Source organism: Roseibium aggregatum, from assembly GCF_017309185.1.
Taxonomy (GTDB): domain Bacteria; phylum Pseudomonadota; class Alphaproteobacteria; order Rhizobiales; family Stappiaceae; genus Roseibium; species Roseibium aggregatum_B.
Genome location: NZ_JAEKJZ010000001.1, coordinates 2644193 through 2758172, shown reverse-complemented (window position 1 = coordinate 2758172; position 113980 = coordinate 2644193). Strand labels below are relative to the sequence as shown.

At 60.4% G+C, this 113980-nt stretch carries 106 protein-coding genes and 4 tRNA genes (2 of these 110 cut by a window edge); 67 read left to right on the top strand and 43 right to left on the bottom strand.

What is annotated here, in order from left to right; all coding sequences use genetic code 11:
- A protein-coding gene (locus JF539_RS12120; protein ID WP_207140680.1) for an EAL domain-containing protein crosses the window boundary here: on the bottom strand, positions 1 to 1908 show its 5' portion. It extends 237 nt beyond the left edge of the window; only the first 1908 of its 2145 coding nucleotides appear in the window; the start codon lies at positions 1906 to 1908; the stop codon falls past the left edge of the window.
- Between the two features lie 512 nt (positions 1909 to 2420).
- Between JF539_RS12120 and JF539_RS12115 the strand changes: the two genes are divergently transcribed.
- Complete coding sequence (locus JF539_RS12115) at positions 2421 to 3845, top strand: TrkH family potassium uptake protein (RefSeq protein ID WP_207140949.1); 1425 nt, start codon at positions 2421 to 2423, stop codon at positions 3843 to 3845.
- Positions 3846 to 3887: 42 nt separating this feature from the next.
- Positions 3888 to 4592 carry a DNA/RNA nuclease SfsA gene (gene sfsA / locus JF539_RS12110; RefSeq protein WP_207140678.1) on the top strand — a complete coding sequence of 235 codons (705 nt, stop codon included), beginning with the start codon at positions 3888 to 3890 and terminating at the stop codon, positions 4590 to 4592.
- Between the two features lie 24 nt (positions 4593 to 4616).
- Here sfsA and JF539_RS12105 read toward each other — a convergent pair whose 3' ends face one another.
- The 5 genes from JF539_RS12105 to JF539_RS12085 all read right to left on the bottom strand — a co-directional run bounded on the left by JF539_RS12105 (position 4617) and on the right by JF539_RS12085 (position 8398).
- Positions 4617 to 5300, bottom strand: a complete 684-nt coding sequence (locus tag JF539_RS12105; RefSeq protein WP_207140677.1) for a L,D-transpeptidase — start codon at positions 5298 to 5300, stop codon at positions 4617 to 4619.
- A 276-nt stretch (positions 5301 to 5576) separates the two neighbouring features.
- Entirely contained in the window at positions 5577 to 6086 is a 510-nt protein-coding gene (gene gpt / locus JF539_RS12100) for a xanthine phosphoribosyltransferase (protein ID WP_207140676.1), read from the bottom strand.
- Between the two features lie 15 nt (positions 6087 to 6101).
- The gene (locus tag JF539_RS12095) at positions 6102 to 6845 is read right to left on the bottom strand and encodes a competence/damage-inducible protein A (RefSeq protein WP_207140675.1); all 744 of its coding nucleotides are present in this window, start codon (positions 6843 to 6845) and stop codon (positions 6102 to 6104) included.
- Between the two features lie 76 nt (positions 6846 to 6921).
- Positions 6922 to 8121: an FAD-dependent monooxygenase gene (locus JF539_RS12090; RefSeq protein ID WP_207140674.1), complete on the bottom strand. Its 1200-nt coding sequence runs from the start codon at positions 8119 to 8121 to the stop codon at positions 6922 to 6924.
- Positions 8122 to 8152: 31 nt separating this feature from the next.
- Entirely contained in the window at positions 8153 to 8398 is a 246-nt protein-coding gene (locus JF539_RS12085; RefSeq protein WP_207140671.1) for a zinc-finger domain-containing protein, read from the bottom strand.
- A 217-nt stretch (positions 8399 to 8615) separates the two neighbouring features.
- Here JF539_RS12085 and JF539_RS12080 point away from each other — a divergent pair, with 217 nt between their 5' ends.
- Together JF539_RS12080 and JF539_RS12075 are read left to right on the top strand one after the other, a co-directional pair.
- A complete protein-coding gene (locus JF539_RS12080; protein ID WP_207140670.1) occupies positions 8616 to 9371 on the top strand; it encodes an alpha/beta fold hydrolase in 756 nt (251 codons plus the stop codon).
- Between the two features lie 44 nt (positions 9372 to 9415).
- Positions 9416 to 10300, top strand: coding sequence for an alpha/beta fold hydrolase (locus JF539_RS12075; protein WP_207140667.1), 885 nt, complete (start codon positions 9416 to 9418; stop codon positions 10298 to 10300).
- Between the two features lie 101 nt (positions 10301 to 10401).
- Here the strand turns inward: JF539_RS12075 and JF539_RS12070 are convergent, their stop codons facing one another.
- On the bottom strand, positions 10402 to 11208 hold the full coding sequence (locus JF539_RS12070) for an enoyl-CoA hydratase-related protein (protein WP_207140666.1): 807 nt from the start codon (positions 11206 to 11208) through the stop codon (positions 10402 to 10404).
- Positions 11209 to 11410: 202 nt separating this feature from the next.
- Between JF539_RS12070 and cysE the strand changes: the two genes are divergently transcribed.
- Positions 11411 to 12247, top strand: coding sequence for a serine O-acetyltransferase (gene cysE, locus JF539_RS12065; RefSeq protein ID WP_207140665.1), 837 nt, complete (start codon positions 11411 to 11413; stop codon positions 12245 to 12247).
- Between the two features lie 135 nt (positions 12248 to 12382).
- Positions 12383 to 12598: a DUF3126 family protein gene (locus tag JF539_RS12060; protein WP_207140664.1), complete on the top strand. Its 216-nt coding sequence runs from the start codon at positions 12383 to 12385 to the stop codon at positions 12596 to 12598.
- A 60-nt stretch (positions 12599 to 12658) separates the two neighbouring features.
- On the opposite strand, the gene JF539_RS12055 is transcribed toward JF539_RS12060, so the two are convergent.
- Complete coding sequence (locus JF539_RS12055; RefSeq protein ID WP_207140663.1) at positions 12659 to 13357, bottom strand: hypothetical protein; 699 nt, start codon at positions 13355 to 13357, stop codon at positions 12659 to 12661.
- Between the two features lie 213 nt (positions 13358 to 13570).
- Between JF539_RS12055 and JF539_RS12050 the strand changes: the two genes are divergently transcribed.
- Together JF539_RS12050 and JF539_RS12045 are read left to right on the top strand one after the other, a co-directional pair.
- Complete coding sequence (locus tag JF539_RS12050) at positions 13571 to 13897, top strand: DUF6949 family protein (RefSeq protein WP_207140662.1); 327 nt, start codon at positions 13571 to 13573, stop codon at positions 13895 to 13897.
- Positions 13898 to 13915: 18 nt separating this feature from the next.
- A complete protein-coding gene (locus tag JF539_RS12045) occupies positions 13916 to 14443 on the top strand; it encodes a gamma carbonic anhydrase family protein (protein WP_207140661.1) in 528 nt (175 codons plus the stop codon).
- A gap of 157 nt (positions 14444 to 14600) precedes the next feature.
- Here the strand turns inward: JF539_RS12045 and JF539_RS12040 are convergent, their stop codons facing one another.
- The 3 genes from JF539_RS12040 to JF539_RS12030 all read right to left on the bottom strand — a co-directional run bounded on the left by JF539_RS12040 (position 14601) and on the right by JF539_RS12030 (position 17268).
- A complete protein-coding gene (locus tag JF539_RS12040; protein ID WP_207140660.1) occupies positions 14601 to 15215 on the bottom strand; it encodes a transglutaminase-like cysteine peptidase in 615 nt (204 codons plus the stop codon).
- Positions 15216 to 15641: 426 nt separating this feature from the next.
- A complete protein-coding gene (locus tag JF539_RS12035) occupies positions 15642 to 16280 on the bottom strand; it encodes a PilZ domain-containing protein (protein WP_207140659.1) in 639 nt (212 codons plus the stop codon).
- Between the two features lie 343 nt (positions 16281 to 16623).
- Complete coding sequence (locus JF539_RS12030; protein ID WP_207140658.1) at positions 16624 to 17268, bottom strand: PAS domain-containing protein; 645 nt, start codon at positions 17266 to 17268, stop codon at positions 16624 to 16626.
- Between the two features lie 525 nt (positions 17269 to 17793).
- Here JF539_RS12030 and JF539_RS12025 point away from each other — a divergent pair.
- From JF539_RS12025 to JF539_RS12015, 3 genes are all read left to right on the top strand, one after another.
- Positions 17794 to 18579 (top strand): rhomboid family intramembrane serine protease, encoded by a 786-nt coding sequence (locus tag JF539_RS12025; RefSeq protein ID WP_207140656.1) that lies wholly within the window; start codon positions 17794 to 17796, stop codon positions 18577 to 18579.
- 98 nt (positions 18580 to 18677) lie between these two features.
- Positions 18678 to 19109 carry a CBS domain-containing protein gene (locus tag JF539_RS12020; RefSeq protein ID WP_207140653.1) on the top strand — a complete coding sequence of 144 codons (432 nt, stop codon included), beginning with the start codon at positions 18678 to 18680 and terminating at the stop codon, positions 19107 to 19109.
- A gap of 84 nt (positions 19110 to 19193) precedes the next feature.
- Complete coding sequence (locus tag JF539_RS12015) at positions 19194 to 20513, top strand: methyltransferase (RefSeq protein ID WP_207140652.1); 1320 nt, start codon at positions 19194 to 19196, stop codon at positions 20511 to 20513.
- Here JF539_RS12015 and hisI read toward each other — a convergent pair.
- Together hisI and folE are read right to left on the bottom strand one after the other, a co-directional pair.
- Positions 20498 to 20953: a phosphoribosyl-AMP cyclohydrolase gene (hisI, locus tag JF539_RS12010; RefSeq protein WP_207140644.1), complete on the bottom strand. Its 456-nt coding sequence runs from the start codon at positions 20951 to 20953 to the stop codon at positions 20498 to 20500. The two genes, JF539_RS12015 and hisI, sit on opposite strands and share 16 nt — an antisense overlap.
- Positions 20954 to 21000: 47 nt before the next feature.
- Entirely contained in the window at positions 21001 to 21636 is a 636-nt protein-coding gene (gene folE, locus JF539_RS12005; RefSeq protein WP_207140643.1) for a GTP cyclohydrolase I FolE, read from the bottom strand.
- A 288-nt stretch (positions 21637 to 21924) separates the two neighbouring features.
- Between folE and JF539_RS12000 the strand changes: the two genes are divergently transcribed.
- From JF539_RS12000 to JF539_RS11990, 3 genes are all read left to right on the top strand, one after another.
- The gene (locus JF539_RS12000; protein ID WP_207140641.1) at positions 21925 to 22386 is read left to right on the top strand and encodes an iron-sulfur cluster assembly scaffold protein; all 462 of its coding nucleotides are present in this window, start codon (positions 21925 to 21927) and stop codon (positions 22384 to 22386) included.
- A 21-nt stretch (positions 22387 to 22407) separates the two neighbouring features.
- Complete coding sequence (gene yidD, locus JF539_RS11995; RefSeq protein ID WP_207140640.1) at positions 22408 to 22758, top strand: membrane protein insertion efficiency factor YidD; 351 nt, start codon at positions 22408 to 22410, stop codon at positions 22756 to 22758.
- Positions 22759 to 22839: 81 nt separating this feature from the next.
- Positions 22840 to 24630, top strand: a complete 1791-nt coding sequence (locus tag JF539_RS11990; RefSeq protein WP_207140639.1) for a B12-binding domain-containing radical SAM protein — start codon at positions 22840 to 22842, stop codon at positions 24628 to 24630.
- Here JF539_RS11990 and JF539_RS11985 read toward each other — a convergent pair.
- A complete protein-coding gene (locus JF539_RS11985; RefSeq protein ID WP_207140638.1) occupies positions 24622 to 25521 on the bottom strand; it encodes a DMT family transporter in 900 nt (299 codons plus the stop codon). The genes JF539_RS11990 and JF539_RS11985 overlap by 9 nt on opposite strands.
- A 127-nt stretch (positions 25522 to 25648) precedes the next feature.
- Here JF539_RS11985 and JF539_RS11980 point away from each other — a divergent pair, with 127 nt between their 5' ends.
- From JF539_RS11980 to JF539_RS11970, 3 genes are all read left to right on the top strand, one after another.
- On the top strand, positions 25649 to 26101 hold the full coding sequence (locus JF539_RS11980) for an Lrp/AsnC family transcriptional regulator (RefSeq protein ID WP_207140637.1): 453 nt from the start codon (positions 25649 to 25651) through the stop codon (positions 26099 to 26101).
- Positions 26102 to 26210: 109 nt separating this feature from the next.
- A complete protein-coding gene (thrS, locus tag JF539_RS11975; RefSeq protein WP_207140636.1) occupies positions 26211 to 28181 on the top strand; it encodes a threonine--tRNA ligase in 1971 nt (656 codons plus the stop codon).
- Between the two features lie 141 nt (positions 28182 to 28322).
- Complete coding sequence (locus JF539_RS11970) at positions 28323 to 29171, top strand: lysophospholipid acyltransferase family protein (RefSeq protein ID WP_207140635.1); 849 nt, start codon at positions 28323 to 28325, stop codon at positions 29169 to 29171.
- Positions 29172 to 29278: 107 nt separating this feature from the next.
- Here the strand turns inward: JF539_RS11970 and JF539_RS11965 are convergent, their stop codons facing one another.
- Complete coding sequence (locus JF539_RS11965; protein WP_207140634.1) at positions 29279 to 30373, bottom strand: hypothetical protein; 1095 nt, start codon at positions 30371 to 30373, stop codon at positions 29279 to 29281.
- A gap of 286 nt (positions 30374 to 30659) precedes the next feature.
- On the opposite strand from JF539_RS11965, the gene JF539_RS11960 reads away from it, so the two are divergent.
- The 6 genes from JF539_RS11960 (at position 30660) to JF539_RS11935 (ending at position 38297) form a co-directional block, all read left to right on the top strand.
- Complete coding sequence (locus tag JF539_RS11960) at positions 30660 to 31256, top strand: nitroreductase family protein (protein ID WP_207140633.1); 597 nt, start codon at positions 30660 to 30662, stop codon at positions 31254 to 31256.
- A 3-nt stretch (positions 31257 to 31259) separates the two neighbouring features.
- Positions 31260 to 31862 carry a flavin reductase family protein gene (locus JF539_RS11955; RefSeq protein WP_207140631.1) on the top strand — a complete coding sequence of 201 codons (603 nt, stop codon included), beginning with the start codon at positions 31260 to 31262 and terminating at the stop codon, positions 31860 to 31862.
- 332 nt (positions 31863 to 32194) lie between these two features.
- Positions 32195 to 33484: a transglycosylase SLT domain-containing protein gene (locus tag JF539_RS11950; RefSeq protein WP_207140630.1), complete on the top strand. Its 1290-nt coding sequence runs from the start codon at positions 32195 to 32197 to the stop codon at positions 33482 to 33484.
- A gap of 108 nt (positions 33485 to 33592) precedes the next feature.
- Entirely contained in the window at positions 33593 to 34744 is a 1152-nt protein-coding gene (locus tag JF539_RS11945; RefSeq protein WP_207140628.1) for a DUF2336 domain-containing protein, read from the top strand.
- A 360-nt stretch (positions 34745 to 35104) separates the two neighbouring features.
- On the top strand, positions 35105 to 36187 hold the full coding sequence (locus JF539_RS11940) for a peptidoglycan-binding protein (RefSeq protein WP_207140627.1): 1083 nt from the start codon (positions 35105 to 35107) through the stop codon (positions 36185 to 36187).
- A 412-nt stretch (positions 36188 to 36599) separates the two neighbouring features.
- A complete protein-coding gene (locus JF539_RS11935; protein WP_207140626.1) occupies positions 36600 to 38297 on the top strand; it encodes a hypothetical protein in 1698 nt (565 codons plus the stop codon).
- A 25-nt stretch (positions 38298 to 38322) separates the two neighbouring features.
- Here the strand turns inward: JF539_RS11935 and JF539_RS11930 are convergent, their stop codons facing one another.
- The 12 genes from JF539_RS11930 to JF539_RS11875 all read right to left on the bottom strand — a co-directional run bounded on the left by JF539_RS11930 (position 38323) and on the right by JF539_RS11875 (position 51768).
- Positions 38323 to 38847 (bottom strand): Hpt domain-containing protein, encoded by a 525-nt coding sequence (locus JF539_RS11930; RefSeq protein ID WP_207140625.1) that lies wholly within the window; start codon positions 38845 to 38847, stop codon positions 38323 to 38325.
- A gap of 86 nt (positions 38848 to 38933) precedes the next feature.
- Positions 38934 to 39746, bottom strand: a complete 813-nt coding sequence (locus tag JF539_RS11925) for an NAD kinase (RefSeq protein ID WP_236042373.1) — start codon at positions 39744 to 39746, stop codon at positions 38934 to 38936.
- A 103-nt stretch (positions 39747 to 39849) separates the two neighbouring features.
- Complete coding sequence (locus tag JF539_RS11920) at positions 39850 to 40686, bottom strand: trypsin-like serine peptidase (RefSeq protein ID WP_207140624.1); 837 nt, start codon at positions 40684 to 40686, stop codon at positions 39850 to 39852.
- A gap of 130 nt (positions 40687 to 40816) precedes the next feature.
- A complete protein-coding gene (locus JF539_RS11915) occupies positions 40817 to 42331 on the bottom strand; it encodes a sulfatase-like hydrolase/transferase (protein ID WP_207140623.1) in 1515 nt (504 codons plus the stop codon).
- Positions 42328 to 43110 (bottom strand): phosphonoacetaldehyde hydrolase, encoded by a 783-nt coding sequence (gene phnX / locus JF539_RS11910; protein WP_207140622.1) that lies wholly within the window; start codon positions 43108 to 43110, stop codon positions 42328 to 42330. Before phnX ends, JF539_RS11915 begins: the two co-directional genes overlap by 4 nt.
- Positions 43111 to 43224: 114 nt before the next feature.
- Positions 43225 to 44352, bottom strand: a complete 1128-nt coding sequence (locus JF539_RS11905) for a TIGR03364 family FAD-dependent oxidoreductase (RefSeq protein WP_207140621.1) — start codon at positions 44350 to 44352, stop codon at positions 43225 to 43227.
- Positions 44353 to 44356: 4 nt separating this feature from the next.
- A complete protein-coding gene (locus JF539_RS11900; protein WP_207140619.1) occupies positions 44357 to 45472 on the bottom strand; it encodes an ABC transporter ATP-binding protein in 1116 nt (371 codons plus the stop codon).
- On the bottom strand, positions 45469 to 46476 hold the full coding sequence (locus tag JF539_RS11895; protein WP_207140613.1) for an ABC transporter ATP-binding protein: 1008 nt from the start codon (positions 46474 to 46476) through the stop codon (positions 45469 to 45471). Before JF539_RS11895 ends, JF539_RS11900 begins: the two co-directional genes overlap by 4 nt.
- A gap of 10 nt (positions 46477 to 46486) precedes the next feature.
- Complete coding sequence (locus JF539_RS11890) at positions 46487 to 47638, bottom strand: ABC transporter permease (protein WP_207140611.1); 1152 nt, start codon at positions 47636 to 47638, stop codon at positions 46487 to 46489.
- A 3-nt stretch (positions 47639 to 47641) separates the two neighbouring features.
- The gene (locus tag JF539_RS11885) at positions 47642 to 48634 is read right to left on the bottom strand and encodes an ABC transporter permease (protein WP_209017104.1); all 993 of its coding nucleotides are present in this window, start codon (positions 48632 to 48634) and stop codon (positions 47642 to 47644) included.
- Positions 48635 to 48702: 68 nt separating this feature from the next.
- On the bottom strand, positions 48703 to 50757 hold the full coding sequence (locus JF539_RS11880) for an ABC transporter substrate-binding protein (RefSeq protein ID WP_207140608.1): 2055 nt from the start codon (positions 50755 to 50757) through the stop codon (positions 48703 to 48705).
- A gap of 117 nt (positions 50758 to 50874) precedes the next feature.
- Entirely contained in the window at positions 50875 to 51768 is an 894-nt protein-coding gene (locus JF539_RS11875) for a LysR family transcriptional regulator (RefSeq protein ID WP_207140607.1), read from the bottom strand.
- Between the two features lie 159 nt (positions 51769 to 51927).
- Between JF539_RS11875 and JF539_RS11870 the strand changes: the two genes are divergently transcribed.
- The 11 genes from JF539_RS11870 (at position 51928) to JF539_RS11820 (ending at position 67953) form a co-directional block, all read left to right on the top strand.
- Positions 51928 to 52515, top strand: coding sequence for an ANTAR domain-containing response regulator (locus tag JF539_RS11870; protein WP_207140606.1), 588 nt, complete (start codon positions 51928 to 51930; stop codon positions 52513 to 52515).
- A gap of 61 nt (positions 52516 to 52576) precedes the next feature.
- Complete coding sequence (locus tag JF539_RS11865) at positions 52577 to 53680, top strand: CmpA/NrtA family ABC transporter substrate-binding protein (RefSeq protein ID WP_207140605.1); 1104 nt, start codon at positions 52577 to 52579, stop codon at positions 53678 to 53680.
- A 383-nt stretch (positions 53681 to 54063) separates the two neighbouring features.
- Positions 54064 to 55464, top strand: a complete 1401-nt coding sequence (locus JF539_RS11860) for a CmpA/NrtA family ABC transporter substrate-binding protein (RefSeq protein ID WP_207140603.1) — start codon at positions 54064 to 54066, stop codon at positions 55462 to 55464.
- Between the two features lie 93 nt (positions 55465 to 55557).
- Positions 55558 to 56640 carry an ABC transporter permease gene (locus JF539_RS11855; RefSeq protein ID WP_207140602.1) on the top strand — a complete coding sequence of 361 codons (1083 nt, stop codon included), beginning with the start codon at positions 55558 to 55560 and terminating at the stop codon, positions 56638 to 56640.
- 10 nt (positions 56641 to 56650) lie between these two features.
- On the top strand, positions 56651 to 58411 hold the full coding sequence (locus JF539_RS11850; protein ID WP_207140601.1) for an ABC transporter ATP-binding protein: 1761 nt from the start codon (positions 56651 to 56653) through the stop codon (positions 58409 to 58411).
- A gap of 17 nt (positions 58412 to 58428) precedes the next feature.
- Positions 58429 to 60882, top strand: a complete 2454-nt coding sequence (gene nirB / locus JF539_RS11845) for a nitrite reductase large subunit NirB (protein ID WP_207140595.1) — start codon at positions 58429 to 58431, stop codon at positions 60880 to 60882.
- The gene (gene nirD, locus JF539_RS11840) at positions 60879 to 61223 is read left to right on the top strand and encodes a nitrite reductase small subunit NirD (protein ID WP_207140594.1); all 345 of its coding nucleotides are present in this window, start codon (positions 60879 to 60881) and stop codon (positions 61221 to 61223) included. Before nirB ends, nirD begins: the two co-directional genes overlap by 4 nt.
- A gap of 84 nt (positions 61224 to 61307) precedes the next feature.
- Entirely contained in the window at positions 61308 to 63995 is a 2688-nt protein-coding gene (locus JF539_RS11835) for a nitrate reductase (RefSeq protein WP_207140593.1), read from the top strand.
- On the top strand, positions 63967 to 65451 hold the full coding sequence (gene cysG, locus JF539_RS11830; RefSeq protein ID WP_209017103.1) for a siroheme synthase CysG: 1485 nt from the start codon (positions 63967 to 63969) through the stop codon (positions 65449 to 65451). Before JF539_RS11835 ends, cysG begins: the two co-directional genes overlap by 29 nt.
- 152 nt (positions 65452 to 65603) lie before the next feature.
- A complete protein-coding gene (locus JF539_RS11825) occupies positions 65604 to 66014 on the top strand; it encodes a hypothetical protein (protein WP_207140592.1) in 411 nt (136 codons plus the stop codon).
- A gap of 130 nt (positions 66015 to 66144) precedes the next feature.
- Positions 66145 to 67953: a vWA domain-containing protein gene (locus tag JF539_RS11820; protein WP_207140591.1), complete on the top strand. Its 1809-nt coding sequence runs from the start codon at positions 66145 to 66147 to the stop codon at positions 67951 to 67953.
- Positions 67954 to 67991: 38 nt separating this feature from the next.
- Here JF539_RS11820 and JF539_RS11815 read toward each other — a convergent pair whose 3' ends face one another.
- The 5 genes from JF539_RS11815 to JF539_RS28010 all read right to left on the bottom strand — a co-directional run bounded on the left by JF539_RS11815 (position 67992) and on the right by JF539_RS28010 (position 70763).
- On the bottom strand, positions 67992 to 68375 hold the full coding sequence (locus JF539_RS11815; RefSeq protein ID WP_207140590.1) for a DUF86 domain-containing protein: 384 nt from the start codon (positions 68373 to 68375) through the stop codon (positions 67992 to 67994).
- Complete coding sequence (locus JF539_RS11810; RefSeq protein ID WP_207140589.1) at positions 68372 to 68662, bottom strand: nucleotidyltransferase family protein; 291 nt, start codon at positions 68660 to 68662, stop codon at positions 68372 to 68374. The genes JF539_RS11815 and JF539_RS11810 overlap by 4 nt, the downstream gene beginning before the upstream one ends.
- 119 nt (positions 68663 to 68781) lie before the next feature.
- A complete protein-coding gene (locus JF539_RS11805; protein WP_207140586.1) occupies positions 68782 to 69471 on the bottom strand; it encodes a hypothetical protein in 690 nt (229 codons plus the stop codon).
- A 140-nt stretch (positions 69472 to 69611) separates the two neighbouring features.
- Complete coding sequence (locus JF539_RS11800; protein ID WP_207140585.1) at positions 69612 to 70016, bottom strand: hypothetical protein; 405 nt, start codon at positions 70014 to 70016, stop codon at positions 69612 to 69614.
- A gap of 93 nt (positions 70017 to 70109) precedes the next feature.
- The gene (locus JF539_RS28010; RefSeq protein WP_207140584.1) at positions 70110 to 70763 is read right to left on the bottom strand and encodes a LuxR C-terminal-related transcriptional regulator; all 654 of its coding nucleotides are present in this window, start codon (positions 70761 to 70763) and stop codon (positions 70110 to 70112) included.
- Between the two features lie 53 nt (positions 70764 to 70816).
- Between JF539_RS28010 and JF539_RS11790 the strand changes: the two genes are divergently transcribed.
- From JF539_RS11790 to JF539_RS11760, 7 genes are all read left to right on the top strand, one after another.
- Positions 70817 to 72814 carry a sensor histidine kinase gene (locus tag JF539_RS11790; protein WP_207140583.1) on the top strand — a complete coding sequence of 666 codons (1998 nt, stop codon included), beginning with the start codon at positions 70817 to 70819 and terminating at the stop codon, positions 72812 to 72814.
- A 247-nt stretch (positions 72815 to 73061) separates the two neighbouring features.
- Positions 73062 to 73940: a ubiquinol oxidase subunit II gene (gene cyoA, locus JF539_RS11785; protein WP_209017102.1), complete on the top strand. Its 879-nt coding sequence runs from the start codon at positions 73062 to 73064 to the stop codon at positions 73938 to 73940.
- Positions 73941 to 75980 carry a cytochrome o ubiquinol oxidase subunit I gene (cyoB, locus tag JF539_RS11780; RefSeq protein ID WP_207140579.1) on the top strand — a complete coding sequence of 680 codons (2040 nt, stop codon included), beginning with the start codon at positions 73941 to 73943 and terminating at the stop codon, positions 75978 to 75980.
- Positions 75980 to 76585 (top strand): cytochrome o ubiquinol oxidase subunit III, encoded by a 606-nt coding sequence (cyoC, locus tag JF539_RS11775; protein WP_207140577.1) that lies wholly within the window; start codon positions 75980 to 75982, stop codon positions 76583 to 76585. The genes cyoB and cyoC overlap by 1 nt, the downstream gene beginning before the upstream one ends.
- A 10-nt stretch (positions 76586 to 76595) precedes the next feature.
- Entirely contained in the window at positions 76596 to 76901 is a 306-nt protein-coding gene (gene cyoD / locus JF539_RS11770; protein WP_207140576.1) for a cytochrome o ubiquinol oxidase subunit IV, read from the top strand.
- Between the two features lie 120 nt (positions 76902 to 77021).
- Positions 77022 to 78038, top strand: a complete 1017-nt coding sequence (gene adhP, locus JF539_RS11765) for an alcohol dehydrogenase AdhP (RefSeq protein WP_207140575.1) — start codon at positions 77022 to 77024, stop codon at positions 78036 to 78038.
- A 155-nt stretch (positions 78039 to 78193) separates the two neighbouring features.
- Entirely contained in the window at positions 78194 to 78463 is a 270-nt protein-coding gene (locus JF539_RS11760; protein ID WP_207140574.1) for a hypothetical protein, read from the top strand.
- A gap of 102 nt (positions 78464 to 78565) precedes the next feature.
- Here the strand turns inward: JF539_RS11760 and JF539_RS11755 are convergent, their stop codons facing one another.
- Positions 78566 to 79246 (bottom strand): GntR family transcriptional regulator, encoded by a 681-nt coding sequence (locus JF539_RS11755; protein ID WP_328809248.1) that lies wholly within the window; start codon positions 79244 to 79246, stop codon positions 78566 to 78568.
- Positions 79247 to 79414: 168 nt separating this feature from the next.
- Here JF539_RS11755 and JF539_RS11750 point away from each other — a divergent pair, with 168 nt between their 5' ends.
- The 10 genes from JF539_RS11750 to JF539_RS11705 all read left to right on the top strand — a co-directional run bounded on the left by JF539_RS11750 (position 79415) and on the right by JF539_RS11705 (position 88782).
- The gene (locus JF539_RS11750) at positions 79415 to 79981 is read left to right on the top strand and encodes a TRAP transporter small permease (RefSeq protein WP_236042371.1); all 567 of its coding nucleotides are present in this window, start codon (positions 79415 to 79417) and stop codon (positions 79979 to 79981) included.
- A complete protein-coding gene (locus JF539_RS11745) occupies positions 79981 to 81252 on the top strand; it encodes a TRAP transporter large permease (protein ID WP_207140572.1) in 1272 nt (423 codons plus the stop codon). Before JF539_RS11750 ends, JF539_RS11745 begins: the two co-directional genes overlap by 1 nt.
- Positions 81249 to 82199, top strand: coding sequence for a 3-hydroxyacyl-CoA dehydrogenase family protein (locus JF539_RS28005; RefSeq protein WP_207140571.1), 951 nt, complete (start codon positions 81249 to 81251; stop codon positions 82197 to 82199). Before JF539_RS11745 ends, JF539_RS28005 begins: the two co-directional genes overlap by 4 nt.
- A 101-nt stretch (positions 82200 to 82300) precedes the next feature.
- On the top strand, positions 82301 to 83269 hold the full coding sequence (locus tag JF539_RS11735; RefSeq protein ID WP_207140570.1) for a TRAP transporter substrate-binding protein: 969 nt from the start codon (positions 82301 to 82303) through the stop codon (positions 83267 to 83269).
- Between the two features lie 74 nt (positions 83270 to 83343).
- Positions 83344 to 84213 (top strand): VOC family protein, encoded by an 870-nt coding sequence (locus tag JF539_RS11730; RefSeq protein ID WP_207140569.1) that lies wholly within the window; start codon positions 83344 to 83346, stop codon positions 84211 to 84213.
- Positions 84210 to 85079 carry a VOC family protein gene (locus tag JF539_RS11725; protein WP_207140567.1) on the top strand — a complete coding sequence of 290 codons (870 nt, stop codon included), beginning with the start codon at positions 84210 to 84212 and terminating at the stop codon, positions 85077 to 85079. The genes JF539_RS11730 and JF539_RS11725 overlap by 4 nt, the downstream gene beginning before the upstream one ends.
- Positions 85076 to 85768 carry a class II aldolase/adducin family protein gene (locus JF539_RS11720; RefSeq protein ID WP_207140565.1) on the top strand — a complete coding sequence of 231 codons (693 nt, stop codon included), beginning with the start codon at positions 85076 to 85078 and terminating at the stop codon, positions 85766 to 85768. The genes JF539_RS11725 and JF539_RS11720 overlap by 4 nt, the downstream gene beginning before the upstream one ends.
- 8 nt (positions 85769 to 85776) lie before the next feature.
- Complete coding sequence (locus JF539_RS11715) at positions 85777 to 87219, top strand: 2-hydroxymuconic semialdehyde dehydrogenase (protein WP_209017251.1); 1443 nt, start codon at positions 85777 to 85779, stop codon at positions 87217 to 87219.
- 7 nt (positions 87220 to 87226) lie between these two features.
- Complete coding sequence (hpaH, locus tag JF539_RS11710; protein WP_207140561.1) at positions 87227 to 88009, top strand: 2-oxo-hept-4-ene-1,7-dioate hydratase; 783 nt, start codon at positions 87227 to 87229, stop codon at positions 88007 to 88009.
- On the top strand, positions 88006 to 88782 hold the full coding sequence (locus tag JF539_RS11705; RefSeq protein WP_207140559.1) for an HpcH/HpaI aldolase family protein: 777 nt from the start codon (positions 88006 to 88008) through the stop codon (positions 88780 to 88782). The genes hpaH and JF539_RS11705 overlap by 4 nt, the downstream gene beginning before the upstream one ends.
- 168 nt (positions 88783 to 88950) lie before the next feature.
- Here JF539_RS11705 and mvaD read toward each other — a convergent pair whose 3' ends face one another.
- The 7 genes from mvaD to JF539_RS11670 all read right to left on the bottom strand — a co-directional run bounded on the left by mvaD (position 88951) and on the right by JF539_RS11670 (position 96714).
- On the bottom strand, positions 88951 to 89934 hold the full coding sequence (gene mvaD, locus JF539_RS11700) for a diphosphomevalonate decarboxylase (RefSeq protein WP_207140557.1): 984 nt from the start codon (positions 89932 to 89934) through the stop codon (positions 88951 to 88953).
- Between the two features lie 28 nt (positions 89935 to 89962).
- A complete protein-coding gene (locus JF539_RS11695) occupies positions 89963 to 90886 on the bottom strand; it encodes a mevalonate kinase (RefSeq protein ID WP_236042469.1) in 924 nt (307 codons plus the stop codon).
- Between the two features lie 5 nt (positions 90887 to 90891).
- A complete protein-coding gene (locus JF539_RS11690) occupies positions 90892 to 91983 on the bottom strand; it encodes a mevalonate kinase (RefSeq protein ID WP_207140554.1) in 1092 nt (363 codons plus the stop codon).
- A 25-nt stretch (positions 91984 to 92008) separates the two neighbouring features.
- Positions 92009 to 93160: a hydroxymethylglutaryl-CoA synthase gene (locus JF539_RS11685; RefSeq protein ID WP_236042370.1), complete on the bottom strand. Its 1152-nt coding sequence runs from the start codon at positions 93158 to 93160 to the stop codon at positions 92009 to 92011.
- Between the two features lie 11 nt (positions 93161 to 93171).
- The gene (gene fni / locus JF539_RS11680) at positions 93172 to 94311 is read right to left on the bottom strand and encodes a type 2 isopentenyl-diphosphate Delta-isomerase (protein WP_328809235.1); all 1140 of its coding nucleotides are present in this window, start codon (positions 94309 to 94311) and stop codon (positions 93172 to 93174) included.
- Positions 94233 to 95273 carry a hydroxymethylglutaryl-CoA reductase gene (locus tag JF539_RS11675; protein ID WP_328809234.1) on the bottom strand — a complete coding sequence of 347 codons (1041 nt, stop codon included), beginning with the start codon at positions 95271 to 95273 and terminating at the stop codon, positions 94233 to 94235. The genes fni and JF539_RS11675 overlap by 79 nt, the downstream gene beginning before the upstream one ends.
- A 436-nt stretch (positions 95274 to 95709) precedes the next feature.
- The gene (locus JF539_RS11670; RefSeq protein ID WP_207140551.1) at positions 95710 to 96714 is read right to left on the bottom strand and encodes a TIGR03842 family LLM class F420-dependent oxidoreductase; all 1005 of its coding nucleotides are present in this window, start codon (positions 96712 to 96714) and stop codon (positions 95710 to 95712) included.
- A 265-nt stretch (positions 96715 to 96979) separates the two neighbouring features.
- Here JF539_RS11670 and cofD point away from each other — a divergent pair, with 265 nt between their 5' ends.
- Genes cofD through cofE form a run of 5 tightly spaced genes read left to right on the top strand, consistent with a single transcriptional unit; the run spans position 96980 to position 102784 of the window.
- Positions 96980 to 97942, top strand: a complete 963-nt coding sequence (cofD, locus tag JF539_RS11665; protein WP_207140550.1) for a 2-phospho-L-lactate transferase — start codon at positions 96980 to 96982, stop codon at positions 97940 to 97942.
- A 1-nt stretch (position 97943) separates the two neighbouring features.
- Positions 97944 to 98609, top strand: coding sequence for a 2-phospho-L-lactate guanylyltransferase (cofC, locus tag JF539_RS11660; protein WP_207140549.1), 666 nt, complete (start codon positions 97944 to 97946; stop codon positions 98607 to 98609).
- Positions 98606 to 100984: a 5-amino-6-(D-ribitylamino)uracil--L-tyrosine 4-hydroxyphenyl transferase CofH gene (gene cofH / locus JF539_RS11655; RefSeq protein ID WP_207140547.1), complete on the top strand. Its 2379-nt coding sequence runs from the start codon at positions 98606 to 98608 to the stop codon at positions 100982 to 100984. Before cofC ends, cofH begins: the two co-directional genes overlap by 4 nt.
- A 29-nt stretch (positions 100985 to 101013) precedes the next feature.
- A complete protein-coding gene (fgd, locus tag JF539_RS11650) occupies positions 101014 to 102018 on the top strand; it encodes a glucose-6-phosphate dehydrogenase (coenzyme-F420) (RefSeq protein ID WP_207140546.1) in 1005 nt (334 codons plus the stop codon).
- A 7-nt stretch (positions 102019 to 102025) separates the two neighbouring features.
- On the top strand, positions 102026 to 102784 hold the full coding sequence (gene cofE / locus JF539_RS11645; protein ID WP_207140545.1) for a coenzyme F420-0:L-glutamate ligase: 759 nt from the start codon (positions 102026 to 102028) through the stop codon (positions 102782 to 102784).
- Positions 102785 to 102842: 58 nt separating this feature from the next.
- On the opposite strand, the gene ilvA is transcribed toward cofE, so the two are convergent.
- The 3 genes from ilvA to JF539_RS11630 form a co-directional block, all read right to left on the bottom strand.
- Positions 102843 to 104099 carry a threonine ammonia-lyase IlvA gene (gene ilvA / locus JF539_RS11640; protein WP_328809233.1) on the bottom strand — a complete coding sequence of 419 codons (1257 nt, stop codon included), beginning with the start codon at positions 104097 to 104099 and terminating at the stop codon, positions 102843 to 102845.
- A 559-nt stretch (positions 104100 to 104658) separates the two neighbouring features.
- Positions 104659 to 104734, bottom strand: a tRNA-Thr gene (locus JF539_RS11635).
- Between the two features lie 306 nt (positions 104735 to 105040).
- A complete protein-coding gene (locus JF539_RS11630) occupies positions 105041 to 105856 on the bottom strand; it encodes a TrmH family RNA methyltransferase (protein ID WP_207140542.1) in 816 nt (271 codons plus the stop codon).
- 700 nt (positions 105857 to 106556) lie between these two features.
- Here JF539_RS11630 and JF539_RS11625 point away from each other — a divergent pair.
- The 11 genes from JF539_RS11625 to rpoB form a co-directional block, all read left to right on the top strand.
- Positions 106557 to 106641 (top strand) — tRNA-Tyr (locus JF539_RS11625).
- A 22-nt stretch (positions 106642 to 106663) separates the two neighbouring features.
- A tRNA-Gly gene (locus JF539_RS11620) sits at positions 106664 to 106737 on the top strand.
- Positions 106738 to 106909: 172 nt separating this feature from the next.
- On the top strand, positions 106910 to 108100 hold the full coding sequence (gene tuf, locus JF539_RS11615) for an elongation factor Tu (RefSeq protein WP_207140541.1): 1191 nt from the start codon (positions 106910 to 106912) through the stop codon (positions 108098 to 108100).
- Between the two features lie 109 nt (positions 108101 to 108209).
- Positions 108210 to 108285: transfer RNA gene (locus JF539_RS11610), tRNA-Trp, on the top strand.
- A 104-nt stretch (positions 108286 to 108389) separates the two neighbouring features.
- The gene (gene secE, locus JF539_RS11605; RefSeq protein WP_207140539.1) at positions 108390 to 108587 is read left to right on the top strand and encodes a preprotein translocase subunit SecE; all 198 of its coding nucleotides are present in this window, start codon (positions 108390 to 108392) and stop codon (positions 108585 to 108587) included.
- A 55-nt stretch (positions 108588 to 108642) separates the two neighbouring features.
- On the top strand, positions 108643 to 109173 hold the full coding sequence (gene nusG, locus JF539_RS11600) for a transcription termination/antitermination protein NusG (RefSeq protein WP_207140538.1): 531 nt from the start codon (positions 108643 to 108645) through the stop codon (positions 109171 to 109173).
- A gap of 184 nt (positions 109174 to 109357) precedes the next feature.
- On the top strand, positions 109358 to 109786 hold the full coding sequence (gene rplK, locus JF539_RS11595) for a 50S ribosomal protein L11 (protein WP_207140537.1): 429 nt from the start codon (positions 109358 to 109360) through the stop codon (positions 109784 to 109786).
- A 4-nt stretch (positions 109787 to 109790) separates the two neighbouring features.
- On the top strand, positions 109791 to 110489 hold the full coding sequence (gene rplA / locus JF539_RS11590) for a 50S ribosomal protein L1 (RefSeq protein WP_207140536.1): 699 nt from the start codon (positions 109791 to 109793) through the stop codon (positions 110487 to 110489).
- A 324-nt stretch (positions 110490 to 110813) separates the two neighbouring features.
- Positions 110814 to 111332: a 50S ribosomal protein L10 gene (gene rplJ / locus JF539_RS11585; RefSeq protein ID WP_207140535.1), complete on the top strand. Its 519-nt coding sequence runs from the start codon at positions 110814 to 110816 to the stop codon at positions 111330 to 111332.
- A 59-nt stretch (positions 111333 to 111391) separates the two neighbouring features.
- Positions 111392 to 111772, top strand: coding sequence for a 50S ribosomal protein L7/L12 (gene rplL / locus JF539_RS11580; protein WP_207140534.1), 381 nt, complete (start codon positions 111392 to 111394; stop codon positions 111770 to 111772).
- Positions 111773 to 112056: 284 nt separating this feature from the next.
- Positions 112057 to 113980, top strand: partial view of a DNA-directed RNA polymerase subunit beta gene (gene rpoB, locus JF539_RS11575; protein ID WP_207140533.1) — the 5' end (the start) only. It continues 2216 nt past the right edge of the window; the window shows 1924 of its 4140 coding nt (coding positions 1–1924); its start codon is at positions 112057 to 112059; its stop codon lies off the right edge, out of view.

Sequence of the window (113980 nt, the reverse complement as noted above, 5' to 3'; positions counted from 1 at the left end):
CTGGAAAAGATGCTCCTTTTGCGGATCGCTGCAGGCATCGGACAGAAAGACACGGTCTATCTTCAGTTCCTGGAACGGCAGCCGGTGCAGATAGATCAGCGAGGAATAACCGGACCCGAAATCGTCGAGCGACAGCTGTACGCCGATTTCCTGCAATTCGGACAGAACGTCGAGGACCATCTTCTCGCTTGTATCGACAAAGACATTCTCGGTGACTTCCAGGCACAGGATTTGCGGCGCCAGCCCGTAGCTCGCCAGGATCTCCCTGACGGTGCGGGCGAAACTCTGCTGGCGGAACTGGATCGGAGAGACGTTGACGGAGATATGTCCGAACTCGAACCCGGCCTGTATCCATTTCGCGGCCTGCTTGCAGGCTTCCTCGAGCACGAAGTGTCCGACGTCCAGAATAAGGCCTGTCTTTTCGGCGATCGGGATAAACTCTCCCGGAGGAATGAACCCCCGGGTTTCGCTGCGCCAGCGGATCAGCGCTTCCAGTCCTATCAGCCGACCGTCCGTGGGGTTGAGCTGCGGCTGGTAGTGGAGCGAGAGCTGCCGGGTTTTCAAGGCAGCCCTCAACAGCGTTTCGGTCAGCATTTCCGTCTGAACGCGTTCGTTGAGCGGCGCGGTGAAGAAGCGGTAACAGGGTTCGCCCGCTTCCTTCGCGGCCCTCAGGGCAAGCCCGGCGACCCGGTGAGCGGTTTCCACGTCCTCAGCGTCCTGGGGCAGCAAGGCAATGCCGATACAGGGCTCGATCCTGATTTCGGTATTTTCCAGATGAAAGGGAGCCGACAGTTCCTCGATCGTCTGAAGCGCCTTGTCCTCGGCCACGGTCCCTTCGCCGTCAAAAGGCAGCAGAACACAGAAGTCGTCTCCGGAAATGCGCGCAATTTTCGCTCTCGGGCCGAAAATGCCGGCCAGGCGGGCGTAGGCCTGCAGCAGCACGCGATTTCCCGCTTGCTGCCCGAACGTGTCGTTGATCTTGGCAAAACCGTTGAAGTCGAGATGGAGCAGCGAGGCGCAGTATTTTCCCGACTTGGCTTCTCTGAGGATCTTTGAGAGATCGGCGAAGTAGCGTGTTCGGTTGCCGGCCGTGGTGACCGGGTCGGTGTAAGCCAGCTTCTGCAGCTTGTCGTGGAGATCCATGACCTTTTCGAGGCCATGGGCGAGATCGCCGATTTCATCCCCGCGGTCGCAAAACGGGATCGTGTCGGGTTGCTTGCCGGAGGCGAGCTCTTCCGCCGTCTTGGCCAGTCTGCGCAGCGGGCGAAGCTCGAATCTCAGGAGAAGACCGCCGATCAGAACGGCACCCGCCAGTATCAGGAGAGCCGCGGCAAGGATCTTGCCTTGCAGTCTTTCCCGGTCGGCCTGCAGGGCATCCGCCCGGCCGACATCGACGGCGACCGCTCCGGCGAGGTCACGGTCGGCGGTCAGGACCGGCACTAGATACGCCAGATGCTGAGTGTTCCGGACCGGTACCTTTCCTTCGTAAGGACGTCCGGCCGTCAGATCGGCGTAAGCGGGATGGCCTGCTTCAATCGAAAACGAAGCCGCGGGGCTTCCATCCGGTTTGGTGAAGGTCGTGGCAAACCGATCGAAGGATTGCGTCGCTTCCGACCACTTGAACAGATTGACGGCGCCCTGGTTGCTGAAGCCGATGGCCTTGATGAGTTCGGTCAGCATGGCTGAGGACCCAAGCTGCGAACTGACGTTGCCGTCCTTGAGTATATAGGCGACCGGTCGTGCGCTGTTGTCGAATTCCGGCTGAAAAGGGGAAGATGTCTCAAGCGAGAGCATTGCCGCCGCGGTGCGGGCGGCGCCATCGATCTGCAGCGTTGCGTTCTCCTGAGCCGTACGAGAATTTTCGTAATAGCTCAGGGCTGCGATGCAGCCGATGCTGCAGAGCACCATTAGGACCAGGATTGTGCTGATCCTGAGAACGAGCGAATGTGGCCCTAGCCGAGAAATTGAATCTGACCCCTGTTAAATCTACGCTTGGCGAGTTTCGCACCTTTTGCATCGGAAAGTAGTACACATTCGCTACGAAAGTCTGAACAAAAACCTGATTTTTGAGTAATAAGGTCAAGATAATAATAAAAAAATTTGCCTCCCGAATGCAACTTTCTGGTGTATGCTTGGATGTACTGGCAAAAATCTTTTCGTTTAGAGTAACCGTGTGAAAACTGACAGGTCGGGCGACGAAGACGAAGACGGATTTGTACTGCGATCAGAAACATGCCGCGTCCCGCTAGCCGCCGTCGGTTTGAAGGCAATCGTCCGGGTGTTCAGGGGAACGTACGACCTGCCCATTGGAAAATGTTCAGAAAGAGGCTAGGACGAGATGCTTTTGTTTTCGGTGCGGGAACGAAGGCCTGGGTCTTGTTGTTCGGGAAGCGCGGTACTTGATTGCTCTCAGACCAGTTTTGAATGTCCTCGGTTTTTTATATGTCGGTCTTGCGACCGCCATGCTGATCCCGGCAATCGTGGATGTGGCGCAGAAAAACCCGGACTGGCAGGCGTTCGTGTTCTCCGCGCTGCTGACGGGCATGTTCGGCATGCTGTTGTCGCTCGCGGTCGGGGGCGCCTTGCGGGAAGGGCTCGATACGCGGCAGACCTTCATCCTGACGACCCTGGCCTGGGCCACGCTGCCGGTCTTCGGCGCCTTGCCGTTCTTGTGGCTGGGGGTCGGCTATGCGGACGCTGTTTTCGAGGCCGTCTCCGGGTTCACGACCACGGGCTCCACGGTCCTGACCGGCCTGGACAGCCTGCCGCCCGGCTTGCTGGTCTGGCGCTCCATCATGCAGTGGATGGGCGGAGTGGGAATTATCGTCATGGCGATCGTTCTGCTGCCGTTCCTGCGAATCGGAGGAATGCAGCTTTTCCAGAGCGAGAGCTCCGACCGCTCCGAGAAGATCGTCAGTCGGTCCGTTGAACTGATCCGGTTGATCGGCCTTGCCTATCTGTTCCTGACCGTGTTGTGCATCGCGGCCTATCTTGCGACCGGCATGGAATTGTTCGATGCCTTCAACCATGCGCTGACCACCATCGCGACCGGCGGCTATTCGACCCACGATCAGTCCTTCGGCTACTTCAAGAATTCCGCATCCGGCTGGGTGGCCATCGTCTTCATGGTGATCGGAGCGCTGCCGTTCGTTCTGATCATTCAGGCTTTGCGCGGTCATCCCCTGCATCTGTGGCGCGATCCGCAGGTGCGCGCGCTGCTCGGGTTCCTCGCACTGGTTTCGCTGACGCTTACGGTCTACCTGGGCCTCGAGATGCGCTTTCCGTTCGACGAGGCGCTGTTGCGGGCGACCTTCAATGTGGTTTCGATCGTCACGGGCACAGGCTATGCGCTCGGGGACTTTTCCCAGTGGGGCGCTCCCGTGGTGGGCATTACCCTGCTCTTGATGTTCGTTGGCGGCTGCACCGGGTCGACCACGGGCGGCATCAAGGTCTTCAGGTTCCTGGTTTTCTTCGGAACGGTGCGCGCCCACCTGCGCCGGATGGTGCGGCCGCACCGGATCATGTCGGAAGAATACGCGGGAACGCGGCTGACGCCTGAACTGTCCTTCTCCGTCCTTGCGTTTCTCGTTGTCTACATGGGGTCGGTCGGCATCATCACCGTGGCTCTGTCCTTTTTCGATCTCGACCTCGTGACAGCGATTTCCGCAGCGGCGACATCCGTCGGCAACGTGGGGCCGGGGCTCGGTCCGGTGATTGGTCCGGCGGGCCATTTCGCGCCGCTGCCGGACGGCGCAAAGTGGCTCCTGTCGTTTGCCATGCTGGTCGGACGGCTTGAACTCTTCACCGTTCTCGTCCTTCTGGATCCGGATTTCTGGTCCAAGTGATTCCAAGCCGCCAAGGCGGTACGTTTCCCGAAGAGGCTTTTCATGAAGTTTCCAGCTCCCCTGGTCAGCGGACGACTCGTCAAGCGGTACAAGCGCTTCCTGGCGGATGTGGTTCTGGACGAAGACGGGGCCGAAGTTACTGCCCATTGCGCCAATCCGGGCTCCATGCTCGGCCTGAAGGAGCCGGGCGCGCCGGTCTGGCTTTCGCAATCGGACAATCCCAAACGGAAACTCAAGTATTCCTGGGAGGTGATTGAGGCCGATGGTGCGTTGGTCGGCATCAATACGGCGCATCCGAACAGGCTTGTGGAGGAAGCTCTGGATGCGGGCCGCATCGCGGAGCTGGCGGGCTACGCGTCCCTCAGGCGGGAAGTCAAATACGGCAAGAACTCACGGATCGACCTTCTCCTGGAAGGCGCGGGCGGTGAGCGAACCTATGTCGAGGTGAAAAACGTCCACCTCATGCGCGAGCCCGGTCTGGCGGAGTTTCCCGACAGCGTGACGGCACGCGGCGCGAAGCACCTTGGGGAGCTGGCCGACATGGTTGGCGAAGGGCACCGGGCGGCCATGGTCTTTCTGGTTCAGCGGCCCGATTGTCCGCGGCTCAACCTCGCGTCCGACATCGATCCAAATTACGCGGCGGCTTTCAAGGCGGCGCGGGCGGCGGGCGTCGAAGTCTATGCGATCGGTTGCGATGTCCGGCTGGACGGAATTGACGCTGTCAAACCCGTCGAAATCGTCATCTGACGTGAGCCGCCCGCCAATACCGGCTCAGGCCTGCCGAACGACGATCGGCGTGGCGTCCGGCACCCGGTTGTAGAGATCGATCACGTCCTGATGCAGCAGGCGCACGCATCCGGAAGATACCGCCTTGCCGATCGACCAGCTTTCGGAAGTGCCGTGGAGGCGATAGAGCGTGTCCTTGCCGCCTTCAAAGATGTAGAGCGCGCGCGCTCCGAGAGGATTGTCGAGACTTGGCGGCATGCCGTTGCGGAATTCTTCGAGTTCCGGCTGACGGGCGATCATCTCCGCCGGCGGTGTCCAGGTCGGCCACGCCCTCTTGTACTGGATCTTCGCCCGTCCGCCCCAGGCAAATCCGTCGCGGCCGATGCCGACGCCGTAGCGCATGGCCTTGCCGTTTTCCATGGTCAGGTAAAGGAACCTGTTCGGCGTGTCTACGATGATCGTGCCTGCGGGCTCCTGGGCGCTATAGTCGACCAGTTGGCGGTAGTAGGCCGGATTAATCTGCGTCAGGTCCACGGCCGGGATCGGGAAGCGCTCCTCGGGCATTGCCCGGTACATCTGCACATATTCAGGCGATATACGCGCAGCGGTCTGCTGAGGCGTGCCCGGAGCTCCCGGGCGAAGAGGAAGTTGTCCACCGCGCCGATTGGAGACACACCCCGCTGCAAGGGAGGCTGCGGCGGAGGCAAGGAACAAACGTCGATTCAGCATTCAATATTCCGTTCGGTGTTTCGCGTTTCCGCATGTTGGAGATCGTTGCAGAACAACGCGGAACAAGCTCCAGAGTTCTATGTTGACGGTTCGTTGATCCGAACTCTCGATCGCGTGAAGCGCATCGGTCCGGCGTGGGGGACGAAAAAGACCGGCTGGACAAGGTGTCCAACCGGTCGAAAAAGGCCTTACCAGATTATTCGGGGCGGAAAAGTGGCGGCGTCATCACCTTGCGGTGAAGTGCGCAACGGCAGTGCGTGCCGTTGGTGCGCCGGTTCAGCCCGCCGTGTCTTTCGTCAGGGGCGGTTGGAACTGCCAGCCCATGTCCCAGGGGAAGTAAATCCAGGTGTCCTGTGAGACTTCGGTTATGAACGTGTCGACCATCGGGACACCGACCGGTTTCGCGTAGACTGTCGCGTAGTGCGCCTTGGGCAGCATGTCGCGCACGACCTTGAGTGTCTTGCCCGTGTCGACGAGATCGTCGATCACCAGCACACCGCTGCCTTCGCCTTCCTTCAGGTCGATCACTTTCGGGTCGATCGGCTTGATGACCTTCAACTCGCCCTGGCTGTCATAGTCGTGGTAGGAGGCGATGCAGACCGTTTCGATGGTTCGGATGCCGAGTTCCCGGGCGACGATGCCGGCGGGAACAAGGCCGCCTCTCGTTATGCAGACAATGGCCTTCCATTCGCCCTCGCTTGAAAGCCGCCAGGCCAGGGCGCGGGAATCTCTGTGAAACATGTCCCACGACACCGGGAACGCTTTATCTTGAGCAGGGTTTTCCATGGTTCTTCCTTCAAGTTATCCGGAAAGCTCGGCAACGGCCCGGGCCACGTCGCGCGTTGCGGCGTCCAGAATGTCTTTGTCGCGCGAACGGATAACGATCTGTGTGGTGAATTTTCCGTCGTTTGCCCTTGGATAGGAGCCGATCAGGGTCTGTGGATGCGCACCCTGGATGTCGGCCAGGCGTTCGGCGATGCGGCTTTCGGGCATGTCTGCGGGAACGGTTTCCGACAACATCTTCCTGCCTGTTCTCAGGGTCGGGGCGATGGCGTCCATCATGGCCTGCATTATGGCCGGCACACCGGCCATGACATGAACGTTGCCGATCCTGAAGCCGGGCGCTTTGGAGACCGTGTTTTCGATCAGGTCGGCGCCCTCGGGGATGCGGGCCATGCGCTTGCGGGCGTCGGTAAATTGTCCCGGCGCGTAATGCGGCTCCATGATGGCGACGGCCCGGGGGTCCAGAAGCAGGGGGACACCGAAGGCAGCCGCGATGCATTCCGCGGTGATGTCGTCGTGGGTCGGGCCGATGCCGCCGGAGGTGAAGACATAATCGTAGCGGGCCCTGAGCGCATTCACGGCGGTCACGATTTCGGATTTTTCGTCCGGGACGATCCGGGCTTCCTTGAGGTCAATACCGATTGAGGTCAGGTAGTCGGCGACAAAGCCGATATTCTTGTCCTTGGTCCGGCCGGACAGAATTTCGTCTCCGATGACCAGCAACGCAGCAGTGACAGCATCGTCTGCTTTTTCTCCGATCATCTTCATTCTCCATGGGCCACGAGTGGGACTTGGCTTTATCTCAGGTTTTCATCCAGCTCAAGCGCCACCGCGACGATCAGTCCGGTGTCCAGCCATAAATGTCGTCGAAACGGGCCGCCAGTTGCAGAGGTGAAGAAAAACGCAGAACCGCGTCCCGGGCCATGGCCGGAAGGCCGGAATAGTGGAAGACCTGTGCATTCGTGAACGCCCGGTTCTGAATATGGGCGGCTCTGGATTTTCGCTGGCGCTCATAGGCGCGCAGCGCTGCGGGAATATTCGCGACATCCCCGGGCAGGTGCCGGCCCAGGATCGCGGCGTCTTCGATGGCCATGCCGGCGCCCTGCGCCATGAAGGGCAGCATCGCGTGGGCCGCGTCGCCAAGCAGCGCGATGTGGCCGTGAGTCCAGGGCCCCGTGGCGTTCACGCTGCACAAGGCCCATTTCAGCCATGTGTCCGGCAGGGCGAGCAGGTTGCGGACTTCCGCCGGCCAGTCCTTGAAGACATGCAGCAAGGCTTTCTTGTCAGCCGCAGCGGACCAGGTTTCGTCCTTCCAGTCTTCGGTCGCCAGGGCCACGATGTTCAGTTCCCTGCCGCCTCGTATCTGGTAGTGGACCAGATGCGCGTCCCGATGCAGCCACAGGCCCGAGTCACCGGTCCACCGGTTCGGAACCTGTTCGATCGGCAGGGTGGCCCGGTAGGCGACCTGTCCGCTGAAGCGGGCGTTTTCATGGTTGGGCAGAAGCTGGCGGGTCTTCGACCACACGCCGTCGGCGCCAATCAGGGCCCTGCAGTCCAGGCTGTGCGTATCCGGACCGGTCCGATACTCGCACGCCAGGTAATTGTAGGGCGTCGACTTGAGGGTCTGGACCTCCGCTCCTAGCCGGAGATCAATGCCCGGCGTCTGACTGACCCGGTCCAGAAGCACGCTTTGAAGATCGGCTCGGTGAATAACCCAGTAGGGATGGCCGTGCCGCTCTTTCAGGAAAGACCCGAGCGGCACCTTTGCCAGCAAGGCGTTTGACCGGGCGGAATGGATCTGCAGGAAATTCGGTGCAAAGGCGTGAGGCTCCAGATCGCCGAGCACACCGAGTTCGTCCAGCACAGAGCACGCGTTCGGTGAAAGCTGGAGGCCGGCGCCGACCTCCGCAAGCCGAGCGGCCTTGTCCAGAAGCACAACTTCATGCCCCTGCCGCCTGAGGGCGAGCGCTGCGCAGAGACCGCCGATGCCGGCTCCGGCGATGACGATCGGGTGATTGGTCTCACCTTCCTGGGGCATTTTTGCGACTTCTTACGGGCAACGGGCTTTTTCAGGCCGCAGCAGGAACCCAGCCGCAGTCGGCGGGCGAGGATTCCTCAGCCTTGAGGGTCGGATCGAACTTGTAGAGGGTGGAGCAATAGGGGCAGACGATTTCGTTCTCGCTGCCCATGTCCAGAAACACGTGGGGATGATCGAACGGCGGATTTGCGCCGATGCACATGAACTCGCGCACGCCGACAGCGATTGAGTCGTGTCCGGCCGAGTTTTGAAAATGCGGGACAACATGATCTGCCATTGTCGGGATCCTCTTCGTCGCTTGGTTTTGCGTTCCAGTAGCAAATTTCAAGGACCATATCCATTCGTAATATGAAAGGACAGGGGCCCGCGTTGCGCTCCGGCGCCGCAGGGGAGAAGCCCGCCGGACAATGGCATTTCCGCTTTGCCAAAGGATCGTCTTGCCTTTACTGTGATGAAGAAACGTCTTTTCCGTTTACGTAAAGGTAATATTGCACATGCCCCAGTTTGACCTGGATGGAGTTCGTATCAGCTATCTGGACGAGGGCGAAGGAGATCCGATTCTGCTGATCCACGGTTTTGCCTCCAACAAGAAGGTGAACTGGGTCAATACAGGATGGGTGGACCTGCTGGTCAAGGACGGCCGCCGCGTGATCGCCCTGGACAACCGGGGGCATGGCGACAGCCAGAAATTCCACGACCCGGCGGCCTACGGAGCCCCGACGATGGCGGAAGACGCAAGACGGCTGCTCGATCAACTCAAGATCGAGACCGTCGACGTCATGGGGTATTCGATGGGCGCCCGCATCTCCGCCTTTTTGACGCTGAACCATCCGAACCGGGTTCGCCGGGCGGTTTTCAGCGGTCTCGGCTACGGCATGATCGGCGGCGTCGGCGATCCGGAACCGATTGCCCTGGCTCTTGAGGCGGACAGTCTCAAGGATGTCGAGGACCGGACCGGGAGAGCCTTCAGGGCCTTTGCGGAACAGACCGGATCGGACCGGCTGGCGCTTGCCGCCTGCATGCGTTCGTCGCGGCAGAAAATCAGCGAGGAAGACGTCGCACGGATCGAAAGGCCGGTTCTTGTCGCCGTCGGAACGAAAGATGATATCGCCGGGTCGCCGCAGAGGCTTGCGGATCTGATCCCGCACGCAGAAGTTCTGGAGATTCCGGGCCGGGACCACATGGTCGCCGTCGGGGACAAGGTTCACAAACAGGGCGTGCTGGCGTTTTTGAACAATGTGGAAGCTTGAACGAAGAGAGGTGTCGGGAGGACACCTTGCCAAGGGGAGGGGACATGCAGCCGGAGCGCGTTGAATTTCAAGGGGCGGAGACCAACACTCTCGTTGCGGACAGATACGGAGGCGATGGCCAGCCGGTCGTGATGTTGCACGGGGGCGGCCAGACGCGTCATTCCTGGGATGCCGCCTCGCAGCGGATCGCGGGTCTCGGCCATCCGGTCTATACGCTCGATCAGCGTGGCCACGGGGAGAGCGATTGGGTCGCATCGGGCAACTACGGTTTCACGGATTTCGCCCTGGATCTCGTCGCCGTCACACGCATGGTGGCCGCGCGCCACGGTGCGAAGCCTGTTGTGGTGGGGGCGTCTCTGGGCGGTTTCGCCGGCATGCTCGCGGAAGGCCGGGAAAACCCCGGCGGCCTGGCGGCGCTCGTTCTTGTCGATATCACACCGCGGATCGATATGGGCGGTGTCAGCAAGGTGCTGGGCTTTATGGGCGACAGGGTGGACGAAGGCTTTGAAACGGTTGAAGAAGCGGCAGAGGCGATCGCGCGATACCTGCCCAACCGGGCAAGGCCGAAGGATCTCTCCGGCCTGTCGAAAAACCTGCGTCGCCGGGACGATGGCCGTCTGCGCTGGCACTGGGATCCGGCCTTCCTGAAAACACGTCAGCACCGCGAACCGGAAGCCGCGCTGGCGGCCCAGGATGTGATGTTCGCGGCCGCGGGGGATCTGACCTTGCCGGTGCTGCTCATTCGCGGACAAAATTCCGAACTGGTCTCCATGGACCATGTCCGGGAGTTTCAGGAACAGGTTCCCCAGGCGAAATTCACCGATATCCGGGATGCGGGACACATGGTCGCCGGCGACAAGAACGACGTGTTCGCCTCCGCGGTCGAGGATTTCCTGACGGAGCTCAAAACGGCGGAAGTGCTGGCGTAAGCTCCTGTTTGCAAACTGTTGCAGGGTTTTGTTGAGAAACTGAATCAGCCGCGCAATCGCAGGCAGCTTCGCTTGCCGGCCGGCAAATCCTTCTGAGCGGCTTACCGTCCCTTGAACGCCGGCTGGCGCTTTTCCAGAAAGGCGCGGCAGCCTTCCCGGTAATCCGCGCTGTCTATGCAGGCATCTGCGTTCGCGAGCGCCTCGTGCAATCCCGTACCGGCTTCGGCGCGAGACAGCAGGTTCACCGCATGTTTGGCCGCCTTCAGCGATAGGGGCGCATTTGCGCACAGCGTAGAACTCAACGCCAGAACACGTGCCTCCAGCTGACCGGGCTCGGTGACTTCGTCGATGAGGCCGATCCGAAGCGCATGCTCCGCCGTGAGGCGCTGGGCGCCAAACAGGATTTGTTTTGCGTTGGAGGGAGAAACGGCTTCCAGAAGATCGCTGAGGGCTTCGGGCGGATAGGCGAGACCGAGCCTGGCAGCCGGAATTCCGAAAAAGGCGCCGGGCTCGGCGATCCGGATGTCGCAGGCAAGCGCAAGGCCGAGACCGCCGCCGAGGCACGGCCCTTCGATGGCGGCAATCACGGGGATGGAAAGTGATTTCAGCGCCTTGAAGGCGGCGACGTTGATTTCATCGTATCGTTTCGCGGCTTCCGGAGTTGACCGTATCGCTTCGAACTCGGAAATGTCTGCGCCCGCGCAAAAGGCTTTCCCGCCGGTCCCTCGGACGATGAGCACCCGGGTCTCGGATTTTTTCTCAATCTTCCGAAGGGCTTCGGGAAACCGCTGCCAGGCAGCGAGAGGCAGGGCGTTCTTGCGGTCCGGTGCGTTCAAGAACAGCTCTGCAACAGGGCCGCCGGCCATGACAAGGGGATTGTCGGCTGCTGTGCCGCTTTCGTTGGTCATCTGTGCCGGTTGCTCCTCGGTTCGCCTGGCCTGCTACTAGGCTTTCCATATTGTGAAGGCCGCCAAAACAAACCGGAATGCCCCGGAAAGTCTCGGTTCATAAAGATGGTGCATATCTGATATCAGGAAGTTTGATTTGGGAATAGCAGACGACAGTCCTATTTTAGGGGCTCAGTTTGACGGATTGAAAAGGAGAGAGGCCATGTCGACACCGATCGCAACGACCGGCTTGAAGCACGTGCCGACCCACGATCCGGTCTGGCAGCGGGTTCGGGACGAAGCGCAGGACATGGTTGCCGCCGAACCCGCCCTGTCGTCCTTCGTTTACGAGACGGTCCTCAATCACGAAACGCTGGAAGAGGCTGTGCTGCACCGGCTTGGCGACCGTCTGGGCCGCGATGTCGTCTCCGCGTCGCTTATCCGCCAGACCTATCTGGAAGCGCTGGCCGACGAGCCGGAGCTTGGCAAGATTTTCCGTGTCGACATTGTCGCCGTTCACGATCGCGATCCGATCTGCTTCCGCTACCTGGAGCCGGTTCTCTACTTCAAGGGTTTTCACGGACTGCAGACGCACAGGCTCGCCAATTGGCTTTGGCGCAAGGGCCGCAAGGATTTCGCGCTTTACCTGCAAAGCCGTGCGTCGGAAGTCTTCCAGATCGACATTCATCCGGCCGTGCCGGTGGGACGGGGTATCTTCATCGACCACGGCACCGGCATCGTCGTCGGGGCCACGGCAACGATTGACGACGATGTCTCCATCCTCCAGGGCGTGACGCTCGGGGGGACGGGCAAGGAAAGTGGCGACCGTCATCCGAAAGTCCGCCATGGCGTGCTTATCGGCGCCGGTGCGAAGATCCTTGGAAATCTGGAAATCGGTCATTGTTCCCGGATCGCGGCCGGTTCCGTGGTTCTCAAGGATGTTCCCGCGAATTCGACCGTCGCGGGCGTGCCGGCCAAGATCGTCGGCAAGGCCGGTTGCGCGGAACCTGCGCGCAGCATGAATCAGCTCTTGAGCGAAGAAGCCGCGCATTCCGAGTGATTTACAGCCAGCGCATGCGTTAAAAGTGATTTGAGGAAGACGGGGAAAGCCGACGGAAATTCCTTGGCATTTCGCCATGGTCTTGTAGGGTCCGCGCCGGGACGATTGAGATAAGGCAATCACAAGGAGAGCGCCGTGAAACCCGATGAAATCCGAAAGATCGAAGCTTATCTGCGTTCGAAATTTGAATTGCCGAGCCTTCAGGTCAAGGCGCGTCCGCGCAAGGACGACTCCGCCGAGGTCTATATCGGCGACGAATTTATCGGCGTCATCTTCCGCGATGACGAAGATGAGGATCTGAGCTGGAATTTCCAGATGGCCATTCTGGAAATCGATCTGGAAGACGTCTGACGCCCATCCTTCAAGCGATTTCCCGCGGCCTCTTCGGAGGCCGCTTTTTTGTGTCATCGCTCACGATTTTCGAAAGCCTTCAATCCTTGCGACCAGTGCGGGCTCGATCTCGCGCCAATGCGGCAGCAGGGACTGGTCGAAACGGTATCGCAGCTCAAGCCCCTTTGAAAGGGTTACGGCGCGGTGGCACACCGGTTCCTCGGCGGGAGACTTTTTCAGGCAGCGGGCAATGAACCCGTCGGGCGTGTCGGGGTCGTAGGCAATCAGGTCGGTGGTGGACGCGCCGCGCGCGGACAGGGTCAGGATTTTCAGGCCGTCAGGCCCCAACAGTTCGCCACCGCGCGCCAGCCGGCGATAAAACGGTTCGAGCCGGGCTCTGAGACTTTCCTTTCCCGTGTCGCTGTCGAGTTCGACCAGGATCGTCTTGCCCGCAAAGCCGTAGCTGGTGCGGTCAGGGGTGAGGCCGGGCCAGGTCATCAGCAGCCGGAGGGTCCGGAAACGGCCATCCCGGGACAGAGCCCGGTCCTGCTGGCTGGGCGTCGCGATGAAAGCCGCCGGCAGCCGGAAACCGGCTTTGCCCACCGACACCTCAACGGATGTGGCTGAAAGGGCGTTGGCGGCGCCGATGCTCCAGTAGCCGGACCAGTGGCTGACACGCGCGGCGATCAGCGCTGCTCCGAGAACGCAGATTGCCAGAACGAGACAGGTGAAAATGCGCGGCTTCGTTCCGCTCGGATCGGGAAGCGTCATCGGCGTCACCGCAACAACTCCTTGACCCCGTCTGCGCAATTCCGGGACAGCCTGTCCCGAAACGGAACACACGTCTCACCTGGAGACCTTCCGCGCATCCTCAAAAACGGTGGTATTTCAGGGTATTTGCCCATTTGCCCGTTCGGCACAGCCTTTGCACTTGACCGTTTAGAATTTCTTAATCACTTTCCGGAGTGAAACGTTAACAAGGGGTTAACGATCGTGTTTTTCGATCTACTTCTCGTGGGATATATCGCGTGCGCCGGGTTCGTGGCGGCCGGTGTGCTGGGCAGTCTTTATCAGCTCGTAACCAGCAATCCTCCGCGCTTCAGTTTCGCGAGCGAAAGCCTGCCGGTGTTTCTCGCGGATATTTTCGTCTGCCTCTTTGCCGGACCTTTCATCATCATGCGCAATGCCATCCGTGGCCGGCGAATTGAAAAGCGGCCGCTCGGCTGGCTGGTGGCGTCCTCGACGATCGCAGGCATGTGGAGCATGTGCTCCGGCGTTCTCGTCATGAACGTCGTCCTGGTCGTGGTCGGCGTTTCCTAATTCCTGACACGAGGTTTCATGACGATTTATTCTCTTGACGGACGAACACCCGTCTTTCCCGATGACAACGACTTTTGGGTCGCCCCGAACGCCACGCTGATCGGCGATATCCGGCTTTTGTCTGCGGCAAGCGTCTGGTTCGGCGCGATACTGCGTGGCGACAATGAGCCGATCACGGTGGGCGCGCGGTCAAACGTTCAGGATGGTTGCGTGTTCCATACGGATATGGGCTACCCTCTCACGATCGGGTCCGACTGCACCATTGGCCACAAGGCCATTCTTCATGGCTGCACCATCAAGGACAACTCGCTGATCGGTATGGGGGCGACCGTGTTGAACGGAGCCGTGATCGGCTCGAACTGCATCGTTGGCGCCAATGCGTTGATCGCCGAAGGCAAGGAGATCCCGGACAATTCCCTGGTCGTCGGCGTACCCGGCAAGGTGGTTCGAAGCCTGCCGGAGGATGCCGCGGAGACGATCCGCAAGTCAGCGGAAGGCTATGTGCGCAACTGGCGTCGCTTCAAGGCTGGTTTGACGGAGGTTTGACCCATCCTTTCCCGCCGGAAAAGGCAGGAACCGGCCTGCTGGGGGAGCGGGCCGGTTCCCTGGATCCGGTCGTGGTAGGGATGGGGAGGGTGGGGACGCGACCGGATCGTCCTAAGGACCCGGCATCCGGCCGGGCCGATCCCAAGAGTTAGCCGTTCTACCTGGACACGCTGCTCACCGTGGTGACGCGGGTGTCCGAAATGCCCGTCCACTTTACCGTCGAACTCGCGGACTGACGTTTGATGTAGCGGTACGGTGTCGAGTACCAGGGCAGCACCGCCTCGATCTGGTTGTCGAGGATCATGTCTCCCTGATCGGTCCGCACGGTCAGAACGGCATGCCCTGAATTTTCGATGTCCTTCGCGACGGTGATGAGCAGGGCACTTCTCGGCCAGCCGGCTTCGATCAGAACGCGTTGCTTTTCGAGGACATACTCTTCGCAGTCGCCGTAACCGTTGACCGGATAGGACCAGTGCTCCGGCTTGCCGAACAGGTCGTCATCGGTCATGGGACGGATGCGTCGATTGACCTCCGCATTGACGGCGATGAGCTGGTTCCAAAGTGTTTCGCTCAGCCGGACCACCACCGGATCGTAGCGGTCATTCGGGCAGGCCCAGGAATTGTCCCTGCAAAATTGCAGATGCCCGATCGGCGCCTTCGCGGCCCGTTCCATTTCCATGAAACGGCCGGGACCCGCATGCGCGGTTGAGCCGACGGCGAAGGCTGCCGAGGCTAATAAGGTGGTGAATAAGTATTTTCCAAGTAAGTTCATCGTAACGCCCTCCCCAAGGCTGACGTAACGATGCCGTATTCATTTTTATTTCCCGGAAAACTTTAAGTTAGAACTCTAATCTACTTTGAGGAAAATTTAAGATGCATTTTAGTTTAGTTTGAATAGTGTTTGAATAAACTTAGCGGAAGATTTTCATAAAATTTGAATCATCCTCTGCATGCCCCTGGAAAGGCAGGTTTTTTTTGATTTAGAGGGTTTGAGATAAAAAAATTTTTTTAGTGAAGCATGGCGCCCGAGCCGATGGATTTCGCCGTTTCCAGGGTGTGTGAGGCGTGAAAAAAAAGCCGGAAAATTATGCGCTCACGCATGGTGCCGCGACCGGTTACGCCACCGCATCTGTGTGATTGTGACGATTGAGCGTGCTGTGGTGGAAGCCTGCTGGCCGAAAAAAGCCGTATCGACCGATCAGGAACCTGAGTCGGGGGCGCTCAGGTGATGTTCGAGAAGCTCGCGGTTCTGGACGGCGGCGAACTCGATGGCAATTCCGCCTTCGATCTGGCGGACGACCCGGGCGCGCATCTTTCCGAGCGTGATGCTCTCGCCCATTTCCGGAACGAAGTCCGTCGCAATGGCCGCGCCCGACAAGGAGACGTCGATGATCCGGCAAACATGCTCCGAACCGTCCGGCAGGACCATTTTGGTCATCGGGTTCTTGGGAACGAAACGCTCGTGGCGGCGGTCTTCCGGAAGGTTGAGTTCGTCCCGGTTTGCCAGCCAGGTCAGAACGTTGGCGATCTTGTCGCGTTTGCGAACCGTATTGCGCAGTTCCACCGCGAAGCCGCCGTCGATCAGCCGTGCGATACGGCCCTCGACGCGCGACAAATGATCGAGATAGGCGATGACCCGTTCCCCGACGCGGCCGGAAACGGGGGTGATCATGGCCATGCCACCTGGAGACATGTCTATGACCTGGCAGGGGTATTCGCGGCGATCTTCGAGCATGAAACGGCCAAGAATGTTCACCTGAACCCGTTGATGACGCCGGCGATCGGTGACCTGAAGCGACTTGCTTCCTTCTGTAGCTGTAGCCAATCCGGCGCTCATGCCCGCTTTATCCATATCCGTGCGTCAACCGCACTACCCCCGGGAGAGAAATGATTCTCTAGACATCCGGAGAGTACTTTATGCAGACGGTGTTAACGATGTGTAAGAGTGACCCAACACGCGGCGCAGGTCTAGGGTACGGGCTCATAAAATTGTGCTTTCAGGCGTCAAGCGGGCAAGGAAAAGCCTGCAGAGCTATGCTTTCGCAAAGGTCAAACGCTTTGACGCGGCTTTTCAAAGCCCGATTGGTGTCCTCAAGCCGGCCGGGGGCCGAAGCCGGTCGGTCCGCCCTGGGCGGCGGACCGGGAGACCGGGCGGCTTATGTGCCCGTTTGAGCCGGACCTCAGGATTTTCCGCCTGCGTAGACCGTAAGGTGGCCCACTTTGCGTTCCGCTCCTTGCGGCAGCGGTTGGGCCTGCATGGGCATGCCTTCGACGGTGAAGCGCGGCACAAGCGGATTGACCTTGGCCGGTCCGTCGACGAAGTAAGGCCGCTCGTCGGGCCAGATCAGGCGCAGACTGCTGATGGACTGGTTCAGGATGGGGTGCAGGCCGATCCAGTACGGTTTGTCCATGGGTGTGGAACTCCCGAGTATGCGGATACGGCCTTCTCCGGGAACGTTCAGCGGCAACAGCAGCATTTCCATCTGCAGGATCTGGCCGTGTTCGGTGTGGCCGTTAATGCCGATCACAGCCGCGGCGGCATCCTCGGTAATCGCAGCGATCAGGCTTTCCAGGGCTTCTCGGTCCTTGCTGTTCCATCCCCTGAGGAAATTTCTGCCTTTCAGTTCCCGGCAATGGGCGGAACAGAGCCGTGTGCCCGCAAGACGGTAACGTACGTCCTTGGGGCCGTTGGTTTCCAGGATGAAGGTGTCGCCCAAAAGACCGCGAATTTCGCCGGGGTCGACTTCGCTGCGGTTCGGAGCGGGACGCGCACCGCGCAGGTTGTCCCAATAGGAATAAAGAGTTTGCGTCACGCCGTGTTTCATCTGGTCTCGCCTCTTTGCCAAAATCGTCCGCGTGTTTCGTCTCAAGACAGTCTCTGTTTCAAAACGGGACGTAGCGGATCTTGTTTGTCTGTCTGGCTCAGACAAAGCAGGGGGCGTGCCAAACGATCGGGATGCCAAAACGGCTGCGTGAAACGGGTTTGTTAGGGTTAATGGAAACTGAAGCTTGTGAGGAGCGTCGTATGTTGGCAGGTTAAGGATCTGTTCACTTGCTGGCGGGTGGGAGGAAAACCGTCAGCCGGGCCAGGCCGAGAACCAGAAAAACGCCGGCCGATCGTGAACAAGATCCTTTGAGGGAGCGTGGGGACGCGACCGGAAAAGGGAGGCAAGGCAAGGCGTCGGTTCGCTCAAGCGACCGGCGCCTTGTTTTCTTGCGCAACGCGGACCCGGATGCGTTTCATACAGGTTTTATTTAGTGTTTTGCCGCGACAACAGCGTTGTGCGGTCCGCAGCCATTGTTTTGTCCCGGATCTTGGCTAGAAAAAGAAACCGAAAGGCGGAGCAACCATGAACGTTTACAGATTCGACGAAGAGCGTGACCGGCGGGAGCAGGCTGCCAAAAGGCAACGGCCTCCCCAACCGTCCGAACCGCCCATGTTCAATCTGCCCAACGTGGTTCTTTGGCTTGGCGGGGCTATGATCCTCATTCACCTGTTGCGCGAACTCGTTCTTCCTGCGGTGTGGGGCAACTGGACGATCTATCTGTTCGCGTTCTGGCCGGCGAAATACACGGCGCTTTCCAATCTGGCGCCGCTGGATCTCGCCTCCAGCGTCTGGGCATTCGTGACCTACAGTCTGCTCCACGGCGGCACTATGCATATCGTGTTCAACCTGCTTTGGATGGCGATCTTCGGCAGTGCGCTGGCGCGGCGCTACGGGGCGTTCCGGTTTCTGATGTTTTCCGCCCTGTGCTCGGTGGGGGGCGCCGCGGCGCATCTGGCGACCCACTGGGGGGAATCCGCGCCCATGATCGGTGCCTCCGCCGCGGTGTCGGGCCAGATGGCGGGCGCGCTCCGCTTCGTTTTCGAACTCGGCGGCCCGCTGGGGGCATTCAGGCGGTCCGACCGGGCGGCCTACCACGTTCCCGCGCAACCGCTGGCCGACTGTATCCGCAACCGTCAGGTGCTTGTGTTCGTGGCGGTCTGGTTCGGGCTGAACCTGTTCTTCGGCCTCATGAGCGGACCGATTGCCGGCCAACCGGCGACGATTGCCTGGCAGGCGCATATCGGCGGTTTCGTGGCGGGGTTGGCCCTGTTTCCGTTTTTCGATCCGGTGCCGCAGCGTCGAATTTAACATGACTTAAGGTCGTAGTTTCCGCCGCGCGAATTTTTTGTCATGATATCGGTCCCCCGGAGACTTCGGGGAGTAGATGCCATGGGAGGGGTTACTACATGACCGTTGCGGCAATCCTGAGTGGGAAGGGCCATGAAACGATAACGGCAGACCGCGATGCACCGCTGGGTGAAATCTGCAAGACTCTGGCGAAACACAAGATCGGCGCCGTGGTCGTCTGTGGAGCGGACCGGGCAATCGAGGGGATTGTCTCCGAGCGCGACATCGTCCGCGCGATCGGGACCGACGGATCCGTGGCTTTGAACCTTCCCGTATCGAACGTGATGACCAAGGAAGTCGTCACCTGCGTGGAGGAAAACAGCGTCAACGAGGTCATGGCGCGCATGACCCAGGGGCGGTTCCGTCATATGCCCGTGGTCAAGGACGGCAAGCTTACCGGCGTCATTTCCATCGGCGACGTGGTCAAGTTCAAGATCGCGCAGGTCGAGCTGGAGGCGGAGCAGATGCGCAGCTACATAACGATGGCGTAAAACAAGGCTGTCCGGTATATCGTTACCGGCTAGCAGCCCTTGCTGCCTCTCAAGGTGGCCATCGAAATACCGGAGTGTCTGGACGTGGAAACAGAAGCACGGCTTGCCGAAGGTATAAAGGCCCACCAGAACGGCGATGTTGAAACCGCCCTAAGCGCTTACAAGGATGTCCTGTCGGAAAATCCGGATCATCCGGACGGATTGCATTTTCTCGGCCTTCTCCTGTTCAAGCCGGAAGAGCCGGAGGATGCGATTGCGCTCATTCGGCATTCTTTGAAGATAAACGGCCGGAACGCTGCCGCGCACAACAATCTCGGCAATATCTTCAAGTTGGTGAAGCGTCCGCGCGAAGCGCTCGAGGAATATATCGAAGCCCTGGACATCGATGCCCATCAGGCGAATGTCTGGCGGAACATCGGCATCGTAACGGGCAGCATCGGTGAGGACGCCGACCTGTTGGACAGATTGGCCGACCTGACCTTGCGTCATCCGGAGCAGGGCGAGCCATGGGGCGTTTACGGCTTTCGGCTCATCAAGTCCGGACGGACGGAGGAGGGCGCGGATGCGCTTGAAAAGGCGCTGACGCTCGGTGTGGAACTTGTGCCTGCGGCCCTCAAGATGGCGCGTTACCTCCATGCGCTCGGACGGGTGGAGGTTGCCGTAACGCATCTTGAAAATCTGGCGGAACACAACCCGGACGATCCGGCGGTGAGTTTTCAGCTGGCTGCGGCCCGCGGCCAGTCGCCTGAAAAGGCGCCGGAGGCCTATGTCAGATCTCATTTTGACACTTTCGCGGGCACATTCGACGAAGTCCTGGAAGGGCTGGAGTATTCGGCTCCGGAGATTGTCGCCGACGAGGTCAAGGCACTCGCCGCCGAGAGCGGCCCTATTTTCCAGGATGCATTGGATCTGGGGTGCGGGACCGGACTGTGCGGACCGCTCATTCGCGATCTGTGCGGGAAGCTGACCGGTCTGGATCTGTCGGGCGAAATGCTCCGGAAAGCCTCTGAAAGACGTGTCTATGACTTCCTTGTCGAGGGAGAAATGGTCGCCTTCCTGAACGCCGACCTGCCGACGCAGTTCGATCTGTGTGTCTGCGTCGACACCCTGATCTATCTCGGCGATCTGACCGGCTTCTTCGAGGCTCTTTCCAAGGCACTCAAGCCAGGCGGCGTTCTGGTGGCGAGCGTGGAGCGGCTGGAGACCGAAACCGGCTCCTACCGGCTCCATTCAAGCAGCCGCTTTGCCCACCATCCCGACTACCTGCGGCGCACCGCGGAAGCGGCCGGGCTGGTTTTCGGTCCCGAGCGCAGGCACGTTCTTCGAATGGAATTCGGCAATGAGGTGGCCGGGACGGTTTTTCATGTCCGCAAACCGGCGGCAGCGGCTCAGGATTTGCCGTAAACCTCGGCCGGATCGTAGACCCGCTCGGCTTCGACCCGTTCCAGACGTACCGCACCGGTCTCCGGCCTGACGATCCTGCGGTAGAAGCAGGACCGGTAGCCGACGTGACAGGTGGCGCCGTTGCCTTCCACGGAGACCTTCAAAACGAGCGCGTCCTGATCGCAGTCGGTCAGTATTTCATGAACCTTCTGGACCTGGCCCGAGGTTTCGCCCTTCTTCCAGAACCCTTGCCGGGAGCGGCTCCAGTACCAGGCCTCGCCGGTCTCGACGGTGCGCTTCAGGGCTTCGGCGTTCATGTAGCCCACCATGAGCACCTCTCCGGTGGTGGCTTCCGTCACCACCGCCGCGATCAGGCCATCGGCGTCGAATTTGGGCATCAGGAGGTCGCCGTTCTCGACGATTTCCTTGTCGCCGCGGTCAGAAAACGTGTAGCTGCTCATGAGAGTTGATGCCCTTGCAGGAAAATCGGTCGCAAGGGCCAGGAAACTTAAAGGCCCTTGCCGCGCACCAAGGACATGAATTTGGCCTGTTCGGCCGGATCGTCCTGGAATACGCCGGTGAATTGGGTGGTGATCGTGGAGACCCCCGGCTTCTGGACCCCGCGCATGGTCATGCACTGGTGCTCGGCTTCCAGCATCACGGCCAGCCCGCGCGGCGCCAGGGCATCGTCAATGACCGATGTGATCTGCGAGGTCAAGTTTTCCTGCGTTTGCAGGCGCTTCGCGTAGATGTCGACCACCCGGGCGAGCTTCGAAAGGCCGACCACGCCTTCGGCCGGATAATAGGCGATATGTGCCTCGCCGATAAACGGCAGCATGTGGTGTTCGCAATGAGAATGAAAGGGGATGCCGCGCACCAGCACGATATCCTTGTAACCGCCGACATCCTCGAAGGTGCGTTCAAGATGTTCCGCCGGGTCCTGAAAATAACCGCCGTAAAGCTGACTGAGCGCTTTCGCGACCCTTTTCGGGGTCTCAACCAGACCCTCGCGGTCCGGGTCGTCGCCGGTCCAGGAGATTATCGTGCGAACCGCTGCTTCGACTTCCTCGCGGCTCGGCCGGTGCAACTCATCCGGGGATTTTCTTTCGAATTTCTTTTCGACCGGCTTGAGGACAGCGTCCATGTGAATCCTCGCAAATTTACCCTTGTCACTCATTCTACGGCGCTCGAACTCGCATAGATTACCCGGTCCACATTCCAGGGAGGCGGACCATTAACACACTCTACGCAAAAAACGAACGAACAGTTTCGGCCCGGGATTTACTGAAGAACAAGCGCACGAACGAAAATATCAAGTTCCTGCGACATTCCTTCTACCCCTTGCGAAATTGCCGCAACACCTGATCTATATATATAAAACCCATGCGCCATCAACGTGTCGCGCATCACAGGCTTTCACGAAGAGGCGAGAATGCTTGACGACATCTACAACGCCAGGATCCTGGACTTCGCGGGCAACATACCGCGGGTTGGCCGCCTGGAGAAGCCTGACGCTTCGGCAAAGGCGCATTCCAAGCTCTGCGGTTCGACAGTGGTGGTCGATCTTTGCGTGAAGGACGGCGTCGTGACCGATTTCGCCCATGATGTGAAGGCTTGCGCGCTCGGTCAGGCGTCTTCTTCCATCATGGCCCGCAACGTCATCGGTGCGACGGACGGGGAATTGCGCGATGTGCAAAAGACGATGCGCGCCATGCTGAAGGAAGGCGGCAGTCCCCCCGAGGGACGCTTCGCGGACCTGAAATTTCTCGAACCTGTCCGCGACTACAAGGCGCGCCATGCCTCGACGATGCTGACCTTCGACGCGGTTGTCGATGCGCTCGACCAGATCGCCGGAAAAGCCGAGGAAGACGAAGCGGCGGCCCTGGCGCGGTAGAACCGTGCGCATCTTTCGATCATGTGTCCAAGACCGTCTCTGAAATACGACCCAAGCCGTCCCCTGTCGCTTGCCGGGCGCCTGGCCATTGGCCTGATCTGGCTTTACCGGCATTCCCTGTCGCTGGTGATGGGGCGTGGTTGCCGGTATGCGCCGACGTGCTCCGACTACACCGAACACGCGATCCGGCGCTTCGGGTTCTGGGCCGGCGGCTGGATCGGGCTCGCCAGGATACTGAGGTGCAATCCCTGGGGGGCGTCCGGCTTCGATCCGGTGCCGGAACAGTTGCCGGAAAATGCCCGCTGGTATCTGCCCTGGCGCTATGGCCGCTGGACCGGAAGGCATATCGAGGAGAAGTACCGTCTCGATTAGCGTCCGAAGGACAGTCTCAAGCTTGACGTTGCGGAAGACTGGTGCGACGGTCTTCGCCGAGGCAGATGGCGGAGGGGATCCATGGACGCAGGCGACTTCCATTTCGTAATGATCAAGCCGACCCATTACGACGACGACGGCTATCCGATCCAGTGGCTGCGTTCCGCCATTCCTTCCAACACGCTGGCAAGCCTGAACGGACTGGCGGAGGCCGCGCGGGCGCGCAAGGCGCTCGGTGACGATGTCCGCATCCATCTTTCCACCTATGACGAGACCAACAGGCGCATCCGGCCTGAAAAAATCGCGGCCGAGATCAGGCGGAAAGGCGGCAAGGCGCTGATCGCCCTTGTCGGTGTGCAATCGAACCAGTTTCCCCGGGCGGTGGATCTCGCCCGCAGATTCATGGCACAAGGCCTCCAGACGGCCGTGGGCGGGTTTCACGTGTCGGGCTGCATCTCGATGCTCGACGAGATGCCGGAGGAAATGGTCCGGCTGCAGCAGGAAGGCGTGGTTTATTTCGCAGGCGAGGCGGAGGACCGCCGGCTGGACATGGTGTTTCGCGATGCCTGGAACGGGGAACTGAAGCCGCTCTACAATTTCATGGCCGACCTGCCGTCCCTGGAGGGAGAACCGACGCCGATCCTGCCGTCCAAACATATCCAGTTTACCGCCGGCTCCCACTCCAGTTTCGACCTCGGCCGGGGCTGTCCCTATCAGTGTTCCTTCTGCACGATCATCAACGTCCAGGGGCGCAAGAGCCGGTTCCGCTCCGCCGACGATCTGGAGCGGATCATCCGGGAGAACTATGCCCAGGGCATCGACCGGTTTTTCATCACCGACGACAATTTCGCCCGCAACCGCGAATGGGAGCCCCTGTTCGACCGGTTGATCGACCTTCGCGAAAAGGAAAAATTCGACATCAAGTTCATCATCCAGGTGGACACGCTCTGTCACCGTATCGAGAACTTCATCGAAAAGGCCACCCGGGCCGGGGTGACCCGTGTTTTCATCGGACTTGAAAACATCAATCCGGACAATCTGCTTGCTGCCAAGAAGCGCCAGAACAAGATCACCGAGTATCGGGAGATGCTGCAGAAATGGCGGTCGCACGGCGCGACCACCTATGCCGGCTACATCATCGGATTTCCCGGAGACACCAAGGAGTCTGTTCTGCGCGACGTGGAGATCATCAAGAAAGAGCTTCCGCTTGACCTCCTGGAGTTTTTCTATCTGACACCGTTGCCGGGGTCGGAGGATCACAAGGTGCTGTTGTCCAAAGGCGCCTGGATGGATCCGGACCTCAACAAATACGACCTCAATCACCGGGTCACCCATCACCCGAAAATGAGCGATCGGGACTGGGAGGAGGCCTACAGGTACGCCTGGGAAAGTTACTATTCCGACGACCATATCGAAACGGTTCTGCGCCGCGCGGCTGCCCACAAGAAGGGGCGCCCCGGCAACAAGTTGTTCCTGATGATGTGGTTCAGGCTCATGGTGCAATGCGAGGGAGTTCATCCTCTGGAAGGCGGGTATTTCCGCCTCAAGTTCCGGAAGGACCGGCGCTCGGGTTTGCCGGTCGAACACCCGCTGGCCTTTTATCCGCGTTATTTCTGGGAGATCGCCGCGAAGCATTGGGCCTATGTGTCGTCGACCTGGCGGGTGTACCGGATCTACAAGAAGGTCAAGGCGTCGCCGGACCGCAAAGCCTACACCGATATCGCGATAGCTCCGATGACGGAGGCTTCGGAGCAGGATCTCGCGATGATCAGGGAAACGCGCGGTGGAACGGAAGCCGTGGCGAAGGGTGTCCGCAACGCCGCGCTGAAGAAGGCCGGCAAGGACCGGGCCAAGGCTGCGGCCTCAGTGTGAGCCGCCGGTGAGCTTAGCTAGGGGCAGGAGCCTCCAGCCAAAGGTCATTCCCGTTGCGGCGAAAACGATGGCGGCCGCGCCGGCAAGCTGTTCCATCTGAAGCGCGTGATCGAAGGCGATATAGTCCACAAGGATCGCCACGACCGGATAAACGAAGGAAAAGGCCCCTTGCAGATAGGTCGGCAGTTTCTGGACGGCATCGTACATCAGGATATACATAAAGCCCGTATGGACTGCTCCAAGCGTGATCAGTGAGCCCCAGGGGGTCGCGCCTTCTGGTAACGCGGTCCAGTCGACGAAGGGGGTGAGCATGAGAATTCCGACGCAGACCTGAACGAGAGCGATCAGTTGCGGTGGAGTGCCTGTCAGCTTCTTCGTCAACAAGGCAGCAAGCGCCCAGAAGAAGGCGGCTGCCAGGGCGAGCGCGACGCCGAGAGTGTAGTCGCCCTGCGCTTCACCGGCCTGTCCGGCTTTCGACTGGACGATCAGGACAACACCGGCAAAGGCGAAGACAAGCCAGCCGAGCTTCGTGGCGGTGACCTTCTCTCCGAGGAAGGCAACGCCCAGAGCGACCAGTATGAATGGCTGAGTGTTATAGACTGCCGTGGCCACACCGATTGACGCTTCGCCATAGGCGGTGAACAGCAACGCCCAATTGACGACGATCGAAACGCCTCCGAGTGCAGCGAGGCCCAGCTTTTTCGGGGTGATCTTCTGCCTCAACAGCCCCTGGGCGGCGCAGATGATCAGCAAGGTGAAGGCGCCAAAGGCACAGCGCCAGAAAACAACGTTGATTGCGCCCTGACCGGACAGGATCACGAACAGGCCTATTGTACCGAGAATGGTCATTGCGGCGGTCATCTCGGCCGCGCCGCGAAGCGTCTTGTCCATTTCGTCTCCTTGAAACTCATGTGAGCTCAAGGGTGACCAAAATTTTCCGGTGTCTCCATTCGAAATGTTAGGTTGTCTGTGCTATTATTCAAATAATCTAAGTTAACTAGCGATCGTTGGTTTAGAAATGAAAATCGATGAAGCGGACGCCAAAATAATCGAAGGCCTGATCAAGGATGCCCGAATGTCCTTGAAGGATCTCTCGATTCTGTCCGGCCTGTCCTCGCCGGGCGTTTCGGAGCGGATCCGGCGGCTTCAGGAGAGAGGTGTCATCTCAGGCTTCTCCGCGGAGATCGATCCCAGGGCGCTGGGCTACAGCCTGCAGGCCATTGTCCGTATCCGGCCGCTGCCCGGAAAGCTTCATATCGTGCAGCAGCTCATTCAGGACATTCCGGAATTCATAGAGTGCGACAAGGTGACGGGAGACGATTGTTTTATCGCCCGCCTGGCAATTCCGGATATCGAAAAGCTCGATGGCATTCTGGACAAAGTCTCCGACAAGGCTGAGACAAGCACCTCGATCGTAAAGTCACAGCCGATCCGCCGCCGTCCGCCACCGCTTACCGTCGAAAGCAGATAGGCGGCGGCAAAGGGTTGCCGTTTGGCGCCGAATGGCCTATCAGCAGCCCGTTCCAGACCCATTGAACAGCTTACCTGCCTTGTCTGCAGGAGTGAGCAGGAGACAGAAGATGATAGAACTGACTTTCCCCGACAATTCCGTTCGCGAATACGAGCCCGGCACCACCGGCCTGGCCGTCGCCGAAGGCATTTCCAAATCGCTTGCCAAGAAGGCCGTCGCGATGGCGCTCGATGGGGAATTGAAGGACCTTACCGATCCCATCGGCCGCAACCACAAGATCGAGATCGTCACCCGTGACGACCCGCGCGCGCTGGAACTGATCCGGCACGACGCCGCTCACGTGATGGCCGAGGCCGTGCAGGAACTCTGGCCCGGCACCCAGGTGACGATCGGCCCGGTGATCGAAAACGGTTTTTACTACGACTTCAAGCGGGTTCATCCGGACACCGGTGACGACTGGCCGTTTCATCCCGACGACCTGCCGGTGATCGAGAAGAAGATGCGCGAGATCGTCGCGCGCGGCGCTCAGTTCACCAAGGAAATCTGGACGCGCGAGGAAGCCAAGACCTATTTCGCCGCCAAGGGCGAGCATTACAAGGTCGAGCTTGTCGACGCGATTCCGGAAGATCAGGACATCAAGATCTACAAGCAGGGCCAGTGGCTGGACCTGTGCCGTGGTCCTCACATGGTGTCGACCAAACAGATCGGTGACGCCTTCAAGCTGATGAAGGTGGCCGGCGCCTACTGGCGCGGCGACAGCAACAACGAAATGCTGTCACGCATCTACGCGACCGCCTGGCACAACGAAAAGGAGCTGAAGGGCTACCTTCACATGCTGGAGGAAGCCGAGAAGCGCGATCACCGCAAGCTCGGACGGGAAATGGACCTGTTCCACTTCCAGGAAGAGGGCCCGGGCGTTGTCTTCTGGCACCCAAAGGGCTGGGACATGTTCCAGTCGTTGATCGCCTACAAGCGCCGGGTGCTGCGTGACACCTACAAGGAAGTCAATGCGCCTCAAGTGCTTCACACCTCGCTCTGGGAGACCTCCGGGCACTGGACCTGGTACAAGGAGAACATGTTCTCCGTGCAGTCCGCCGACCCTGAGGCCGAGGACAGCCGGGTCTTCGCCCTGAAGCCGATGAACTGTCCGGGACACGTGCAGATCTTCAAGCACGGGCTGAAGAGCTATCGTGACCTGCCGCTGCGCCTTGCCGAGTTCGGTGTCGTGCACCGCTACGAGCCCTCCGGAGCCCTGCATGGCCTGATGCGCGTGCGCGGCTTCACCCAGGACGATGCCCACGTCTTCTGCACCGAAGAGCAGATGGCGGACGAATGCCTCAAGATCAACGACCTGATCCTGTCGGTCTACAAGGACTTCGGCTTCGACGAGATCGTCGTCAAGCTGTCCACGCGTCCCGAAAAGCGCGTCGGCAGCGACGAGCTCTGGGATCATGCCGAAGAGGTCATGGGCGAGGTCCTCAAGCAGATCGAGGACCAGTCCGAAGGCCGAGTGAAGACCGACATCCTGCCGGGCGAGGGGGCCTTCTACGGTCCGAAGTTCGAATATACCCTGCGCGACGCCATCGGCCGCGAATGGCAGTGCGGCACCACCCAGGTGGACTTCAACCTGCCGGAACGCTTCGGTGCCTTCTACGTCGACAAGGACGGCGAGAAGAAGACACCGGTGATGATCCACCGGGCGATCTGCGGTTCGATGGAACGCTTCCTCGGAATTCTGATCGAAAACTATGCGGGTCATTTCCCGCTCTGGTTCGCACCGTTGCAGATCGTGGTCGCCACGATCACCTCGGAGGCCGATGACTACGGTCAGGAAGTCGCGGATCTGCTCAAGGCCAAAGGGCTCAAGGTCGAGACCGACTTCCGCAACGAGAAGATCAACTACAAGGTCCGGGAACATTCCTTGGCGAAGGTTCCGGTGATTGTGGTTTGCGGTATGCGCGAAGCGGAGGAAAGAACGGTGAATGTTCGCCGCCTCGGCTCCAAGGACCAGAGATCGATGGGGCTCGACGAGGCGGTATCCGCATTTGCCGAGGAAGCGGTGCCGCCGGACTTGAAATAAGCGCTGGCGGTCCGATTTAGGTGGAAAAGTGACAGCTTGCACATTGCCCTGACCTTGGGGCAATGTGCTGTCACATTAGTGAAACGAAGCTTCTGGTATTTGGTTTCAAATTTGCCAGAAAACCGGTTCAAGACGATCGCCGTGAACTACGCTGAATTCAGTTACGCCAATCCGGAGCACCCGCCGCTGAAACGGTGGACGATCCGCGCCATCGAAGGCATGTCCGGACGCCGGAAGCTCGTGGACCTCTATGAGGTTTGGAAACACACGATGGTCGGGACTTCGGATTACATCTGGAGCGACCTTCTGGGCCTGATCAATCTGGATGTCGCCGTGGCCGACGGTGAATGGCCTCCGAAGAACCTGCCGGAAGGCCCGCTCGTTCTTATCGCCAATCACCCATACGGTATCGGCGACGGCCTGGCCATTCTGGCGCTTGCGGAACGCCTCAACCGTCCGTTCAAGATCCTGATCAACAACGAGTTGCTGAAGGTTCCCGAGGTCAGGCCGTTTTCTCTGCCGGTCGACTTCGAGGAAACTAAGGAAGCCTTGAAAACCAACATGGACACCCGCAAGGAGGCCTTGCGCCTTCTGCAGGAAGGGACGACCGTCATCGTGTTTCCGAGCGGGGGAGTGGCGACCGCGGCCAAACCTTTCGGGCGGGCCGAAGAGCTGCCGTGGAAGACCTTTACCGCGAAGATGATCCGCTCATCCAAGGCAACGGTCCTGCCGCTTTATTTCGACGGTCAGAATTCCTGGCTGTTCCATCTGGTCAGCAAGTATTCGCTCACATTGCGGCTGTCTCTTCTTGTCCGGGAATTCCGGCGCATCCTCGGTTCGGTGATTACCGCGCGGGCGGGCCAGCCAATCCCGTTCGAAACCCTGTCCGGCTTCAAGGACCAGAAGGAAATCATGGATTTCCTGCAGACCAAGGTCATGGAAATGGCTCCCCCGAACCGGCGGTCGCGCTTGCTGGGGCGGCGGTCTTAAACGTCGAAATGGTCTCTCAATGATCGTGTCGCAAGGGCTTTTCCGAAGCGACGAAGAGCACGGCGTGACGCGGTTGTAGACCGACTTCGCGGGCAGCCCGTTTGCCGTCAGTTTTTGGCGGTGTCACTTGCGAGAAGTTCGCTAACGGAGGTGACCACCTCGACTTCTCGGTCCTCTCCAGGCGTCACGTCGAATGTGTGCAAATAGATCCGGCCGTTGTTGCGTGCAATCGCCTCGTATTCTCCCGCGGCCAGAACGAAGTCCGGAAACGCGCCGCTGGCTTCCACCACGGTGTCGCCGCCAGGGCTGAGAACCGACCATGTCGTGTTGGCGATGGCCTCTCCACCGCGTTCATTGACCAGTTTCAATGTAATGTCGGCGGCCTTGTGGAAGATCGTGGCTTCCGTCAGCTTGCCGGGCAGGACCTGAATATCGGCGCGGATCACCGCGTTCACATCGCCGTAGCGGCTGACGACGTGGTAGGTGTCGGCATTCAGCCGGACGATCGAGCCCGGCTTGATATCGCTGGCGATCACTTCCCGTTCGCCGCGCTGGTTGAAGTTCATGCCGTAGATTTCGAAGGAAATGGGTTTGCCGTCGAGGGTGTCGCCGTCCTTGAGAGCGGCGCCGAACTTGATGCCGCCCGCGTTCAGGGTCACCATCTTGGATTCGACCTCCTTGCCGATCCGGATCCGGTTGGTCGCTTGCGCGTACCCGTAGGCGGTGTGGATCAGATAGGTGCCCGGATCGAGACGAAACTCCGCATCGCCGCCATGGGAGGTGGCGACCAGTTGCAGGCGCCCGTTCTCGTTTGTTGTTTCCGAGTAGATCCGCCAGGTCAGACCGTCGTTCAAAGGCTCGTTGTCGGGGGAGAGCCGGGCCAGAAGGTATAGAGCGCCCTGCTGCAGGCCGCCTTCGATCCCCGTGGCCAGCGAACGGGCCGGCGCGTAGGGAACCAGCGTGTCCGAGAACAGAGGTTCAGGTTCCCGGTCCAGAAGGTTGACGATCGGGTTCTCAGGCGCGGCGCTTGGAGCGTTCGGATCGGGCTTCGCTGCCGGGGGCATCGGAATTTCGGTATCTTGCGCGTAACCGGGCGCAGCCGGAGCGACAATTCCGGGCATCGACACGAGGATCGCGACGGCAGTGCTTCTGACGAAACGGGAAAAGGCCGTACGGCTCGAAACAGTCACTGAATTCAACATGCCCACTTCATTACAAATTTAATGCGTTCGATTCTACAGTCTTTTAGGCTCTATTCCAATCGAAGACCGCATCCTTTCCGATTGCAGCAACATGAGACGGACGTGTCTCGACTGAACTGCCCGGGCGGCTGGAAACGCGCAGTACAAATCTCTGGAATCCGTTTGCCGCAGCAATCTAAAGGGACTTAAAATCGGGCAAATTCAAGACCTTTGGACAATGAGTTGACAAATTTCGCCAATCGTCTACTAGATTGTTACAAATGAAACTAATTATCGGGAGCCGCGCATGCCTACGGTCATCCACCGGTCTCCGCAAACGCTGGAATTTCTGCGTAGGCGGCGGTCTCACCCATCGGCGACCATGACCGGTCCCGGTCCCACTGAAGAAGAGTTGCGTGACATTCTGACCATTGCGGCCCGCGTGCCGGACCATGGAAAACTGGCGCCCTGGCGTTTCATCGTCTACCGGTCGCAGGAGGGAAGCAGGGTCGGAGAACGGCTGAGCGCGATCGCCGAACAAAGATTCGGTCCACTCGGGACGGAACAGCGCCAAAAGGAACTTACCCGCTTCACGCGGGCGCCTCTTGTGGTCGGGGTTGTCAGCAAGGCCGCCGAACATCCCAAAATTCCGCTCTGGGAACAGCAGCTTTCGGCCGGCGCCGTCTGCATGAACCTGGTTACGGCGGCGGCCGCTTCCGGTTTCGCTTCCCAGTGGCTGACGGAATGGTACAGCTTCGATGAGGAGGCGGCCCGCTGCCTTGGGGCGCGAGACGGCGAACGTTTCGCAGGATTTATACAGATCGGAACGCCGACTCAGCCTCCGGTCGAGCGTCCCCGTCCCGACCTTTCAGACCTGATTTCGAACTGGAAAGAGACCGATTGAACCATGTTTTACGAAACCGAGACAAACGACCACGGACTGCCGCACAATCCTTTCAAGGCGATCGTGGCTCCGCGGCCGATTGGCTGGATTTCCTCCGTCGACAGGGAAGGCCGTCCAAATCTCGCGCCCTACAGCTTCTTTAACTGTGTGGCCGACCGGCCTCCCGTGGTGATGTTTTCATCCTCCGGGTACAAGGACAGCGCCGCGAACATCGATGCGACCGGTGAATTCGTCTGCAACATGGCCAGTTACAGCCTGAAGGACGAAATGAATCAGTCCTCCGCAGCGGTTCCAAGCGGCGAATCCGAGTTCGAATTGGCCGGTCTGGAGATGGCGCCGTCCCGGCTTGTGAAAGTGCCGCGTGTTGCCAAAGCCGTGACTGCGCTGGAGTGCAAGCACCTCCAAACGCTCAGACTGAAAACCCTGAAGGGCGATGAAACCGACAATTACGTGATTTTCGGTCAGGTTGTCGGTGTTCACATCGACGACAGCATCATCGTTGACGGACGGGTCGATGTGACCGTTTACAAACCGCTTTCCAGATTGGGGTACATGGATTACGCGGTTGTCACCGAGGTCTTCGAGATGGGCCGTCCGAAGGCCTGAACACGAAGGAAAAACGCAGACGGGCGCCGGTAGAGCCGGTGCCTGGACTGTAACATCTGTTTCTCATTTCTGTTTGCCGGGCCAAAAGAATCGGCTTATTTTGCGGCGTTCTTTCGTCCATTGGAAAGTTTTCTTTTCCAGAAAAAAACGACGGAACATGGCGGATATCAACAAAACCGGCTTTGTCCGTCCGTAAATGTTCGCAGATTCTTAGAAAAAACCAGCCGCCTGTTATGCCGATACAAGTTAACCGTGCCTTGTTAAGGATTTGTTAACCATTGGGGCGCGAAAGTTAAGAAAGTCATAACCAGTTTCGTCGAGGAGACAGCGTCATGCGGGTTGCTGACACTACCTCGATCGCGTCTCGGATCGAGCTTGCGTTTCAGTCTGCGAGTACATCGACAGGTACGTCCTTCGACTACCTGGTGAAGACTGCCGCGCGGGAGTCGTCGTTCAATCCGGCGGCCAAGGCAAAAACGTCCAGTGCGACCGGATTGTTCCAGTTTATCGAATCCACCTGGCTGGAAACCCTGAAAGAAGCCGGGCCGGAGCACGGTCTCCAGAAATATTCCGACCAGATCACGAAGACCAAAAGCGGCAAATATTACGTTAGCGATCCACAGGCGCGGCGTGAAATTCTCGACTTGCGCAAGGATCCTGAAATCTCGTCCACGATGGCCGGTGCGCTCACGCAGAAAAACTCCAGTTATCTCGAGCGGAAAATCGGTCGTGAACCGACGGACGGTGAGCTCTACATGGCGCATTTCCTGGGGGCGAACGGAGCAAGCAGGCTGATCGACGCCGCGCAATCCAATCCGGACATGCGCGCCGACAAGATGTTTTCCGCTCAGGCCCGCGCCAACAAGCCGATTTTCTATCACCGGAACGGCAAGGCACGGTCGATGCAGGAGGTCTACGAGACCATCGTCTCCAAGCACGACGCGGTTACCATGATCGCCGAAGCCGGCGGCAAGAAAGATCTGCGGACTTCGGGCGAGCTGACCAATGTCGCGGTTCTTCCGAGTTCCAAGCCGGACAAGCCTCTCATCAACCAGAAGGGCTTCGATCACCTGGCAGGCGATCCGGCGGCGGCCTTCGCCCTGCGGGGCAAGCCGGCAGGGCCCGTTGAGATTGCGGCAAGCGACCAGGGCATCCCGGACTTGCCTGAAAACAATCCGCTGGAACTTGCAGAGACGACCGTACCCTTGCCGGTGGGGGCGGCGGCGGAGACCGCTGCCGGAACTCCGAGCGCGGTGTTTGTCCAGGAACAAACCGTCGCCGCGGTGTCCGCGGATCCGGCGCGGGCGTCCATCAACCCGGCCGAATCGAATGTCGCGTCCTCAAGGGTTTTGTCGGCGTTCCAGGCGACCGAAACCGCCAATCCGTTCGAGGCGTTGTTCCGCAACGACGAAGAGTCTTCCCAGGCCGGGGTCAATCCGAGATTTGCATCGGCTTTCGCGGCTGTGGAGGAGGCCGCACTGTTTAGCGCCGTCTCCGGCAAGTCGAATCAGGTTGCCGCGCAGGAGCTGGCCCTTGCGAACCAGGGAGGGCCACTGGACCTGACCCGGTTCCTCAGGCTGAAAGCGGAGGAAGAGCAAAAAGACCTGCTGCCTCCGGCATGAGGCCTCAGGCGGCCGAGGGCGGCGAATACTGTCAAAATTATGGTGAACCGATCGTTAATCCTTTGATGCCAGACTTCAGCCTGACACTTGGAAAGATTGCTTACCGCCATGACAGCATACGACATTTTGCATCACAGTGAGGTCGAGCGCGCGCCGGATATCGAGACCGCGTGCAAGCTTGCCGAGCGTTATTTGGCTGCCGAACCAGGCAGCAGGGAACGGACCGACATGGCTACGGCATTGACAGTTCTCCTGGACGATCCAAGCAGGGCGCTCCGGAAGGCGATCGCGAAGATCCTGGCGCCGAGCCGGCATGCCCCAGGCCTCGTCATCCGCTGTCTGGCGAACGATGCCGACGAAGTCGCGGTTCCGGTTCTGAAGACGTCGCCAATCCTGACGGAAGCCGAACTCGTTGATCTTTTCGCCGAGGGCAGCGACGCAGTTCAGTGCGCGATTGCGGGCAGGGGAGGTCTGTCGGCCTCCCTGAGCGCGGCGATCTGCGAAGTTGGGAGCGAGGCGGCCTGTCGTACGCTCTTGAACAACGCCGGCGCACAGGTTCTGCAATCCTCGTTGCTCCGTCTCGCGCAACGGTTCGAGAACCGGCCCGATATCTGCGACCAGCTTCTCAAGACCCGGGATCTTCCGCTGACCATGCGGTACGAGTTGCTGATGCGCCTGGCCGAGAACCTGGACGATCACCCGATCGTTCTGGAGCGGGTGCCTGAAAACCAGCGGCACACATTCTTGAGCGATGCGGAGGACAAGGTCGTTCTCCGTCTTGCCCTTGAAGCCGGAACGGACGATCTGCCGGAGTTTGTGGAGCACCTTCGCCTCGACGGCAAGCTGACCACGCGCCTGCTGCTGCGTGCGGTGTGCTGCGGCCGCCTGCGCTTTTTCGCTGCCGCCCTTGCCAATCTCGGACAGGTGCCCCTGCCGCGCCTGTGCAAATTGCTTGTGACGGTGCGCCGGTCGGCCCTTCAGGCTATTTTGCGCAAGGCGGGGCTGCCGCTGCGCGCGCATCAGGCGTTTTTGCTGGCCATCGATATTGCCCGTCAGGCGGAGGCGGATTTCACCTACGACCTCGCGCTCGACGAAGCACGCGCGCTCACGGAGACGCTGCTTGAGGAAATGCAGGACGGCGCCCTGGGGGCAGACGGCGATGTGACCGCGTTCCTCCGTCGCTTCGCCATCGATGTTGCCCGCCTGGAAGCCCGTCTTCTGGCGAGGAACAGCGGCTTGCGGATCACCGCAGCCGCCTGAAGACCTTCACGGGTCCGGGTCTTGGGGCGCAGATCCTGAAAGACGAGTTCTTTCTCTCATTTCCCTTGGTGTAGGCACCAATTTTCATCGCTTTTCGGAATCTTCGAACCGGTCGAGGGGCGATGGTTGCCGCGAAGAGGCCCAAAAGGGGTCTTAATTAAGCCTTCGCCGGATTTCTAGAATGACACGCAACGGTCACGTCCGATCAGACTTTGTCGAGCGGTGGCCGAGAGTATGATATCAGGATAGCAGGCACGATCCGATGACGTGCGGGAAGCAGGCCAGGTTGTTTTTTCGCGTCGTCCTGTCCATTCTTGCCTGAAATGAATTTATCGTCTTTCAATGTGCGGGATTTCGAACATGAAAAAGTTTATCGCATCCGTCGCAATTCTTGGAATGGTGTCCGCTGCGGCCCTGACGTCCAAGCCGGCTCACGCAGGAAGCGGCGGAGCGGCGATTGCCGGTGGTATTGTCGGCTTTGCCGCGGGTGCGATTGTCGGAAGCCAGCTCGCCAAGAACCGGGGCCATCGAGGCGGCCACCGCCGTGGCAGTTACCGGCAAAGCGGATCCGGTCTGGCGCTGCAAAGAGATCTCGCCACGCTCGGATTTGACCCGGGCCCGCTGGACGGCCGGCCGGGTGCTCAAACCAACGCCGCGCTTGTTGCCTATCAGCAGACATACGGCGAAGTACCGGACGCGACCCTTACCGCCAGCGAACGCCGGCTTCTAAGCGCAAGGGCCATGATGGTCACGATGCCGTCGACTTACGGCGATCGGACCTACTGGCGCCACGTCCAGGCGTCGCTCTACCTGAACGGCTTCGATGCCGGGTCGTTCGACGGCAGGCCGGGACGAAAAACCCAAAATGCGATTCAGCAATACCAGTTCCGCAACAATTACGTCCCGACGGGGCAACTGACCCCGGACCAGTCCCAGGCGCTGTTGGCGTCGGCGCATGATTCGGTTGCGGTGGCGTCCAATGCACAACCGGCCTGGGCAACGCCACTTGGCGGGACGCAGCCCAATCCTCCCGTGGCTTCGCTTCCGGCCTCGGCCGTCGAGCCGGACTTTCAGGACACGATTGGTGCCGCAGAGCCGGAACAGGCTCCGGAGTCCGTGTTCGACTGGGAAAATACCGACCAGGGAGGCGAGACAACCGAAGCCAGGGCCGAAGACATTCCTGACGAGGACGATACCGTTTCGACGAATGATGCCGCAGCCCCGACAGTGACGGCGTCCCAGACCGCCGAGACGCCTGCGGCTTCGACGGACCAGGCAGGGGACCCGAAGATCCATGTCGATGCGGATGGCAAGCCTTACATCGTGATGAAGGGGGTGAAGTTCTACATTCAGGCCGCGCCGGACGGGCAATCCCCGGCGTCACCGGATGCGCCGGCGGGCAATGACAATGCCGATTTGCTGACGGCGAAAACAGTCGATTAGATTAGCCTGCCGTTCCCCAGAAACTGCGGCACCTGGTGCGAAATAGTTCTTTGCACAAGCTTGGGTGATGAAGGGGATGGGCCGCCCAGGTCCACCCCGTCGTCTTCGAAAAGCAATTAGAAGACAGGCTTAACAGTTTCGCGTCCAAAATTAGATTGTAAATTTAAGATTACGCAACGTAGTATGCGTCTTGCGATCATTGAGTTTTACCCTGCCGTTGCGCTTGTCGAGCCGCAGCTATCCGGCAGCGCCCGATATGTTTTCAAGGGTGCAAAACACTCGCGAACACGTTTGAGAAGCCGGAACCGCCAGCGTTCGGCCGGTCAAAGGCCCGTACGCGAAAGCAAAAGGTGCAAACGAGCATAAAGCCATACTCATAATTCAGGTTCTTTCAGTCGGTCGGGGGGAGACGATGGCATCGAAAGCGGATATCGAGTGGTTCAAGACCACATTCTGGCACCGGATCGCGCCTGCCTTGCAGGGGACCGTTTTCGATCCGGACATGCTTGTGGCCATCGCGTCCCAGGAAACGGGGTACCTTTGGTCTCCGATGCGCAAGAAAGGGCTGTCCGCGGATGAAATCGTCCGTTTGTGCTGTGGGGACACGCTCGACGACGACAAGGGCCGCAAGGCATTTCCGAAGAACTTCGATGAACTGGCAGCCCATCCGCGCGGCGACGAAATGTTTCAGGTTGCGCGTCGTGCGTTGCTGGAGATGGCTGAACATGTACCCGGCTTCGGCTTCGCGCAAAACCGGCCCAAGAAATTCTGCCGCGGGTTTGGTGTCTTCCAACTGGACCTGCAGTTTTTCAAGCAAGATCCCGATTATTTCCTGAACAGGAAATATGAGACGTTTGAAAACACGCTCGATCGCGCCGTGCGTGAGCTGAAATCCTGTCTCAAGAAAAGAAATCTCGAAAATGCGGAAAGCATCTCCGACTTCGAGTTTTGTACGCTTGCGATCACCTACAATACCGGCAGGTTCAGACCCAACAAGGGCCTTCGGCAGGGACACTTCGACGGGACGAAGTACTACGGGGAGCATATTCGGGATTATTTGGCCATCGCCCGCAGTTTCCCCGATCCAGGGAGCGGGAGCGCGCCGCCGGTTGAGGGCAAGGCCAACATTACGCGCGAGTATATTCCGAAGGCGACCGGCCCGCATATGCGGGTGGAGACTCTGGAGTCGAACCTGCGGATGAGGAGCGAGCCGGAAGTCAGCGTTCCGCTGTCCAGGAATGTGTTCGTTGAGTTGCCGGACGGCTGGCCAGTGCGGGCGATCACCGGGGAGGTTGTGAACGGCTTCATAGAGGTTGAAGCGGCCTTGAATGACGCAATTTATCGCGGGTTCTGTTCACAAAAATACCTGATCAAGGCCGGAGGACCGGAAGATCCTCCCGGGCCGATCGAGGAGCCGGGATTGGACCTCGAAATCCCCGCTGTTTATATGCCGCATGCTGTCGGAAGCGTTACAAAAAGAACCGAGAACGCCGGCGCCCATTCGCTCAACGAGGCCGGCATGCCGACCCGTACCGGTACGACACCGGACGAGCTGCGCGCCGACATAGACAGGATCATCGGTTATCTCAATCCCGGCGACAGCAGACACAAGCGGTATTGGCCCCGCTCCGGGCTGACCTTCTGCAACATCTATGCTCACGACTTCTGTTTGTTGTCCGGTGTCTATCTGCCGCGCGTGTGGTGGTCGGAGAAGGGGCTTCTGGCGTTCGCAAAGGGGAACACTCCGGTGCCGCGTTATGGGGACACTATCCGGGAGATGCGGGCCAACGACCTGTTTCGCTGGCTACGGGATTTCGGACCGCAATCGGGATGGCGAAGGGCGATTTCAGCGACCGAGTTGCAGGATTTCGCCAATCTCGGTGCGGTGTGTATCATCATTGCCCGGCGAAAGGTGGAGGGACGATCGGGTCACGTCTCCGTGGTCGTTCCGGAAACCAACACGCATCAGGCCAAGCGCCTGCCGGGCGGTGAAGTCTCCTCGCTATTGCAGAGCCAGGCCGGCTCAAGCAATTTCAATTACAGTAACGGCAAAAGCATGTGGTGGACGTCTCCCAGGTTCGCCGAGTTCGCCATGTGGTATTCGAACTGACGCGCTGAGACGGAGGCCGGATTGCTTATTGGTCGTCGTTTTTTTGCGGAAACTGCTTCAGAAATTCCGCGGTGACGGTTTCGAGCATTTCCAGCAATTCAACCCCGGTCTTGTTGTGCTCGTCCTTTGCGCCTTCAGACACCATGGCCCGGATGGATTCCACGAACCTGCCGGTCAGGTCCATCGGCAGCAGTTCGGCGGAAGGCAGGTGCTCGATCAGGTGGCAGAAACTGGCGGCCACCTGTCCGACCAGGGGGAAACCGAGGGTCAGTGCCTGGCCCTTGATGTTGTGGGCGGCCTGAAACAGAGGCGGCAGCGTTTCGTCGTTGGGCCCATCCGCCTGCATGGCTTCCCAGGCTTTGAGGAGCTCGGCGGTTTCGTTCTCCATCCAGTTGCCGAAATGCTTGGACAGACGATTCAAGGCGTCTTCGGCGGCTTTCACCGGATCGAATTTCTTGGCTTCGCGCGGTGTCAGCTCCCGGACCTTGCTGCGCAAATCGGTCGGGTTGGGCAGGATCTCGTAGTCCTGATCCTTGGCACTCTCAGCCATGCGCGTATGTCCTCGTCTCAAGGGTCGGCTAGGAACGTCTCCGCTCAGTATCGGCAATTATATTTAACAGGGTCTTGCCGGCCGCATCAGTAGCGGAACATTTCGCTCAGGATGCGTTCGTCCCAGCCGTGGTCGGAATCGAACATGATCAGTCCTTCCGCGTCGGTGGCCTCCTTAATGGAGACATGGGTCACCCGCCGGATCTCTGTGTGATCGGCGGTGGCGCTGACCGGACGCTTGCCTGGATCGAGAATGTCGATGTCCACCGTTGCGCGGTTCGGCAGGAGCGCACCACGCCAGCGGCGCGGCCGGAAGGCGCTGATCGGTGTCAGGGCAAGGAGTTGGGCGGCAATCGGCAGGATCGGCCCGTGCGCGGACAGGTTATAGGCGGTGCTGCCGGCCGGTGTCGCGACGATGATACCGTCGCAAATCAGTTCCTCCAGTCGGACCCTGCCGTCGACCGAGATCTTGAGGCGGGCCGCCTGCGAGGTTTGCCGCAACAGCGAAACTTCATTGATCGCGAGCGCGTTGTGTGCCGAGCCGTCTTCGGTGACAGCTGTCATTTGAAGCGGCCGGATGGTGGTGACATCGGCCATCGCAAGCCTGTCGGTGAGATCGTGCTCCCGGTATTCGTTCATCAGGAAGCCCACCGAACCTCGGTTCATGCCGTAGATCGGTTTGCCGCTGCCCATATGGGTGTGGAGCGTTTGCAGCATCAGGCCGTCCCCGCCGAGGGCGACGATCACATCGGCTTCCCGGGCCGGAACGTTGCCGTAGCGCTCAGACAGGCTCTGGAGGGCATTTTGGGCTTCATCCGTGTCGCTGGCGACGAAATATATCTTGTCCGCCTTGGCCAGATGCGTCGGAATCGGCTGGGGGGGAAGCATGGTTCGGTTCATCTTCCAAAGGATCTTTGCGGCTGAAAGTCGCTACGGGTCAATACCATATCCGGGAATGGCGTCGAGGGGCAGTTAATTTTCAAAAGCTTGCGATTGCCAGGCGTCACTTGTCGGGTTCCGTCGAAAGCGTCGGTTCCGGATCTGGCCCGCCGGTCGCGGAGGCGCATTGGGCATTGGCCAGAAGATCCTGCCAATTGGGAAATGGGACCACGGCGGACAGATAGTCGTTGAACTTCGCGACCATGATGCCGGCCACTCTGGGACCGTCCGGCGTGTCTATGAGAAACGGGCCGCCCGAGCCGCCGCTTTCCGTGATGCAATCCGTTACCCAGATGTTTTCGCGAGAATTCATGACCCTGCAGTTGTTCACCGCGGTGGGCAGGAAACTGCGGCTCCTCCAGTACCCGACCGACCGAAACCTCACGTCCTTGGTCAGAAGGCCTGCGTCCTTGGGCGACAGGACCGGAAGAGGGGGGATCTGGCTTGGTTCCTTCAGGAGAAGAAGGCCGACATCCTTGTGGAGGTCGCGCAGTTTGGGCCTGTTGCTCGGCATCTTGCTGTCAAGCGTCAGGATGCAGGAGGTCTCCAGCCGGGCGGCGTATTGATCCCGGCGGACACCGGCGATGAAGAGAAGCTTGTCGTTGGAATAGTGCTGGCGTTTCTTGCGATTGAAGACGCAATGGGCGGCGGTGAGAACGATGCGGGGAGAAATCAGTGTCCCGGAGCACGTCGACTTCGAGCGGTAGCCGGCAAAATTGACGCGTCCGATGGCGGTCCAGGGAGGTTCGGCGCTGTCGATAATCTCCACGCGCGGGTCGACCGGCTTAGGCTGTGCATCCGCCGCGTGAGCCGCCGGGATCTGGCAGGCGGCGAGGAGCTGAACCGCCAGAAAGGCGGGCAAGAATCTCTCGATCGTCTTCATTTCCGTCAGGATGCGCACATCCGCCCTCAGATGGAGTTGTGGTCCCGGACCGGTCTCGCACGAGCAGTCTCCAGCCCCGTGCGGCCGATGTTAGTTCATCCTGTCCCGCTCTGAAAGAACACAGAAGTCTTAATTCCAAGGGGGAAAATCAACGACGCGTGATATCGCGGTCATGGTATTCCCAGACCAGGGTCCGGGCGAGGGTCTCGTCATTGTGGCGCATTCGGGTTGTCAGAAGGGCTTCGAGACGGGCCCCTGCGATATCGGGACGCTCAAAGGCAATGTTCGCGGAAGGCGGCGCCGTGTCCGTGCTGGGCATAAGCAGGTTTGGCAGCCTTGCGAAATGGACATACTGCCAGTTCTCGTCCAGACGGCTCATCAGGGCCGTTGACGCTTGCTCCGCCCCTTGCGCGAAATGCCCGGGCCAGCGTTTGAGAAGGTGCCGGAAATCGTATTCCCACAAGGCTGCGTCGCGCCAGGAGGTCGGCGTTTGCCCGTCCAGGAACGGGAGAAGGCTCGCGCCGTCCGGCGCATGCCTGGAGTCCAGCTCAAGAATGTTCAAAAGCGTCGGAAAAATGTCGGCCGCGGAAGTGAATGCCGATACCCGGTTCGCCCTGGCCTGTCCGGGCGTCCGGACAAGAAGCGGAATGTGGTAGCTCTCCTTGTAAAATCCTCCTTTGCCGAGCATCCAGTGATCGCCCATCATGTCCGCGTGGTCGGATGTGAAGATGATCAGGGTGTCGGTGTGCTCTCGAAGCGCGTTGAAAAGCCGCCCGAGTTGGGCGTCCACTTCCGAAATCATGCCGTAATAGAGTGCGCGAATGCGTTTCAGGTCGTGCCGGGTCAGGTCCCTGACATGTCCCTCCGCGCCGGGAACATGGCTTGAGAGATGCTGATAGTCCTGAAGAGCCGCGATCAGAGGGTGCAAGGCGGCTTGCTCGTCCGCGCTCGCCGCCCCCGCGAAGTCGGGTCCGTCCTCGGGGTCGTACAAGGTGTTGTAGGGGTCCGGGACAGCTATCGGCGGGTGAGGGCGCAGGAAGGAAATATGCGCCATCCAGGGAGTGTCACCGTCCTGTTCGCCCAGCCAGCTTAGGAACGCATCTGTCAGAAAGGCGGTCTGCGTCTCGTCCCTGGAATAACGTGGCGCTTTCCTTGAAACCCGTTCTCCGTTTTCCGGTTCCACCTGGTGAATGGTTTCGAAAGCTGCCGGGTCGTGCCCGCGCGCGGCCAGCCAGGACAGCCAGGGCTTGTCGTCTTCCGGCAGCGACTGCCGCACCGAGAACCCGGGCAATACGCCCTCGTAGGTTTTCAGAGCCGGGTCGTTCGGGTGGTGCTTCCGGGGGTCGGGTGCGGTGTCCGTATAGCCGAACAATGTCGGCGTATAGCCGGCGCGCCGGGCCGCGCGTGCGATGTTGTCGAAACGGTCGTCCAGGGGCGCGCCGTTCCAGACCACCCGGTGGTTCATCTGATAAAGGCCGGTGTACAACGAAGCTCTGGCCGGAGAGCAGGGCGCGGTCGTCGCGTAGTGCTGCTCGAACAGTGTCGCCGTTTCGGCGAACGCATCGAGATGTGGCGTCTTGACAACCGGATGTCCGACCGTGCCCAGACAGTCGCCCCGCCACTGGTCCGCCGTGACCAGAAGTATGTTCGGGCGGTTGGTCATGCCTTTTCCAGCTTTTCGATGAGCTTCGGCAGGTCTGCGACCGTGTCGATCACGTAGTCCGCTCCGGCTGCCTTCAATTTCTCCGTGGCGGTCTTGCGGATCGCGTCGATCTCTTCCTCCGGCATTGCCGCGAGTTCCTGCGGCGTTTTGCCGGCGTAGTTTCCCGACAGGGAGAGACCGACCGTCACGCAGCCCGCAGCGACCCCTTCGGCGATCCCCGGTTCGGTGTCGTCCACCTTGATCACCGCGCTGGGCGGATAGGCGACGAGATCGACAAAGCACTGATACATGCCGAGGGGGCCGGGACGTCCTTCGGGAAGATCGTCGGCGCAGATGAGATTGTCCGGCTCGTAGCCCTGTTCGGCCGCTTTCGGCAAAACCCGTTCCATGATCGAGCGGGTATAACCCGTGGTCGATCCGATCTTCAGCCCCTTGGCGCGCAGGCTGGCGATCATCTCGGCCGCGCCAGGCACCAGATCGGAAAAGTCGGCAACCACTTCCTCGTTCATCGGGACGAAGATCTCGTAGACCTTGTCGACATCCGCATCCGTCGGTGCCTGGCCGTATTTCGCCGTCCATTTGGCGGAGATATCCGGGTCGTCCATCATCGTGCGGATGTGGTCCCATTTCGGTTTGCCCATGGGTGCGCGAGCCTGCTCAATGGTGACCGGAATGCCGAACTTTTCAAAGGCTTTGACGAAGACGCCCATCGGAGCGAAAGAGCCGAAATCGATCATCGTACCGGCCCAGTCGAACACGACGGCTTTGAAAATTTTCATGGGTTAACCTCCCTGGAATGACGGATGTTCAATCGGAACCGATCGAGTGCCCCAAAGTTGATCGGATCAAAAGTGGTGGAGTGCCTTTGCGCGTTTTCCTGAACGCGGAAGTTACTAGGAATAGAGGTTGGCGATGGTTTCCTCGCCGATGGCAAAGGCGGTGGAAGCGCCGCAGCCGGCTGTGACCATCACGACGCGGGTCGCGTCGTCCGGGGCATCGGTCAGTCGCCAGCGATCCGGCGCCGACGCATAGGTTCCGATCCAGGTCTCGGAAATGTCATAAGGCCCGAGCTCCAGAACGGTGTCCATTTCCGACAGGATCAGATCGTTCACGCTCTTGTCGATGAACGGGTCCGGCGTCTGGTCGTAGTGATGGCTGTCGCCGACCACAAGGCTGCCATCCCCGGACTGGACGACAATGAGGTGAATGCCGTTTTCCCTGTGCGCGGTCATTTCCGCGTCGAGCCTGGTTTTGAGGGGCGCCGCCTCAGGCAGTTCCGCATAGCCGAGATATCTTGCCAGGCCCAGGTCCGACATCAAGGCGGTGCCGAGCTCCGTCGGCCGGTGAGGTGAGACGCGGAGCATCTGCAGCTTGCAGCGCGTGACTTCGTAAGAGGCGATCCTGTCGGCGAACAGGGTCGTGTTGTCGTCGCCAGGGCAAACGATCACCGTGTCCGCGTGGATCGGGCCGCGGGAAGTTTCCAGCCGTGGCGTCTCGACCGTGTTGACGCTGGTCTGCCACAGGAAATCGACCTGATGCACGCCTTCAAGCCAATTGGCAATCTGGGGGACCGCATCCTTGGATTCCACCCTGACTTCCACAGGCGAATAGAGCGCGCAGCGGATCTGGTCCGTACGGAGGGCGGGAACGCGCTCCGCGGCCTGGTCGGGCGTCAGTCGCCGGCACTGAGCGCCCATCTCGGTCTGAAGAAAGGCATCGATCACCGCTTCCGACTCCGGGAAGCGAGCCGTCATGGTCAGGCCTCGATGCAGCAGCGGAATACGAGCCGCCTCGGCGACCTCTGTCCAGACCTCGCGGCTGCGGGTGGCCATTTGCCAGCAGTCTCCGGATTGCTGGCCGGTTACGGTGACAAAGCCGAAGTTGCGGATCGAAGCACCGTTGGCGCAGCTGTCCCGGTCGATCACCACGACTTTTTTGCCTCGCCGGGCGGCGGCAAGCGCATGGGCGAGCCCGACTATCCCTGCGCCGACGATCGCAAGGTCATAGGATTTCTGTCTCATTCGATCATTCTCTCGGTTCTTGGCCTTTTTGTCTCGAGAAATCGAATTCTTCGGTGAAATGACAAGCGACGAAGTGTTCGATATCGACTTCCCGCCACTCCGGAGCCTCTTGCGAACAGCGTTCCCTTGCGAAAGGGCAACGGCTGTGAAACCGGCAACCGGAAGGAGCGTCCAGGGGATTCGGGATTTCACCCTGCAGTTTGATGGGGTTGAACTCCGCGTCCGGGTCGGCCCGGGGGATCGCCGAAAGCAGAGCGTGGGTGTAGGGATGCCTGGGGGCGAAGAAGAGTTGTTCCGTCGAGGCATACTCGACGAATTTTCCGACATACATCACCGCGACCCGGTGGCTCATTTGAGCGACAACGGAAAGATCGTGCGCGATAAACAGGAAGGCAACTCCCATCTCTTTCTGAAGGTCTTTCAACAAGTTGACGATTTCCGCCTGAATGGAAACGTCAAGAGCGGATACGCTTTCATCGCAAACGACAAAATCGGGCCTGGAGACCAATGCGCGGGCAATGCAGATGCGCTGGCGCTGGCCCCCTGAAAAGGCGTGCGGAAATCGCCGCAGGTGTTCCAGGTTGAGCTTGCAGCGTGCGGCGATCTCGCGGACCCGGTCGTCGATCGCTTGACGGTCCTTCATCATGCCGGACGCGATGAGGGGCTCGGCGATGATATCGCGCACGGTCATGCGTGGATTGAGCGATGAGTAAGGGTCCTGGAAAACCAGGCTCATCCGAGAGCGGAACAGGCGCAACCGGTCGGAAGCGAGTGACGACAAGTTCACGGACCCTTCGGAGAAGACCATGTTCATATGCTGCCGGAACTTGCGCAGTTCTTCACCCTCGGCCTGAGCGATGTCGACATCGTGGCCGTTGGTATGGAACACGACCTCGCCATCGCTCGGGTCGATGGCGCGCAGGATCGCGCGCCCCACGGTGGTCTTGCCGGAGCCGGACTCACCGACAAGTCCGACGGTCTCGCCTCGCTTGATGTCGAAGGAAACGCCGTCGACGGCGCGCAGCTGTTTGATCTCGGAGGAGAACAGCTTCTTCTTGCGGATCGGGAAACGGACCTGGAGATCCTTCACCTCGATCAGAATGTTCTCTGCGGCCGTCATGCCGCGCTCCTTCCGCTGTCCGCGCCGTTGTGGAGCCAGCACCTCACCGAACGCCCGGGCAGCGGCGAAGTTTCGACCGGTGTGTTGACATCGCAGATGCCGTTGATGAAGTCGGGGCAGCGGGTGTGAAACGGACAGCCGGAGGGGCGTTCCGTCGGGCTCGGTATATCGCCGGGAACCGGAGACAGGCGGTCGTGCAGCGTTTCCAGGCTCGGGATCGCCTTTAAAAGCCCCTGCGTATACGGATGCTTCGGATTGCGGATGACGTCCCGGGTTTCTCCGCGTTCGACAATCGTGCCGAGATACATGACCGCGACCTCGTGCGCGATCTGAGCGATCACGCCCAGGTCGTGGGTAATGAAGATCATGGCCATTCCCAGATCGCGCTGCAGGCCGCGCATCAGATCGAGCACCTGGGCCTGAATGGTCACGTCGAGCGCCGTGGTCGGTTCGTCGGCGATCAGGAGGGCGGGGCCCGCGGAAAGGGCGAGCGCGATCATGGCGCGCTGACGCATGCCGCCCGACATCTCATGAGGATACTGATCGACACGGTCCGCCGGGTTGGAAATGCCGACCTTGTCGAGCATCTCCACCGCAAGCTCCCTTGCCTCGCGCTTGCCGCAGTTCCGGTGGAGGCGGATGGCTTCCATCATTTGGTTGCCGACGGTGTAGACCGGTGAGAAACTCGCCATCGGTTCCTGAAAGATCATGCCGATTTCTCCACCCCGCAGATGGCGCAGGGAGGAAGAGCCGGGTTTGATCTTGTGGATCTCGACCGTCTTGCCGTCCCTTGCGCGGTACGCGATCCGCGTTTCCGGCGACAGGGAGGCGTTGCCGGGCAGTAGCCGCATCAAAGCCTTGGTCGAGATCGACTTTCCCGACCCGCTTTCGCCGACCAGCCCCAGGGTCTTGCCGGCTTCGACGGAAAAGCTGACGCCTTGAACCGGCGTGATCCTGCCTTCGTCCGTGTGGAAGGAAATGGAGAGGTTTTCGACGCTCAGCATGTCTTGTTCCTCATTGGGCTTCGCTGTAGGGGTCGGCCGCGTCGCGCAGGCCGTCGCCGATAACGGTGAAGGCGAGAACCGCCACCACGACGAAAACGGCCGGTATGAAGAGCCAGGGGGTCTGTTCGATCACCCGGACCGACTGGGCCTGCTGCAGAAGCACACCCCAGGACACGGTCGGTGGACGCAGGCCGAGACCGACGAAGGAAAGCGCGGTTTCCGACAGGATCATGTAGGGAAAGGAAATCACCAGGTCGACGATGATGAAACTGGTGAAACTCGGCAGCATGTGCTGGCCGATGATACGGCCGGGACGGGCACCGGCCAGACGGGCCGCGATCACAAAGTCCTCGCTTCGGATGGACAGGAGCTGGGAGCGGATCCGCCGGGCGAGGGTGGGCCAGCCGAACAGGCCGAGGATCAGGGTCATGGCGAAGTAGACCTGGGTGGTCGACCATTCCTTCGGCATGGCGGCCGCCAGACCCATGTAGAGCGGGATAATGGGCACCACGCGGACCACCTCGGTGACGCGCTGGATCACATTGTCGGTCATGCCGCCGGCATATCCGGCGACGCCGCCGATCAGAAGCGCCAAGACGAAGGAAATCAGGACGCCGAGCACGCCGATGGAAAGCGAGGTGCGGGTCGCGTACATGGTGCGGGAAAAGACATCGCGGCCCAGGTCGTCGGTGCCCCAGAGATGCAATTTGGCGTTCGCATCCGAGAGGCCGAACAAATGGATCGTGGTGGGAATGAAGCCGAGTACCCGCGTTTCCTCGCCGGACGCCAGGAAGGCGACGTAGACCCTCTTGTCCGGATCGGGCACCGAGATGGCGCGCAGGGTGACCGGATCGCGCTTTGTGGAGACCCCGTGGATGAAGGGCGTGGCCGAGCAGCCGTTCTGGTCGCAGAACATCGGGATCTGCGGTGCGCCGTCGATATATTTGGTGTCCCTGGTCGTCGGCCCGTAGGGCGCGACGAATTCGGCGAAAACGCCGAGCAGCGCCATGAGGCCGAGGATGGTGCCTGCGACCATCGCCGCTCGGTGACGTCGGAACCGCCACCAGATCAGCGTCCACTGCGAGGCCGAGTAATATTTCAGCCGCTTCTGGCGTTCTTTTTCCTCTTGTTTGCCAGGCGCGCCCGTTGTTGCGTCCGTCATGGATCAGGCCCCCAGTTTGATGCGCGGGTCGAGCCACGCCAGCAGAAGATCGGAAACGAAATTCATGAAAACGATGATGAAGGTCAGCAAGAGCAGGATCGCCCCGGCGACATACATGTCGAGATCGAGATAGGCCTTGAGCAGAAGTTCGCCGAGTTCGGTGAGGCCCAGTACGGCGGCGACGATGGGCAGTTCGGAAAAGATGCGGTTCACGTCGAAGCCTATGGTGGAGACGATCGGATTGATCGCGAGGCGCGCCGGATATTTCAGCAGAAGCTTTCCTTCCGGGACGCCGCGTGCACGGGCTGCCGTTACCGACAGGCGGTTCAGCTCGTCCGACATGGTCGCGCGCATCGTCTGGATCTGATAGGCGACAGCGGACCAGGCGAGGACGACGGCGGGCAGCCACAGGTGCTTGACGAGGTCCCAGAACTTGCCAAGCGACCAGGGAGCGTCCTGATAGCGGGTGGAAAACAGTCCGCCGATATCGGCCCCGAACCATTTGTTGGCGAAATAAAGCAGGATCAGAGCGAGCAGGAAGTTGGGCAGCGCCAGTCCGAGGTAGGAAAAGATGGTCAGCCCGTAATCGACCGCAGAACCGCGCTTGACGGCGGCGTAGATCCCGACAGGCACTGAAATCGCGTACGTCAGAAGAAGCGTCGTCAGGAGGATGCCGAGTGTCAGCCAGGCCTTGTCTCCGATGACTTTCACCACCGAGGTTTCGAAGGCGAAGGCCTGTCCGAAGTCGCCACGCAACACGATGCCGCCGATCCAGTCGAAATAGCGCAGCACCATTGGCTTATCGAGGCCAAGGTCGCTGCGGATCGCCGCGACATCGGCTTCCGTCACGCTGACCCCGGTGCCTGAAAACTTGCGGAAGGCATAGCGGTCGGCGTAATCGCCGGGCGGGATTTCCATGATGATGAAGACCATCACGGACACGAGGGCCATGGTGACAACCATGCCCGCAAGGCGTTCGAGCGTGAAGCGCAGCATCGGACCTCTCCCCGGCGTGAAATAAAGCACACCGGGGCGCGTGCGCCCCGGTGCCGTTCAAGAACGTCTTACTGTTCGAGCGACCACTGTTGCGGGCGGTACGGATAGGTCCAGTAGAAGTCGTAGGTCTTCGCCTTGATCGGCTTCACGTTTTTCAGGTCGTTGCGGTACATGAAGGGAGCGACGATGTCGCCGACCGTGCCGATCTTCAGCAGGTTGTCGACGTGGATCTGGGCGATTTCCTGGCCCAGCTTGTTGCTTTCCTCGGACCCCATTTCGACCTGAATGAACTTCTCCGACAGATCCCAAAGCTTCTTGATGTCCGCCGGAGGCTCGGTGCCTTCCGCGCCGTTGGATTCCTTCCAGGCGGCCCATTCGAAGCCCGTGCCCGGATTGAAGTAGTCGCCGAACGGCGGGATGAAGGCGGTGACGTCCTGGGAGATGGTCGGGCCGGCGTTGCCGTCATATTTCCAGGTGGTGACGTCGAGGTCGTTGTTGTTGCCGGCGGCGCGGTATTCGTCGGAGGTGACTTCCTTCAGGTCGACACGAACACCGGCAGCAGACCAGTAGTCGCGCACCAGTTCCATCATTTTCACCGGCACGCCCTGCGTGGAATAGACCATGCGCACAACGAGAGGTTTGCCGTCCGGACGCTCCAGCGTGCCGTCGCCGTCGCTGTCTTTCAGTCCCATTTCCGCAAGCAGGGCCTTGGCGGCGTCGACATCGTAGGCGATGTCCTTGTTCAGCATGTCCTGGGTGATGAAGGTGACCGTTTTTTGCTCAGCCGGAACGCCCTGCATCGGAGTGCCCTGGCCCAGATAGACGATCTCGTTGATCTCGTCGCGGTTCATGGCATGGGACATCGCCCGGTTGAAGCGGACGTCGGAGAAGATCTCCGCGAGGACTGGGTCCTTGTGGGTCCGGTTGAAGGAGAAGAAGACATTCTCGCCGAAGGTCGGAGCGAAGGAGACGGTGTAATTGCCCTTGGCTTCGTTCTCTTTCAGAAGCGGAAAGTCTTCCAGGAAGATTGCCTGCTGTTTCCAGACCACTTCGCCGTTCATGATCTTGAGGTTCTGGACTTCCTTGTCGCCGATATAGATTTCGGAGATCTCGGGAATGTAGGGCAGCTGGTTGCCGGCCGTGTCCACCATGTGGAAGTAGGGGTTGGCAACCAGTTTGCGGCCTTCGGACGATTCCTCCACGACGATGTGGCTTTCCAGCGTCGGCACGACCGCGCGACCGATCTTGGCGGCCTTGTCGCCATCTTTCAGAAGCGGCGAGGGGACGTCTTTCCAATCGGAGCCGCCATAGTAGAAGTCGACGGCGGCGGCTGCGTTTTCAAAGCCGTGTTCCTTGGCGAGCGCTTCGGCGTTCTCGTTGTATTTCGGCATGAACTGGCCGAGGAAGTGCTTCGGCTGGAACGGCTGGCCGTAGTCGGTGGCGAAGCGGTTCAAGATGCCTGGTGTCGGAACCGGGAAGGTGAATTTGACGGTGAGCGGGTCAAGGGCTTCCACCTTGACCTTTTCGCCGGCAAACAACCAGCGGCCGGGCGTTTTTTCGTAGACGTCCGGGTTCAGGATGATGTCGTTGTACCAAAAGGCGACGTCTTCAGCCGTGAAGGGTTCACCGTCGGACCACTTATGACCCTCGCGCAGGGTGATGGTGAGTTCGGTGTAGCCATCGTTCCAGGACCAGCCCTTGGCAACGTTCGGGACAACGGTCTGCAGGTCGTCGGCATAGCGAACGAAATTGACGTGGCGAACGGACAAAAGGTCGGAGGTGCCGGATTCCGTGCCCTTGGAAATTCCGGTCAGCACGCCGCCATAGGTGCCGATCTTGTCGTAAGGAGCAACAACCAGGGGCTCTGCCGGGAGGCGTTCGGCAACCTCGGAAAGCGCGCCGTTGCCTAGAATTCTACCGTTCAGGCCGTTGATGTCAGGGTTCTGGTTGAAGGTCAGAGCGCAGGACGCCTTTTCTTCAAACTCGGCCAATTCGAATTGCTGCGGATAGTCGGCGGTGAGGCCTTTCATGTCGGCAACTGTGACTGACGGGCAGTTGGCCAGGGCAGGCGACGCCAGAACAGCCAGGGCTGCGCCGGACAGAAGAAGGGACTTGAAGGTCATGCTTGGCTCCTCGACGGAAAAATGTGCGAGGCCCTAAAGACGCTTCGTTCTTAACAGTATGATGAAATTCTCAAATGTATAATTTCAAATTATGGAATGCGCGGTGACATGGAACTGTCAAAGAGCATGCAGGCCTTCCCGAAACGCTTCCACGGCGGCGACCTTTTCCATGTCCTTTTGCCAGACAGCATAATGATTTGCCTTCAGGGAGGGATCGTCGATCTGAATGGGCACTATTCCGTCCCGTTCGGTGATCTCCGCCTCCATGGCGATACCGACGCCGACACCCGAGCGGATCAGTGTGGCGATCGATCCCCAGGACCCAAGCGCCAGGACGGTTCGCGGCTTGATGCCGGCAACCGTGGCGGCCGCTTCGAAAATCTTGCGCGTTCCGGAAGAGCCTTCCCGCTGCAGAATGGAGAGACTGGCGATGTCGTCCCAGGTGGCCTTGCCTTTCCCGACGAGGGGGTGGTCCGGAAGGGCGGCTATCACGATCCGGGATTGTACCATTAGTTCGCCGTCGAGGCCGGCGGGAATTTCCCGGCTGGTGATGAACCCGATATCGATCTCGCCGTTTTCGAACAGGCCGAGAATATCCAGTGTGGCGAGCGCCCGGGCTTCGATGGTGATTTCCGGGTGCATGGACATGAAGGCTGAGATCCTGGGGATCGCGAGCTGATAGGTTGAGTAGCCGATCCTGAGTTCGCCGGAGGCAAGCGCCTGCGTTTGAGACAGTTCCGTTTCCAGATCCCTGGTAAGAGCCAGAACGGCCCGGATCTTCGGCAACAGGCTTTGAAGGGTTGGCGTCGCCGACACCGAATAGCCGGACTTGGCCAGAAGCTTGGTTTTGAATCGGGTCTCCAGGCCTTGCACGTGGTTTGAGATGGACGGTTGCGATACGCCGATTTCCTTCGCCGCCGCGGAAAAACTGCCCGTGCGAACAACAGCTTCCAGGGCGCGCAGTTGACCAAGGCTTAAAGTGTTCTTGAGGCGGCCGGTCTGCTTTTCCATAGGGGTTCCGTCTTTCCGGTCAGGATCGGTGCGCATCTTTCTTGGGGAAGGGGATACTGTCCAGTGCCGAATTGCCGCTTGAGGCAAAGAGTGCCGGCTGCGGTTGCTGCGCCGCAGCATAAATGTTGCATAACAAATGGCTCTGCGCATAATGGCGGCATGAGCGGCGGGCTTTCGATACTGGTCATAGACGACAACAAGATCCGGGCGTCCATCATCGAGCAGGGATTGCGCGATGCGGGGCACGAGCGGGTTATTCTTGTCCATCAGATGGAAGGACTCGTCCGGCAGATCGCGGATATCAATCCGGATGTGATCGTCATCGATCTGGAAAACCCCAACCGTGACCAGCTTGAGCACATGTTCCAGGTCTCGAGGGCCGTGCGCCGTCCGATCGCGATGTTTGTCGACAAGTCGGACAGCCATTCCATCGAAGCCGCCGTCGACGCGGGTGTTTCGGCCTATATCGTCGACGGCTTGAAGCGGGAGAGGGTGAAACCGATCCTCGATATGGCAATCAGCCGGTTCCGGGCATTCTCGAAGCTGGCGGAAGAACTCGAGGAAGCCCGAACCGAACTTGCCGACCGCAAGACCGTCGACCGGGCCAAGGGCATTCTCATGAAATCCAAGGGGCTGAGCGAACAGGAAGCCTACGACCTTCTGCGGCGGACGGCCATGAACCAGAACCGCAAGATCATCGACGTCGCACAGAGCCTGGTGATCGCGAGCGGTCTCCTGGGAGAATAATGATGACAACAAGGACATGCACCGGTCGGGGAGGAGCGGCCTGTCAGGAGACCGGAGGACAATGGACACTCAACTGAAACCGGTCATTGCCGGGTATATTCCCCTGCTTGACAGCGCGGTGCTTGTCGCCGCTTCCCGAATGGGCTTCGCGGAGCGGGAAGGCATCGCCTTGAAGCTGGTCCGGGAAACGTCCTGGGCGAATATCCGCGACCGTATCGCGGTCGGGCATTTCGATGTCGCGCACATGCTCGCGCCGATGCCTATCGCCGCCAGTCTGAACCTGACGAGCCTGGCCGTGCCGACCCTGGCGCCCATGCTGCTTGGGCTCGGCGGCAACGCCATCACCGTATCGGCCGCCCTCTGGGCAGGAATGGCTTCTGCCGGGGCGGACGCCGGCGGAGATCCCGCGTCAACCGGCGCTGCGCTGGCAAAGGTGATTCAGGAGCGGAGAAGCAAGGGGCATGCTCCTTTGCGGTTCGGCGTGGTTCACCCGTTTTCCTGTCATGCCTATGAGTTGCGCTACTGGCTGGCCGCCGCCGGCATCGATCCCGACGATGACGTGGAGCTCAATGTTCTTGCTCCGCAGCTTATGGCGGATGCGCTGGCAGAGAGCCAACTCGACGGATATTGCGTCGGTGAGCCCTGGAACACGGCGGCTGTGGTGGCGGGGACGGGCCGAATTGCGACCTACAAACAGGCGATCTGGCCCGACAGCCCGGAGAAGGTACTCGGCGTGACCCGGAAATGGGCGGAGACGCAACCGGACGTTCTGGCCGCGCTTCTCAGGGCGCTGTCGGCGGCAGCCGACTGGTGTGCCGACGTGGGCAACGCGGAGACGCTCGCCGAACTCCTTTCCGGACCCGACTACCTGGCCTGCCCGATCGAGATCTGCCGGCCGGCCCTGACCGGTCAAATGCGGTTCGGCAAGAACACAACCAGACTGATCTCCGATTTCCTCACCTTCACCGGCGGGGCGAAGGCGGCCCCCGCGGGAGCCTACGGCGATTGGCTCTTCGAGCAAATGGTCAGGTGGGGCCAGGCCAGCCCGTCCGAGGATGCCAGGTCAGAGGTGCGGAAGGTGTTTTCGCCGTCGATCTACCGGTCGGCCCTGGCTCTGACCGACGCATTGTCGGAGCCGGCTTTCCGCCTCTTTGACGACGTCTGAAACCCGCCGGGAGCATGAGGAAGCAACGTTTTTTCGGTCACCTGGATGACGTTGCGTTGCACAAAAAAAGCTCAATTGCCTTCTGATTGGGCCAACATAGTGTGCAGACTGGTGTGACAGCTAAATTTCAGAATTTTTCTAAAGTGCTGAAATTATTAAAAGAAGTATAAATATTCTAAACTGGCACGCTTCGTGCTTTCGATATTTTGTGGCCAACGTCGGCCTACGAGATACCGCACCCATTGCCGGGTGCTCAGGCAAAGCCGCCGATCTGACTTGCATGGTTCTCCTCCCATACATGCAGGGTCAGCTCGGCGGCTTTTTTGTTTTGCCCCCCTGCCAGGGATGATGGCACGGGACAATAGAGGGAACAGGACGTGACAATGGCAAAGACCTTTAAAGTGACCCGCAGAACCGCACTTGGCGCCTTGATGGCCGCAACCGCTTTGATGCCTGCTTCCAGCGCCTTTGCGGAAATGCTGGATGTCGAGAAGGACGAGCTGACCTTCGGTTTCATCAAGCTGACCGACATGGCGCCGCTCGCCGTTGCCTATGAACTCGGTTATTTCGAGGAAGAGGGGCTGTTCGTTACGCTCGAGCCGCAGGCAAACTGGAAGGTGCTGCTCGACCGGGTGATCACCGGCGAGCTCGACGGCGCGCATATGCTTGCCGGTCAGCCGCTGGCCGCGACCATCGGGTTCGGCACCAAGGCGCATATCGTGACGCCCTTCTCGATGGATCTGAACGGCAACGGCATTACCGTTTCCAACGACATCTGGGAAATGATGAAGCCGCACCTGGAAATGCAGGACGACGGCAAGCCGGTGCATCCGATCAAGGCCACCGCTCTGAAGCCGGTCGTCGAGAAGTTCAAGGCCGACGGCAAGCCGTTCAACATGGGCATGGTTTTCCCGGTTTCGACGCATAACTACGAACTGCGCTACTGGCTCGCCTCCGGCGACATTCATCCGGGCTTTTATTCCGACACGGACATTTCCGGTCAGATCAAGGCAGACGCGCTTCTGTCCGTGACGCCGCCGCCGCAGATGCCGGCAACGCTGGAAGCAGGTACCATCTACGGCTATTGCGTGGGCGAGCCCTGGAACCAGCAGGCTGTATTCAAGGGCATCGGCGTTCCGGTTATCACCGACTATGAGATATGGAAGAACAACCCGGAAAAAGTCTTCGGTCTGACCAAGGAATTCACCGAGGAATATCCGAACACCACGCTTGCCATCACCAAGGCGCTGATCCGCGCGGCAAAGTGGCTCGACGAGAATGACAACGCCAACCGCATGGAAGCGGTCGAGATCCTGTCGCGCTCCGAATATGTCGGGGCAGACGCGGAGGTGATCGCCAACTCCATGACCGGGACCTTCGAATACGAGAAGGGCGACAAACGCGACGTTCCGGACTTCAACGTCTTCTACCGCTACTTCGCGACATACCCTTACTACTCCGACGCCGTCTGGTATCTCACCCAGATGCGCCGCTGGGGTCAGATCGGCGAATACAAGCCCGACAGCTGGTACGACGAAGTGGCCAAATCCGTCTATCGCCCGGACATCTATCTCAAGGCCGCCGAGATGCTGGTCGAGGAAGGCCATGTGGCCAAGGAAGACTTCCCGTGGGATTCCGACGGTTACCGCGCTCCGACGCCGGCCGGCGACATCATCGACGGTGTTGCATATGACGGCAAGCAGCCCAACGCCTACATCGACAGCCTGCCGATCGGCTTGAAAGGCAAGCAGGTCGTGAATGGCAGCGAGGTCGTCGGCGGTTAATTCCGCTCGATCGGAGCGGCGGAGGCAGCCCCGCCGCTCCCTTTTTCCAATAGCTACACGAAGCACCAGATTTTCGAGCCAAGGAACATCGAGATGGCCAATGTTGAGACCGCCGGCGGTCAGGACCTTGCACGGACCGCGCGCCGGGAGAAACTATTCACACGCATCAACAAAGCCGCCGGCTGGCTGGACGCATTGGGTCTGTCCTGGAGCGTGCCACTTCTGAAAATCGCCGCGGGCGACAGCCCGAAGGAACAGCTTGGCGAACTCAAGCGGGTGCTTTTGATCCCGCTCCTGGGCATTGCCGCCTTCCTGGTGCTTTGGGGAGTGCTGGCGCCTCAGGTTCAGACCTCGCTCGGCGCCGTGCCGGGGCCCGCTCAGGTCTGGTCACAGACGCTCAACCTGTGGGACGATCACGTTCGCGAGCGTGAGAAGGCCGCTGCCTTCTACGAGCGTCAGGACAAGCGCAATGCCAAATACGAGGCGGAGGGCAAGACCGACAAGATCAAGTGGCGGAGCTACACGGGCAAGCCGACCTATATCGATCAGATCGGTACGTCCCTGAAGACCGTCGGTCTCGGCTTCCTGATCGCGACGATCATCGCCGTGCCGCTCGGGATCGCCTCCGGCCTGTCGCGGACCTTCAACGGCGCGATCAACCCGCTGATCCAGATCTTCAAGCCGGTCTCGCCGCTGGCCTGGTTGCCGATCGTCACCATGATCGTCTCGGCGACCTATGCCAACCCGGTCGACTGGCTGTCCAAGTCCCTGCTGATCTCGGCCGTCACCGTGACGCTCTGCTCCATGTGGCCGACCCTGATCAACACGGCGCTGGGCGTGGCCTCCGTCGACAAGGATCTGATGAACGTCGGCCGGGTGCTGCAACTGCCGACCTGGAAGACCATCACCAAGCTGGTCCTGCCGTCGTCGCTGCCGCTGATCTTTACCGGTCTGCGCCTGTCGCTCGGTGTGGGCTGGATGGTGCTGATCGCCGCGGAGATGCTGGCGCAGAACCCGGGTCTCGGAAAATTCGTCTGGGACGAGTTCCAGAACGGGTCCTCCCAATCGCTTGCGAAAATCATGGTCGCCGTTCTGACCATCGGCATCATCGGCTTCATGCTCGACCGGCTGATGTTCGCCCTGCAGCGCGCCTTCACGTTCAGCGCGAACCGTTAAGGAGACGGATATGTCCTTTCTGGAAATCTCCGGCGTCTCCAAGTCCTACGGCGAAGGCGCCAACCGGACCGACGTGCTGGACAACATCAACCTGAAAGTGGACGAGGGCGAGTTCATCGCCATCGTCGGCTTCTCGGGAACCGGCAAAACCACCCTGATCTCCCTTCTGGCGGGCCTGATTGAGGCCGATACCGGGGGGATCATTTTCAAGGGCAAGGAAATCGACGGGCCGCATCCGGACCGGGGCGTGGTGTTCCAGTCCTATTCCCTGATGCCCTGGCTTTCGGTCGCGGGCAATGTGGCACTGGCGGTGGACACCGTCTTCAAGAAAAAGAGCGCTTCCGAGCGCAAGGCCATCTGCGACAAGTATATCGAGATGGTCAGGCTCGGCCACGCCAAGGACCGCAAGCCCGCGGAACTGTCCGGCGGAATGCGCCAGCGCGTTGCCGTGGCAAGGGCGCTTGCGATGCGGCCGGAACTGCTGCTGCTCGACGAACCGCTGTCGGCGCTGGACGCCTTGACCCGGTCCAAGCTTCAGGACGAGTTCGCCGCGATCTGCGAGCAGGAGAAGAAGACCATCGTTCTCATTACCAACGATGTGGACGAGGCGATCCTGCTGGCGGACCGGATCGTTCCCCTGAAACCGGGAACGCCGGCGACGCTCGGACCGGAATTCAAGGTTCCCTTCAAGCGCCCGCGTGACCGGGGCGAACTCAACCACGATGACGACTTCATCCGTCTGCGTGCGGAAGTGACCGAATTTCTCATGGAAGCCGGTGCGGAGCGCGGTAGCGATCTTGAACGCGACATCGTTCTGCCTGACATCGTTCCGATCACCCAGCGACCGAAAAAGGGCGAAAAACTACCGGAGGCCTATCAGCGAGCGTCGGAATCCGTCACGCAGGACCGGTACCTGGAATTCTCGCAGCTCAAGAAGGTCTATCCGACACCCAAAGGCCCGCTGACGGTGGTCGATGGCTTCGAGCTGAAAATGAAGAAAGGGGAATTCATCACCCTGATCGGTCATTCGGGCTGCGGCAAGTCGACGGTTCTGTCCATGGTGGCCGGTCTCAACCCGATCACCGAAGGCACGATTGTTCTGGACGGCACCCATGTTACCCAGGCGGGGCCGGACCGGGCTGTTGTGTTCCAGGCGCCGAGCCTGATGCCCTGGCTGACCGCTTACGAGAACGTGGCTCTGGGTGTCGACAAGGTCTATCCCGATGCGTCAAAGGCCGAAAAACGCGACGTCATCGAATATTACCTGTCCAAGGTCGGTCTTGCGGACGCGATGGAAAAACCGGCGTCGGATCTGTCAAACGGCATGAAGCAGCGGGTCGGCATCGCCCGGGCCTTCGCGCTGTCGCCGAAGCTTCTTCTGCTCGACGAGCCGTTCGGGATGCTCGACAGTCTGACGCGCTGGGAACTTCAGGACGTGTTGATGGACGTCTGGAAACGGACCCAGGTTACGGCGGTTTGCGTCACCCACGATGTGGATGAGGCCATCCTGCTCGCCGACCGCGTCGTGATGATGTCGAACGGGCCGAATGCCCGCATCGGCAACATCATGGAAGTCGATCTGCCCCGGCCGCGCTCGCGCAAGGAACTGCTCGCCCACCCGGATTACTACGCGTACCGCGAAGAGCTTCTGGACTTTCTGGAAGCCTATGAGGGCGGCGCCGATCCGAGCGAGGAGCAACTCAAGTCGATTCAGGAAAAACGCGCAACCCGGATGGCAAGGCAAAAGGCCGCCATTCAGGCAGCTGAATGAAAGGAAGGGGGAGAGGCATGACCAAACAGAAGCTGGTAATCGTCGGCAACGGCATGGCGCCCGGCCGGATGCTGGAATTCCTGTTCGACAAGGACAAGGATGCTTACGACGTCACGATTTTCAACGCGGAACCCCGGGTCAACTACAACAGGCTGATGCTGTCTCCGGTCCTTTCCGGTGAAAAGACCTACGAAGACATCATCACTCATGGCGACGCCTGGTACGCCGAAAACGCCGTGACGCTGCACAAATCCGCGCGTGTCAGCGAAATCGACCGCGAGGCGAAGACGGTGACTTCCGAAAACGGGATCACGGCGCCTTATGACAAGCTGGTGATCGCGACCGGGTCCAATCCCTTCATCATTCCGCTTCCGGGCAAGGATCTGGACGGGGTTCTGACCTACCGGGATCTGGACGATGTCGAAAAGATGCTTGCGGCCGCCAAGCGCGGCGGACGGGCGGTTGTCATCGGTGGTGGTCTGCTCGGGCTGGAAGCGGCGGCCGGCCTGAAAATGCAGGGCATGGAGGTCACGGTCCTGCACCTGATGCCAACCCTGATGGAGCGTCAGCTCGACCCGTCCGCCGGTTTTCTTCTTGAGGAAGAGTTCAAGCGGCGCGGCATCGACGTGCGCACCAAGGCCAACAGCCACGAAATCGTCGATGACGGGACCGGCAAGGTCAGGGCCATCCGGCTCGATGACGGCACGGAGATCGAGGCGAGCATCGTCGTCATGGCGGTCGGTATCCGTCCTTCGGCCGATCTCGCCAAGGCGATCGGTCTGGAGACCAACCGGGGCGTTCTGGTTGGCGACGACATGCGCACGAGCGATCCGGACATATTCGCGCTGGGGGAATGCGTCGAGCACCAGGGCATGTGCTACGGCCTCGTCGCACCGCTCTACGAAATGGCCGGGGTGATTGCCGACAATCTGCTGGGTGAGACATCCGAGTACACCGGCTCGGTCACCGCGACAAAGCTGAAGGTGACCGGCGTCGATCTCTATTCGGCCGGCGACTTCGTGGAAGGCGACGACCGCGAGGAAATCGTGCTTCGGGATGCTTCAGCAGGCGTCTACAAGCGTCTGGTCCTGAAGGACAACAAGATCATCGGCGCCGTGCTCTACGGTGAGACCGCCGACGGTCCGTGGTTCTTCGATCTCCTGAAGAAGGGAACCGACGTCTCGGAGATGCGCGAGACACTGATTTTCGGCCAGGCCTACCAGGGGGGCGCCCCCCTGGACCCTACGGCGGCCGTTGCAGCCTTGCCGGATGATGCGGAAATCTGCGGCTGCAACGGCATTTGCAAGGGCAAGATCGTATCGGCGATCAAGGACAAGGGGCTGACGACGCTCGACGGCGTGCGCGCGCATACCAAGGCCTCCGCATCCTGCGGCACCTGCACCGGGCTGGTCGAACAGCTCATGCAGGTCACGCTGGGCGATGCCTACAACCCGGCGGCGGTGACGCCCATGTGCGGCTGCACGCATCTGGGGCACGACGAGGTGCGTCGGCTCATCAAGTCGAAGGAACTGAAAACCATTCCCTCCGTCATGCAGGAACTGGAATGGACCTCTTCCGGCGGCTGCGCCAAGTGCCGCCCGGCGCTGAACTACTATCTGGTTTCCGACTGGCCGGATGAGTACGCGGACGACTACCAGTCCCGGTTCATCAACGAGCGGGTTCACGCCAACATCCAGAAGGACGGTACCTATTCGGTGGTTCCACGCATGTGGGGCGGTCAGACCTCTTCCAAGGAACTGAGGGCGATCGCCGACGTGGTCGACAAGTTCAACATTCCGACGGTGAAGGTCACCGGCGGCCAGCGGATCGATATGCTCGGCATCAAGAAGGATGACCTTCCGGCTGTCTGGGCGGATCTCGGCGAGGCGGGTTTCGTGTCCGGACACGCCTATGCCAAGGGCCTGCGCACGGTGAAGACCTGTGTCGGTTCCGACTGGTGCCGGTTCGGCACGCAGGATTCCACCGGTCTCGGTGTGCGCCTGGAAAAATTCATGTGGGGCTCCTGGACGCCGGCAAAGGTGAAGCTGGCGGTCTCGGGCTGTCCGCGCAACTGCGCGGAAGCCACCTGCAAGGACGTCGGCGTTATCTGCGTGGACAGCGGCTTCGAGATCCATTTCGCCGGGGCCGCCGGCCTCGACATCAAGGGGACCGAGGTGCTGGGCCTGGTCAAGACCGAGGACGAGGCGCTCGAATACATCGTGGCGCTGGTCCAGATGTACCGCGAGCAGGGCCGGTACCTGGAGCGGATCTACAAGTGGGCCAAGCGTGTCGGCTACGACGAGGTCCGCCAGCAGATCATGGAAGATGCCGAAAAGCGCAAGGCCTATTTCGACCGCTTCGTCTTCTCCCAGAAATTCGCCCAGGTCGACCCCTGGACGGAGCGCGTCTCCGGCAAGGACAAGCATGAATTCAGGCCGATGGCGGTCCTGCAAGCGGAGGCGGCGGAATGAACGCGGAAACGAGAAACTGGGTCGAGATCGGCGATCTGACCGACATCCCGCGGGAAGGGGCACGTGTGGTGAAGACCAAGGCGGGTTGCATCGCGGTGTTCCGTACTGTCGACGATGCGGTATTCGCCCTGGATGACCGCTGTCCGCACAAGGGCGGGCCACTCAGCCAGGGCATCGTCCATGGCACTTCGGTGACCTGTCCGTTGCATAACTGGGTCTTCGATCTTTCAACCGGTGTTGCCAAAGGCGCGGACGAAGGCTCGGTGCCGGTTACGGCGGCAAGGGTTGAAGGCGGCAAAGTCCTTCTGGCCGCCGACGATCTCGCCCGCCGGGGCGAGTAGAGGCAGCATCCGTCCCCAATAGGATTCCATTGTCCGTTTCCGGACCGTTCACTCCCGGAAACCAAAGTCAAAGGATGGCAGAACATGACCGGTAAAACAGAAAAAACGGTCAGAACAACATGCCCCTACTGCGGCGTCGGCTGCGGCGTGCTTGCAACGCCGCACGCGGACGGTTCCGTTACTGTTGCAGGTGACCCCCATCACCCCTCCAACTTTGGCCGGCTTTGCTCCAAGGGCTCGGCGCTCGGCGAGACGCTTTCCCTGGACGACAGGCTGCTGTACCCGGAAATTTCCGGAAAGCGCAGCGACTGGGACACGGCCCTGGATCTTGTGGCGAAGCGGTTTTCGGACGCTGTCGCGGAGCATGGTCCGGACAGCGTGGCCTTTTATGTTTCCGGACAGATCCTGACGGAAGATTATTACGCCGCCAACAAGCTGATGAAGGGCTATATCGGTTCGGCCAATATAGACACCAATTCCCGCCTGTGCATGGCGTCCTCGGTCGCCGGGCATCGCAGGGCCTTCGGGACCGATACGGTGCCGGGAACCTATGAAGATCTCGAACAGGCGGATCTGGTTGTTCTGGTCGGCTCGAACCTCGCCTGGTGCCATCCGGTTGTCTTTCAGCGCCTGGAGGCGGCGAAGGCGGCCAACCCCGCGATGCGGGTCGTCGTGGTCGACCCGCGCCAGACGGCGACCTGCGCCATCGCCGATCTGCATCTGGCCCTGAAACCGGATACGGATGTGGCCCTCTTCAACGGATTGCTCGCATTCCTGGTCGAGGCCTATGCGACAAATGATCAATATATCAATTCATTCACGGAAGGATTTAAGGAAGCGGTTCAAGTAGCGGGGCCGTGTGAAATCGGCTTGATCGCGGAGAAGACCGGCCTGTCCCGACAGGACATCGCGCTGTTTTACAAGATGGTCCTGAAGACGGAAAAGACCGTCACGCTTTACAGCCAGGGGGTCAATCAGTCCGTTGTCGGTACCGACAAGGTCAACGCCATCATCAACACCCATCTGGCGACCGGGCGGATTGGCAGGCCGGGAATGGGACCGTTCTCCATCACTGGCCAACCCAATGCAATGGGGGGGCGGGAAGTCGGCGGGCTGGCCAACATGCTGGCCGCGCATATGGCCCTGGAAAATCCGCATCACCGACAGATCGTCCAGGAGTTCTGGAACAGTCCCGAAATGGCGAGTAAGCCGGGGCTGAAGGCTGTCGACCTGTTCAAGGAAATCAGGGCGGGCAAGATCAAGGCGCTGTGGATCATGGCAACGAGCCCGGTGGACAGTCTGCCGGATGCCGACAGCGTTGCCGAGGCGCTCGAAATCTGTCCCTTTGTTGCCGTCTCCGAAGTTACCCGCGCGGCCGATACGGTCCGCTATGCCGACGTTCTCTTGCCGGCGGCGGCCTGGGGAGAGAAGGACGGGACGGTCACCAATTCCGAGCGCCGGATATCCCGCCAGCGCTCCTTCCTCGACCTGCCTGGCGAAGTGCGTCCCGACTGGTGGCAGATCACGCAAGTGGCGCGGAAAATGGGCTTTGGCGCAGGCTTTGCCTATGAAGACCCCGCTGCTATCTTCCGGGAACATGCGGCGCTTTCCGACTACAAGAACGGCGGAACCCGCGATTTCGATATCGGGGCCTACCGGACTGTTTCCGGGACGACCTATGACGCGCTCGCTCCCTTCCAGTGGCCGCAGGAGTTCGGGACCGAGGCCAGGGAAACCCGGTTTTTCAGCAAGGGTGGTTTTTTCACCGAGGGCCGCAAGGGCCGCTTCGTGCCGGTTTCCTACCAGGCTCCCCGCAAACGCGAGCGGACCTATCCGTTCACCCTGAACACCGGCCGCATCCGGGATCAGTGGCACACCATGACCCGGACCGGCAAAACGCCGCGCCTGACGAGCCATATCGCGGAACCTTTCGCGGAACTCAACCCCGACGACGCGGCAAGGCTCGGAATTCAAGCGGCGGACCTCGTCGCTGTAAAAAGTCCTCATGGAGGGGTTGCGGTGCGGGCGCTGGTGACGGAGCGGGTCAAGCCCGGCGAGGTCTATGTGCCAATGCACTGGACCGACCAGTTCACGTCTCTCGGGCGGGTCGACGCGGTCGTGGCACCGGAAACGGACCCGCATTCCGGCCAGCCCGGATCGAAGTTCACGCCGGTATCGGTCACGAAACTGGAAATGGCCGTCTATGGCTTTGCCGTCCTGCGCAACCGGCCGGACGCGGTCCCTGCGGATTACTGGGCGATTGCGCCGGTTCCCGGCGGTTACCGCCTGGAGTTCGCGTGCCGGGAGACAGTCGACACCAACGTGCTTGCCGCCCGGCTGGCCGGGACGGGTGCGAACGACCGGTCGGGGATCGAAGACCCCGCAGCCGGCTGGAGCCGTCAGGCGTTCTGGAAGGACGACACCCTGCAGGCCGCCGTCTATTTTTCGAAAGAACCGGTCGAGGTCTCCCGTCAATGGGCCTGCGGACTGCTTACGGCCGGGGCGCTGACAAGTTGCCAGAGGTCTCAGGTCCTTGCGGGGCGGGCGCCTTCGGACCGGCCGGACCCGGGGGCGACCGTCTGCTCCTGTTTTCAAATCGGCTGCAACCAGATCGCCGCGGCCGCCAGGGAAGGTGCGACAACCGTCAAGGCGATCGGAGACGTTCTGGAGGCCGGGACGAATTGCGGCTCCTGCCGCTCGGAAATCCAGGCCCTGCTCGACGAGATCACCAAGGAAAACCCGAATGAGACAAAAATCGCGCAAGCCGGTTGAAGTCAGGAAGGATCGCCGTCCGGCCCGGGTCAGTGCTTTGGCGAGCCTGCCGCTGTTCTTTCCGCTGGAAGGCCGCAAGGTCTTGCTTGCGGGCGGAACGGACGCTGCGGCCTGGAAAGCGGAACTGATCGCTGCCGCCGGTGCCGAAGTACACGTCTATGCGGAGACCCTGGATCCGGTATTCGAAAGCCTGCTTGAAAAGGGGAGCGTCAAGGGACGATTTGTTCATCACGCGCATTCCTGGACGACCGGAAGTTTTGATGGTGTGGCGTTGGCGATCGCGGATGCCGAAACCGATGAGGAGGCGGAAGCCTTTGCCTCTTTGGCGCGCGGCATCGGCATTCCCGTCAATGTGATCGACAATCCGCCCTATTGCGACTTCCTGTTCGGCTCGATCGTCAACCGGTCGCCGGTGGTGGTCGGGATCTCGACCAACGGCGTCGCGCCGATACTGGGGCAGGCCATTCGCCGCAAGATCGAGACACTCCTTCCGGTAAGCCTGCAAGGCTGGGCGGAGCTTGCCGGACGGGTGCGGGGCAGCGTTCTGTCATTTCTCAACGCCGGGCTGGAGCGGCGGCGTTTCTGGGAACGCTTCTCCGATCTGGCCTTTTCCGGACGCTCCGCGCCCCAGGAGCTCGACGACGGTTTTGCGCAGACCCTTCTGGATAATGCCAGGACGAGAGCAAGCGGCCGCGTCACCCTGGTCGGGGCGGGGCCGGGCGACGCGGAGTATCTGACCTTGAAGGCGGTTCGCGCGCTTCAGTCCGCCGATGTCATCCTGTTCGACGACCTTGTGGACGACGCGGTGCTTGAACTGGCGCGGCGCGAGGCGAAGCGGCTTCTTGTCGGCAAGCGCGGGGGGCGGCAAAGCTGTCGCCAGGAGGACATCAACAACCTGATGGTCACACTCGCGCATCAGGGCAAGCATGTGGTTCGGCTGAAATCCGGCGATCCGATGATCTTCGGGCGCGGTGGCGAGGAACTGGACAGGTTGGCGCAGGAAGGCATCCCGGCAACCGTGGTTCCCGGCATCACGGCGGCTTCCGCCATGGCGGCACGGCTCGGCGTTTCCCTGACCCATCGCGACAAGGCCCAGTCCGTTCGCTTCGTCACCGGCCACTCCCGACATGGCGATCTGCCGGAGACGGTCGACTGGAAGGGGCTGACCGACCCGGCGACGACCACGGTATTCTACATGGGCGCGCGCATGGCCGGTCGGATCGGAGAGCGCCTGACCGGGGAGGGACTTTCACCCGATACGCCGGCGGTTGCCGTTTCGGGGATCGCCACGCCGGACGAGGCGCGCTGGTCGGGACCCTTGAGAGATCTGGAGGCCGGTGTCGCGGGGCTTGGCCTCGAACGGCCTGTTCTGATCGCCCTCGGCACCGTCTTCTCCCGGAAAGTCGCCGAATCCCTGCCGGAGGACGAGCGCCGGATGTTGCGCCAAGCCGGCTGACGCGTTTACGAACATTCAAACCCGACAAGAGGTTCCCCATGTCGAATGGGGGATCGACCCCATACGGTTATCGCGTTCCAGCTGCCACCTTTCCGTCATCGACTTATCGATGAACCCGCTCCGAGAGAGCAGATACGGAAAGGAATTGACTTATGAAATATTTTTCGAAAACCGCCGCCGCCGCAGGCTTTGTCGCTGTCGCAGGACTGGCTTCCCTCTCAAGCCCCAATGAAGCGCACGCGATGTTTGATATCTGCAAGAAGGTCAACATCACGGTCCAGAACCAGACCGGGGCGCCGATCCAGCTGTTCGACCTCGACTACCATGACTACGGTTCGAACAGGAAGCGTTCCGAAAACATCACCAACCGGGTCATCCCGAATGGTGGCTCCTACAGCTGGCAGCGCAATCTGGAAGGCGTCAACAACGCCAAGACCTACATTCGCGCTCAGTTCCGCAAGCTGAAATCCAACGGTCGCTGGGACCTCGGCAGGTACTGGTGGCAGAATTCCGCAACGTCGGTCTGCAGCCGGGGCAAAAGCTACCGGGTGGTGCTGCGCTGATCCCGGTCTGAAATTTAACGGCCGCACCGGGTTCCGGTGCGGCGGTCTTCTTCACAATTCTACTTCAATGACTTCGAGCCCGGGCGCGTTCGCTTGCGGCGCATGTCTCGGGCGACAGGAAGGAAATCCCATGATCACCAAACATCTGCCCAGGACCATTTTGATCAGCTCAGCCTCCATCATGACACTGGCCATCGTCGGCATCGCGGCCCAGACGGTGGACTGGAGCGAGCTGACCCGCTGGATCCCGCCAGGCGCGGAAGACGCCGCGCCAGAGGACGACGGCCGGCTGCTCGGGCTCTTCGGCCAGACACAGACGTTGGAGGAGGCGCCTCAATCCGAGGCCAAACCGGTTGGGCCGATCGTTTCCAAGAGAGGGCCTGGCGATGCGAAAAGGCCCGCGCCATCCTCGCAGGGCGGATTGATGTCCCTGCATTCGGGCCCATCTCCCAAATTCCTCTCGCCCAGTGGTGGCGGCATTCATCTTCAAAAGAACACGCGGATCGCCGTGGCTCCTCAAGCCGACCGGGAGCGTTTCGCTTCGGAGGATCCCAATCCTTTGAAACGGGTCGTGAAGGATCCGGTATCGACCTTTTCCGTCGATGTCGATACGGCCTCTTACTCCTATACGCGCAGCGCTTTGGCCGGTGGCCGGCTGCCGCACCCGGACGCGGTCCGCGTCGAGGAAATGATCAATTACTTCGATTACGACTACAAGGTCCCTGAGGATCGGACCACGCCGTTCACGACGAGCGTATCGGTGGTGGAAACGCCCTGGAACCCGGACACGAAGCTGATGCAGGTCGGAATTCAGGGGTACAAGGTTCCCCTGGCCGAGCTGCCGCCGCAGAACCTCGTTTTTCTGATAGACACCTCCGGTTCGATGGCTCAGGCGAACAAACTGCCGCTTCTGCAGCAATCCTTCCGCCTGCTGCTGTCGTCGTTGCGCGACGAGGACGAGGTGGCGATTGTGACCTACGCGGGAACCGCGGGCGTTCTCCTGGAGCCCACCAAGGTCGCCGACAAATCCCACATTCTGGAAAAGATCAATGCTCTGACGTCCGGTGGCTCGACAGCCGGACAGGCCGGTCTGAAGGGGGCCTATGCGCTGGCGAAAAAAATGTCCGGCGAAGGCGAGCAGACACGGGTCATTCTGGCGACCGACGGCGATTTCAATGTCGGGCTGTCGGATATAGACAGCCTCAAGAAATACGTAGAGGAACAGAGAAAACAGGGGACCGCTCTGTCGGTGCTTGGCTTCGGCCGGGGCAATTACAACGATGAACTGATGCAGACCCTGGCGCAGAACGGGCAGGGGGTCGCCGCCTATATCGACACACTTTCGGAAGCCCGCAAGGTGCTCGCGGACCAGGTTGTCAGTTCGATTTCGATGATTGCCCAGGATGTGAAGATCCAGGTCGAGTTCAACCCGGAAACGGTCGCCGAATACCGGTTGATCGGTTACGAGACACGCGCCCTCAAGACCGAGGATTTCAACAATGACAAGGTCGATGCCGGGGATATCGGGGCAGGGCACAATGTGACCGCTCTATACGAGATCACGCCGGTTGGATCCCCGGCGCGGAAATTCTCCGATCTTCGCTACGGTGGCGAGACCACGCCCGAGACCTCTATCAACGCTTCCCTTTCCGGCGAGCTAGCTTATGTGAAGCTGCGCTACAAGGCGCCCGGCGGATCGGAGAGCGAGCTGATCGAAACGCCGGTTTCCGCGAACGCCCGGGACATTCCTGTTTCGGAGACACTGTTTGCCGCTTCCGTGGCGTCTTTCGGCCAATTGCTGCAGGGAAGCAAATACCTTGAGGACTGGTCCTTCGAGGCCGCGGAGAAGCTTGGCCGCGAGAACATGGGCGCGGACAGGTTCGGTTACCGGTCCGAGTACCTGACCCTGGTCAGACTGGCGACGGTCGCCGAGCGCTAGGGATTACAGGGCTGAGGGACCGGGCAAGCGCTCGTCCCTCAGCCTCTGTCCGCATCAGAATGGTTTTCAATCTTTTCAATGACGTTTCTTACTGTGTTTTCAAGTGAAGGAAGGTCACTGTGGATTGTTCTCCAAACGATCTCCAGATCCACTTTGAAATAGCCGTGGGACAAGGCGTTTCGCATCTCATATGCCACGGCAAGCGGCAGTTCGGGATGCTCCGCTGCGAAGGACGGATAGTGTTGGCCGATGTTCCTGGAGGCTTCGCCGATCACTTCAAGATTGCGAATAACCGCATCCTGGACGAGCGTATTTGTCAAAAAAACGGTTTCGTCCGTTTCTGCGGTGTATTCTTCGATACGGTTTATGGCCTCGAGTATATGCGCGAGGTAGTCTAGGAGGCGTTGCCGGTCACGGCTCATACGGGAAGGGCTTCTTTAATGACCCTTTCCCGGCAGGAGTCCGGCAGCGCTCCGGGGGTCAGAACATCGACTGGGATCCCCAGTAGGATGCGAAGCCTGTGACGGATCGCGCCGATATCCATCAGCGTGGTCTGCTGTGTCGTATCGACAAGGATGTCCAGATCGCTGTCCGCGGTATCGTCGCCGCGCAGTGCAGACCCGAAAACGCGTGCGTTTTGGGCGTGGTGTTCGGAGACGATGTCTCGAATTTCAACTCTGTGGGCGTTGAAGATCTCGGATGGCTTCATTGGACCGAATGTTCGTTGTCAATACCCGTAAATTGTCACCCGATCCCGGATGCAAGTAAAGAGGAACCGATCCAGCAGGTTTTCGGCCCAAGCACGGATGGTGACGAGACTTTGTTAGATCACCGGTCCCTGACCCAATCCAGCGTCACCTTGGTCCCGTCGGATTCGTTCAGGTCCAAAGGACTGGAGAGAATGAGGGCGAGCTTGCCGCCATCATTGGTTTTCCAGAGATAAAGCGTGTGCTGGGTCGGCTCGAACCGTGCGCAGGAGGTCGCGCCGATCGCGGCAACGAACCGGGGAGGACCGTCGCGGCGGATGTCGAAGGCTTTGTCTCCAGAAGCACTTCTGGGGTTGGTCAGACAGACCGTCACGAGCCGGGCGTCGATTTCCGCCGGCTCATCTTCCCGCTCCCGGGCGCCTTCGCCGGCGTCTTCCAGGGCGTCGGAAGCCAGATCTTCTTCAAAAGCGGTTTCGGGCGAAGCAGCCTCGGCCTGAGGAGCCGGGGTTGTGGCAAGCCGGCCAGCCGGTGCCTCGCTGGAGTAACCTTGAACGGATTGGGTCTTGTCACGTGCCGGATCGGACTTGGCCGGTCTGGCCATCGGGGCGGGGCGGATAGCGTCGTCGGCAGGACTGTCTGCTCCCGGAACGCCGCCCCTTTGAAACTCGATCAGATCGTTGTCGCCGCTTTGCAGGTAGGTCGGTTGCGCGCTGTCCGCAGCCAAGAAGGAAGGCACTGCAAAGGCCGTCAGCGCTCCGGCCAACAGGCCAAGCACCCGACGGCGGACAGATTTCGCACTCCGTTTTCTCATCGCTTTCCGTCTGGTTGTTCACAAGCAGCTTCCGACCGTCTCGTGTCTCTTGAAAAGGCCCTGATGGTCAATTGCGCAATGAAGATAATGGGAACTTCACAGGACACAAACAGACCCGCCGATATTGAGGCATGTTTTCGTTATTGGCATGTTCCCTCGCTGGTTTCTCCTCGCGCGCAAAGCTGTTTGACCGCCATGCTCAGCAGTTCCCACTCGCCCTTGCTCGTCTGGATGACGTAACCGCGAAAATGTTCGCCGAGAACGCTGTCGTCCAGATAGCCTGTCTTGACGATTTCGACCCGAAAACCGGAACCCGCCTTGTCTTTGTTGACGGACAGTTCCATCCCCGCATTCCCCTCGGTGGATTCCGGGTGGCCGTCCAGGAAAGGCTTCAAGACCTCGATAAAGCTCCTGGAAGTTGCCATGCCGGGGGCAACACGGATTTCGCGGAAGCCGTCCTGCGCATGAACTGTCTGAATGCCGCTTGTCACGGCCAGGGACAATCCGAGGAGGAGACTTGCGGTTTTCGGTCTGATGGCAGGCATCGGGGGGTCCTTTCTTCGGTTATGCTGCTAGCAATCTCCAACGAAACACCTCTCCGGCCCATGGGGGCGATCCCCCATTCCTGAGGCCATCACCTAGAGTTCCTTCGACGGATCGATCAGCCCTTCCTTCAGCGCGCGCGAAATGAGTTGCGGTACGGAATGAACGTTCAATTTCTGCATCAGGCTGGTGCGGTGCTTGTCCACCGTCTTGACGCTTATGCCGAGGCCTTCCGCGATTTCCTTGTTGGAACGGCCGGACAGGATCATGTTGAGGGTCTGCCGCTCCCTGTCTGTCAGGACGGGCGGTTTCGGCGTTTCTTCCAGGATATTCAGGAAGTATTCTGAGATGTGCCGTTGACCTCTGAGGATGCCGGGCAGCCTGGTATAAAACTCCGTGTTGTCTGAAGCCTTGGAAAACAGGCCGTCGACGCCGGCGTCGACAAGGTCGGAAATCAGACCGACGGCCGAAATCCCGGTAAGCACAACGACCCTGGTCTCCTTCGACCAGCGGCGGGTCTCGATCAGGACCTCGACCCCTCCGGCCATCGGCATGGCGACATCGAGCAGAAGCAGGCTCGGCCGGTGCTTGCGGACTTCCGCGATTGCGCTGAGCCCGTCTCCGGCCTCCGAGAGGACCCTGATCCCGTCCGGCTCGATCAGTCCCGGTTTTTCAAGCGCATCTTTCAGGCCGGAGCGAACGATGGCATGATCGTCGGCGATTACTGCGTTGTATTTCGGATCGTTCACTGCAAGACACCCATTCTGCCTTCAAGGAGCCAGCCTGACATGCCCGAGGTGAAATGACCAGATTTCCGCGCCTCGGGATCGTGTTGCTGTTCAGTCTTTTTCTGACCGGTTACGCAGGAGCGGAGACAGTCAATCTGCAGCCGGGCCAGGGCATTTCTTCCCTCAAACCGCACATGACCTATCTGAGTGAGCCCATGCTTTCGCTCGGCGACGCCCTGAAGCGGTACCGGTCGGGTGACTTCCACCGGGAAATGACGACGTCCATGACGGACTGGAACTATGCGCCGGAAGCCTGGGCGGCGGTGGAGATCTTCAACGCGACCCTGGACGACGGGCGCGGCGTCGATCCCTTTGTCCTGACCCTCGACCTGCCACTGGTGAGCGAGGCTGAAATCTATGTGATCCGCGACAGCGGTTTTACCGAGAACCTGCTCAGATATTCGCTATTCGAGCCCTTCGCGCCGCAACAGCATTCGGTCACCCGGCTCAGAACGCCGGTTTTTGAGATCGCTCCGCAGGAACGTGTGACGGTCATGGTCGGTTTCAAGTTCGGGCCGTTCCAGGGGTTCAAGATGGCCCTCGAGACGCCGGTCGAGCTGGAAACGTCGGCCTTCGCCTCCGGTATCTCCCACACCGCGTTTTATTCGTTCGCGATATCGTGCCTGATTTTCTTCGCCGGTTTTCACATGGCCCTGAAAAACTGGATCGGGCTTCTTTACGCGGTTCAGTTCGCGTTCGGTCTGGGGCTGATCGCCCTGATTGACGGGCTCTGGTTCAGGTTCGCCGTTCCGGACGATCCCGAGTACCTGGGCAAAATCGGGTTTTTTCTCTTCTTTGCCGTCTCCGGTCTGGGCTTTTTCATTTCGAGCCGTTCTTTCGTTCGCGACGGCCGTGAAACGGGACTGTCTCTCGCGCTGCTGGCGCTGTCGCTTTTTTCCGTCGCCGGTTACCTCGCCTCGCTCTATTCCCCGGGCACCTATGTGACGATCTTCGGTAATCTGCTTATCGTTTTGATGTTCGTCTCGTTTTTCATTTCCAGCGCGACCTGGCGGCGGAAAGAAGGGGACGTCCACCTGTCGTCAATGCTGATTTCCGCATTCGCGACACTGGCGGTCGTTTTTCTCGTTGCGGTCATGATCGTCGGCAGCCGGGCTGAAATCATTCCCTCGGCCACTGCGGTCAAGGGCATCTATTTCATTCTGCTCCTGTCGACGATGACCGGCCTGACGACGCATATTGTCCAGTTGCGCCGCACGCATGCCAACGCCGTGGCGTCGCAACTTGAAGCTCTGGAAGCGGAGGCGAAGCGAAGCCAGGAGCTTTTGGTCGCGGAACGCAACTACACGCGTGCCCGCGAACTGGCGAGCCTGAGACAGCGCCAGCTTGCTACAGCCTCGCACGATCTGAAACAGCCGATCATGTCCCTGCGCATGAATATCGATACGCTGACGGCCAACGTCGAACCGGGTGTCAGGCAGCGCCTGAGGGAAGCGTTCGACTATATCGAGGCCCTGTCGAACGACTATCTGAGAGAGACGTCGCCGGCAGAGGATGACCCGGGGTCGGCTGAGGACGGGGAGGGCGGTGCCGAGACCACTGACGCCGAACAGGAAGTCTATGAAGCCGGGCTGGTGATCGACACCGTCTTCGAGATGTTCCGGGAGGAAGCGGTCTCGAAGGGCGTGGACCTTCGACGGGTTCCCTCGACACTAAAGATCGCGGTCCCACCGCTGATCCTGATGCGCATTGTCAGCAACCTCGTGTCGAACGCCGTCAAATACACGGTCAGCGGCCGCGTGCTGGTCGGCGCGCGCCGACGGAAAGACCGGTTGCTTCTGTGTGTTTGCGATACGGGGCCCGGCATGGACGAGGCGGAAGTCGCGGAGTTCGCGACAGCCTACCGCAAGGGGGAGACCTCGGAAGGTCATGGTCTCGGCCTGGCCGTCTGTTACGAGCTGTCCAGGGAAAATGGCATGGAGCTTGGTTGTCACTCCAGGAAAGGCTGCGGGACCGTGTTCTCCCTGTCGGTTCCCCTCGCGGCCGGTCCGTGAGCGCTGCTCCCGATCTGCGGAAACAGCTCATCGGCTGCTCTTTAAAACGTTACAATGCTCCGCTAGGCTTCCAGGACGCCGCGAATCTGCGTTAGTGGTTGTGTGTCCCGATTCGTTTCTACCTACGTCCAAGCCGACCGGTCATCCACCGGTTTTCCGGGACAGTCACTTTACCTCCGTCACCCTTTGGAGGAGCAAGACCAGATCGATGACCCGTTCGATATTCCCCCGGTTACAAGTACCCGTCATGTTGGCCGTTATCGTGCTGTCTTGCCTGACGCTTCAGGGGTGCGGGATCTCCGACGCTCCGGTGCTCAATCCGAAAGGCCCTATCGCGCTTCAGGAGCGAAACCTCCTGTTCACCGCCTTCGGTTTGATGATGATCGTCGCAATCCCGGCGATCCTCCTGACCGTGCTTTTTGCCTGGCGCTATCGCCGGACCAACGAAAAGGCGGCCTACACGCCGGAGTGGGGCGGCTCCTGGGTGGTCGAGGCGGTCGTCTGGCTTGTTCCGGCCGCGATCATCGTCGTGCTCGGCATGCTGGTCTGGAACACGACCCACAAACTCGATCCCTACAAGGCGCTGGCGTCCGGCAAACCCGCCTTCAAGGTGCAGGTCGTGGCGCTCGACTGGAAATGGCTGTTCGTCTATCCGGAACTCGGTGTCGCGAGCGTCAATGAACTTGCGTTTCCGGCGGACCGGCCGGTAAGCCTCGAGATCACCTCCGACACGGTCATGAATTCTCTGATGATTCCGGCTCTCGGCGGCCAAATCTACGCGATGGCCGGCATGCGCTCAGAACTCAACCTGCTCGCCGACGGACCGGGCGTCTTCAAGGGGCGCAACACCATGTATTCCGGTGATGGCTTTTCCGATCAGCACTTCCTGGCGCACGCGCTTTCGGAAGACGATTTCGACGCCTGGAAGAAGAAGGCCTCCGGCGCCTCCGCCGTGCTCGACGCGAAGACCTATCTCGACCTGCGAGAAAAAAGTGTTGCCAACCCGGTGGCCTATTACGGCTCCTTCGAACCGGGACTTTTCGATATCATCTTGCGCAAATACGCGCCGATTGTGGGCCCCTATGAGAGCGAAGCGGCCGAACTGATCTGCAGGGGGGCTGTCTGAATGCTGGGACGTCTGACACTTGATGCCTTGCCGTTTTATTCCTGGGTCGCCATGGGCGGAGCCGGGGTTACCGTCGGCGGCGGTCTGCTGGTCTTTTGCCTCATCACCTATCTTCGCGCCTGGAAGGTACTGTGGACGGACTGGCTGACCAGTGTCGACCACAAGAAGATCGGCATCATGTATGTGGTGCTGGCGCTGGTGATGCTGGTGCGCGGCTTCGTCGACGCGCTGATGATGCGGGCGCAACAGGCGTTCGCGCTCAACAGCGAAGGCTATCTGCCTCCCGAGCACTTCGAGCAGATCTTTTCCTCGCACGGCACGATCATGATCTTCTTCGTGGCCATGCCGTTCCTGACCGGGCTGATTAACATCATTGTGCCGCAGCAGATCGGCGCACGCGACGTGGCCTTTCCCTTCCTCAACTCCGCCAGCCTCTGGATGACCGCGGCAGGCGCGGGGCTGGTGCTGATCTCGCTGGTGATCGGCAAGTTCTCTCAGGCCGGCTGGACCGGCTATCCGCCCTATTCGGGGATCGAATACAGTCCGGGCGTCGGCGTCGACTACTGGATATGGGCGCTTGCGGTCAGCGGGGTCGGCAGCACGCTGTCGGGCATAAATTTCATCGTCACCATCGTCAAGAACCGCTGCCCGGGCATGACCTTGATGCGTATGCCCATGTTTACGTGGACAACGCTGTGCATCTCCATCCTGATGACCTTCGCCTTTCCTGCACTGACCGTGGTGGCTGCCCAGCTCGCCCTTGACCGGATCCTCGGCTTCCATTTCTTCACCAACGGCGACGGCGGCAACATGATGATGTACGCCAACCTGCTCTGGATCTGGGGCCACCCCGAGGTCTATATCCTGATCCTGCCGGCCTTCGGGATCTTCTCCGAGGTCGTGGCGACCTTCTCGCACAAGCGGCTCTTCGGCTATCAGTCGCTGGTCTATGCCACCGCCTGTATCGCGATCCTTTCCTTCACCGTCTGGCTGCACCACTTCTTCACCATGGGGGCGTCCTCCAATGTGAACGCGGTTTTCGGCATCGCCACGATGATCATCGCGGTTCCCACGGGCGTGAAGATCTTCGACTGGCTGTTCACCATGTACCGGGGCCGGATCGAGTTTCACCCTTCCATGGTGTTCACCATCGGCTTCATGGTGACCTTCGTGATCGGCGGCGTGACCGGCGTGCTCCTGGCGTTGCCGCCGGCCGATTACCTGATGCACAATTCCACCTTCCTGGTGGCCCATTTCCATAACATGCTGATCCCCGGTGCCCTGTTCGGCTATTTCGCCGGCATGAACTACTGGTTCCCCAAGGCCTTCGGCTTCAAGCTCGACGAGAAATGGGGCATCCGGTCCTTCTGGTTCTGGATCATCGGCTTCTATCTCGCCTTCATGCCGCTCTATGTGCTCGGCTTCATGGGCATGAGCCGGAGGATGGAGCATTATGCCGACCCCAACTGGCAGCCTTATCTGATCGTTGCCGCGCTCGGCGCGGTCTGCGTCCTGATCGGCATCGTCTGCATCGCGGTCCAGCTTTACGTCTCGGTAAAAACCTGGGGCTCGGCGCGGGACGTGACCGGAGACCCCTGGAACGGGCGTACGCTGGAATGGGCGACGTCCTCTCCGCCGGCTCCTTATAATTTCGCCGTTCTGCCCGAGGTGCGCGACATCGATGCCTTTCACGACCAGAAGATCCTCGGTCTCGCCTATCTGCCGGCCGAACGCTACGAGGACATCGTCATGCCGAAGAACACCATGCTGGGGCCCGTTCTCGGTGCACTGGCCTTTGCCCTCGGCTTCGCCATGGTATGGCAGATCTGGTGGCTGGCCGCGCTCTGCCTGATCCTCAGTCTTGTCGGTGTTGGCATTCGCGCCTGCAACGACGACACGGAATTCGTGTTGCCTGCCGCGGAAGTCGAGCGGATCGAGACCGAGCGGCTTGCGCAGATCACGCCGGCGGACCTGCATGACATGCGCGAATACGCGCCGCGCGGCGCGGCGTCGGGCGCAGTCCTGACGGGGAGGGCATGATGGCGGACACATCGGTGAGCCTGAGCATCCTCGAAGAGGAAGAGAAAAAGTCTCTGGAAGCGCGGGAATTCGGCTTCTGGGTCTACCTGATGAGCGACGCGGTCATTTTCGCGCTGCTGTTCGCGACCTACGTTGTGCTGTCCGGCAATTCCGCCGCCGGGCCGACCTCGAGGGAATTGTTCGACCTTGGGCATACCGCTGGCGAAACGGCGCTGCTTCTTTTGTCCAGCCTGACCTTCGGTGTTGCGACGATCGCCATGGGCCAGGGGCACGCCGGACGTGTCGTCCAGTGGCTGATCCTGACACTGTTGCTCGGCCTCGGGTTCATTGCCATGGAGGTCTGGGAGTTCTCGAGCATGACCCGGCAGGGCGCCGGCCCCGGCACGAGCGGTTTCCTGTCGGCTTTCTTCACCCTGATCGGCACCCATGGGCTGCACGTGACGCTCGGGGCGGTCGGCATCTGCGTGATGATCGGCCAGGTGCTCGTCAAGGGTCTGACCCTTCCGGTCCGCTCCAGGATGATGCGGCTGGGGCTGTTCTGGCACTTCCTGGATATCGTCTGGATCGGGATCTTCTCGGTCGTTTACCTGCCCGGCGTGATGTGAGGAGGCCGACATGACCCACTTTGAAGACCGCAGTCTCGCCACCTATCTCACCGGTTTCGCCCTGGCCATCGTACTGACGGCGATCCCTTTCGCGCTCGTCTGGGGCGGGCTCCTGACCGGTCCTGCGGTCTACGCGGTCATTGCCGTCGCCGCGGTCGTGCAGGTTCTGGTGCACCTTGTTTTCTTCCTGCATATCGACCTGAGATCGACGCCGGTGGAGAACCTGTTCTTCCTCGCCTTTGCCGCGGTGCTCCTGTTCATCATGGTCGGCGGCAGCCTCTGGATCATGTTCGACCTGCACCATCGCATGATGTGAGCCTTCGACTGAGTGCATGGCTGGCATGCGGGCGCGGCTGAATTGTTCTAGATCAAAGCCGCATCTGCGACAAAAGTATGATGTCAAATTCTGTTTTCTGAACCGGAAAAGGAAAGTGCCATGCCGTCCATGAAAGCCGCCGTCGTTCGCGAATTCGGAGCGCCGCTCGATCTGTGCGAGGTCGAAAAGCCTGAAGTGGCGGACGGCAAGATCGTCGTCAAGGTGGTGTCTTCCGGCGTCTGTCACACCGACCTGCACGCCGCCAACGGCGACTGGCCGGTCAAACCGGCCCCGCCGTTCATTCCGGGGCACGAGGGCGTCGGTATTGTCGCGGAAGTCGGCAAGGGCGTGACCGCCGTGAAGGAAGGCGACCGGGTCGGCATTCCCTGGCTGCACAGCGCCTGCGGTCATTGCAAGCACTGCATGGGTGGCTGGGAAACGCTTTGCTGCGAACAGACGAACACCGGCTACAGCGTCAACGGCGGCTTCGCCGACTATGTGCTTGCCGATCCCGATTATGTCGGTCATCTGCCGGACGGGCTGGATTTCGCTCCAGCGGCGCCCGTGCTGTGCGCCGGTGTGACCGTCTACAAGGGCCTCAAGGAAACCGACACGCGACCGGGCCAGACCGTGGTAATTTCCGGCATCGGCGGTCTGGGCCACATGGCGGTGCAATACGCAAAGGCGATGGGGCTTCACGTGATCGCCGTCGATATCTCCAAGGAAAAACTCGATCTTGCGAAGTCGCTCGGCGCGGACATGGTCATCAATGCGCTTGAGACCGATCCGGTGGCGGAAGTCCAGGCCGGTGGCGGTGCGGAAGGCGTCCTGGTCACGGCGGTCGCGGGCAAATCCTTCTCCCAGGGCGTCGGCATGCTGGCGCGTGGCGGCACCATGAGCCTGGTCGGCCTTCCGCCGGAAGACTTCCCGCTGTCGATCTTCGACACCGTCCTGAACGGCAAGACCATCCGGGGCTCAATCGTCGGCACACGCCTCGACCTGGCGGAATCGCTGCAGTTTGCGGCCGAGGGCAAGGTCAAGGCCCACTACAAGGAAGAAACGCTGGCCGACGTCAACAGCATCTTCGACCGGATGAAGGCCGGCACCATCGAGGGACGAATCGTGATGGCGATCTGACGACCGGGTGTCAGTTTAAGATCAGTACGCAGGCGGCCGAAGGGTCGCCTGTCTCGCGTCAAGCGGGATGTTCATTCCCCTGCCACCAAATGTGATGCATAGTTTGCCGGTCCCGGTTTTCGCCGGGCCTGATCAGGAGAAAAGGGGAGAGTGCAATGGCGTTTTTCAACAGTGTCAGCCGGGTTGCGTTCACATGTGTTGCGGTGCTGGGCTTTACGATGAGCGCCGCCCTTGCGGATTGCCAGGCGGATATCGACAAGGTCGAAAGGGCGGTCTCCAATCCCGGACGGGCAGGTATCGACGAAACCGTCGTCATGCAGATGCGGGAGTTGCTCGATGACGCAGTCAAGGAACATCGCGCGGGCAACGAAAGCAAATGCCAGGAACTGATCGACAAGGCAAAATACATGGGGGCTGTGGAGTAGGCGTTTCAGCCGGGTTTCCGTTATTTGCTTCTGGTGTCGGTCGATTGCCTTTCCGCTCTGCCTGATCGTGACCGGATTGATTGCCGGTTGAGATATCGACGCTCAGCTCACATCGCCGGCTTTCAGGGCGGCGACGACGGCGTCGGTGGTTCTCTGGATATGGGCGGAAATGACGGTCGCGGCCTTGCCGACATCCCTTGCCATCGCCGCTTCGAAAAGAGCTTCGTGCTCCTCGTGGATGTCTCGCGTGAGGACTGATTTGATCCGGCTGAAGCGCCGGTAGCGCTCGTGCTGGCGGAACAATTGCTCGCGCAGTCTCAGCAGCCATAGCGAGTCGCAGGCCGAGACCGTCGCGTCGTGGAACGCCGAGTTGTGCTTTTCCCAAAGGTCCAGCTCGCCGATCCCCTGGTCTTCACCCGTCTCCAGCCGGGACAGGCGGTGATAGGTGGTGATCAGCCGTTCTTCCCATTCGGTGTCGCCGCGCGGGATCGAGCGCGCCAGGGCCTCGACTTCCAGAAGCTTGCGCAGGTCGCCGATCTCGGCCACGTCTCGGGCGGAAATCGGGGCGACCGCAAAGCCCCGTTGGCCCAGAACCTGAACGAGTTGATCCCCCGACAGCCGCGAAAGGGCCTCCCGCAACGGAGCCGCGCCGAAACCGTACCGCTGCCTGAGGGACTCGATCTTGAGCTTCTCACCCGGCTTCAAACTGCCCGAGACGATGTCTTCGCGTATCGTGCGGTAGGCCCGCTCCGAGATGGTTTTCTCCGGCAGTTTCTGATCCACAGCGTTCAAACCCCTCATCTCCTCTCAGCCTGCTCGCGTTCTCTACCTATAGAATATGCGAATTGGAAACAAATGCAAGAATATCGATTTTCTGTTTGACAATATAAAAATATCGATATTCAGTCACCGGCAATTCATGTCAACGACGTTCCGGGGAGGATGGACTGGATGATGGCAGACACAGGGAGGCAGTCGCTTGAGCCGGAGAAAAATCCGCTGCTCCGGCTGAGTGGAGCTATCGCCTGGTTCGAGGCGCGTTTCGCGGGAGGCGTCATTGCCGCGATACTGCTGTTGCTTCTGGCCAATGTCGTCTCCAGGAGCATGGGCCGCCCGCTCATCTGGACTGACGAACTGGCGGTTTATCTCATGGCGATCGGTGCGTTCACGGGGGCCTCCCTGGGTGTTGCGCGTCGCCAGCATATTGCCGTGACGCTGGTCGCGGACATGCTGGATCACAACGCACGGAGGCTGCTCACCTATGTGGTCGACACGACGCTTCTCCTGCTGTTTGCCTGTTTTGCCTGGATGCTGTGGACCTGGTTCGATCCCATCGGAGTGCTGAGCGCCGAAAGCCTCAAGGCCTATTCGCGCACGACCTTCAATTTTCTCTACCGGGAGCCCACGACGACACTCGGCGTTCGCAAGGTCTGGTTCTGGCTGATCCTGCCGGTGTTCTGTCTTTCGGGTTTCATCCATGTGCTGGCCCGATTTGGCGCCGTGCCGGAGAAACACTGATGGTCGGATTTGCCTTTTTAATCCTGCTGATCGCAGGCGTTCCAATCGCTTTCGCCCTTGTCGCCTTCGCCGTCATCCTGATCTGGACCAGCGGCAACACCATCCTGTTTCAGAGCTTTCCGCAGCAGTTTTTCGGCGGATTGGAAAATTATGGCCTGTTGGCGCTTCCGCTGTTCATTCTGCTGGGAGAATTCATGAATGCCGGCGGCATTGGCCGCAGGCTGATGGCCCTGGCCATGGCGCTGCTCGGGTCCGTTCGAGGCGGGCTCGCCTATGTCAATCTGGTCGCGAACATGATGATGGCGTCCATCCTCGGTTCCACGGTCGCGCAAATCACCATCATGTCCCGCATCGCCGTGCCGGAGATGGAGCGCACCGGCTACCCGCGCGACGTCAGCGTGGCCATCACCGCCGCGGGCGGCATGCTGGCGCCGATCATTCCCCCTTCCATGCTGTTCATCATTTTCGGGGTTATCGCGCAGCTTCCCATTGGGGATCTGTTCATCGCCGGAATCGTGCCGGGAATCATTCTGTTCATCGTCTTTCTCGCGGTGATCGGCTGGCTTGGGCGGCGGTACAATTTTCCCGAAAGCCAGTCGATTTCCATGCGTGAACGCGCCCTGGCGGTCTGGGACGCGCTCCCGGCCTCGCTGATACCGATCGTGATCATCGGGTCCATTCTCGGCGGCATCGCGACGCCGACGGAATCGGCCGCGGTGGCCTCGGTGATGGCCGTTGCCATCGGCCTGTTCATCTACCGCGAGATGGCGCCCCAGGATATCTGGCCGGCTTTCATGCGCGCGGCGGCTTCTTCCGCGATCGTTCTTTTCCTGATCGCGGCCGCCGGGCTCTTTTCCTGGGTGATCACCTTTGAGAATGTCCCGGCCATCGTCTCCGAATGGGTGCAGTCCCTGACGGATTCACCGATCATGTTCCTGCTGCTTATCAATCTCATGCTGCTTTTCCTCGGCATGATCACGGATCCCATTCCGGCGATCATTCTGGTGGTTCCCGTTTTCCTCCCCGTCGCTACCGGCGTTTACGGGATCGACCCTTTCCAGTTCGGTGTGATCGTGTGTCTCAACCTGACCGCAGGACTTCTTACGCCACCAGTGGGCACCGGGCTCTTCACGGCGGCGCTCCTTGGCCGGGTGCGCGCCGAACGGCTTGCTTTCCTGATCCTGCCCTTCTTCCTGGCGGTGGCACTGGTCGTGCTGATGCTGGTCTTCTTTCCGCCACTCAGCCTCGGTCTCGGAAAGGTCTTGTCGTGAGCAGGGTTGCCGTTGTCGGCGGGGGATTGATCGGAGCGGGCTGGGCCGCAGCCTTCGCCGGAGCGGGGCATCAAACCCTTGTGCTGGATCCGGATCCGTTTGCAGCGGACCGCACCGCCGCGACCTGGGAGGCCGCGCGTGACGTGCTTCTTCGTCTTCAGGTCCTGGCGGATGAGGCCGTGCCGCCGCTGGTGGTTGCCCGGCCTGAAGATCTCGGGTGTCCGGACTTCGTCCAGGAGGCCTTGCCGGAGCGGCTGGAGCTCAAACGGTCGGTGCTTGGTGCGCTGGAACCGCAGCTGTCGCCTGAGACAGTGATCGCCTCGTCCTCGTCCAGCTTCACGGCCGACGAGATTGCCGAAGGGCTACACCGCGGCGAAAACCTCTTGATCGGCCATCCCTGCAATCCGCCGTATCTGATGCCCGTTGTCGAAATTGTCGGCGGAAGCACGACGTCTTCTCAGGCGCTTTCCTTCGCACGAACTGTCTACGAAGGCATCGGCAAGACAGTGCTCGAATTGGACCGGCCGGTGTCGGGCCATCTCGTGAACCGCCTCCAGGCGGCTCTCTGGCGCGAAGCGGTCCATCTGGTGGCAAGCGGGGCGGCCAGTCTTGCGGAAACCGAACGCGCGGTGACGCTCGCGCTGGCGCCGCGCTGGTGTCTCTTGGGGCCGAGCAGCATCTTCGCGCTGGCTGGTGGCGACCGTGGCATGGAAGGTTTCCTCGACGCGCTCGGAGACCCGTTCGAGGCCTTGTGGGACGATCTCGGGACACCGCACCTGGATGAAAAGACCCGGAAAACGCTCGTGAGCGCCTTCGAAACGTCCGGATTGCCGTCTCTGGAGGAAATGGCGGCCAATCGGGACAGGAATCTCAGCGTTCTGTTGACCTCGCTTGCCAGCCTCGGCGGGACTGCAGCGGAAAAACGAGATAAATCCAATAAATCGTAATTTATCGATTTTTTTCTTGTCAAAATAAAAATATCGATATTTTATATCAGTGTCCGGTTCAGGCTACACGCGTGCCGGTCGCAAGTTCAGGGAGGAAAATGATGAAACGACTCGCAGGCGCCGCACTCGCGGTTTCTTTCGCAGCCTTCACCGCCGGGGGAGCGGTGGCCGAGGAATACAGGATGGGGCTGATCACCCCGCCGCCGCATCAGTGGACCGTCACCGCCAAGGAAGCCGCCGACGAGATCAAGGCCAAGACCGATGGTCGCGTCGATATCCTGATCTTTCCGTCGGGCCAGCTTGGCAGCGAAGCACAGATGCTGCAGCAGTTGCAGACCGGCGCGATGGACTTCGCCTTCTTCACGCTTGGCGAGTTCTCGAACCGCGATCCCAACTACGGGATCTTCCTCGCACCTTTCATAGTCGATGACGTTGCCGGCGCGCAGAAGCTGCTGAAGGGCGAGACGGCCCAGAAGCTTCTCGACGGCATGGCGGATTTCGGCCTTGTCGGCCTCGGCTGGGGCATGGCGGGCATGCGCATGATCGTGACGTCCGATCCGGTCGAAACGGTCGAGGATCTGAAGGGCAAGAAAATCCGGACGATTCCGTTTGCGCCCGAACTGGCCTTCTGGGAAGGGCTGGGCGCCGCGCCGACACCGATGCCGCTTCCCGCGCTGTATGATGCCTTCGCCAACGGCCAGGTTGACGGCATGCAAATCGACGTGGAAGGAACCTGGAACTCGAAATATTTCGAGCATGCAAGCTCCATCATCATCTCCGACCACATGATGTTCCCGATGGCGGCTATCGCTTCCGGGCGCAAATGGGCAGGCATTTCCGAAGAAGATCGCGCCATCGTCGAGGCGGTCTTTTCGGAGAAACTGGACAGTCTCGTGGCCGGTTACGCCGAAATCGACGCCGATTACCGCAAAAAGCTCGAAACCACGGAAGTGACCGTCATGGACGTGGACCGGGACTGGTTCGGGCCGGCGCTGGAGGAATGGTACGTGCGCTGGCGCGAGGAGGCGCCCATGCTCAAGGAGCTTGAGGCGGAAGCCTCCGGCAAGTGAGTATCGGTGCAGAATGAATTTGTCGGGATACGGACGATTGGCGCCCGTATCCACCCCACAACAGGGAGGACCCAGTGACTCAATTCCGCGACCTTCGATACCTCAGGGTAGCCGTGGACGACCTTGATGACGCGGCGCGCTTTGCCGGTGACGTTTTCGGTCTTCAGGCCGGCGACCGCGACGAGACCCGCGCCATGTTCCGTTCGGATGCCCGCAACTACGCGATCTGCTTTTCAACCGCCGCTGGCGAGGGAGAGGCGGTCGCGCTGACAGTGGCGCGCGAGGAGGACCTTGAAACCGTCAAGGCGCGGCTCGAAAGCAGCGGCTATGCACCGGTTTACCTGTCGGAGGAAGATGCGACGGTCCGCCAGTCCAAGTCGGTTCTGGCAGTCAGCGCTCCCAACGGGGTCACGGTGGAAATTGTCTGGCGGCCGCTTCATTCGGGCTGGCGGTATCACGGTCCGCGCGACGCGGGCATTGTCGAATTCAGTTCCGTTCAGCTCGCTTGCACGGACATTGGCGCAAACGAGGCGTTCTGGACGCGCGGGCTCGGTCTTCGGGTCTCCGACTGGGTGGGAGACGCGGCCTATCTGGCGCTCGATGACGCGCATCACCGCATCGTTCTTTATCCCTCCGACAGGAACGGCATTCTCGGAGCCTGTTGGGAGGTGGACGAGAAGGACAGCCTTATGCGCAACTGGTATTTCCTTCAGCGGAGCCAGCTTCCCGTGGTGGCCGGTCCGGACCGCCAGGCGGCGTCCGGCGCCATCTATGTCACGACGCGCGGTCCGCGCGGGCTTTTGATGACCTATGTCACCGAAATGGAGAAGGGACCTCAGATCGAGCAGCGCGGTCCCCGCCAGTTCGCCAACACCGCCCGCAGCCATGGCATCTGGGGCTCGATGACCGAGCAGACCGAGTTTCTTGGAGGAGACCTGCAATGATCGAACTGAAAGACGTTGTCTATTGCCGTCTTGGAACGCGGGATCTGGACGGAGCGGAATGGTTCGCAACCAATATCCTGGGCCTGGAAGTCTCCGAACGCCGCCGGGGCGCAACCTATTTCAAGTCGGACGAACGGGCGCACACCTTGTGTTACTTCGAGGGTGATCCGGAAGACCAGGTCACCGCCTTCGAGCTCGGCAGGGGGGAGGACCTGCAGACCGCGGCAGCCACCCTGGAAGCGCTGAACCACGAGGTGCATTACGGGACAAAGCAGGAATGCGACGCGCGCCACGTGCGCGAGTTCATCCGGTTCCAGGATCCAACCGGCAATGCCATCGAGTTCGTTGTGCGCCCGGAGACCACCGGCGTGAACTATCACGGAAATCGCGATGCCGGGATCACCGGTTTTTCCCATGTGGGCCTGTGCACCACCGATGCGGCGCGCGATGAAGCGTTCTGGACAAATGTCTGCAACGCGCGCGTCAGCGACCGGATCGGCGACGCGCCGTTGATGCGGCTCGGAACGATCCATCACTCGATTGCTCTTTTCCCTTTTCACAAGGCGGGTATCCAGCACATCAATCACCAGGTCGGCGGCACGGACGACATCCAGCGCAGCTTTAATTTCGTCCGCGACAACCAGGTGAACATCACCTTCGGTCCTGGCCGGCACCCGACGTCGACCGCGGAATTTCTGTATTTCACCGGTCCGGAGGGGATGACCTTCGAATATTCGACCGGCGTGAGTGAAATTCACGATGAGCCGCTGTGGCGCGACCGGCAGTTCCATTTCGAGCCCAAGGGTTTCTGCAGATGGGGCGCGGCACCGCGGATTGCTGCCTTCGACAATGGCGGCAGCGAATGAGCGATCCTGCCGTTATCGTCCGGTTGGCGGCCAGAGCCCTGTCGCGCGCGGGACTTGTGCATGCCTATGGTCATTGCTCCGCGCGTCTCGACGCGGACCGGTTTCTGGTCTGTCCTCCCGAACCCATGGGGCTTGTCGAGGCCGGAGCAGCCTGTCTGGAAGTTCCGGTGAAAGGGCGGTTGCCCGAGGGGGTGCTTGGAGAGGTCCGGCTGCACCAGCGCATCTATGCGTCCCGGCCGGACGCCGGCGGAGTGGTGCGTTTCATGGGGCCGAACGCGATGGCCCTGGGAGCACTCGGAACCGTTCCCGCCATCCGCCACGGCTTCGGCACCTATTTCAACCCCGGTGTCGGACTTTGGGGCGACCCCCAGCTCATTCGCGACGACACACGTGCCGATGGAGCAATCGCCGCGATGGGCCAGGGGGCCGGCCTGCTCATGCGCGGCAACGGCGCCGTGACCGCAGGTGTCAGCCTTGAGGAGGCGACCGTGTTCGCCTGGTACCTGGAGGACATGTGCCGGATCGAACTGGCCGCGCGTTCGGCCGGACTGGCGGACGCGCCTGCAATCTCCGCCATGGATGCGGAGGCCCGCGCCACCAAGGCAGGGCGGATCATTGAGAGGATGTGGGACCATCTGACGGCCGGCGATCCGGAAAAGCCCACAAAAAACAAGGACGGGGCAGAGTGACCGAATTCATGAATTTTATCGACGGACGGTATGTTGCCGGACGTGGCGAAGCCTTCGCCAACCATTTTCCGACGACCGGGGAGGTCACGGGCGAGATCCGTGCCGCCGACCGGGATCAGGTCGATGCCGCGGTCGGGGCTGCAAAGGCAGCGTTGAAGGGGCCGTGGGGCCGGATGTCCGTGCCGGAACGGATGACACTTTTGCGCAAACTCGCCGACGGCATCAACGCCAGGTTCGACGAGTTTCTGGCCGCGGAGATCCGCGATACGGGCAAACCGCGTTCGATCGCAAGCCACATCGATATTCCCCGGGGAGCCGCCAATTTCAACGTCTTCGCCGATCAGGTCTCCGTGCTTGGGACCGAAAGTTTCGCGCAGCCGACGCCCGATGGAACGGGTGCGCTGAACTACGCCGTGCGCATGCCGCGCGGGGTGATCGCGGTGATATGTCCGTGGAACCTGCCGCTTCTCCTGATGACCTGGAAGGTCGCGCCCGCTCTTGCCTGCGGCAACACCGTGGTTGTCAAACCGTCGGAGGAAACGCCGGCAACGGCAACGCTGCTTGGTGAGGTCATGAACGACGTCGGAATTCCGGCCGGGGTCTACAACGTGGTTCACGGGCGCGGTCCCGGGTGCGCGGGAGAGTTTCTGACCTCTCATTCCGGGGTCGACGGGATCACCTTTACCGGGGAAACACGCACCGGAGAGGCTATCATGGCAGCGGCTGCGCGCGGTGTGCGGCCGGTGTCGCTGGAACTCGGCGGCAAGAACCCGGGCATCGTTTTCGACGATGCGGATTTCGACAAGACCATGGAAGGCATAGGGCGTGCCTGCTTCGCCAATACGGGCCAGGTCTGCCTCGGAACGGAACGGATGTATGTCCAGAGGGGCATCTTCGACCGGATCGCGGAGGGGCTGGCGGAGAAGGCGCGCGCCTTCCGGTTTGGCGATCCGTTCGACAAGGCAACCACGATGGGGCCGGTCATTTCCGAAGAACACCGGTCCAAGGTTCTGTCCTATTACGAAAGGGCGAAGGGCGAAGGCGCAACCGTGATCGCCGGAGGCGGCGTACCCGAGCTGCAGGGGTTTGAAGGCGGTTATTGGGTCGAGCCGACCGTCTGGACGGGTCTGCCTGAAAGCTCGCCAATCGTCCAGGAGGAGATCTTCGGACCGTGCACGCATCTGACGCCGTTCGACACGGAAGAGGAGGCAATCGAGCTGGCCAACGCTTCTCCCTATGGGCTGGCAACTTCGATCTGGACGGAGAATCTGACGCGCGGACACAGGATCGCCGCCGCTGTCGATGCCGGGATTACCTGGGTGAACTGCTGGTTCCTGCGCGATCTCAGAACGCCCTTCGGCGGTTCGAAGGCGAGTGGCATCGGCCGCGAGGGCGGCGTGCACTCCATGGAATTCTATTCCGAACTCAGAAACGTCTGCATCAAGCTTTGAGGACAGAATGCTCACTGAAGACCAACGTGCGGAGGCCGTCGCCTCCCTGCTCGAAAGCCATCGCACGAAAATCCAGGGCAAGCGGCCTTCGGAAATGTTCCCCGAGATCCGGATCGAGGATTCTTACGCGATCTCTTCCGCTGTCGCCGAGGAAAAGGTCAGGCAGGGCCACAAGATCGTCGGCCACAAGATCGGCCTGACGTCCAAGGCCATGCAGGCTTCGTCCAAGATCGACGAGCCGGACTACGGCTACCTGTTCGATGACCTGGTTCTCCAGGATGGCGCCAAGGTGCCTTTCGAGAATTTCTGTGTGCCGCGCGTCGAACCGGAACTGACCTTCATCCTGAAAGAGCCGCTGAAGGGGCCGGGCGTGGGACTGGTCGATGTCATGCGGGCCACGGAGTGGGTTGTGCCATCGATCGAGATCATCGATGCCCGGGTCACGGAGCCGCGCAAGATTTTTGACACTGTCGCGGACAACGGCGCGGCCGCGGGGATCGTGCTGGGTGGACGGCCGGTGCGCCCGGAAGACGTCGACCTGCGCTGGGTCGGCGCGATCTTCTACCGAAATTCGGAAATCGAAGAGACCGGTATCGCCGCGGGCGTGCTCGGCCATCCGGCGATGGCGATTGCCTGGCTCGCCAACAAGCTCGGTCCCTTCGGCACGACGCTTCAGCCCGGGCAACTGATGCTGTCCGGTTCCTTCACCCGGCCGGTCTGGGCGGCGAAAGGCGACACCCTTCATGCCGACTTCGGTCCGCTCGGTTCGGTTGCGGTGCAGTTCACATGACCGGGGCTCCACTCAATGGCTTCAAGGCGCGTCTCAGGGACGGTGAAACCCAGTGGGGCATCTGGAATTCTCTTGCCAGCCCAGTCGCGGCCGAGGCGTTGTCGCTTGTCGGGTTCGACTGGATGCTGTTCGACACGGAGCATTCGCCGGTCGAGGTCGCCGGACTGATGCCGATCCTGCAGGCCGCGGCGGCTGGCACTGCTTCCGCCGTGGCCCGTCCCGCCTGGAACGACAAGGTTCTGATCAAGAGACTCCTCGATATCGGCGTTCAGACCCTTCTGGTTCCCTTCGTTGAAACCGCGGAAGAGGCGGAGGCGGCCGTTCGCGCGACCCGTTACCCGCCGAACGGCATTCGCGGCGTCGCCGGCTCCACACGGGCAAGCCGTTTCGGCATGGCCCCGGGTTATCTCCAGAAAGCCAATGACGAAATCTGCGTGCTGGTCCAGATCGAAACGTCGGGCGCGCTGTCACGGCTGGAGGAAATTGCCTCTGTCGAAGGCGTCGACGGGGTTTTTATAGGGCCGTCCGATCTGTCAGCGTCGATGGGGTTTCTCGGCAATCCAGCCGCCCCGGAGGTGCAGGACGCGATCCGTGAGGCCGCCGGTCGCATCGTCGCCAGCGGGAAGGCACCGGGCATTCTTGCCACGAAGGCGGAAGATGCGTTGCGCTATCACGAGTGGGGTTACCGGTTTGTCGCCTCGGGCGTCGATATTCCGCTTCTCGTAAATGCCGCGCAATCGATGTTGCGTCAGGTGCGTCCCCAATCGGTTTGAAATCCGGGGCCGATCGCCGACAAGCCTTGACCGAGGGGGCGCTCAAGCTGCCATCTTCCGGAACCGTGGCGAGGCCCCGTGCTCGCCGGACCCCCGGCGTTGTCGTGACATTGCCGTCCATGACCGGGCCTCGGGGGCCTTCTTCCCGCCGGGAAGAAGGCGGCACCATCAAGATCCCGGACCAAATTCCTGGCCAAACGGCGCGATGACACTGGCCTGCGGGAAAAGGGTCAAAACGTCGTCTGTGCTGTCTTCCAGAAAGATCAGTTTGACATTCGGCCCGGCATCCATCGTCGCATAGGCTGCAACTCCGTCTGCCCGCGCTTGCCAGAGGCGGTGAAGCACCGTCCAGGTCTCGCCGGTCAGATAACAAAGCGGTGGGCGCGCGGCCATCATCGTTGCATGCATGCCAAGTGCGTTGGCTTCAACCAGGGGGCCGAGGTCGTCAAACGCCTGCGCGGCAATCGCGGCTTCAATCGCCTTGCAGTCCTGCTCAGCCTGGGCGGGCCAGGGCGGAAACAGCGGGCTGGTCTGCGTCGTATGGTTCATGCCATCGCGCGAGCTTTGCGGCTTCGGCCCTTTGTCGAGGGCGACGATCGCGATCCGAAACGCCGGCCAATCGAGATCGAGCCTTTCACCGTAGCTGTCCAGACCGTCCGCGCGGTCACCTTTGTTCCAGCGCACAAACCCGTGCCACAATGAGCGCGCCGCGCTTCCGCTGCCCAGGCGCGCGATCCGGCTCATGTCGGTCTCATCGAGATCAAGACCAAACGCACCGCAAAGCGCTCGGGTCAGAGCGGCAAAACCCGACGCCGAGGACGCCAGTCCGGCGGCTGTCGGGATCGTGTTGCGTGTCGTGATCGACAGCGGCAGATCAGAGGAGCGACCGGCGCGAAACAGGTCCGCAAACTGCAAGGCGCGGCGTGCAAAACTGTCGTCGGAGGCGAGAATATCGCCATTATGGCTCACCACATCCCGGCCTGAAGGCGCGGGGCCGACTGTCGTATGCGACCCCCAATCCGCAAGAGAGATGGAAATCGAGCTGTTCGTCGGCAGATTGCGCCGCGCGTCGCGCTTGCCCCAGTATTTCGAGAGCGCGATATTGCTGGGTGCATAAGCGTCAAAGCTTCGCACCTCCGAGACATCCGCCATCGCTCTTAGAAGCAACTTACGCACCGCTTCAGGCATCGATTGTCAGCCCTTTTTTCGCCAGTGTCACCGGAACAAATCCCGTCGGAGGCGTCCCCAGAGCCAGCACGCAATCGCCGAGACCCGATCCGGATATCTTCGCTGCCAGAGTGGAGGATTCCGACCGCGCCGAGGTTATGATCTCGCCGAGGGTTTCGTCGCAAACCCCCAGGTCTTCCATTAACGCCTGATAGCGGTTGAGCCCCTCATAAAAACCGTCCCAATTCCCGCATTCCGCCGCCGCAATCGTCTGCGCGGATTCTGCGCCCATGCGATCGTAAAGCGTATTGAACCGTGCTTCGTCACCGGCCATTTTCTCCGCGATCATGCGTAGAACCTCGCTGGTGGGTGTCTTGTAACCGCAATATTTCAGGCTTACCGCCGCAGGAGGCAGGGGCAGGGCCTGGATGACCCCGTTTCCCAAGGCTTGCGGGGCGCGGTAGGCGACGAGACCGCCGTGAAAACTCGCGGCGAGATCGGCACCGCTGCCGCGTCCCTGCAGTTTGCGCACGATCGCCAGGGCATCGGCGTGAAGCCCCTGCTGTCCTGTGCCGGCAAAACGCGACAGCGCCCCAAGACAGGCCACGGTCACGGCGGCGGAGGACCCAAGGCCCAGGGTCGGGTCGATCTCGGAACGGATTTCAAGGGTGAACCCGGACGGCAAATCCGCCAGGTAACGGGCAATTGCCGCCAGGACAAAGCGGTAATCGCCCCCCTCGGGCAAGGCCTCCAGAGACAGCTCGAGGGGTGCGGCGATTTCGGATGTAATCCGGACCAGCCGGTCGGAGCGCGGCGTCAGTGTTATGGAAATCCGTTGTTCGATCGCGGACACGACCGCCCTGTGTCCGTAGACGACGGCGTGTTCCCCCGTGACCATGATAGAACCGGGCGCACTTGTGCGAATGGTGCTGTTCATAATCGTCACACAGGCTGCTCCGGCACGTTGGCCACGCGTGGTGCGAGCCCGGCAGCGGCTCCGGTGGGGGACATCTTCAGCGGCGCCCAACTCAGTCCGGGGTGTTTTGTCATGAGCGCGGCCATCGCATCGGGATCGTCCAGCCGCACCAGCACAACACCACCATGATCACCGCGCACGGCGCCCGCACCGCAGATTTTCGCGGCACCTCCAGCGGCCTCGACTTCCGAAATGAATGCCTTTGTGCTTTCAGGCACAACACCGATGTGTTCGAGCAGGCGCTGGTTTTCGGAAATCGCGGCCCTGGGGTCTTCACCCTCCATGATCGCCTGTTCCATTGCGGCGGTACAGGCTGCAAACGCTTGCCACAGAGCGTCTTCAGAGCCGTGATCGGCGGCAACCTGGCTCACGCATTCGCCGGTTCCACAGTCGGGTCTGCCATGAAGCACCCAATACCATCCCTGTCCGGTGGCGAGGTCATGGTCACCGGACAGTTCAATCGAAGCGACAGAGGCACTGGCGCTGTTGTTCACCCGCACCAGACCGCCGTATACGACACTTGCCGCATCGATCGGTCCGGCTTTGCCATGTTTCAGTCTTTCACAAAACCGCACGCGTTCCATACGCTCGGAGGGCGTCTTGTGACGATCCAGGAGGGTTTCGAAAAGCACGGTCGTTGCAGCGACAATCGCGGCAGAGGACCCCATGCCGGCACCGATCGGCAGTCCGGTACGGCTGCCCAATTCACCGGGGATCGGTTTGTGATTTAACGTGCCGATTCCGGGTACTGCGGTCGTTCCCGAGGGTTTGTCCTGCAACAGGGACGCCAGCGTGTAGATCGCCAGATCGTCGAAATGCGACAGCACCTTGTGCACCTTAATATCGCCGCGCAAAAACTGTTCGAACCGGGTGTCCAGTCGAGATTTGAACCCGGATATCAGCTTGAGGGGATAGGTGGCGCCCGCCGAAATGTTGGAAAAAGCGGTGCGCACCCCATCCAGACTGAGCGGGGTGAACCAGACCTCGGTGTAAAGCGCGATGCCCATTGCAAGGGCAGGGGCACCGTAAAGAACGGAGTGCTCTCCCGACAGTATCAACTTGCCTGGAGCATGTGCGCACGCTTTAGGCGTTCCGGTCGACATAGATACGCTTTTCGTCTTCAACGCCGGCAAGCCGGAACCGCCCGCGCGCCTGCTCAGGCGCGCCCTTGCTCAGGTCGATCTCCTCCCACAGGGCCGCATAGTTGTCGTAGGATACGCTTTCCCGCTCTTCGAGCATCCGCCTCTGCTGCTGCGTGAACAGGTGATCGCGGTACCCGGGCAGGATCCTTGCGTCGAAAAATTCGCCGGTCGCGCCGGAGCCATAGCTGAAAAGCCCGACGTTGCTCCCTCCCAGATCGTCCTCGGCATTGTCCAGAAGAGATGCGAGAGAGAGATAGAGCGCGCCGGTGTAGCAGTTTCCGACCTGCCGATTGTAGATCAGTCCAGGCAGAACCTTTTGCGCATCGACAGGAACGCCGTTGGTCTTCGCCAGATGGCTGTTGGCCTTCTCTCCCATGCGCGAGAATGGAATATGATAGCAGAAATGGCTGAAGTCCTCGAAACTCAGTCCGCCATTGGACTGATAGTCGCGCCATGCTTCGACAAGGGCGTTGAGATAACGCAACGTGGACGCCTTGCCATCGAAAAGCGGCGTGCGCCGGTTGTTGGGGCGCCAGAAATCCATGATGTCTTCGGTGAAAAGGCCCGAGATCGCGCCAATCTCCGCGACCTTCGGCGTGGCGCTCACGAGCATTGCGACGGCGCCCGCGCCCTGTGTCGCTTCGCCGGAACTGTCGCGATCATAACGGGCCACGTCGGAGGCGATCACGAGCACCTTGCGATCCGGTTTGCGGGCCACGTAGCTGCACGCCATCTGAAGCGCGGCGGTGGCGGAATAGCAGGCCTGCTTCAGTTCAACACAACGGCAATTGGGAGACAGCTTCAGAAGCCGGTGCAGATAGACCGCCGCTGCCTTGGACTGGTCGATACCGCTTTCTGTGGCAAACAAAACCGTATCGATGCCGTCTGCGCCGTATTTGTCGATAATCAGTTGGGCTGCTTCGGCAGCCATTGTGACGATGTCTTCATCGTGGCCGGGCAGTGCGATCTTTTCCTGGCCGATCCCCTTGGAGAACTTTTCCGGATCGATGCCCTGCCGCTCCGCGAGGGCATCCAGCCCCACGTAGACGCGTGGGATGTAAAAACTGATCGCTTCAAGTCCGGTTGTCATCATGTCAGGCACTTTCATTTTCGGATAAGCGAGGCATTGTCCTTGAGCTCGGCGAGTGAGCCACAGCCCAAAAGGAACATCGCGGTCCGGAACTCCAAATGCAGCTTTTCGATGGCACTTGCGGTTGCTTCACTGGACACTTTTGCGGCTTTCAGCAGGGGGGCGGCCAAACCGCACATGTCAGCGCCAAGAATGATGCATTTCGCCATGTCCACACCGTTGCGGATGCCGCCGCTGGCAATCAAGATATGGCTCTCTTCAGCCGCAGCAAGATGCGCGCGTGCTTCACAAAGCGCGTCCACCGTGCGCAGTCCCCAATCCTGGAACACCAGTCCGAGATCATCGTCTTCGCGATTGCGACGCAGATATTCGATCCGGCTCCACGACGTTCCGCCGCGCCCGGCGATATCGAAATGGCGGATGCCCGCGGCCCACGCCAGATCGATATCGGCCACCGACAAGCCGCAGCCGACCTCCTTGAGCAGGAGAGGGACCGGCATCTGTTTTGCAAGTGTACGGATCTGAGCGGCAAGACCGGAAAAATTCCGGTCGCCTTCGGGTTGGACCGCTTCTTGAAGGGGGTTGACATGGAGGTAGAGCGCGTCGGCCTTCAGCAGTTCAATCGCCTCAAGACACTGGTCTGCGCCAAGTCCCATATTCAACTGGACCGCCCCGATGTTGCCGATGAGCGGCACGTTGGGCGCTTCTGAACGAAGATCGAAACTTTTTCGCGCCGCCGGATCAGTGAACATGACGCGTTGCGATCCGACAGCCATGGCGACGCCTGTCTGCTCGGCCGCACGCGCAAGATTGCGATTGATTGTCTCAATCTCCAAGTCCGGCCCGCCGGTCATCGAAGAGATCAGCAGAGGAAAGCTCAAAGGCTTTTCCAGAAAGGTGGTGCGCGTGTCAATCTGCTCGAAATCAAGTTCCGGCAAGGCTCGATGGGTCAGTTTGATCCGGTCGAACCCGCTGTCATTGCGTTCGATATCCGCATCATCTTCCAGGGCCCTGAGATGATCCATCTTACGTCCTGCGACACGGGTGTCCTTGCCGTGGCTATCCGCACTCGATGTCATCGTTCCATTTCCATGTGCGTACGAACCAACTCGCCGGGATTTGTCTGTGCCGCCAGCAGCGACAGCTCTCCACACAGCACAACACCGGCGCAAATCCCCGCTAGCCGGCGTGAATTTTCACCCGGCGCAGTGTCCGCCTTGCAGCCAAGGCGCGCCAGATTGTCCTCGATCTCGGAAATTTTCTTTCCCGCGCCCACAGATCCCACAATCAGGTTCGGCAGGGTACAGGAGAAATAGAGATCCTCACCGCGCGCCTCGCAATGAACGAACCCCTGGCTGGCCTCGATGATATTGGCGGCATCCTGTCCGGTCGCCAGGTAGAACCCCAAAAGCATGTTCGCGAAATGCGCATTGGCGCTGCGCAACGTACCGGCAAGGCTCCCGCCGACATAGTTCTTTTCATAGTTCAACTGAACCATTTCCGCAGCGGAGCAGCGCAGGAACCGTCTCAGGAACTTTCTCGGGATTTCAATTTCCGCGACCGCATATTTGCCGCGCCCCAAAAGTCCGTTGACCGCCGAGGCTTTCTTGTCCGTGCAGAGGTTGCCGGAAATCGAGGCGTAGCTCAAAGACGGATAATTTTCGAGGACCCAGTTCTGCACGGCCTCGGAGGCTTTGGTCACCATATTGTGGCCGGAAGCATCGCCCGTGCTGCATTCGATGCGAATATAGAGGAGATTGCCTACGATCTGGCGGTTCAGCTCAAGCAGACGTGCGAATCGGCTGGTGGAGGCGACGATTTCGGCAATTTCATCCTGGCGCGATTTGATGTTTTGCCAGGCGGCGATGGCGCTTGCACCGTCCTGCGCCCGCAAAGCGATCGAACGGCTCATGCGCTCGTCCAAGAGGCTGACCTGAATGCCACCCGAATACCGGGAGACAGCCGCACCGCGCGCGGTCGACGGCCAGAGTGGCGTTTCATAGGTCGCAAGCGGTGCACTGACCGGTCCGTCGACCACCGGCCCCCTGAATAAAATGGGTCCAACCCATTTGGTCGGGACGGGCGTATGCGAAATCGTTTGGTCTTTCTCGGTCACTTCAGCATCTACTTGTCGGAACGCACCGACGCTTTGCATTTTTCGGCACGGAAGTCTAGGCGTTTGCCCTGTGACCTCATGACCTCCCCAGCCGAAAAACGCAACCGGATATGGGGCAACCCTGCCGGTCGCGGCCACAGAAACGGTCACGACAGAACCGGTGTGGATCACTGTGCCTGTTGTCCAAATAGAGGGGTCGGGCGGTTCGGGGCCGAAGTCGCTCAACACCCGGGCTGAGGGCGCGGCCTTTCGCCAAGGGCTGCGCCAGACAGGGACGGGGTGGCGGCTTCGCTCGCCGCCACCCGGTCACCTTTGTTTGAAACGGAAGCTCGTTCCGGGCATATCGCGAACTCGCGCGAACATCTACGCGGCTGCGTAATCGGGAGCGATGGGCTCAGCATGTGGACCAAACGGCTTCCGGCGCAGTCCGGGCTGGTCAGTTACTGAAAGCCGGAATGATGTCGTTGCCGTAGTCGGCGATGATTTTCTCCTCGTCGCCACTGTCCAGGTAGATGTTGAACTGTGTCACGCCAGCGCTTTCGAGTTCTTTCAGTTTGGCGATGTGCTGATCGCTGGTTCCCAGTACGGCGAAGGAATCGACAATCTCGTCCGTGATGAAATCAAGGAACGGGTTGTCGCTCTGTCCGTGCTTGGAATAGTCGTAGCCGCGGCGTTTTTCGATGTAGGACGTCAGGCTCGAGGGGACGCTATCCGTGTCGGCCCCGTATTTTTCGACGATGTCCGCAACATGGTTGCCAACCATGGCAGGGAACCATTTCACCTTCTCTCTCGCATGCTCGATGTCGCCGGTATAGGCCGGCGCCGCTGCCATGATCCGGTAATTGGACATGTCCCTGCCGGCTTCCTCGCCCGCCTTTTTGGCGGTGTCTCCCAACCATTTGCAAATACCGGGATCCGCGATCTGCAGGATCAGTCCGTCACCCACCCGGCCGGCAGTAGCCAAGGCCTTCGGACCGTATGCGGCTATCCAGATGGGCGGTTCGTGGCCGACAGCCCAGGGGAACTGAACCGGCTCCGGACATTCGCCATATTGGGCCTCTTCCCCCTTGATCAGCTTGCGAATGACATCGGTGAACTCTTCGAGACGCTTCAGGGTCGCGGGCTTTTTGCCCATGACGCGCACGGCGCTGTCACCCCTGCCTATTCCGATGTCGAACCTGTCGCCGGACTGTTTGGCAAGAGAGCCGAAGAGGCTGGCGGCAACCGACCAGTCACGGCTGTTCGGGTTGGTGACGCAGGGGCCGAACCTCATGTGCCTGGTGTGTTCCATGCACATGGCCATCGCCACGTAACTGTCCCGCCACAGGATGTGGCTGTCATAAAACCAGCAATAGGTGAAGCCTGCATTCTCAGCCTGCCGAACAAGGGCTTTGGCTCGATCTGCATCGACAAAACCTTTAAAACAAATTCCGAATTCCATAGTGGTTTTCCCTCTGCATTCACTTATGGCGATAAATTTGACATTCTTTTTTTTCGTCTTGGAAATGTTCCGCGAATTGACTGCGCCGTCAATTAATTTTGACCAATTGATAAAATTTTTTGCCCGCCTTCCTTGATCGTTTTCCGCACATAGGTAATCCTCCATATCGTAGCACGCCCGATCGGGTGACCGTTGAAGACTGCGTTGGAACACCTGAATCAAGAATTCACCGTTGTCTGAACCGCGCGAAAGACAGGATCCCGAGATGGGCTCAAAAAAGGTAATTGCGCTTTCCGGCGGCGTTGGCGGAGCAAAACTTTCGCAAGGCCTGGCGGCTGTGATGCCGCCGGAAGATCTCACGGTAATCGTCAATACGGGAGACGACTCGCCCCATTACGGATTGTTCGTCTGCCCGGACATCGATACGCAGCTCTACACTCTTTCCGGCCGCGCCGATCTGGAGCGGGGGTGGGGGCGTCGCGATGAAACCTGGAACGCGATGGGCGCCCTGCGCGAACTCGGCGAAGACATCTGGTTCAATATCGGCGATCAGGACCTTGGCCTGAACCTTTTGCGCACGATGCGGTTGGCGCGGGGAGACAGGCTCACCGAAATCACGGCGGATTTCGCCAGGAGCTTCGGCCTGACAAGTAAAATCCTGCCCATGTCCGACCAGCACGTCAGCACCCTGATAAGGTGTTCGGATCGCGATTACGAATTCCACGAATGGTTCGTTGAGGCGCGGTGCGGTCCGCAGGTCGTTGACGTGATTTTCAGAGGGGCCGAAGACGCCCGGATGACCAGGGAGGTCAAGGAAGCGTTCGAAGACCCCGGTCTCTGTGCGGTCGTCGTTTGCCCCTCCAATCCCTATTTGTCCATTGCTCCGATACTGGCCGTTCCGGGAATGCGCGAGGTTCTTCGAAGCTGCCGGGCTCCCGTCATAGGCGTGACGCCGGTCGTTGGCGGCGAGGCCGTCAAAGGCCCGACGGCCGCCATGATGACGGGCTTCGACATCCCTGTTACCGCCGCCTCCGCGGCCATGCTTCACGCGGATATTTTCGACGGCTATGTGGTCGACAGGCGCGATGGCGAACAGGTCGCGGAATTCGGAAACATCGGAAAAGGTCTGGCGGCAAAGACACATGACACGATGATGGTCGATCTTCAGGCAAAATCGAGCCTCGCGAATTCCGTACTCGATTTCGCCGAAGACCTAGGCGGGGCGTGACATGACGGTTTGGGCCATGATTCCGGTCAAGAGTTTCGAGGGTGCCAAGTCCCGTCTCGGAAGCCGTCTGTCGCCGGACCTGCGCCTAGAACTCGCGCAAGCAATGTATGCGGATACGCTCACGGCAATCGCCGGTTCTTCGGAAGTTGAAAGGTTGGCGGTGGTGACAAATGATCCCGAAGCACGAGAACAGGCAGAGCGCCGCGGCGCCGACTGCCTGCACGACCCGGACGGGGGGCTGAACCCTGCATTGGAGAGCGGGCGCACAACCCTGCTTTCAAAAGGGGCGTCGACGATTGTCGTGTTGCCGTCGGACATTCCGGCCGTTCGCCCCGCCGACATCGACGATATCGTTCGCGCCGGACGGGAAAGACGCTCGGCCGTCATCGTCCCGGATCGCCTGCGGCAGGGCACCAATGCTTTGTTGGTGCAGCACGACATGCAGCTTCCGTTTCGCTTTGGAGCCAACAGTTTCGAAGTGCACCTTGATCTGGCAAGGGCGAAAAACCTTCCCATGCGCGTCCTCAGTCTTCGGCATGTTGAATGCGACTGCGACACCCCGGAAGACATTTACCGTCTGGCTGCCATTCACCCGGGCCCGCAGACCGCGCAAAGACTGCGCGCGATGGATCTGGCTCTGCAAGAGCCTGGGAGGACCGCTCCATGAGAGTAGCATTGCGGTATCCCGATGCCGGCAGCCTGCTGGAGCTGGACAACCTCGACGATCTGCTGGCCGAAAGCCGGGCGATACGGGACGCCGGTTTCGGGTCCGTGATCACTTACTCGCCAAAGGTCTTCATCCCCTTGACGAAGGCCTGCCGCGACGTCTGCCATTACTGCACGTTCGCAAAACCGGTGCGCTCCGGGCAGAAGGTCTATCTTGAGCCTGAAGAAGTCCTGGAGATTGCGCGCAAGGGGGAGGCAGCAGGCTGCAGCGAGGCGCTGTTTACCCTGGGCGAAAAACCGGAGCTGAGGTACAAGGCTGCTCGCGAGGCGCTGGACAAGCTCGGGTTCGAGAGCACCGTCTCCTATCTTGCCCACGTCGCGGGACTGGTCAGAGACCAGACGAACCTTTTGCCGCATCTCAATCCCGGCACGCTGACGGCGGAGGAGTTCAACCGTCTCAAGCCTTTTGCGGCCTCAATGGGAATGATGCTGGAAACCGCTTCGGACCGGCTGTCAGCACGGGGAGGTCCACACTTCGGGAGTCCGGACAAGTCTCCCGCCGTTCGTTTGCAAACGCTCGACGCCGCCGGCGAAGCCGGGGTAGCCTTCACGACCGGGCTTCTCGTCGGCATCGGCGAGACCCGCCGGGAACGGATCGACGCCATTCTGAAAATCCGCGAGTCCCATGAGCGGTACGGTCACGTCCAGGAAGTCATCATTCAGAACTTCCTTCCAAAGCCCGATACGAAAATGCGTGCCTACCCGCCGGCGGATCCCTTTGAGCACCAATGGACCATTGCGGCGGCCAGATTGCTGCTTCCGGGCGACATAAGCCTGCAGGCTCCGCCCAATCTGGCGGCGGGTACAGGAGCCGAGCTTCTGGAGGCGGGCATAAACGACTGGGGAGGCGTCTCTCCGGTGACGATCGATCATGTCAATCCGGAGGCGCCGTGGCCGTCTCTCGAGAAACTGGCGGACATCACCGCCTCTTGCGGCAAGACGCTGGCCACCCGACTGACGATCTATCCCGGATTTCTCAAGAACGCGGAAAAATGGCTTGATCCAAAGATGCGCCCGGGCGTTTTGCGGGCGAGCGATTCCGAGGGCCTGGCGTTTGAAGGGCGCTGGACGCCGGGTGGCTTGGAAAAGCCGCCTGTTATCCGCTCCAACGGCGCCGTGGATCCCAGGATCAGGCAGGTTCTGGACCTCGAACCCGGAACCGAACTGGACGAGCAGCAGATCGTCGCCCTGTTCTCAGCGCGCGGAAAGAGCTTTCATGCCGTGTGCGCTCACGCGGACAGCCTGAGGCAGAAGGTCAACAAGGAGCGTGTCCACTACGTCGTCACGCGAAACATCAACTACACAAACGTGTGTACCTACGGCTGTCGTTTTTGTGCCTTCTCCAAGGGGAAGAAACACGAGTCCCTGCGCGGCCCGGCCTACGACCTCGACATGAAGGAGTTCAGCCGCCGCGTTGCCGAGGCCTGGGACCGAGGCGCTACCGAGATCTGCCTCCAGGGAGGTATACACCCCGGCTACACCGGGGAGACCTATCTGAACCTTGTGCGGATCGCCAAGGAGGCGGCCCCGGAGATCCACATCCACGCCTTTTCGCCGCTGGAGATCTGGCAGGGGGCCCAGAGCATCGGGCTCACGCTTGCAGATTTTCTGTCGCAACTTCAGGCGGCTGGCCTGTCTTCTTTGCCGGGCACGGCCGCGGAAATCCTCGACGATGAAATCCGGTCGATCATCGCTCCGGACAAGATCATGACGGATCAATGGTTCGACGTCATGGAGGCGGCCCATGGCCTCGGGCTGAAAAGCACGTCGACCATCATGTACGGACATGTCGAAACGCCGGTGAACTGGGCACGGCATCTGATGCGCTTGCGACGTCATCAGCAAAGGTTCAACGGTTTCACCGAGTTTGTGCCGCTCCCATTCGTGGCGCTTGAAGCCCCGATGTATCTGCGGGGGCAATCGCGGCGCGGACCCAGCTGGCGTGAAGCGGTCCTGATGCATGCGGTCGCCCGCATTGTCCTTTATGGCGCGATCGATCACATCCAGACATCGTGGGTCAAAATGGGTCCGGAGGGAGCGGCGGTTTGCCTGCGTTCGGGCGCGGATGACATGGGCGGGACACTGATGAACGAGAGTATCACGAGGGCCGCCGGTGCGGTTCACGGGCAGGAGTTCGCTCCCTGGCAAATGGAAGAGCTCATTCGCTCCGTCGGCCGCGACCCCGTCCAGCGATCCACGGTCTACGGACCTGTCACGAGCGAGCGCAGGCAACGCGCCATGCAGGCCGCCCCGCTGGATCCAATGGTCAATACGCCGTTTTCCGGTAAGCGCCTCCGGCAGACACAACAAGCATGAAATCCAGAATTTCGAGTGGAGAACAGACAATGTTGCGCATCGGATACAAGGCGTCGGCAGAGCAATTCACCCCCGGGGAATTGGCCGATTTTACTGTTCTGGCGGAAGAACTCGGCTTCGACAGCGCGTTTATCTCGGATCATTTCCAGCCCTGGCGGCACACCGGCGGTCATGCGCCGCATGCCCTTGTCTGGCTTGGGGCAACTGCCGCACGAACCAGCCGGATCCAACTGGGAACCTCGGTTCTGACGCCGACCTTCCGCCACCAGCCGGCCATGATCGCCCAGGCTTTCGGTACGCTCGGATCGATGTTTCCCGGCCGGATCATCCTGGGCGTGGGAACCGGTGAGGGGCTGAACGAAGTGCCGGCGATCGGTTGTGAATGGCCGGAGCGGAAGGAACGGTTCGCGCGGCTGCGCGAAGCCATCCGGCTCATTCGGAAACTCTGGCGCGAAGAGCGGGTCAGCTTCGAAGGGGACTTCTACAGGACCGAAAGCGCCACGATCTACGACCGGCCCGACAGCATGATACCGATTTACGTTGCCGCCGCGGGGCCGATGATCGCCAAATATGCAGGGCGGTTCGGAGACGGTTTCATCTGCACCTCAGGCAAGGATCCAAGCCTCTACAGCGAAACGCTGATCCCCAATCTGGAGGCCGGGCTGTCCCAGCAGGAGCGTCAGACGGAGGATGTCGACCGAATGATCGAGATAAAGCTCTCCTTCGACACGGACGTTCGCCAGGCCAAGGAAGACACGCGCTTCTGGGGAGCGCTGGCGCTCAGTCCTGAACAGAAGATGACGGTGGAAGACCCGCTGGAAATGGAGAAACTTGCGGACAGTCTGACGTCCGATCAGACCGCCAGCCGCTGGATCGTCACGGCGGACCCGGACGAAGTGGTTGAGAAGATCCGCCCTTACGCGGATCTCGGTTTCAATCACCTGGTGTTCCATGCACCCGGTCCGGATCAGGCCCGGTTTCTGCGCCAGTTCTCCGAACACGTGATGCCGCGCCTTCGCACGGCGTTTGGCTAGAGCGGCGATGACAAGGATTTGCCTGGAAACGCTGGACGGTTTTCCTCTGGTTGAGCCTGGAGACGATCTGGTCGAGCTGATCTGCAGGTCTCTGGAAGCGGGAGGTCAGGTCCTTGAGGACGGCTGCGTGCTTGTCCTGGCCCAGAAAATTGTATCCAAGGCCGAAGGCCGGTACAGAAACCTGTCCGAAATCGTTCCAGGTGACCGGGCGAAGCTGCTGGCCACCGAGACGGCAAAGGACCCGCGCCTTGTTCAGGCCATTCTCGACGAGAGCACCGAGGTTGTCCGCAGGCGAAAGGGCGTCTTGATCGTACGGCACAAGCGTGGCTGGGTGATGGCCCAGGCCGGCATCGATCAATCGAACATAGAAGGCGGCGATGAGGGGCGTATCCTTCTCCTGCCGGAGGACCCGGATGCCTCGGCCTTGAAGTTGAAGACAGAACTTGAGCGGCGGTCGGGAGTGTCGCTCGGAGTGGTCATCGCCGACAGTTTCGGCCGTCCCTTCCGAAACGGCACGACGGGCATCGCGATAGGGGCCGCGGGACTGACGAGCTTTCTCGACAAGCGCGGCCACAGGGATCTTTTCGGAAAAACGCTGCAGGTATCCACCATCGCGCATGCCGATGAAATCGCCTCCGCGGCGTCCATCCTGATGGGGCAGGCCGACGAGGGAACCCCGGTCGTTTTGATAAGGGGGCTTAGCCCGTCAGCGCATGTCGATGCGTCTTCCCTTGTCCGGCCGATCGAGGACGACATGTTCCGCTGAACGGGTCAACCGCACGCGACCTCGTTCGGGCCGGTTTCTTCAAAGGAAGCGTCACACCTCAGATAATGAAGTTCGCGATCGCCTCATTGTAGGTGATGTCTTCCCATCTCACGTCCGAGCGATCGAAGCTTTCATGAAGCGTTTTGAAATTGTCCGGGTTCTTGGTTTCGATACCCAGAAGCACGGAGCCGAAGTTGCGCGCCGATTTTTTCAGGTATTCAAAGCGGGATATATCGTCTTCGGGACCAAGCAGGGACAGGAAATCCTTCAAGGCGCCCGGGCGCTGCGGTAACTGGATCACGTAGTATTTCTTCAGCCCTGAGAACCTGAGGGCCCGTTCCTTCACCTCAGGCAACCGCTCGAAGTCGAAGTTCCCGCCGGAGATGACGCAGACGATCTTCTTGCCGCGAACCTGCTCGACGGGAAGCCGTTTCAGCGCGTCGACCGCGAGAGCGCCCGCCGGCTCGAGAACCACGCCTTCGACATTGAGCATATCGATCATCGTCGAACAGACACCGTCCGTCGGGGCCAGAATCACGTCATCGGCCGAGAACTTGGAAAGCTGCCGGAAGTTTTCCCGTCCGGTCTGGGCCACCGCGGCGCCATCCACGAAATTGTCGACGCGGTCCAGCCGAATGCGTTCACCTGCCCGCAGGCTTTCATAGAGGCTGGGCGCCTTGTCAGGTTCGACAAAGCTGAATTCTGTGTCGATGCCCGTTTCCTCGAAATAACGCGTGATACCGGCGGCCAGGCCGCCGCCGCCAACCGGCAAGATCACGCGATCCCACTCCAGCCCCTCCGGACTCTGTTCAAGGATCTCCTTTCCGACCGTTGCCTGGCCGCGAATGATGGTCGGATGATCGAATGGAGGGACCATCAGTCCGTTGTGTTCTTCGCAGTAGCGTATTGCCGCGGCATTCGCAGCGTCGAAGCCATCGCCCAGCAGCTCGATGTCAACCAGAGGAGCGCCGAAGGACCGCGTCTTCATGATTTTTTGCTGGGGTGTCGTCAGCGGCATGAAGACGATGCCTCGCTTGTCGAAGTGCCGGCATGCGAAGGCAAAGCCCTGCGCATGGTTTCCGGCCGACGAACACACAAAAAGGGACCGGTCGGGTTGGTCCCGCAAGGCTTCCTGAAGGAAGGCAAAGGCACCGCGAACCTTGTAGCTCCGAACGGGGGTCAGATCCTCCCGCTTGAGCCAGATTTCTGCCTGGTGACGATCGGAAAGATACTGGTTTCGCTGCAGTGGAGTGGGGTCAAGGACCTTGGACAGAAGGTTGTGAATTCGATGGACATCGTCTGCGAACTGACCCACGTCTTGCTCTTTCCGTTGATCGCGGCGGTCCTGGACCTCGTGCGTTAAGCCCATGCCGCGAAGTGGTGATTACCTCTTGGCCCGCATCTGCAAACATCCGGCGCCGGCCTAGCGGGGAGAAAGCCATCCCACCCAAAGGCCATCCGGCCGCGACAATTCTCCAGGTGGCCGTGACCGGATTTGTTCAGCTCTCTGCGGATGTGCTTAATCCGGTTCTTGCCGGGCGCGCAACCCAACGGTGCTTCCGACCACGGGGCTCTCTGCCTTCGGAACTGGTCTGGCAGTTTGCAGAGCCAAACCTTGGTGGGCAGCAGACGCAAAGCCTGGATACAACCTTTGCCGGATCAGCGACCGGTTTTTGCATACTTGAACGACGCAACGGACACAATTGCTCAATTTGCAACGATGGCTTGAGAAGATCTAATGTTCGGGTTTTCTTCACGAGCCGGAAAATCTGCGCGAAATTCGAATGTGAGCACCGAGACATGAGGCTTGTATCACCGGAATCGGATGCAAGTCACGTGAGGAGAAAGGAACTGGATCGGACAGGGGGAGGGAATGGTGCCGGCAGCAGGATTCGAACCCGCGACCCCGAGATTACAAATCACGTGCTCTACCAGCTGAGCTATACCGGCGCCGGAGTGGCTTCTACCAGATTGGGCGCGGTTGTCCATGCCTGCCGTGGAATTTTTCGGGGTGCGGTGACCGAAGCCGTCTAAGTGCTTCCCGATCCTGACGGAAATGCATAGCCGCTGTGGATAAGACAAAGGCGCTGGCCGCATTGATGCACGGCGTTGTTGCTCCGGGCGCTTCAGCCGGAAGCTGGCGGGCGAATACGCGATCAGAGACCGGATCTCCAGAAGACCGTGACGTTGACCCTATGAAGCAAAAGGGAGATCCGGTGAATGTCCCGTTATGGGAAGACCGGTGGCCGGCCCGGATCACAGCCCCATCTTCGATCGCGCGACATAAAGCGACAGCACGGCGGCATTGGACACGTTGAGCGAGCGGATTTCGCCAGGCATGTCGAGCCGGGCGGTGAGGCCACAGGCCTCGCGCACGCCCTGGCGCACGCCTTTGCCCTCCGAGCCGAGCACAAGCACCGTCTTTTCGGTGAAGGGCGTGTCTTCGAGTGCCGCCGGTCCGTCGCTGTCCAGCGCAATGCAGGAAAAGCCCTGATCCTTCATCTCCGCGACGAAGCGGGCCATGTTCTTCACCCGGACATGCTTGATCATGTCGAGCGCGCCGGAGGCGGACTTGGCGAGCACCGGGCCTTCTTCAGGGGCGTGGCGCTCAGTCGTCACCACGGCATCTGCGTCCAGCGCCACCGCGGAGCGAAGAATCGCTCCGACATTGTGCGGATCGGTGACCTGGTCGAGGGCGAGGACCAGACGGGCGCCCTTGAGATGCTCGACGCCATAGGCGGGCAGGGGATCCGCTTCCAGAATCATGCCCTGGTGCACCGCGTCCTTCGTGACCATGCGGTCGAGCGCTCTCGGCATCATCGTCTCGACAGGCACGTCGACCTTCACACCACGTTCCTCCAGACGCCGTTGGGCGTTTTCCGTGGCAAAGAGCTTGAGCCGTTTGCGGTCGGGGTTGGCGAAGGCGGCTTCGACCGTGTGCAGTCCATAGAGCAGGACGGGGCCTTCGGGCGGCAGGCCCGGGCGCTTTGGCCCCGGCTTGCCGGTGGATTTCCTGTTGCCGCGGAAACCGGACTTTGGGCCGGGGTGCTTTGGTTTCTTGGTTTCGCTCATGGCGCAGCACTAGCGTTAAAAAAGGCTCAGGGAAAGAGGCAAGCAAACTGTGCGGCCGACGGAGCGCGGAACGAGCACCGTCATGCGCTGTCCGGTCGGGGCGTGCCACCAGACGTCCTCGTCCTGGCTTCCATGAGCGCTTCACCGCCCAACAGAATCGCTAAGTCGACCTGGAAGCCACCTCCCGGCATGGCAACAAGCGCAAGGCGGAAGGTTCGGCAGGCATTTTGCGATTCTCACCTTCAATTGCTCCCCGTCGGTGGTCGCCTGCAGGTCCCGGCCATGAAGTAAAGCCCGGGAACGGCGTCCTTGCCGTCTTGTCCAACACACGCGCCACTTCAACTGTCTGGATTTGCGGGTCTGAAAAGACGCGCTGAAAAGCTGTTTTCAAGCGCCTCTGTTCCGGTCGCGGGTTGTCCACAGACCTGCGGGAGATGCGAGCCGGAATGTGAAAAACCCACGAGAGCCGTGACAATCGCGCAGCGCCGGGGCATTCTGTCGGAAAGGATGGCCGGGGTGTTCCCACGCGTTCGAAGCGCCCGTTTCGAGCGCCTCCTCGATTTTGTTCATTTCTTTGCAAAATCGGCGTTGACAGGGCAGGTTCCCATCTGCATAACACGCGCCACGGGATTGCTCGCCCCTTTCGGGCGGGCTCTTCGGTTAGCCATCCTGATCGCTTCGGCGTGAAGCAGGACGAGATGGAGGAGTGCCCGAGTGGCTAAAGGGGACGGACTGTAAATCCGTTGGCTATGCCTACGTTGGTTCGAATCCAACCTCCTCCACCATCGTTCCGGTTTCGCTCGGTGTGCGGGTGTAGCTCAATGGTAGAGCAGCAGCCTTCCAAGCTGACGACGAGGGTTCGATTCCCTTCACCCGCTCCATCATGGGTGCTGATCGGAGTGTCCGGAACGGAAGGCTCTTTCGCCCGGAAATCCTTGAAAATGAAGTTCAACGGGAAGCAATTCGTCGCTCGAGGATCTGTCCAAGGCGCGGAGCGTGTCCCGACGCGAGCCTTTATCGACCGAACCGAGTATTGGACAGAGAGCGACGCCGATGGCGAAGGAAAAATTTGAGCGCACGAAACCGCACGTCAACATTGGCACGATTGGCCACGTTGACCACGGCAAGACGACGCTGACCGCAGCAATCACCATGACGCTGGCGGAAGCCGGCGGCGCGGAAGCCAAAGCTTACGACGAGATTGACGGTGCGCCCGAAGAAAAGGCGCGCGGCATCACCATCTCCACGGCGCACGTTGAGTATGAGACGGAAAACCGTCACTACGCTCACGTTGACTGCCCTGGTCACGCCGACTACGTGAAGAACATGATCACGGGTGCGGCACAGATGGACGGCGGCATTCTGGTGGTGTCCTCGGCTGACGGCCCGATGCCGCAGACCCGCGAGCACATCCTGCTTGCGCGTCAGGTTGGCGTTCCGGCCCTGGTCGTTTTCATGAACAAGGTCGACCAGGTCGACGACGAAGAGCTGCTTGAGCTTGTCGAGATGGAAATCCGCGAGCTTCTGTCTTCTTACGAGTTCCCGGGCGACGACATTCCGATCGTCAAGGGCTCCGCTCTTGCGGCCGTTGAGAACCGCGATCCGGCCATTGGCCGCGACGCGATCCGCGAGCTGATGGCAGCGGTCGACGATTACATCCCGACGCCTGAGCGTCCGAAGGATCAGCCGTTCCTGATGCCGATCGAAGACGTGTTCTCGATCTCCGGCCGCGGTACGGTTGTGACCGGCCGTGTCGAGCGTGGCGTCATCAAGGTTGGTGAGGAAGTCGAGATCGTCGGCATCAAGGACACGGCGAAGACGACGGTTACCGGCGTTGAAATGTTCCGCAAGCTGCTGGATAGCGGTGAAGCGGGCGATAACATCGGCGCTCTGATCCGCGGCGTTGGCCGTGAGGAAGTCGAGCGTGGCCAGGTTCTCTGCAAGCCGGGTTCGGTTACGCCGCACACGAAGTTCAAGGCCGAGGCCTACATCCTGACGAAGGAAGAGGGTGGCCGTCACACGCCGTTCTTCACGAACTACCGTCCGCAGTTCTACTTCCGCACGACGGACGTGACCGGCGTGGTTTCTCTTCCGGAAGGCACGGAAATGGTCATGCCGGGCGACAACGTGTCGGTTGACGTTGAGCTGATCGTGCCGATCGCCATGGAAGAAGGCCTGCGCTTCGCGATCCGCGAAGGTGGCCGTACCGTCGGCGCCGGCGTCGTCGCTTCCATCATCGAGTAAGATGAAATTCTGGCTGCCGGGCCTTGTGCCCGGCAGTTCTGCCTCTTAAGTCTTGCGATGCGGGGCTTCAGGGGGTATCAGGAGCGAGGCTGCGAAAGCGGTCTTTTGAAGGGGTATAGCTCAGTTGGTAGAGCGACGGTCTCCAAAACCGTAGGTCGCGGGTTCGAACCCTGCTGCCCCTGCCATTTTGCTCTTGATTAATCGGCCTCGAGGGCTTAAACAGTTGCCTCGAGTGAGGCGCGCGAATGATGTTCGCGCGCCCGCTCGTATTTAACAGACCGGAACCGGAATGGCGAAGACCAATCCCTTTAAATTCATCCAGGAAGTGCGCTCCGAAACCTCCAAGGTGACGTGGCCGACGCGCCGGGAAACCGCCGTGACAACCGCTATGGTGTTCGTCATGGTGCTGATTGCCTCGATCTTCTTTCTCGTGGCGGATCAGCTGATGAGTCTCGGGATCGGATATCTGCTGGGCGTTGGCGGCTGATCAGCGGGCCGTCCGGTTTGTCGACAAAAGAATAAAGAAACGGAACAGAAGAACCATGGCCAAGCGCTGGTATATTGTGCACGCCTATTCCAATTTTGAGAAAAAGGTCGCCGATTCCATCCGCGAAAAGGCCGAGCAGAAGGGTTTGTCCGATCTGTTTGAGGAAATTCTCGTTCCGATGGAAAAGGTCGTCGAGGTGCGTCGCGGTCGCAAGGTCGATGCCGAGCGCAAATTCTTCCCGGGTTATGTCCTTGTGAAGATGGAGATGACCAATGAGGCATTTCACCTGATCAAGGAGACGCCGAAAGTTACCGGGTTCCTCGGTTCGGATCAGAAGCCGATGCCGATCCCGGAAAAGGAAGCGCTGCGCATCCTGAATCAGGTTCAGGAGGGTGTCGACCGGCCGAAGCCGTCTGTCACCTTCGAGGTTGGCGAACAGGTGCGCGTGTCCGACGGGCCGTTCGCGTCCTTCTCCGGTCTTGTGGAAGAGGTCGATGACGAGCGCGCGCGTCTCAAGGTGGCCGTGTCGATCTTCGGGCGTGCGACGCCTGTGGAACTGGAGTTCGGTCAGGTCGACAAGCTCTGACCCTATCCGCCGTCCTTGCGGGCGGCGCAAACGCCCGGCCTTTCCGCGGTGCCTTGAGGCATCTGGGCCGGGATCAAGTCGGTGGAAGGTGCCGATGTTCTTCGCCGGACATCGAACAGGCAGCCGGACCACCAGCTCCCCGTCAGGCGGATCGCCTTCCGTCTGCGTATGATTGGAGAAAAACATGGCGAAAAAGATTGAAGGCTTCCTGAAGCTTCAGGTGCCGGCAGGTTCCGCGACGCCGTCGCCGCCCATCGGGCCGGCGCTGGGTCAGCGCGGTTTGAACATCATGGAGTTCTGCAAGGCGTTCAACGCGCAGACCCAGGATGTCGAAAAGGGCGCTCCGTGCCCGACCGTGATTACCTACTACTCCGACAAGTCCTTCACGTTTGAAGTGAAGACGGCTCCGGTGAGCTTCTTTCTCAAGAAAGCCGCCAAGCTGCAGAAGGGTTCCCAGACCCCGGGCCGCGGCACCGTTGGTTCCGTGTCCAAGGCTCAGGTGAAGGAAATCGCCGAAGCGAAGATGAAGGACCTGAACGCCAACGATGTGGATGCTGCAATGCTGATGGTCGAAGGCTCCGCCCGGTCCATGGGCCTTGAGGTAACGGAGTAAGATCATGGCGAAAGTTGGAAAGCGTATCAAGGCAGCTCGGGAAGGCATTGACCGGAACAAGCTGTATCCGCTCGACGAAGCCATCGGCCTCGTGAAGGAGCGCGCCAAAACCAAGTTCGACGAAACCGTCGAGGTGGCGATCAATCTGGGTGTGGACCCGCGTCATGCCGACCAGATGGTTCGCGGCGTGTGCGTTTTGCCGAACGGCACCGGCAAGTCCGTTCGGGTCGCCGTGTTTGCCCGTGGCGACAAGGCCGAGGAAGCGAAAGCCGCCGGTGCCGACATCGTCGGTGCGGAAGAGCTGGTCCAGGAAGTGCAGGGCGGCAAGATCGATTTCGATCGCTGCATTGCAACCCCGGACATGATGCCGCTGGTCGGCCGTCTCGGTAAGGTTCTGGGTCCGCGCGGCCTGATGCCGAACCCGAAGGTCGGTACGGTGACCCCGGACGTGACGGCTGCGGTGAACGACGCCAAGGGCGGTGCGGTCCAGTTCCGCGTCGAGAAGGCGGGTATCGTTCACGCCGGCGTTGGCAAGGTGTCCTTTTCCGAGGAAGCGATCTCCCAGAACGTCAAGGCTCTGGTCGACGCCATTCAGAAAGCGAAGCCGTCCGGTGCGAAGGGTTCCTATCTGAAACGTATCGCGGTGTCCTCCACCATGGGCCCGGGCGTAAAGATCGAACTGGCCAGCGTCGCTGGTGAGTAATCCGGCGCGTCCGGATTGCATTTGAAGAGATTCCGGCCGCAAGGCCGGAGAGGTCCGGCGGTTCGCCGCCGGATCGCCCTGTCCGAGACTGCAGGTGCCGGGAAACCGGCTTAAGCCCGAGAAAGGCCTGCATAGATGGGTGAGAACCGGATTTCCCGCTCCGGCGGAAGACCTGGTTCGAACCAGACCTTGCCGCGCGCTTGTTGCGTGAAGGTGAGGGGACAGGACCCTGAGCGTCGCCTGCTGGCGGTTCCGGGTTCGGAACCTCCGCCCAGGCGGCAAAGGTAAACCGGTGGCGGCAACGCCATCAAATGGAGAAGGCAAGTGGAAAGAGCGGAAAAGCACGAGTTCGTGACGTCCCTCAACGAAGAGCTGGTTGGAACCGGCGTCGTTGTCGTCGCGCACTATGCAGGTCTTTCGGTTTCTCAGATGACCGCCCTGCGGGCATCTGTGCGCGAAGCCGGCGGATCTGTCAAAGTCGCAAAAAACCGCCTTGTGAAACTCGCCCTCAAAGGCACGGACCTTGAGCACATCTCCGACCTGTTTCAGGGCCCTACCGTTCTCGTCTATTCCGAGGATCCGGTAGCAGCACCGAAAGCAGCCGTCGATTTCGCCAAGGCAAACGAAAAGTTTGCCATCCTTGGCGGTGCTCTGGGCACGACCAACCTGAACCCGGAAGGGGTCAAGTCTCTGGCAACCATGCCGTCGCTCGATGAGCTGCGCGCGAAACTGGTTGGCATGATCCAGACCCCGGCTTCCCGGATCGCCCAGGTTGTCAACGCACCGGCCGGGCAGCTTGCCCGCGTCTTCGGCGCGTATGCCAAGAAGGACGAGGCCGCATAAGGCACCCCAACACACTGTCTATGAAACCAATTTCTGGTTCGAACTTAAGGTACTGAAAAATGGCTGATCTTGAAAAGCTCGTAGAAGAACTCTCCTCGCTGACCGTCATGGAAGCCGCTGAACTCAGCAAGCTTCTTGAAGAAAAATGGGGCGTTTCCGCTGCCGCACCGGTTGCCGTTGCAGCCGTTGCAGCCGGTGGCGATGCCGGTGGCGCTGCAGCTGAAGAGAAAACCGAATTTGACGTTGTTCTGGCTTCCGCCGGCGACAAGAAAATCAACGTCATCAAGGAAGTCCGCGCGATCACCGGTCTTGGCCTGAAGGAAGCGAAAGAACTCGTCGAGTCCGCTCCGAAAGCCGTCAAGGAAGGCGTTGCCAAGGACGAAGCTGAAGAGCTGAAGAAGAAGCTGGAAGAAGCCGGCGCTTCTGTCGAGCTCAAGTAATAAAGGCGCAGGCCTTTTGACGGTCCCGGTTTTCCGGGACCGTTTCTTGCCCCGGCGGGTCCGACCCGTTTCCGGGGCGTACGTACCACTGGGCCATGCCGTGTTCCTTCGGATGCGGCGTTCATGACCCAGACCCCTAAGTCCGGTCACCGGCAGCTTCCAGGCGATACCACAGGGAAGCGGGTGAACCAGGGGGGACGGTTTTCCGAAGCGCCCGGGCGGTTGCCCGATTGGAAAAGGGGCGTTTCGGGAAGCCGTTAACCCGGCCGATACGAGGAGCGACAATGTCCCAAACGTTCAACGGTCGCAAGAAGGTCCGCAAGTATTTCGGATCGATCCGCGATGTCGCGGCTATGCCCAATCTTATCGAGGTGCAAAAAGCATCCTACGACCAGTTTCTGCAGGTCGACGAGATGCCGGGCGGCGGCCGCAAAAATGAAGGCCTTGAAGCGGTCTTCCAATCCGTGTTTCCGATTTCGGATTTTGCCGGCACCTCCCTGCTGGAATTTGTTTCCTACGAATTTGAAGCTCCCAAGTACGACGTCGACGAGTGCCGTCAGCGCGACATGACCTTCGCGGCGCCGCTGAAGGTGACCCTGCGCCTCATCGTGTTCGATGTGGACGAGGACACCGGCGCGAAGTCCGTCAAGGACATCAAGGAGCAGGATGTCTACATGGGCGATATGCCGTTCATGACCGACAACGGCACCTTCATCGTCAATGGCACCGAGCGTGTGATCGTGTCCCAGATGCACCGCTCTCCCGGTGTGTTTTTCGATCATGACAAGGGCAAGACCCATTCCTCCGGCAAACTGCTGTTTGCCGCGCGCGTGATCCCCTATCGCGGCTCGTGGCTCGATATCGAGTTCGATGCCAAGGACATCGTGCATGCGCGTATCGACCGCCGCCGCAAGATTCCGGTGACCTCGCTTCTGATGGCGCTTGGTCTAGACGGCGAGGAAATCCTCAACACCTTCTTCAAGCGGATCGACTACGCTCGTCAGAAGGACGGCTCCTGGCGCATGCCGTTCGACGGCAACCGCCTGAAGGGTACGAAGGCGTCCTATGATCTCATCGACGCCGACAGCGGCGAAGTCGTTGTCGAGGGCGGCCGCAAGATCACCGCGCGCACCATCCGTCAGCTCAGCGAAAAGGGCATCAGCGCGCTGAAGGTCACCGACGAGGACCTGCACGGACAGTATCTCGCTGAAGACATCGTCGACATGCAGTCCGGCGAGATTTACGCCGAGGCCGGCGATGAGATCACCGGCAAGGTGCTGGAGGAGCTGGTCGAGCGCGGCTATCACGATCTGCCGGTTCTCGATATCGACCACGTCAACACCGGTCCCTATATCCGCAACACGCTCAATGTGGACAAGAACGAGTCGCGCGAAGACGCGCTGTTCGACATCTACCGTGTGATGCGTCCGGGGGAGCCGCCCACCATCGACACCGCCGAGGCAATGTTCCAGTCGCTCTTCTTCGACGACGAGCGCTACGATCTGTCCGCCGTCGGCCGCGTGAAGATGAACATGCGCCTCGACCTGCAATGCGAGGACACGGTCCGCACGCTGCGCAAGGAAGACATTCTCGAAGTCATCCGGGTGCTTCTGGAGCTGCGTGACGGCAAGGGCGAAATCGACGACATCGACAACCTTGGCAACCGCCGGGTCCGCTCGGTCGGCGAGCTGATGGAAAATCAGTACCGCGTCGGCCTGTTGCGGATGGAACGCGCGATCAAGGAACGCATGAGTTCCGTCGAGATCGACACCGTCATGCCGCAGGATCTGATCAACGCGAAACCGGCCGCGGCCGCGGTTCGGGAGTTCTTCGGGTCCTCGCAGCTTTCGCAGTTCATGGACCAGACCAACCCGCTGTCGGAAGTCACCCACAAGCGCCGCCTGTCGGCCCTTGGCCCGGGTGGTCTGACCCGCGAGCGCGCCGGCTTCGAAGTGCGCGACGTGCATCCGACGCACTATGGCCGTATCTGCCCGATTGAAACGCCGGAAGGCCCGAACATCGGTCTGATCAACTCGCTGGCCACCTTTGCCCGGGTCAACAAGTACGGCTTCATCGAAAGCCCGTACCGGAAGGTGAAGGACGGTGTCGTGACCAACGACGTCGTCTACCTGTCCGCCATGGAGGAAGCCAAGCACTACGTGGCCCAGTCCAACGCCGTCTACGACGCCGAGGGCCGGTTCACCGAAG

Excerpts from the sequence above, each read along its gene's own strand:
- JF539_RS11705 (WP_207140559.1), top strand. The coding sequence starts at position 88,006 with ATGACCGGGGCTCCACTCAATGGCTTCAAGGCGCGTCTCAGGGACGGT.
- rplL (WP_207140534.1), top strand. The coding sequence starts at position 111,392 with ATGGCTGATCTTGAAAAGCTCGTAGAAGAACTCTCCTCGCTGACCGTC.
- JF539_RS11810 (WP_207140589.1), bottom strand. The coding sequence starts at position 68,662 with ATGAAGCCATCCGAGATCTTCAACGCCCACAGAGTTGAAATTCGAGAC.
- JF539_RS11885 (WP_209017104.1), bottom strand. The coding sequence starts at position 48,634 with ATGCTGCGCTTCACGCTCGAACGCCTTGCGGGCATGGTTGTCACCATG.
- JF539_RS11945 (WP_207140628.1), top strand. The coding sequence starts at position 33,593 with ATGACAGCATACGACATTTTGCATCACAGTGAGGTCGAGCGCGCGCCG.
- JF539_RS11820 (WP_207140591.1), top strand. The coding sequence starts at position 66,145 with ATGATCACCAAACATCTGCCCAGGACCATTTTGATCAGCTCAGCCTCC.
- JF539_RS12095 (WP_207140675.1), bottom strand. The coding sequence starts at position 6,845 with ATGATCGGAGAAAAAGCAGACGATGCTGTCACTGCTGCGTTGCTGGTC.
- JF539_RS11850 (WP_207140601.1), top strand. The coding sequence starts at position 56,651 with ATGTCCTTTCTGGAAATCTCCGGCGTCTCCAAGTCCTACGGCGAAGGC.
- JF539_RS11750 (WP_236042371.1), top strand. The coding sequence starts at position 79,415 with ATGATGGCAGACACAGGGAGGCAGTCGCTTGAGCCGGAGAAAAATCCG.
- JF539_RS11955 (WP_207140631.1), top strand. The coding sequence starts at position 31,260 with ATGTTTTACGAAACCGAGACAAACGACCACGGACTGCCGCACAATCCT.
- JF539_RS12080 (WP_207140670.1), top strand. The coding sequence starts at position 8,616 with ATGCCCCAGTTTGACCTGGATGGAGTTCGTATCAGCTATCTGGACGAG.
- cofE (WP_207140545.1), top strand. The coding sequence starts at position 102,026 with ATGACAAGGATTTGCCTGGAAACGCTGGACGGTTTTCCTCTGGTTGAG.
- JF539_RS11715 (WP_209017251.1), top strand. The coding sequence starts at position 85,777 with ATGAATTTTATCGACGGACGGTATGTTGCCGGACGTGGCGAAGCCTTC.
- JF539_RS11980 (WP_207140637.1), top strand. The coding sequence starts at position 25,649 with ATGAAAATCGATGAAGCGGACGCCAAAATAATCGAAGGCCTGATCAAG.
- nirB (WP_207140595.1), top strand. The coding sequence starts at position 58,429 with ATGACCAAACAGAAGCTGGTAATCGTCGGCAACGGCATGGCGCCCGGC.
- JF539_RS11985 (WP_207140638.1), bottom strand. The coding sequence starts at position 25,521 with ATGGACAAGACGCTTCGCGGCGCGGCCGAGATGACCGCCGCAATGACC.
- secE (WP_207140539.1), top strand. The coding sequence starts at position 108,390 with ATGGCGAAGACCAATCCCTTTAAATTCATCCAGGAAGTGCGCTCCGAA.
- hpaH (WP_207140561.1), top strand. The coding sequence starts at position 87,227 with ATGCTCACTGAAGACCAACGTGCGGAGGCCGTCGCCTCCCTGCTCGAA.
- adhP (WP_207140575.1), top strand. The coding sequence starts at position 77,022 with ATGCCGTCCATGAAAGCCGCCGTCGTTCGCGAATTCGGAGCGCCGCTC.
- cyoA (WP_209017102.1), top strand. The coding sequence starts at position 73,062 with ATGTTGGCCGTTATCGTGCTGTCTTGCCTGACGCTTCAGGGGTGCGGG.
- JF539_RS11905 (WP_207140621.1), bottom strand. The coding sequence starts at position 44,352 with ATGAGACAGAAATCCTATGACCTTGCGATCGTCGGCGCAGGGATAGTC.
- JF539_RS12000 (WP_207140641.1), top strand. The coding sequence starts at position 21,925 with ATGCTTGACGACATCTACAACGCCAGGATCCTGGACTTCGCGGGCAAC.
- gpt (WP_207140676.1), bottom strand. The coding sequence starts at position 6,086 with ATGGAAAACCCTGCTCAAGATAAAGCGTTCCCGGTGTCGTGGGACATG.
- JF539_RS11875 (WP_207140607.1), bottom strand. The coding sequence starts at position 51,768 with ATGGAAAAGCAGACCGGCCGCCTCAAGAACACTTTAAGCCTTGGTCAA.
- JF539_RS11870 (WP_207140606.1), top strand. The coding sequence starts at position 51,928 with ATGAGCGGCGGGCTTTCGATACTGGTCATAGACGACAACAAGATCCGG.
- JF539_RS11805 (WP_207140586.1), bottom strand. The coding sequence starts at position 69,471 with ATGAGAAAACGGAGTGCGAAATCTGTCCGCCGTCGGGTGCTTGGCCTG.
- cofC (WP_207140549.1), top strand. The coding sequence starts at position 97,944 with ATGACGGTTTGGGCCATGATTCCGGTCAAGAGTTTCGAGGGTGCCAAG.
- JF539_RS11890 (WP_207140611.1), bottom strand. The coding sequence starts at position 47,638 with ATGACGGACGCAACAACGGGCGCGCCTGGCAAACAAGAGGAAAAAGAA.
- JF539_RS11735 (WP_207140570.1), top strand. The coding sequence starts at position 82,301 with ATGAAACGACTCGCAGGCGCCGCACTCGCGGTTTCTTTCGCAGCCTTC.
- JF539_RS11860 (WP_207140603.1), top strand. The coding sequence starts at position 54,064 with ATGGCAAAGACCTTTAAAGTGACCCGCAGAACCGCACTTGGCGCCTTG.
- JF539_RS11685 (WP_236042370.1), bottom strand. The coding sequence starts at position 93,160 with ATGATGACAACCGGACTTGAAGCGATCAGTTTTTACATCCCACGCGTC.
- cyoB (WP_207140579.1), top strand. The coding sequence starts at position 73,941 with ATGCTGGGACGTCTGACACTTGATGCCTTGCCGTTTTATTCCTGGGTC.
- JF539_RS12045 (WP_207140661.1), top strand. The coding sequence starts at position 13,916 with ATGACGATTTATTCTCTTGACGGACGAACACCCGTCTTTCCCGATGAC.
- JF539_RS11935 (WP_207140626.1), top strand. The coding sequence starts at position 36,600 with ATGGCATCGAAAGCGGATATCGAGTGGTTCAAGACCACATTCTGGCAC.
- thrS (WP_207140636.1), top strand. The coding sequence starts at position 26,211 with ATGATAGAACTGACTTTCCCCGACAATTCCGTTCGCGAATACGAGCCC.
- JF539_RS12020 (WP_207140653.1), top strand. The coding sequence starts at position 18,678 with ATGACCGTTGCGGCAATCCTGAGTGGGAAGGGCCATGAAACGATAACG.
- JF539_RS11915 (WP_207140623.1), bottom strand. The coding sequence starts at position 42,331 with ATGACCAACCGCCCGAACATACTTCTGGTCACGGCGGACCAGTGGCGG.
- JF539_RS11940 (WP_207140627.1), top strand. The coding sequence starts at position 35,105 with ATGAAAAAGTTTATCGCATCCGTCGCAATTCTTGGAATGGTGTCCGCT.
- JF539_RS11965 (WP_207140634.1), bottom strand. The coding sequence starts at position 30,373 with ATGTTGAATTCAGTGACTGTTTCGAGCCGTACGGCCTTTTCCCGTTTC.
- JF539_RS11990 (WP_207140639.1), top strand. The coding sequence starts at position 22,840 with ATGGACGCAGGCGACTTCCATTTCGTAATGATCAAGCCGACCCATTAC.
- JF539_RS11670 (WP_207140551.1), bottom strand. The coding sequence starts at position 96,714 with ATGGAATTCGGAATTTGTTTTAAAGGTTTTGTCGATGCAGATCGAGCC.
- JF539_RS11865 (WP_207140605.1), top strand. The coding sequence starts at position 52,577 with ATGGACACTCAACTGAAACCGGTCATTGCCGGGTATATTCCCCTGCTT.
- mvaD (WP_207140557.1), bottom strand. The coding sequence starts at position 89,934 with ATGGCGGATGTCTCGGAGGTGCGAAGCTTTGACGCTTATGCACCCAGC.
- hisI (WP_207140644.1), bottom strand. The coding sequence starts at position 20,953 with ATGAGCAGCTACACGTTTTCTGACCGCGGCGACAAGGAAATCGTCGAG.
- JF539_RS11895 (WP_207140613.1), bottom strand. The coding sequence starts at position 46,476 with ATGCTGAGCGTCGAAAACCTCTCCATTTCCTTCCACACGGACGAAGGC.
- JF539_RS12075 (WP_207140667.1), top strand. The coding sequence starts at position 9,416 with ATGCAGCCGGAGCGCGTTGAATTTCAAGGGGCGGAGACCAACACTCTC.
- cysG (WP_209017103.1), top strand. The coding sequence starts at position 63,967 with ATGAGACAAAAATCGCGCAAGCCGGTTGAAGTCAGGAAGGATCGCCGT.
- cyoC (WP_207140577.1), top strand. The coding sequence starts at position 75,980 with ATGGCGGACACATCGGTGAGCCTGAGCATCCTCGAAGAGGAAGAGAAA.
- JF539_RS11745 (WP_207140572.1), top strand. The coding sequence starts at position 79,981 with ATGGTCGGATTTGCCTTTTTAATCCTGCTGATCGCAGGCGTTCCAATC.
- JF539_RS11925 (WP_236042373.1), bottom strand. The coding sequence starts at position 39,746 with ATGAACCGAACCATGCTTCCCCCCCAGCCGATTCCGACGCATCTGGCC.
- JF539_RS11950 (WP_207140630.1), top strand. The coding sequence starts at position 32,195 with ATGCGGGTTGCTGACACTACCTCGATCGCGTCTCGGATCGAGCTTGCG.
- JF539_RS11960 (WP_207140633.1), top strand. The coding sequence starts at position 30,660 with ATGCCTACGGTCATCCACCGGTCTCCGCAAACGCTGGAATTTCTGCGT.
- JF539_RS11825 (WP_207140592.1), top strand. The coding sequence starts at position 65,604 with ATGAAATATTTTTCGAAAACCGCCGCCGCCGCAGGCTTTGTCGCTGTC.
- rplK (WP_207140537.1), top strand. The coding sequence starts at position 109,358 with ATGGCGAAAAAGATTGAAGGCTTCCTGAAGCTTCAGGTGCCGGCAGGT.
- JF539_RS11800 (WP_207140585.1), bottom strand. The coding sequence starts at position 70,016 with ATGCCTGCCATCAGACCGAAAACCGCAAGTCTCCTCCTCGGATTGTCC.
- cyoD (WP_207140576.1), top strand. The coding sequence starts at position 76,596 with ATGACCCACTTTGAAGACCGCAGTCTCGCCACCTATCTCACCGGTTTC.
- JF539_RS11900 (WP_207140619.1), bottom strand. The coding sequence starts at position 45,472 with ATGACGGCCGCAGAGAACATTCTGATCGAGGTGAAGGATCTCCAGGTC.
- cofH (WP_207140547.1), top strand. The coding sequence starts at position 98,606 with ATGAGAGTAGCATTGCGGTATCCCGATGCCGGCAGCCTGCTGGAGCTG.
- JF539_RS12090 (WP_207140674.1), bottom strand. The coding sequence starts at position 8,121 with ATGCCCCAGGAAGGTGAGACCAATCACCCGATCGTCATCGCCGGAGCC.
- folE (WP_207140643.1), bottom strand. The coding sequence starts at position 21,636 with ATGGACGCTGTCCTCAAGCCGGTCGAAAAGAAATTCGAAAGAAAATCC.
- JF539_RS12025 (WP_207140656.1), top strand. The coding sequence starts at position 17,794 with ATGAACGTTTACAGATTCGACGAAGAGCGTGACCGGCGGGAGCAGGCT.
- JF539_RS12030 (WP_207140658.1), bottom strand. The coding sequence starts at position 17,268 with ATGAAACACGGCGTGACGCAAACTCTTTATTCCTATTGGGACAACCTG.
- JF539_RS11930 (WP_207140625.1), bottom strand. The coding sequence starts at position 38,847 with ATGGCTGAGAGTGCCAAGGATCAGGACTACGAGATCCTGCCCAACCCG.
- JF539_RS12105 (WP_207140677.1), bottom strand. The coding sequence starts at position 5,300 with ATGCTGAATCGACGTTTGTTCCTTGCCTCCGCCGCAGCCTCCCTTGCA.
- yidD (WP_207140640.1), top strand. The coding sequence starts at position 22,408 with ATGTGTCCAAGACCGTCTCTGAAATACGACCCAAGCCGTCCCCTGTCG.
- JF539_RS11720 (WP_207140565.1), top strand. The coding sequence starts at position 85,076 with ATGAGCGATCCTGCCGTTATCGTCCGGTTGGCGGCCAGAGCCCTGTCG.
- JF539_RS11630 (WP_207140542.1), bottom strand. The coding sequence starts at position 105,856 with ATGAGCGAAACCAAGAAACCAAAGCACCCCGGCCCAAAGTCCGGTTTC.
- sfsA (WP_207140678.1), top strand. The coding sequence starts at position 3,888 with ATGAAGTTTCCAGCTCCCCTGGTCAGCGGACGACTCGTCAAGCGGTAC.
- nusG (WP_207140538.1), top strand. The coding sequence starts at position 108,643 with ATGGCCAAGCGCTGGTATATTGTGCACGCCTATTCCAATTTTGAGAAA.
- fgd (WP_207140546.1), top strand. The coding sequence starts at position 101,014 with ATGTTGCGCATCGGATACAAGGCGTCGGCAGAGCAATTCACCCCCGGG.
- JF539_RS11855 (WP_207140602.1), top strand. The coding sequence starts at position 55,558 with ATGGCCAATGTTGAGACCGCCGGCGGTCAGGACCTTGCACGGACCGCG.
- JF539_RS11760 (WP_207140574.1), top strand. The coding sequence starts at position 78,194 with ATGGCGTTTTTCAACAGTGTCAGCCGGGTTGCGTTCACATGTGTTGCG.
- cofD (WP_207140550.1), top strand. The coding sequence starts at position 96,980 with ATGGGCTCAAAAAAGGTAATTGCGCTTTCCGGCGGCGTTGGCGGAGCA.
- JF539_RS12085 (WP_207140671.1), bottom strand. The coding sequence starts at position 8,398 with ATGGCAGATCATGTTGTCCCGCATTTTCAAAACTCGGCCGGACACGAC.
- JF539_RS11835 (WP_207140593.1), top strand. The coding sequence starts at position 61,308 with ATGACCGGTAAAACAGAAAAAACGGTCAGAACAACATGCCCCTACTGC.
- JF539_RS12035 (WP_207140659.1), bottom strand. The coding sequence starts at position 16,280 with ATGAGCGCCGGATTGGCTACAGCTACAGAAGGAAGCAAGTCGCTTCAG.
- JF539_RS12070 (WP_207140666.1), bottom strand. The coding sequence starts at position 11,208 with ATGACCAACGAAAGCGGCACAGCAGCCGACAATCCCCTTGTCATGGCC.
- JF539_RS12040 (WP_207140660.1), bottom strand. The coding sequence starts at position 15,215 with ATGAACTTACTTGGAAAATACTTATTCACCACCTTATTAGCCTCGGCA.
- JF539_RS11725 (WP_207140567.1), top strand. The coding sequence starts at position 84,210 with ATGATCGAACTGAAAGACGTTGTCTATTGCCGTCTTGGAACGCGGGAT.
- JF539_RS11790 (WP_207140583.1), top strand. The coding sequence starts at position 70,817 with ATGACCAGATTTCCGCGCCTCGGGATCGTGTTGCTGTTCAGTCTTTTT.
- JF539_RS11880 (WP_207140608.1), bottom strand. The coding sequence starts at position 50,757 with ATGACCTTCAAGTCCCTTCTTCTGTCCGGCGCAGCCCTGGCTGTTCTG.
- rplA (WP_207140536.1), top strand. The coding sequence starts at position 109,791 with ATGGCGAAAGTTGGAAAGCGTATCAAGGCAGCTCGGGAAGGCATTGAC.
- cysE (WP_207140665.1), top strand. The coding sequence starts at position 11,411 with ATGTCGACACCGATCGCAACGACCGGCTTGAAGCACGTGCCGACCCAC.
- phnX (WP_207140622.1), bottom strand. The coding sequence starts at position 43,110 with ATGAAAATTTTCAAAGCCGTCGTGTTCGACTGGGCCGGTACGATGATC.
- JF539_RS11815 (WP_207140590.1), bottom strand. The coding sequence starts at position 68,375 with ATGAGCCGTGACCGGCAACGCCTCCTAGACTACCTCGCGCATATACTC.
- tuf (WP_207140541.1), top strand. The coding sequence starts at position 106,910 with ATGGCGAAGGAAAAATTTGAGCGCACGAAACCGCACGTCAACATTGGC.
- JF539_RS11695 (WP_236042469.1), bottom strand. The coding sequence starts at position 90,886 with ATGAACAGCACCATTCGCACAAGTGCGCCCGGTTCTATCATGGTCACG.
- nirD (WP_207140594.1), top strand. The coding sequence starts at position 60,879 with ATGAACGCGGAAACGAGAAACTGGGTCGAGATCGGCGATCTGACCGAC.